Source organism: Glutamicibacter sp. St.4D3, assembly GCF_059728615.1.
Genome location: NZ_AP039380.1, coordinates 2,228,535 through 2,341,888 on the forward strand (window position 1 = coordinate 2,228,535; position 113,354 = coordinate 2,341,888).

Sequence of the window (113,354 nt, forward strand, 5' to 3'; positions counted from 1 at the left end):
ATTTAAGTCTTTGGGATGAGTACGGTGAGCGGATCCTGGAGTCCTTCTGGGCCAACCTGCAACTCACCTTCTGGGCCGCCTTGGCATCGCTGGTGCTGGGCACCTTGCTGGCCATCATGCGGATCAGCCCCATCCCCAGCCTGCGGGCCTTTGGCACCGCCTACGTCAACATCTTCCGAAACACCCCGCTGACCATCATCCTCACCTTCGGTGTGCTGGTGCTCTTTGGCGTTTTTGAGCTCAAGCTCAGCTCGGATTTCAACCTGAACTTCTTCCAGATCGCGATCATCGGCCTGAGCATCTACCATGCCGCGTTCTTCTGTGAAGCCATCCGCTCCGGGGTCAACACGGTGCCGCTGGGACAGGCCGAGGCGGCCCGCGCCATCGGGCTCAGCTTCCTGCCCGCGGCGCGCATCATCATCCTGCCCCAGGCGTTCCGCGGGGCGATCGCCCCGATGGGCAACGTGCTGATCGCACTGATCAAGAACACCACCGTGGCCATCGCCGGATCAGTCGCCGAGATTTCCGGGCTGATGAAGACGATGCTGGAGTACCGCGCCGACGTGGGCATCCTGATCTTCCTGACCGTGGCACTGATGTTCGTCATCGTCGTGCTGCCGATCGGAGCGCTGACCACCTGGCTGTCCAAGAAACTGGCGGTGGCACGATGAGCAACGCACAATCGGTTCTCTTCGATGCCCCGGGGCCCAAGGCGCGCCGGCGCATCATGGTCCTGAACATCATCGGCATCCTGCTGGCCCTGGCCCTGATCGGCTACATCCTGTACGTGATGAACAGCAAGGACCAGCTGAACCCCGAACGCTGGGCGGTCTTTGCCAAGGGTTCGATCTGGTCGAACTACGTGCTGCCGGGCCTGCTGAACACGCTGAAGGCCGCGGCGATCTCGATCGTGACCTCCCTGGTCTTTGGCTTCATCTTCGGCATGGGACGCCTGGCCCACAACAAGCTGATCAACTTCCTCAGCTCGGTGGTCGTGGAATTCTTCCGCGCCGTGCCGGTGCTGCTGATGATGCTGTTCCTGTGGATCATGCTGGCCCGGGCCGGCTGGGTTGAACCGGCCAGCTCACCGTTTGTCGCGGTCGTGATCGGGCTGACCCTTTACAACGGGTCCGTGGTGGCCGAACTGATTCGCTCCGGCGTGCATGGGCTGCCCAAGGGCCAGCGTGAAGCGGGCATCGCCATCGGGCTGACCCGTGGCCAGTCGCTGCGCCTGATCGAGATCCCGCAGGCGCTGACCGCGATGCTGCCGGCACTAATCAGCCAGTTCATCGTGATCCTGAAGGACTCGGCGCTGGGCTACATCATCAACTTCAACGAACTGCTGTTCAACTCGAAGCTGGTGGGTACCGGCAACTCGAACATGCTGCAGGCGCTGGTGATCTGTGCGCTGATTTTCATCCTGCTGAACTTCGCCCTGTCGAAGCTGGCGGAGATCGTCTCCCGCCGGCTGAGCAGCCGGGTTCCGCGGGACAAGAAGGCGGCCCCGGCACCCAGTGCCACCATGCCGCCGGATGTGGGGATCCCGGCCGCGGGAAACAACTAGGGATGAGGGGCCTGCCCCTTGCCACTCCCCCGAATAGCACTGCAGCGCCGGCGATGGAACACCCATCGCCGGCGCTGCAGTTTTTTCGTGCCCGGCGCCAGGGCCTGTCCGTAAAGGCCCGTAACGCTTCCGGCGCTACTCCTGGAGCCAGCTGCGCAGCGCCTGGGCGCAGCGCCGGATGGCCTCCAGGGGCACGTGCTCATCATCGGTGTGGGCCAACAGCGCGTCCCCGGGACCGAAGTTCACGGCCGGGATGCCCATGGCCGAGAACCGGGCCACATCCGTCCAGCCGTACTTGGGTTTGGGCTCCTGGCCCACGGCGGCCACCAGTGAGGCGGCGATCGGCTGGTCCAGGCCCGGGGTGGCCCCCAGCGCCCCGTCGGTGCGCTCCACCTCAAAGCCCTCCATCAGCTCCCGCACCACGGCCTCGGCCTGCTCCACGGTCTTGTCCGGGGCAAAGCGGTAGTTCACGCTCACCTCACACAGGTCCGGGATCACGTTGCCGGCGATGCCGCCGCTGATCCGCACGGCGCTCAGCGACTCCCGGAAGGCCAGGCCTTGCACGTCCACGGTCTGGGCCTGGTAGTCGGCCAGGCGCTGCAGGATCGGGGCGGCGGCGTGGATCGCGTTCTGCCCCATCCAGGCGCGCGCAGAGTGCGCCGCCCGGCCGTGGGTGCGCACGATGAAGCGGCTGGTGCCGTTGCAGCCGCCCTCCACCGTGCCGTTGGTGGGCTCCAGGAGGATCGCGAAGTCCGCGGCCAGCAGGTGCGGGGCCTCGCGCTGCAGCCGGCCCAGTCCGGACTTGGCCGCTTCCACCTCCTCATGGTCATAGAAGATGTAGGTGATGTCGTGGGTTGGGTTGCGCAAGGCGGCGGCCAGGTGCAGCTGCACCGCCACCCCGCCCTTCATGTCGGTGGCGCCGCGCCCGTAGAGCACCCCATCGATTTCGCGCGCGGGCACGCCGCCGCGGGCCAGCGGGTCGGTGGGCAACGGGACCGTGTCCAGGTGTCCGGCCAGCACGACCCGGCGTTCCCGGCCCAGGTTGGTGCGCGCCACGATCGCATCCCCGTATCGGTGCAGCTCCAGGTGCGGGCAGGCTTCGAGGGCGCGGTGGATCGCATCGGCCAGGGCGCGCTCATTGCCGGAGACCGATTCCATGTCGATGAGTGTCGCGGTCAGCTGGGCGACATCCGCTTCCAGGTTCAATTCCATCGGGTTCAACCTACTCATTCCTGCTGCTCATTGCGTAATGGGAACGTCATTTGCCCACGATACCGGCAGGATACGCCGGTACGATATCTTCATGACTTCAGCAGTTGACTCAACCCATCCTCCCGTCCGCCTGGCGTCGGCGCACGGCCTGGCCACGATCACCCTGGACGGCACCGTCCTGGATGTTTGGTACCCCGGCCCCTGCCTGGGAGTGCTCAACGACCTGGAGCCGCAAACCGGTGAGCTGGCGGCCCTGGCCGTGGAGGATACGGCCCGCGGCACCCGACAGGAAGTCATCTCGCTGACCATCAACCTGGATGTCGCCCCGGCCGACACCGCTGACGTGTGGCTGCGCCTGCACCTGCTCTCGCACCGGCTGGTCACCCCGAACTCGATCAACCTGGACGGGATCTTCTCCCACCTGCCCAACATTGTCTGGACCAACTTCGGCCCCTGCCTGGCCGAGGGGTTTGAAAAGACCCGGCTGCGGCTGCGTTCACGCGGAGCGGTGACGGTGTACGGGGTGGACAAGTTCCCGCGCATGGTCGACTACGTGGTGCCCTCCGGTGTGCGCATCGCCGACGCGGACCGGGTGCGCCTGGGCGCGCACCTGGCCACCGGCACCACGGTCATGCACGAGGGGTTCGTGAACTTCAACGCCGGAACACTGGGCGTTTCCATGGTGGAGGGCCGGATTTCGGCTTCGGTCGTGGTCGGCAACGGCTCGGACGTCGGCGGCGGCGCATCCATCATGGGGACCCTCTCCGGCGGCGGCAAGGAGCGCATCTCCATCGGTGAGCGCGTCCTGCTCGGGGCCAACGCCGGGGTGGGGATCTCCATCGGGGATGACTGCGTGGTGGAGGCCGGGCTGTATGTCACCGCCGGCACCCGGGTGAGCTTGCCCGATAACCGCACCGTGAAGGCCCTGGAGCTCTCCGGGGTTCCCGGCCTCCTCTTCCGGCGCAACTCGGTGACCGGCGCCGTCGAGGCGCTGGCGCGCACCGGCGGGAAGGTGGAGCTGAACACCGAACTGCACCAGAACTGATCAGGCTGCGCCCAGCCCCGAAGCCGGGCTGCCCCCGCGCGGCACAGGCCGTGGCCGCCACCTTTCACCGGTGGGCGGCCACGGCCTGTGGTTGATCTGATTCCGTTGGGTCAGTGATCCGTTGGAAGGCTACCGGGAATCAGCATGGGTGCCTCCGCGCTCGTGGTCCAGATCGCTGTCTCCGCGGATCAGGCGGTAGCAACCGTAGACAATCACCATCACGCCCCAGATAACGGGGATCCACAGCGGACTGCGTGACACCTCATGGCCTTGCGGGACCAGGAACAGGAATGCCGCAAATGCCAAGGTAAAGATCAGTCCGCTGAAGGCAAAGGCCAGACCACGCGTGTTGCGTCGCGGGTGGCTGATTGCTCCATGGAACACCATGATGTCCTCCATCCTGCCGTATTGCCGCATCGGCCGACCGCAAGGACGGCCGAGGGCTACTGAAGTTCAGGTCGCGAATCGTTCATATGTTCTCCCTCCCCCGGGATGCGCCACCGAAGCAAAGACCTCGCCCCGTGACCCGGCTTGGCTCTCATTATCCCCATTAAGCTCGACGACGGGAAGGGTGGGCAGGATCCTGTCCGGCTCTTCCGCTTGGTGGGCGCTACATGAAGATGATGCTCACGATCGGCTCGATGTACCCGTGGAAGGCCTTGCCGTCGCGCATCAGGGAACTGCTGGCCACCACGGTGGCCTGACCCATCAGCCAGGCGCGCGGTTCGTTCAGCGGCACCTCCACCAGCTGCATGTGCGCCGCCTCCCGCCCGGCCAGGTGCTCGATGCCCCGGTCGGCCAGCAGCACCTCGATCTCATCCATCCGCTTGGGAACATACTGGGCGCTGCGCAGCACAAAGTCTTCAAGGCATTCATGGGCAAACAACGTGGTTTGCCCATAGTGGGCGTTGGCCAGCTTCGCCAGCTCCGGGTAGCCCTGAGCATCCAGGTCCGGGATCCCGCCCACGTGATGTCCGTTTTGCAGCGAGCGCCCGTCTTTGACCAGGCTTTCCCACCACGAATACCATTCCTGGCGGATCTGTCCGTGGGAGGCCGGCGGCTGCAGGGGGCGCAACCGTCCCCGCTGCTCCAGTGCACAGTTGGGGCCGAGCTCGTGGGGGTTGATTCCCCCCAGCTCGCGCAGGTACAGGGCCATCAGCAGCTGCGGGTTGGCGCAAACACCAATTGACCAGTTATTCCCCTGCCGGAAATACATGCGCACCACCTTGCCTATCGACGCACATCCCCCATAACCTTCCACGATACGCCGTACCCACTGCTTAAAAAAGGGCACCGGCACCCCGTGGCCCGCTGGGGGCCTGGGGGTGCCGGTGCCAAGAGACTGGCGCTACACGGGTTTAGAGGCCCGGGTAGTTGCGCTCGGTCTCGCCGATGTACAGCTGACGCGGACGGCCGATCTTGGTGTCCGGGTCCTTGATCATTTCGCGCCACTGGGCAATCCAGCCGGGCAGGCGACCGATGGCGAACAGCACGGTGAACATCTTCTCCGGGAAGCCCATCGCCTTGTAGATCAGGCCCGTGTAGAAGTCCACGTTCGGGTAGAGCTTGCGCTCGATGAAGTAGTCATCGTTCAGCGCCTTCTCCTCCAGGCTCATGGCGATGTCCAGCAGTTCGTTGCTGCCCTGCTTGGCCAGGATGTCATGGGCGGTCTTCTTGATGATCTTCGCGCGCGGGTCGTAGTTCTTGTAGACGCGGTGCCCGAAGCCCATCAGGCGCACGCCGTCTTCCTTGTTCTTGACCTTCTCCATGAACTTCTCCGGGGAGATGCCCTGGGCATGGATTTCGCGCAGCATCTTCAGCACGGCCTCGTTCGCGCCGCCGTGGGCGGGACCGAACAGGGCGTTGATGCCGGCCGAGACCGAGGCGAAGAGGTTCGCATCGGAGGAGCCGACCAGGCGCACGGTGGAGGTGGAGCAGTTCTGCTCGTGGTCTGCGTGCAGGATCAGCAGCAGGTCCAGGGCCTTGACCATGTCCGGGTCCAGCTCGTACGGCTCGGCGGCGGTGCCGAAGCACAGGCGCATGAAGTTCTCGACCATGTTCATCGAGTTGTCCGGGTAGAGCAGTGCCTGCCCGATCGACTTCTTGTGCGCGTAGGCGGCCAGCACCGGCAGCTTGGCCAGCAGGCGCATCGTGGAGCGCTCGACCTGTTCGTCGTTGTTCGGGTCCAGCGAGTCCTGGTACCAGGTCGACAGTGCCGACACGGCCGAGGAGAGCACCGGCATCGGGTGGGCGTCGCGCGGGAAGCCGCCGAAGAAGCCCTTGAGCTCCTCGTGCAGCAGGGTGTGGCGGCGCAGGCGGTTGTCAAAGTCTGCCAGCTGCTCGGCGGTGGGCAGCTCCCCGTAGATCAGCAGGTAGCTGACCTCAACGAAGCTGGACTTCTCCGCCAACTGCTCAATGGGGTAACCACGGTAGCGCAGGATCCCTGCATCCCCGTCGATGTAGGTGATCGCGGACTTGGTGGCCGCGGTGTTCATGAAGCCCGGGTCGTAGGTGACCGCACCGGTGGTCTTCAGCAGCGGAGCCACGCTCAGCCCCTGGTTGCCTTCGGCGGCCGGTACCACTGGTAGTTCCAGGTTCGTCTGCCCATATGTGAGCTGCGCAGAATTGATCTCTGTCATTGCTTCTCCTAACCGGAAAGCTTGTAGTTCCGAAAGGTCAGTCGTCATCGTCGAACATACCGCCAATTGGCCTCACCGCGCTAATCAGCGGATCATTTCAGCCCTGGCCGGCAGAGGTCAACCGCTCCACGGCCTGGGCGACGCGCTCGTCGGAGGCAGTGAGCGCGATCCGTACGTGCGCTTCGCCTTCAGAACCGTAAAAAGCGCCGGGACCTGCAATGATTCCCAGCTCGGCAAGCCGTTGCAGGGTGTCCCAGCTGGAACGGCGTTCAGTGCACCACAGGTACAGACCGGCCACGGAGTCCTCGATCCGCAGCCCGAAGCCCTCCAACGCCGGGCGCAGCGCGTCGCGCCGGGCCCGATAAATGTCTTTTTGTTCACGGACATGCGCCTCATCGTTTAGCGCGATGACCATGGCGTGCTGCACGGGTGCCGGGACAATCATTCCCGCGTGCTTGCGGTTGTTGATCAGGGCCGGCATCAGGTTAGGGGCCCCAGCCACGAACGCGGCGCGATACCCGGCCAGGTTGGATTGCTTGGACAGGGAGTACAGCGCCAGCAGGTCATCGATGTTTCCGTCGCACACCCGCGGATCAAGGATGCTGGGGACCTGGTCCTCGTATTCATCCCAACCCAGCTCCGCATAGCATTCATCGGAGGCCACCACGGCCCCCAGCCCGCGGGCCTGGCAGACCAGTTCACGCAACGCGTGAATGTCGCGGACCTTGCCGGTGGGGTTCCCCGGCGAATTGACCCACACCAGTTTCAGGTTCGCCCGCTGCTGCTCGTCCAGGCTGGAAAGGTCATCGGTGGCCACACTGGTGGCGCCGACCAGTTGTGCGCCGATGTCGTAGGTCGGGTAGGCGATGCGCGGGCGCACCACCACGTCCCCGGGCCCCAGCCCGAGCAGCAACGGCAGCCAGGCCACCATTTCCTTGGAACCGACCGTCGGCATGACGTCGTCGGTGCTCAGTGAGGTGACGTTGCGGCGCCGGGCGTACCACTCCACGATGGCCTGGCGCACCTCGGTGGTGCCGTGCGTGGTGGGGTATCCCGGCGCGTTGCTGGCTTCGCGCAGTGCTTCCTGGATCAGTTCCGGGGTCGGGTCCACCGGGGTTCCGATGGACAAATCGACACTGCCCCCCGGATGCTTGGCGGCCACCTCGCGGTACGGGGCCAACTGGTTCCAGGGGTAATCGGGAAGCTGGAGCATGCGGTGATGAACCTCAGTCTTGGTTTTGCGGCGGCAGGGCGGCGACCAGCGGGTGGTCGGTGCCGGTGTTGCCAATTTTAGCCGCACCACCGGGCGAGCCCAGTTCGTCGAAGAAATCAACGTTAACGTTGTAGTAGTCGGCCCACTGCTCCGGGACATCGTCCTCGTAGTAGATGGCCTCTACCGGGCAGACCGGCTCGCACGCGCCGCAGTCCACGCACTCATCCGGGTGAATGTACAAGGAGCGTTCACCTTCGTAGATGCAGTCGACCGGGCACTCTTCGACACACGCCTTGTCTTTCACGTCCACGCACGGCTGAGCGATGATGTAAGTCACGGACCCGAGACCTTTCCTTGCACTTTTGATAGTTTCAACGTCTAGTCACCAGCGCATTGCCGGCCTATGGGCGGAACGCATATCTGGCTTTCTGGATACCAGTCTAGTCCTGTTGTGCAATGTGGGAAGCTCCCGGAGGCCCGCTGTGACGTAACCGACCGAGGCCACCGGACGCAACGGTCTCGAAATGAAATTTTTGGAAATCTTGGAGCTGCACGGTGCTTAACATTCACGATTTAAGACCCGGGGACCGGGTTGTGTTGCGGTATCGGCTTGACCAGCCCACACCGACGGGGCACGGAGAAACGCTAACCGACGCGTTGGGTGAGATAGTGGGCGTCACCGAAACCAGCGTTAGCGTGCAGACCCGGCGCGAAGTGGTCACGGTGCAGCGTTCGCGCATCACCCACGCCAAGCGGGTTCCCCCGCCGCCGCCCCGCCGCGCCCGGCGCCCCCAGCAGCAATAGCGCAGTGCCGCCGACCGGCGTGGAGGAGCGCGAAACGCGATGTGATTTGAAGATACCAATCACTGACGGAAAATCACGTATGCTGGCTGTATGCCAACCGATGAGCAAGTCCAGGCCCGGGCGCGGGCCCTGAGTTCGCCCCTGCGGCTGAGGATTCTGCGCCTGTGTCTCCATGAGTCTCGCACGAACAAGGAGATCGCCGACATCCTTGAACTGAACCCGGCAACCTCGCTGCATCATGTGCGCACGCTGGTCAGCAACGGGTTCCTGGCCGCCGAGGAGCCGCGGCGCGGCAACCGCGGGGCGAAGGAAGTCCCCTACCGCAGCACCCGGCAATCCTGGGGCACCCGGATCCCGGATGCGGCGCCGATGCTCGTTGACACGTTCCTGCAGGAGATCAACGGGCTGGATCCGGAGGAGATCCAGGTCATCCGGGTGGGTCTGAAGCTCTCCGAAGCCACCCAGAAGGAAATGATTGGCCGGTTGCGCGAAGTGATCGAGGACTACGCGTTGCGCGAGCCCGAAGCCGACGGGGTGCCGACCTCCCTGTTCATGGCCCACCACCTGGACATCACCGGCAACTGACGCGCCACCGGTGCGGCCTGGCTCCCACCCAAAAACCAACAGCGGCCCCCGCGTCCGCCGGCAGTGGCGGGGACGCGGGGACCGCTGCTTGTCTGTTGCTGTTCTCTAGGGCCGGGCGCCAATCGCGGCGCGTGCGGGCCGGCGCAGGTTGCGCCGGGCCAACAGCAGGGCCACGACCGCCGGAACCAGCATGCCGTAGACCCATAGGGTCGAGGCCAGGGCCGGGCCGGGCATGTAGTCGTACAGGCTCAGCGGGGTGATCAACCGGTCGTTGCCGTTGAAGGTCAACACCCCGACCACCACGTAGCATCCGATGAAACCAAGGGCACCGCCCAGCAGCTTGCCGCTGGCCACGCTGGCCCAGTAGACCAGCAGGCCCAACAGCAGCCAGGCCAGTGCCAGACCCCAGAACACCGGGACATCCCCGGCGTAGAACAGGGAGGCGTGGATGGTGCTGCCCAGGAGCCCGGCCACGAGCGCTGTCACCAGCGCCCGCCACAGGGCCCCGGGCAGCGATCCGCGGAAGGGGCCCTGGTTAGCTGCGCGCGCGGGCACGGTAGGCCTTGACGCGGTCGTTGGCCGAGAGGATCACCTTGCGGATGCGGATCGCCTCCGGGGTGACCTCCACGCATTCGTCCTCACGGGCGAATTCCAGCGACTCTTCCAGGGTCAGGGTGCGCGGCGGGGTCAGGTTCTCGAAGCTGTCCGAGGATGCGGCACGCATGTTGGTCAGCTTCTTTTCCTTGGTGATGTTCACGTCCATGTCCTCGGAGCGCGAGTTCTCACCCACGATCATGCCCTCGTACACCTCGGAGGTCGGCTGCACGAAGAAGGTGCCGCGTTCCTGCAGGTTGATCATCGAGTACGGGGTGGCCACACCGGCGCGGTCGGCGACCAGCGAACCGTTGTTGCGGTATTCGATGGCACCGTGCCACGGCTCGTAGCCCTCGGCCAGCGAGGCGGCGATGCCGGCACCGCGGGTTTCGGTCATGAAGCGGGTGCGGAAGCCGATCAGGCCGCGGGCCGGAACCATGAACTCCATGCGCACCCAGCCGGTGCCGTGGTTGGTCATGTTGGTCATCCGGCCCTTGCGGGCGGCCATCAGCTGGGTGACGGCGCCCAGGAACTCCTCGGGCACGTCAATGGTCATCAGCTCCATCGGCTCATGCACCTTGCCGTCGATGACCTGGGTGACCACCTGCGGCTTGCCCACGGTCAGTTCGAAGCCCTCACGGCGCATCTGCTCGACCAGGATCGCCAGGGCCAGTTCGCCACGGCCCTGCACCTCCCAGGCGTCCGGACGCTCGGTCGGCAGCACCTTCAGCGACACGTTGCCGATCAGTTCGCGGTCCAGACGGTCCTTGACCTGACGGGCGGTGACCTTGGCTCCCTTGACCTTGCCGGCCAGCGGGGAGGTGTTGATCCCGATGGTCATCGAGATGGCCGGCGGGTCAACGGTGATCATCGGCAGCGGCTTCGGGTTTTCCAGGTCGGTAAGGGTTTCACCGATCATGATGTCCTCGATGCCGGCCACGGCCACGATTTCACCCGGCCCGGCTTCGGTCGCCGGGACACGGTTCAGGCCTTCGGTGGCCAGCAGCTCGGTGATCTTCACCTGCTTGTAGGTGCCGTCCTGGCGTGCCCAGGTCACCTGCTGGCCCTTGCGCAGGGTGCCGTTGAAGATGCGCAGCAGCGCCAGGCGGCCCAGGAACGGTGAGGCGTCCAGGTTGGTGACGTGCGCCTGCAGCACTTCGCCCGGGGTGTAGGACGGGGCCGGGACGTGGTCGATGATGGTCTTGAACAGCGGCTCAAGGTTGTCATTGTCCGGCAGTTCGCCGTCGCCGGGCTGGTTGGTGGAGGCGTAGCCGGCCTTGCCCGAGGCAAAGACGATCGGCACGTTCAGGATCTGGTCGATGTCCAGGTCCGGGGCCTCGTCGGCCAGGTCGGAGGCCAGGCCCAGCAGCAGGTCCATGGAGTCGGAGATGACCCCGTCAATGCGGGCATCGGGGCGGTCGGTCTTGTTGACCACGATGATCACCGGCAGGTTGGCGCTCAGCGCCTTGCGCAGCACGAAGCGGGTCTGCGGCAGCGGGCCCTCGGAGGCGTCCACCAGCAGCACCACGCCGTCGACCATGGACAGGCCGCGCTCCACCTCGCCGCCGAAGTCGGCGTGCCCGGGGGTGTCGATGATGTTCATGGTGATCTTGTGGCCGTTCGCGGCCGGGCCCTCATAGAACACGGTGGTGTTCTTGGCCAGGATGGTGATGCCCTTTTCGCGTTCCAGCTCACCGGAGTCCATCACGCGGTCTTCGGTTTCGCCGTGGCTGTCGAACGCACCGGTCTGCTGCAGCATCGCGTTGACCATGGTGGTCTTGCCGTGGTCAACGTGCGCCACAATGGCAACGTTGCGAAGATCTTCGCGAAGTGTGGTGTTTTCTGACATGCGTGAAGGCTCACTTCCGTCCGAGGAATTTCGGGTCATAGGGATCGGGGCCACTTTTGACCCAGCTATTTATTTTACGCGCTGCCGAGAAGTCCTCCGGTTTTCTGTGGCGTATTGAACACAAAAAAACTTCGGGAACCGCGTTTCAGGCGGTCGGGACCCAGAACCTAAGCACCGTGGTGTCCCCGTTGTAGACGACGGCGGGTTGCGCCGCATCGGGCACTCCCCCACATCGTTCGATGGTAGCCCGGGACGCGGCGTTTGTCTCATTACAGGTAATCAGCGCCTGCTTTATCCCACGCTGGGCCAGCTCGGCGAGCGCGAAACGGCAGAGCCTGGTGGCCACCCCCTGGCCCCGGAAACCCGGTCGCACCCCGTAGCCGATGTGTCCGGCGAATTCGCGCAGGTAGTCGTTTAATTCATAGCGCACTCCGACACGCCCGACCAGCCGTCCGTCGATGAAACCACCGAAGGTGCCCGAGGCGACCCACCCGTCGGGAAGCCCCACCCCCTGGCGGTTGGCCTCCAACCTGTCCACAAAGTCCGCCCAGCTCTCCTTCGCCCCTCGGCCAACCAAAAAGTCGAAGTCATCGGCCTGAAGTTCGGCCTGGGCGGCCAGCGCCTGCTGCTCATCGGCCAGCTCGAATGGTCTGACCTGCCAGGACATTGTGTTCTCCATTCAGCCATTATTCGCGCCCGGGCCTTGAATCGTCGAATTTCTGCAGCCACACTGGTCACAATGGCGGCGCACCTGCCGGCACGGAGGGCGCCGGGAAGGAGCGGGAGCTTGACGATTCCCGATATCGGGCAGCGGCCGCGGGTTCCTGCCGCCACCCAGGTGCTGGTGCTCAGTGCCGCCTCGGCCCTGGGCTGCTACCTGCTGGCCCTCTCGCTGCCGGCCCCGCACACCTGGTTGCTGATTCCCTTTGCCACCGGCACCGGTCTGCTGATCGCTTTGGCCGGTGGCCTGGAACAGGCCTGGATGCGTATCCTGAGTGCCGTGCTGTTGGCGGCCTGTGTGCTCGCCGCGGTGCTGATCGGCTCCGCGGCCCTGTTTTCCTGGAGCTTCGCTCCGCTGGTGTTTGTGCACCTGCCCGCCGCGGTCGCCACCTGGATGCGCCGGCGCAAGGCGATGACTCCCCGGGCAGGGGCCGGCAGACGGTGAAACACTGCCGGCTCGCTGGCACTAGTAGACCAGGGTCCGGCCCCGAACCTGTTCGAACCACTGCACCGTTCCGCCCTGAAGGCTGAAGACCTGCGCATCCGGGCGCTCTTCGCTCAGGATGCGTGCGGCACGCTGGGAACGCACCCCGGACTTGCAGGCCAGCACCAGCTGGTCCGCCGTGGCCAGCCCATCCAGCGCCGCCCAGCCCTGCTCCGTCAGCCGTTCCAGGGGGATGTGCACGCTGCCGGGGATGCTTCCCATTTCGCGTTCCCAGGCTTCACGCACGTCCACCACCAGCACCTGGTTTCGTCCCTGCCCGTCCTGCAGTTGCCCGGCATCAATCTGCCGTACCGCGGCCGGCAGGGCGCACCCGTGCTCGTAGTCCTGCAGCTCGGTGACGGGCTGGCGATGCGGGTCCGCGGCAAAACGCAGGATGTCGGTGGTGGCTTGCAGGGCGTCGTAGCGCCAAAAGCGACCGATCAGGGGTTCCCCGATCCCGCAGATCAGTTTCAGCGCCTCGGCGGCCATGGTGGAGCCCACCACCCCGCACAGCGCCCCGAACACCCCGCCTTCGGCGCAGCTGGGCACCGAGTCGGCGTCGGGGATTTCCGGGAACAAATCGCGCAGCATCGGGCCGCGGCCCGGGGCAAAGACTGACACCTGGCCGCTGAAGCGGAAAATGGTTCCCCAGATCAGTGGGGTGCCGCTCAGCTCCGCGGCGTCATTGGACAGGTAACGGGTGGCGAAGTTGTCGGTCCCGTCCAGCACCAGGTCGTGGGCGGCGAACAGTTCCACCGCATTGTGCCGGGTGAGCTTGTCCACGACGGCGGTGAGGTTGGCCTGCGGGTCCAGGCGCAGCGCGGCCTGGCGCGCCGACTCCGCCTTCGCCCGGCCCAGGTCCTGGTGCCGGTGGATCACCTGGCGCTGCAGGTTGGAGGCTTCCACCACGTCATCATCGATGACGCTTAGCTGCCCCACCCCGGCGGCGACCAGGTAGTTGATGATGGGGGCGCCCAGTCCCCCGGCCCCCACCACCAGCACCCTGGCGTTGCGGATCCGGCGCTGGCCCTCGGGCCCGACCCCGGGCAGCGTCAGGTGCCGGGAGTAGCGGGCCAGCTGGTCCGGCGTCAGTTCGGGGCCCGGGGCCACCAGCGGTTCCAACGGGCTCATGAGAACTGTCCCGCCAGGCTTTGCATGGTGCCCTCGACCGGGGAGGAGGCCAGGGCCAAGTCCCGTTTGGGGATGCGCCCGGCCAGCCGGGCGGCCCGTCCGGCGCTGACCGCGTCCCGCATGGCCGTGGCCATCAGCGGGGCGTTGTGCGCCCGGGTTACCGCGCTGGCCAGCAGCACCGCCTCACAGCCCAGTTCCATGGCCAGGGCCGCGTCCGAGGCGGTGCCCACCCCGGCATCCAGGATCACCGGGACGCTGGCCCGGTTCACGATGGTGGCGATGTTGTGCGGGTTCAGGATGCCCAGCCCGGAACCGATCGGGGCGCCGGCCGGCATGATCGCCGCGACTCCCACATCATCCAGTCGCTGGGCCAGGGCCGGGTCGTCATTGGTGTAGGCAAAGACCTGGAACCCGTCGGCCACCAGCTGTTCGGCGGCGGTAAACAGTTCGATCGGATCCGGCAGCAGGGTGTGCTCGTCGGCGATCACCTCCAGCTTGATCCAGTCCGTTTCCAGGGCCTCGCGCGCCAGCCTGGCGGTGAGCACCGCATCGCGGGCGGTGTAGCAGCCGGCGGTGTTCGGCAACGTCAGCACGCCCAGGCGCTGGAGCATGGCGAACACCGAATCCCCACCGGCTGCGGCATAGTGCCTGATGGCCACGGTGGTGACCTCGGTGCCCGAGGCGACCAGGGCCTCTTCCAGGGTGCTTAGGGAGGTCGCTCCCCCGGTGCCCATCACCAGGCGGGAGCGCAGTTGTGCCCCGGCAATGCTGAAGACATCTTCGGGCGTGTGGGGTGCTTCGTTGCTCTGGGTCATCTTCCTCATCCTCCCTGTGCGGCGGTGACCAGGTCGATGCGCGCCCCGGGCGCCACCGTGTGGCTGGCCCAGGCGCTGCGCGGAATTACGTCCCCGTCGATGGCGAGGGCGATTCCCAGCCGGGAGCCGTCCACGGCCAGGCCTTGTTCGTTGATGAGCTTTTTGGTGTGCCCGGCGACGATGTCACGCACGGTGGCCCCGTCGGGCAGGTTCAGTCTCTGGCCGTTGAGCTGCACCTCGATCTCGGTGATTTCAGGCATTGCGTCTCGTGCCTCTCTTTCTGGTTGCTTTGGCTTTGTCTGGTGGCGCTCACCGGGGTGGCGGGCGGCGCCGGATGTCTGGGGTTGCCCGGGTTCGGGGCCGGCTGCGCGGCGGACAGGACCGCCTGATCGGGTGACCGGGATCAGTGGCTGGTGCTGCTGGCCGCGACCGGAAAGCGGTGCAGCCCCAACAGCCCACGGTGCGTCCCCGGGTCGGCGCCCAGCAGCAGGTCACTGGCGATCCGGGCGCCCAGGGGTGCCAGCAGGACGCCGTGGCGGAAGAACCCGTTGCTCACCACCGTGTGCGCGTCCACCCGGTCGATGATGGGCCGGTCATCGGGGGTGCCGGGCCGGGGCCGGGCGATCACCTCACGCAGGGAGGCGTCCATGATCCCGGGCACCAGGCGCCGGGCATCATCCAGCAGGGTGTACAGCGCCTCCACACTGACCAGGTCGTTGCCGTCCTCGCGGCTGCTGGCGCCAAGCACGATGCTGCCGTCGCTGCGCGGCACCAGGTACACGTTGCGCCGGTGCACCACCCCGCGCACCGTGTGGGTGAGCAGCGGGTGTAGGTGGGCCGGCAAGTGCAGGCGCAGGATGTCGCCGTGCACCGCCCGCAACGGCAGCCGCGGGGTGCCGGGCACCTGTCCCAGGCCCGTGGCCAGCAGCACCTGGTCCGCCTCCAGCACCCGCCCGGTCTGGGTGTGCACCCGCGCCGTGGCGCCGCAGTGCTCCACTTCGCTGACCTGCTCCCGGATCAGGTCCTGCCCAAAATGCTCGATGAGGATGCCGGTCAGCGAGCGCGGATCGACCTGGTGGTCCTCGGGGAATACCAGGGCTCCGGCGATGTTCCCGGCCAGGGCCGGTTCCCTGCGCCGCGCCTGGGAGCCCAGCAACATTTGGGTGGGCAACCCCAGCCGGTGGCGGACCTCCTCCAGCTCCGCCAGCGCCTGGCGGTCGGCGGCCTCGGCGGCGACGACCATGGTCGGGTTTTGCCGGTACGCCACCGTCGCACCGGTGGCCTGCTGCACGCGCGCCACCAGTTCCGGGTAGAGCTGCGCCGAGTCGGCCATCATCTGGTGCAGCCGGTCCTGTCCCCAGACGATTTCCGCGGCCGGGGCCAGCATGCCCGCCGCCGCATGGCTGGCGCCCCCGGCGGGGTCAGGGTCGCAGAGCGTGACGCGCACCCCGCGGCTGCGCAGTTCAAAAGCGGTACATAGTCCGGCGATCCCGGCACCAACGATCACGACATGCATCAGGGCACTTTCCTTCCTACGGCGGCATGACCCGCATCAGGTGTGGCGGTCGGCACGAAGCCCTCTCAGCCCGGATCAACAGATCGCGCAGGCTCCCGCGGAGTTAGAAGGATTATAGGCATGGTGCAGCTCACAAACACCAATTGCATGACGGCCGGTCCCGCCGGCGGGCCGCCGCACACACAACCCGTGGTTCACTGGGAGGCATGAACGCATCCGGCACCACTCACAACGCGCAGTCCTACCCCCGGCTCCTGGAGCGCAGCGACCCGTTGGCCCAAGAGCTGCTGGCCCTGGAAGAGCAGTTGCTCTCACCAGCGGTCCGGGGGGATGCGCAGCAGCTGGCTGTGCTGCTGCACGAGATGTTTGAGGAGGTGGGGGTCTCGGGCCGGCACTACACGAAGGACGAGATCATCGCGCTGTTGGCCACCCAAACGCGCACCGATAATCCCCCGGCCGCCCTGCACGCCCCGAGCCTGTTGGCCTTGTCCGAGCATCAGGTGCTGCTGCGCTGGCAGAGCACCGGGGTGCGTACCGCCCACCGTAGTTCCCTGTGGCAGTTGGAGCGGGGACGCTGGCAGCTGCTGTACCACCAGGGCACCGCCAGTGCCGTTGGCGCGCAGCAGCAGTCGACCCCGGCGCCACGCCCGGCCCCAGCCCCGGCAGGACTGGAAGCGACGAGGGCGCGTCTGCGCCCGCTGCGCCCCACCGACGCCCCGGCGGTGTTGGCCGCGTTCACCTCGGATGCGCAGATGAAGCGCCAGGGATCGGTAAGAACCCTGGATGAAGCCCACGCCTACATCGACCGGCTGCTGGCGTCCCCGCAGGAGCAGCGCCCCTACGCCATCGACGTGGACGGGACGCTGGTGGGCCTAGTGTGCGCGAGCCTGGACCGGGCCAACACGCTGGGCTGGTTCTGGTACTGGGTGGCCGCCGGATACCGCGGCCGGCAGCTGGCCAGCCGGGCCGCGGCCACCGTGGCTGATCACCTGCTCAGCAGTGGCGGCGTGCACCGGCTGGAACTGGGGGCGCGGGCGAACAATCCCGCGTCCCTGCGGGTGGCCCGGGCCGCTGGCTTCATCCAGGAGGGTGTGGAACGCGAAAAGTTCGTCATGGACGGCACCCGGGTGGATGTGCTGACCTTTGGACGGCTGCGCAGCGACCCGTTCCCGGCCATCGCCGCCCTGGAGCTGGAACCGGCTCCGGGCGAGGCATAGCTGCGCTGTATCCGCGGTTGGCCCCAAGCCGGGGTGCGCGGCCCGGAAAGGCGGGGGCGCCACCGGCATCAGCCGGCGGCGCCCCCCTCGCGTTCCTAGTTTTCGACCCGCGTGCTGGTCACCGGCGTGCCCAATTCCACGGTGCGTGAGACCGTGCAGTACTTGTCGTGTGAAAGCTTGATGATCCGGTCAACCATTCCAGCGGCCTTGCGCCCCTCCTCGGTGTCCGGGAACTTCAGGTCGAAGGACATGGAAATGTCCTTCATGCGGCTGGCCCCATCCTCGGTCACCTTGTATCCGGCGGCCTCCACCTTGAAGGTCTCCGGTTCACTGCGCCGGGTGGTGGCCACATCAACGTCAATTGACGAGCAGCCGGCAATGGCGGCCAGCAGCAATTCGACCGGGCTGAGCAGCCCCTCGCCCTGCCCGAATTCGATGCTGGCTCCGGTTTCGGTGCTGGTGGCGCGGTATTGGCGGCTGGTGGTGCGTTCGACGGTTACCGCACGTAATTCTCGTTTCTCTTCACTCATGACTCCATCCTGCCACTGTCCCCGCTGGGGTCGGAACCGGAAACGGCAAGCCGCAGCACCGTACCGTGGGGTACACCGTCCGTGGTTTCCGCCGGTGCGAACCCCACCGCGCGCAGGAACGCCGCGACGGCATGCTCCGGCTGACCCACCTCGACCTGCAGCTCAAAGCTGAGCGCTTGTGCGTGGCCGATAAGTGCCCGGCCCACGCCACGGCGGCGGTGCTCGTGGTGCACCCAGAGCAGGCAAAGCCGCGCCCCCTCCAGGGCCAGGGATCCAACAACCTGCCCCTCGCGCTCGGCCACCACCACGCGGGCGTTGCCCAGGTAGACGGCCTCCAGCGCCTGGGCCAGCCGATCCATGTCGGCGGCAGAGACCAACTCGCGTCCGGTTGCAGCCGAAGCCCGCCAAATCTCCAACAGCCCCGGCACCTCGTCCACCGTTGCGATCTCGCGTGTACTGATCATCGCTGCCCCTCCTGTTGCTGCCACCGCTTAACTTCTCCCAGCCAGTGCCGTACCGCGCACACCACCGCGGCCGGTTGTTCCACATGGACGTTGTGTCCGGCCCGCTCAATGACGTGGTGGCTCATCATTGGGTAGCGGCGCTGCAAGAGCCGGGCGTCCTGACTGCCCACAATATGGTCTTGCGCGCCGCTGATCACAACGACCGGGACCCTGAGCTGGGTCATGCGCCGCACGGGGACCGGGTCAAGGTCATAGCGCTTGGCCAGGCGCGCTATGGCCCGCAGGTTCGCGGATTCCGTTCCGGGCAGGATCTGGGCGGCGAAGCGCCGCCATGTTGCCTCGTTCTGCAGAACTGTCATGGTCCGAAAGTTTTCACGTGCCGGCAGAGGCAGGCGGGCCAGCAGCTGGGGATCTTCTTCCAGCACGGTGCGTGGCGGCAGGGTGCGCTCTTCGGTGCGCGGAAAGACCACCGGGGCCAGCAGCCCGAGCCCGAGGATGCGCTCCGGCATCCGGTCAGCTAGTTCCTGACAGAGCAGCCCGCCCATTGACTGCCCGAACGCCACGAACCGGCGCCGCCCCAAATGACGGTGTACCCAGTCCTCCAGCCAGTCGGCCAGCTCGGGCAGACCTCCCGGGGAGTGCAGGGGCGGGGTCGCGCCGTATCCGGGCAAATCCAGGTAGTGCCGGCGGAAAGCCGGTTCGGCGGCAAAGGCTTGATCCAGCATCAGCAGGTTTCGGTGATCCAGCCCGTTGCCGTGCACGATGACCAGCTCAGGTTCCTGCCCCGCCCCCTGCCCGAAGGTCGCCCCTGGCGGCCTACCCGGCATGGAGTCCAGCGGGCTCAGTTGCCTGGTTGTCTTCTTGGACTTTTCGGGCCACCGCCCACGCCAGCAGGCTTTGGCCGAGTACGTAGGTTGAGATGATCCAAAACCCGGAGACCGGGATTTGAAGATCGGTGAAGGAACGAAACGCGATCATCGCGTCGGAGGCGAGGAAGCTCGCCGCACCGGCACCAGCCAGCGGGCCCAGCCCGGTAGCAAGCACGGCCATGGTGCTCAGGGAGATTCCGTAAAGCAGCACCGGGAGCAGGAACTGGCCGGCCTGTGGTGCGCATCGCACGACCAAACCGGCCAGCGCCAGGACGTAGGGCGCCAAACCCCATGGCCGGCACAGCAGCGAGGTCGCCCGGTAGGGCCAGAAGGCGGCGATGTAGGTGCCCTGTGCGGCCAGGAAGGACAGGACCAGTGCGAGAAATCCGGGTTCTGCCCTCACAAAGCGTGGGATGGTGTCCCCCAACCAGGAAAAGACCAGTGCCGCGCTCACCAGCGGCACCAATCGGTGCTGGTGACCGCCGGTGGCGGCATGAAAGGCGGCAGCCAGGGCAGGCATCAGCAGTATTTGGGTCGCATCGGCCAGCAACCCGTCGGGTTCAAAGATCTGCACCCCCAGGTGCAGTGCGCTGCATAGACCAAGCGCACCAACACCAACCCAGACTCCCGGTGCGAGCCGTGAAGCTGCGGAACCCGAACCTGACCGGCCGCGAACACCGTCGCAAAGCCGGTGCTTCCCGGAAATTTCCCCGCACCCAAAGCTGCGCGATCCCACCCAGCGCGGCACGGATTCCTGGTACTCACGGTAGGCCTGGGGGTGAATTTTCTCCAGGGCCCGTTCCTCGGCCGGGATCTGTTTTCGGTCCAGCCACACCCACAGCCCGGCAGCCGGCAGCAGCCCCCAGGGGTTTTGGCGCCATAGTGCATGAGCGGTGACCACACCGGTTAGTCCCAGATACATCGGGTTTCTGGTGAACGCGTTGACCCCGTCGGTGACCAAGACGCTGGATTCCTCCGGCTGGGCGGGATCCAGGGTGGTTCCGGACTGTCGAAACCTTGCCACCGCGGCACCGGCTACGGCTGCTGCGCAGGCGGCCAGCCCAGTCGCCGCGATCTTCATGGTGCGGCTGGGCTGGGACGAGCGCGGCAGCAACCGCTGCGCAGCCACTGCCAGACCGGCGGCCACGGGAGGTATCAGACGGGGCACGTGAGGTAGGTCCATGTCCCTCATCCTACTTCGGTGACGAGGCACCCCAATAGATCCCCGGGTAAATAACTAGTGACTAGTCAGCACGCAAAATTCGTTGCCGGACGGGTCCTGGTAGACCCGCCAGGGCAGTTCTCCCCAGTCTGGGTGCAGTTCCCTGCCGCCCTTCTGACCAATCACGCCCGCCAGGACTGCAGGATCCTCTCCAGGATCCAACCGGATATCCAGGTGCCAGCGGTTCTTCTGCTCCCCCTTGGGCTGTGATTCGGCTGCGAACTCCAGCGTCGGGCCGCGGCCGGATGGGTGCCGCAGTTGGTCGTGCGCTGAATTCGCCGGCCGTTTCCATCCGGTCAGACACGCCCAGAACTCAGCATCGCGCCCCGGCTGGGCCGAGGCCAGCACCACCGTTGCCAAGCCGCCGCGGCTGTTGTCTCTTGCCTCCGATGGTTCAATCGAAAAAGGGTTTCCCTCCGGATCTAGAAACCACCGGGTGGCGTGCTGCCCGATTGCATGACCCGGTGCCTGGGCTGGGGTGCTTGGCTTCCCACCCCGGTGAAGAATCCACTGTTCGGCCTGGGCGCCAGTCCCGGGCCACACAGCGCAGACATGCATTCGTGGCCGCGCGAGCGGTGCCTCGGCAACCGGCTGGAAGCACAGGTCCAGGTAGGCGTCGTCGGCGAATCTCGTGCGGGTCTCGAAGCCCGATGGCGAGTCCGTCAGCTGTTCTGCCTGCAGCAGCTCTTGCCAAAATCTGCCCAGCCGCTGGGGATCGTGTGCGTCGATCACGATATTTTCCAAGAACATGAGCTCACCCTACTCCCCCGATCTTCAGCAAGACAGGGCCACCTTGGGCGCTCAGCCGGCTGCTGATCACTAATACCCCAGGCCCGGATTGCGCGGGCCGGGAGGGGTGTCCTCCACAAATGCCAAGGAGCCAAGGTGTCTGCGGCGCACACCACCTTGGCTCCTGCTGATGAGCACAACGCTCTAGGCTTTGGACCAGATTCTCGTGTTCAGGTTGAAGTCTTCGACTAGGGACAAAAAGGCGACCAGGTCCTCATAGATGGCCTTGGCTACCGCGTAGCCTCCGTCGTTCTTCTTATCGACCTGAAAACTGAAGCGGTCCTCGTCAAGCACGACCGCGAAATACATCCACGAGCCACGAAACGACACGGCGATGTGTTCGGAGTTCATCCGCGCAGCCGCATCGCTGATGGCCAGCATCAGTTGCGGGGTGATCAGATAGCGCGCTTCGGTTTGGTCGGTGGTCCAGCCAACGAAGCGTTCGGTGATGCCGGGATCCTCCAACGTCATCGGCGCCAGACCGGTTTTCGCGGCACTTTCCTCGGTGAAGTTCCGGATGGCCAGGTCGACCGGCCGGCGCGGCAGCAAATAGGTTCTGGAGGTGAACTCCTTGTGAAAGTCCGCCGCGAAGACGATCATCGACGGACCCATCTTCTCGACCGAGCTTTCGAACTGCGCGTATTTTTCCTTCACGGTCTTTCTGACCGAGGCGGGAACCAAACTCAACAGGGAGGAGTTCTGCAATGGGTCGCTTTGGTGCAGTTTCCAGTCACGTCCGTATTGCTCCCGGAGTTTACGCTCTCGAGTTCTGCGGGCCTGACGCTCGAGCCGCTGCTGGGCCTCTTCGCTGAGCTCGACCTTGGAACTCTGCCATTTGACGTCCGAGAGCATGAACTGGGTTTGCCCCAGAGTTCCGATGATGAAATCCTCCTGCGGGGCCCTGGCATCACGAATAAATCCGGCGTTGCTCAGGACGCTGACCGGCATCGATCCCTCCGGCGTGTACTTGGCGCTCAGACCCGCTTCCGAGCCGGTCACTGAAGAAACCCGCAACTGTTGCACCAGCTGCTCGACCATCGGTGCCACCACTTCTTGGGCGTGTTCTTCCGAAGCTGCCTCGAAATGCCTAATGCCGTAAATAACCGAGGGCGCGGCGAGCACGATCGCCAGGACGAATGCAATCATGCCTACGAGCCCGTCGCCGATGAACATGGAGCCCAGGGCCACAACGAACAACAGCAGAGCGATGATGATCGGGATCATCAACAGCAGGCTCTTGCCTCCCCAGCGCCCCATCCACGCGGTTCGTTGAGAGAAATCCCCGGCCGACTCCTGCACCGTGGCCCAGACCGTTTCGAAGTCCGGAACTGAAATTCGAGTTTGCTCGCTCATGACTCAAGAAACCCTTCCAGGTCGTACTGGTTGCGCTTGCGCTGATCCGAGAGCTCAAACAGGTCATGCCCACCAAAGCCCAAAAGCCTGGCAATAATCACCGTCGGGAAGACCTGGCGCGACGTGTTGTAGTCCGTTGCTGCCCGGTTGTACACCCGGCGAGCTGCCTGCAACCGTTCCTCGGTCTCGTTGATGGTGCGTTGCAACAGTTCCACGTTCTGCGTGGTTTTCATCTCTGGATAGTTTTCCAGTGACGCCAGGGCTCCCGGCCCGGAGCCCAGCCCCTGAGGCTTCCCTGCCTCCGCGACGATTTTTTGCTGTGCGTCATCCATTGCGGTGTTCAGTTCCGTTTTTTCTGAAACACTCAGCTGCTCGATGGTGCGACCGGTGCGCAGTGACGTGCTCCCCAAGATGAGGTCCACTTCTTTCTTTACCACTCCAGCGACCGCGTCGGCTTGCGCCTTGATCTGATCAAACCTGTTTTCCAACACAATATCGATCCCTTGCAGGGATTCTGTGGAGGAGTTTCTCTTCGTCACCAGCCGGTTGTAGACGGCAATGGCCCATCCGATGATGAGAAGCACCAGGACTCCGATGATGATCGCCGGAGCCCAGGAAGCGAGTGATGAGTTGCCCATGAAATCACATCCTTAATAAATCCATCCATAGTGGCAAAACTTCCCAATACGCTACCAAACAAGCACAGGGACTTCAGGAAGATGACGTGACCGCAACGACCCCGTGACCTCCGGGCGTTGAAGCTCCCAGCGGATCCGGGTGCTTTGGAATGAGAGCCGAAGGGGCGGCAGCAATGGCGCGTCGCCAATCCCTGCCAAGTCAGAGAGTTAGTACTTCCATTGACTTGTTTCTCTGGCGACAGGTTCAAAGGAGCGGGCCTCGGGGTCTGTGCCGTTTGGTGATGCCGCCATGGCCACCCAAATGACAACTACGCCGTGCACGTCGAGAGCATGAAGCTCGTTCTTCAATACAACTGCGGACAATGCGCGCAAAAAAGCGGCCACCCATTCCAGAATGGAATGTGTGGCCGCTTCTCCTCACGGAAAGGGCCTTGATTCAGGCAATTTCCCGTCCGATCGACGCTGGCGTAAGCAGGGCCGATCAGCGAAAGGTTGTTCGGGGGGTACGGCTACCGGACCCACTTGGCCAGGGCGTCTGCTGAGACCCCGGCCAGCCACTTCTGCCACAGTGGACCGAAGGACACACGGCGCACTCCAAGGGAAGACAAGGCCGGTAGGTCACCCGCGCCGTGGCCCTTGACTGGATCGGCGGTGACGTTGAGAGGCACGCTCACGGCTTCCGCCAGCTGGCGGACCTGATCGGCGGTGCTCAGCCCCACCGGATAGACCGAGCGGGCACCGGCCTGTTCCATGAGCTTGATGCGCTCGGCGGCCTCTGCCAGCGGATCGGAGAACACGTCGGTGCCAAGTTTGACCGCGTCGGTGCGCCCGTTGATCACGAACGCGACCCCTGCCTCGTCGGCGGCCTGTCGAGCTGCGGCGATGTAGTCCGCATGTTCCTGGCGTTCCCGGACGCGTTTTCCTTCCGAATGCACCACGTCCTCGATGTTGGCGCCCACGGCGCCGACTTCCAGCAGACGCTGAATCAGCTCAGCCGGCTCCAGACCGTATCCGGATTCCACATCGGCGCTCACCGGCAGGTCGACCGAGTCAACGATGCGCTTGACCACCGCCAGGTAGTCCTGGAAGTCCATGTTCTCCCCGTCGGAACTTCCGATCGCGTCGGCCACGGGGTGGCTTCCGACGGTCAGTCCCTTGAAGCCGGCATCAGAAGCCATCTTCGCGCTCCACGTATCCCACACCGTGGGCAAAACGATCAGCTCGTTGGATGCGTGGGCATCGGCGAATACTTGAGCAAGCCGTGTTACGTCGGACATTTGATTCTCCTTCAGTTGGCTCAACAATCGTCAGCCTACCAGCCGGCCCACCAGGGGAATATGGCGCCAACCGGCCCGGTGCCACACCACGGCCACGAGGAGCACATGCGGCACATAGAGCTCGGCCGATCCCAGCTCGATACTCTGCCGGTGTTCGGACAGCAAGAACTCATGGGTTGCCGCAACGGCGCTGCGCCACACGGTAACCCGCTGCGCGAATTCTTCGAGTTCCCACACCTGCCGGATCACGACATCGTGGTACGCAGGCGCCATCATAGGATGACGTCAGCAGCCTCCCGGTTCACTGCGCCGCATTCCTGCAGCCCGACCATGGCAAACCCTCCCCTATCGACTCAAATCCGCGACCAGTCGCTGTGCCAGTTCTGCAGCGGACTTTGGATTTTGCCCAGAGTACAAGTTGCCGTCAACCACAACATAGGACCGCAACGGCAACCGTCCCTTGCTGTAGTTCACCCCCATTTCCTTCAGCTTGTCCTCCAACAGCCAAGGAGCCTTGCGGGCGAAGCTATTGAACAGCTCCTCACGGTTCGAAAGCCCAGTCATCCGCCGTCCACTGAAGGGAGAATGTCCCGCCTCATCGACGGTCGCCAGGACCGCGGCCGGGGCATGGCAAAGCAGCGCCAAAGGCCGACCGGACTCCAACCGTTCCCGCAGCAGTTCCCCAGATCGATGGTCGTAGGCCAGATCCTCCATCGGACCATGGCCTCCGGGGTAAAAGACAAGGTCGAAGTCATCAGCGGAAACCTGCTCAAGATCCACCGGCTGTTCCAAGACTGCAGACACGCGGGCCAGGTTCCGGCGCATCTTCTTGGTTGTTGAAGGCAGCCCGCCAGCCAGACCCAGACTGAGCTCATCGACCACCGGGGTTTTGCCGTCCGGCGTTGCAACGCCACCGACAATATCTTTGAGACAACAAAGTTCATCATGCGCTTCCCGGATTATAAGGTCACTACCTACAGTGAAGGGCTCAAGGCAATCCGCGAGGAATCCAATGCCATCCCGGGTGGCGGCACCAGGTAGAACAGTCCAAGACGTAGGCGCTGAGTCCGGCCCCGCGCCAGCAGACTTCCCGAGCTTAGGATTCGTTATTCAAAGTGCACCGCCGCGGTCAGACTCGGATGACTCAGCCTGAACCGCGCGCACCCTGCCGTTCGTACATAATCGGTGCGATAATCCTGAGACGACCGGCGAGCGCGCCGCTGACCGACGGGCTCGAATCCAATTGGCATAAGGGTGACCCGTGAACACTGCCCAAGACTTCCAGCTGCGCGACGGACGCCGTACCAAGATTCATTTCTCCGGATCCCGGGAATCGGAAGCAAGAACGCTGGTCATGCATTATGGAACGCCGCATAGCGGGCAGCACCCTTCACCCCTCGTAGGATGCGCTACCGATCTCCAACTCCGTCTGATCTCGGTGACACGGCCTGGTTTCCCCGGGGCTGAACGCCGGCCCGGACGCACCGTCGCCGACAGCGCCAAAGACGTCATCGAAGTAGTCGACGAACTGGGAATTGAGCATTTTGCCACCGCCGGATATTCCGGTGGCGGGCCCCATGCACTCGCATTGGCCGCATTGCTCGGCGAACGGGTCACGGCAACGGCAGCGTTCGCCAGCCCGGCGCCCTTTGAACCGGCACCTTCCTCGTTTAAAGGCATGGCCGGCGGGGGTGCCGGATTGCGGGCAGCAGCACAAGGTGTTGAGGCCAGAACGGCGTACCAGAGTACCGCCGAATTCCCTGCGGACAGCTTCACCGCGGCGGACTGGCAGGCCCTGTCTGGCCGTTGGGCCAGCATAGGTCAGCAGGCACAAGCTGCAGCTGACGAAAGTGATGATGGGGAGATTGACGATGATCTCGCCTTTGTTTCGCCCTGGGGCGTGGACCTGGCCGGGGTGTGCGGGGCGGTGGATCTCTATCAGGCAGTGGACGACCATATCATTCCCCTGCATCACGTGGACCTGCTCGCCTCGATGATCCAACAGGCCAGGATTCACAAGATGCACAGTTCCGGACACGTGGCCGTCCTGGATGAACTCCTGCCGTGGATGCGCAGCCTGGTCGCAGATTAGTGCGCCGCGTATGTGGCCCGGCCCGGCCGGTGTTGGCGCCGGCCCCAGGAATGTAGGCTAATGAGAATGCGCCCGATTCTTCCCGCCGATTGGTCTGCCTGGCGCGCGCCCTCTCCACTGGGTGGCCGCCGGCCCGACCGGTCCGATCTTGAGCATGCCCTTCGCTCCGACCTAGGCAGGGACGATGTGCTGCCCTACCCGACGGACGAGCAGTCCGCCGGGATGTTGCAGCTGCTCATGGTGGGCATCAATCCCAGCCCCTGGACCTCCGCCGTCAATGCGCCGTTTGCCCGGCCGGGAAACCGGTTTTGGCCCTCCTTGCACCTCGCTGGCCTAACCGGTCGGCTGGTGGATGCTTCCCGGGGCCTGGTCCCGGAAGATGAGCGGATGCTGGCCGAGCTGGGGTTGGGCATCACCAATCTGGTCGAGCGGCCCACCGCCCGGGCCGCCGAGCTCGCGGCCGCTGAACTGCGCGAGGGGGCATGTCGGCTCGTTGAACGGGTGCAGGTGCTGCGTCCCAGCGCCGTTGCCGTATTGGGCATCACGGCAGTTCGGGCCGCGTTCGAACTGCCACGGGCCCAACTGGGCGAACAGGACGTCTCCGTCATTGACCGCTGGCCCACGAATGTTCCGCTTTGGGTGGTGCCCAACCCCAGCGGCCTGAATGCTCACGAAACAACGGCGAGCCTTGCCGAGAAGTGGCGCCAGGTGTTGGCGGCAAGCACCGCGCGGTCCGCGTCATCCCGGAGAGATGTGGTTGACCGATGAAGCGAGAAACTGATCGACAGGAGAGCTCTTAAAGTCCAGTGATCAGTGTGGCAGCGTTCTCCAAAGCTAGCGGAATAAGCGTGTAATAGGCCCATGTTCCGCGCTTTTCGCGTGCCAGCAGACCGGAATCAACAAGGATCTTCAAGTGGTGTGAGACAGTCGGCTGACCCAGCTGCAACGGCTCGGTCAGATCGCAAACACACGTGCCATCCGCCGGTCCGTTCTTCACGATCGAGAGCAGGCGCAACCGGTTAGGATCAGCCAAGGCTTTCAAGACCCGGACACGTTCCTGGGCAGCGACTTCACTCAACACCTCAGCGGCAGGCGCAGCGCAGCACGCGGCCTCAGCGGCCGCCGCGCTCATGGATGTTGCGGTCATGCAAGCGCACTCCATCTAGATTGACAATCTTCGATGCAAACAATCATACTCGAACCGAAACTGAATATCGATGAATATCAATATTGCGTAAGGATGTGTTCGTGTCTTCACCGACCACGTCGCAGACTCAACAAGTCTCCGGCAAACTCTCTACCCTTGACCGCTTCCTGCCCGTCTGGATTCTGCTGGCCATGGCCCTGGGACTGGGGTTGGGCCGACTCATCCCTTCTTTCGGGCAAGCCGTGGATTCGGTGCAGGTCGCCGGAGTCTCCCTGCCCATCGCTTTAGGACTACTGGTGATGATGTACCCGGTCCTGGCCAAGGTGCGCTACAACGAAACCGGACACGTCCTGGCGGACAAGAAGCTGATGATCACCTCCCTGGTGATCAACTGGCTACTGGCCCCAGCCTTCATGTTCCTGCTGGCCTGGGTTTTCCTTCCCGACCTGCCTGAATACCGTACCGGGCTGATCATCGTCGGGTTGGCACGCTGCATCGCCATGGTGTTGGTCTGGAACGACCTGGCCCGCGGCGACCGGGAAGCGGCCGCGGTGCTGGTGGCGGTCAACTCGGTGTTCCAAGTCTTCGCGTTCGGCCTGCTGGGCTGGTTCTACCTCCAGGTCCTGCCCGGCTGGCTGGGCCTGCCCACCACCAGCGCCGAATTCTCCGTCGGGGCCATCACCCTGTCGGTGCTCGTGTTCCTCGGGATCCCGCTGCTGGCCGGATTCCTCACCCGCACCTTCGGCGAGAAGGCCAGGGGACGCGACTGGTATGAGAACAGTTTCCTGCCGAAGATCGGCCCCTGGGCACTCTACGGGCTGCTGTTCACCATCGTGCTGCTGTTCGCGCTGCAAGGGGACACCATCATCAGCAAACCCTGGGACGTGGCCCGCATGGCGCTGCCGCTGCTGGTGTACTTCGTGGTGGTGTTCGGCGCGGGGATGATCATCGGCCGCGCACTGAACCTCGGCTATGAACGCACCACTACCCTGGCCTTCACCGCAGCCGGCAACAACTTCGAGCTGGCCATCGCGGTGGCCATCGCGACCTTCGGGGCCACCAGCGGCCAAGCCTTGGCCGGGGTCGTCGGTCCGCTGATCGAAGTCCCGATCCTCATCGCCCTGGTCTATGTGGCGCTCTGGTCGCGCAAATTCTTCCCCACTGCTTCTCTGCCGTTGAAAGGCTGAACCATGAATACCAAACCCTCTGTTTTATTCGTTTGCGTTCACAACGCCGGACGCTCGCAAATGGCCGCCGCCTACCTCCAGCACCTTGCCGAAGGCCAGATCGAGGTCCGCTCCGCCGGGTCCGTGCCGGCTGATCAGGTGAACCCCGCAGCGGTGGAAGCGATGCGGGAAGAAGGCATCGACATGTCCACTGACATCCCGAAGATCCTGACCACCGAAGCGGTGCAAGCCTCGGACGTGGTCATCACCATGGGCTGCGGCGACACCTGCCCCATCTTCCCGGGCAAACGCTACGAGGACTGGAAACTCGAGGACCCCGCCGGTCAAGGCGTGGAGTCGGTACGCCCGATCCGCGATGAGATCCGCACCCGTATTGAAACCCTCATCGGCGAACTACTTCCCCTGCGTTAGGAGCAACCCCTCATGATCACTGATCATCCCGTCCTCATCATTGGTGCGGGCCCTATCGGGTTAGCCACCGCTGCGCACCTGCGCGAACGCGATCAGCACGTTCTCGTCCTGGAATCCGGTGACCATGCCGGAGCGGCCATGAGCCAATGGGCACACATCAAGCTGTTTTCCCCGTGGAAATTCAACGTCAATGCCGCAGCACGCCGCCTGCTAGAAACCCCCACGGACACCTACCCCGGTGACTGGGCCATGCCAAGGGAAACCTCGCTGCCCACCGGCGGCGAACTGGTGGAAAACTATCTCAAGCCGCTGGCCGCGCATCCCGAGCTGGCCCCGGTAATCCGCTACCAACACCGCGTCACAGGGATTTCCCGACTCACCGAAACCGGGCTGGGGCTGGATAAGACCCGTACGAACGGACGCGAGCAAGCGTTGTTCCTGGTCCGCGCCCAGACCCCAGAAGGTGTCCAGGACTTCACCGCCAGAGCCGTCATTGACGCCTCCGGCACCTGGAATACGTCCAACCCAGTAGGACGCGCAGGACTCAGCGCCCCAGGAGAAGCGGAAGCTCATGCTCAGGGCCACATCACTTCACCGCTGCCTGATCCGCTGGGCGCTGACCGGCAACTGCTGGCAGGAAAAACCATCCTGGTGCTCGGGGCAGGTCACTCGGCCGCGAACACCCTCATCTCCCTGGGACGGCTCAAGCGAGAACAGGAGGACACCCAGATCCTGTGGGGTCTGCGCGGGATCGCGAACCCGACCAAGCTCTACGGCGGCGGCGCAGCCGATCAGCTGCCCGCTCGCGGGCAGCTCGGTACGAGCGTGCGCCGCTTGGTAGACACCGAACAAGTCACTCTCCTGGAAAACACGGCCATCACCGGCCTGACTCCGGGCGAGCGACTGCACGTGCAGCTCGCTGACGGACGAGAACTGAACGTGGACTACCTTGTCCCTGCCACCGGTTTCCGACCCGATCTGAACATCCTTTCTGAGCTGCGCCTGGAACTTGACCCGGCGGTGGAGGCTCCTCGGCAGCTTGGTCCGCTCATCGACCCCGAATTCCATAGCTGCGGCACGGTCAGCGCCCACGGCGAACAGGTGCTGGCACACCCTGAACCGAACTTCTATATCGTCGGCATGAAAAGCTACGGACGTGCGCCCACGTTCCTTATGGCCACCGGCTACGAACAGGTCCGATCCATCAGCGCACACCTCGCCGGGGATACCACCGCTGCTACCACCGTCGAGCTGAATCTGCCTGAGACTGGCGTCTGCTCCACCGACCTCGGCGGTTCCTACGATGCTGCGTCCATCGACGCGACAAGCTGTGAGACTGCTGAGTCTGGACGGAGTGGTTGTTTGCGCTGATCCGTAACCGGCGACTCTCGGGTTCCCTACCGGAACACTGCACGATTTCACCGAGCCGCGATCCACGAAATGTCGCGTGAGGGTAGCCCCGTTGAATGCCTCGGACCATGGCTACCCACGGTGAGCCCGAACGACGAACACGTGTTAGTTGAAGATTCCATGTTGGTGCTCTTGGCCATGGTGGATCGATGGAGATTTATGAAAGTGATACCAGTGGGTGTTGGTGGCTCTCCAGCTTGGGGTTCCTGAACATACTTGATGTGGCTCGGCTTCCATACGGGGTACGCACGTAGCTACAGGTCACCACCGCCAAACCGCCGTTGACCGCCCGGACTTGTTGCTCAGATCGGCCAGCCGGCCGGGGTGCGACTGGCAGAACCCTGCGGCTTGTCCGTCCACCCTTGCCCGGCAGCTTCCGAGGCGTTAGATTGATCAGCATTCGACGACGCCGTCTGGAGGCACTTTCCGTGGGGCATCAGTTACATTTCACAGTCGACGGCCAGGAGCACACATTGCCCCTGGACCCCCGAACCACCCTGCTCGACGCACTGCGCGACCGGCTGGGGGTGATGTCTGCGAAGAAAGGGTGCGACCACGGTCAGTGCGGCGCGTGCACGGTCCTGGTCAACGGGCGGCGGCTGAACTCATGCCTGGCGCTGGCGCTCTCCTACGACGGAGCCGAGATCACCACCGCCGACGGTCTGGCCGAGGCAGGTGAGCTCTCCGGGCTGCACCGGGCGTTCCTGGAACAGGACGCCTTCCAGTGCGGCTACTGCACTCCCGGACAGGTGTGTTCGGCCGCCGGGGTCATTCAGGAGGCCGCCGACCAGGCGCCCAGTGTGGTCACCGAGGACCTGCAGGCACCGGTGGAACTGACCGACGCGGAAATCCGCGAGCGGATGAGTGGGAACCTGTGCCGGTGCGGGGCCTACATCAACATCGTGGCCGCGGTCCGCCAGGCTGCCGAGGATCCGCGATGAAACCTTTCGAGTTTCAGCGTGTGAGCGACCCCAACGATGCCGTGGCGGCCGTGGCAGGGAATCCCAAGGCGAAGTTCCTGGCCGGCGGCACCAACCTGGTTGACCACCTCAAGCTGGGAATCACCACCCCCGAACTGCTGGTGGACATCAGCCGCCTGGACCTGACCGAGGTGGAAGAACTGGAGAACCAGGGCCTGCGGCTGGGCGCCATGGTGCGCAACAGCGACGCGGCCGCCCACCCGCTGATCCGCCGGAACTACCCCGTACTCTCCCGGGCGCTGCTCTCCGGTGCCTCGGGACAGCTGCGCAACGCCGCCACCACCGGCGGGAATCTGCTGCAGCGCACCCGCTGCGTGTACTTCCAGGACCTATCCACTGCGTGTAACAAGCGGGAGCCGGGCAGCGGCTGCTCGGCCCTGGACGGGTATACCCGCTATCACGCGATCCTCGGTGCCTCACCACACTGCATTGCCACCCACCCCTCGGATATGGCGGTCGCCCTGACCGCGCTGAATGCCACCGTGGTGGTGTGGGGGCCGGAGGGGGAACGGCGCATCCCGATCAGCAAGCTGTACCGCCTGCCCGAAGACCACCCCGAACGTGACACCGTGCTGGAGCACGGGGAGCTGATTACCGCGGTGGAACTGCCGCCGCCCTCCGGTGCACGCTCCACCTACCGCAAGATCCGCGACCGCGCCTCATATGCCTTCGCCCTGGTATCGGTGGCCGCTCTGGTTGACGTCGATGACTCCGGGTCGACCCCGCTGATCCGCGACGTGGCCATTGCCCTGGGCGGGGTGGCGCACAAGCCATGGCGTGCCGAACGCGCCGAGGCGATCCTGCGCGGCAGTGAACCGAGCCTGGAGGCTTTTCGGCGGGCGGCGGACGCCGAACTTCAAGGCGCCGAACCGGTAGCGGGCAACGCCTTCAAGGTCCAGATGGCCCGTGGGGCCATCACCACGGTGCTCGCAGAACTGACGGATCTACAGGAGGCCGACCATGAGTGATCCGCTGAAGGTTTCCTCAATCGGGACCCAACCGGTGCGTTTGGACGGCCCGAACAAGGTGCGCGGCCGCGCCCCCTACGCCTACGAGCATGAAGTCGAAGACCCCCTGTTCCTCTACCCGGTTCAGGCCGAAATCGCCCGTGGGAAGGTGGTGAACCTGTCCACTGCGGCGGCCGAGGCGGCCGAGGGCGTGGTGCACGTACTCACCGCCCAGAACGCTCCGGCCCTCAAGGACACGGAAGACGGTGAACTGGCGATCCTGCAGTCCCCCGCGGTCCGCTTCCGGGGGCAGTACCTGGGCGCGGTCATCGCCACCACCCCCGAGCAGGCCCGCAGCGCCGCGGACCTTATCGAAGTCGGCTATGAACGCGAAGACCACGACGTCCAACTGCGCAAGGACCATCCCGGGGCGCGGAAGCCGCAGTCCGGCGGGGGTGATGTCACCGAGGGCGACTTCGATGCCGCCTTCGCCAAGGCCGAGGTGAGCATAGACACCTGGTACAGCACGCCAATGGAACACAACAACCCGATGGAGCCGCACACCACGGTGGCCAAATGGGACGGCAGCACGCTGACGCTGTGGACCTCAACCCAGGGCGTACACCCCGCCCGGACGGCGATTGCCCCGGTGCTGGGACTGGACCCGGAGCAGATCCGGATCATCTCCCCGCACGTGGGCGGCGGATTCGGGTCCAAGGGCGTGCCGCACGCGGACATGATGCTCACCGCGCAGGCCGCCCGCGCACTGCCCGGACGCACCGTGAAGTATGCGGTTTCCCGGCAGCAGATGTTCTCCATCACCGGATACCGTGCCCCAACCCTGCAGCACATCCGGTTGGGTGCCGGGGCCGACGGGCAAATCACCGCCTTTGGTTTTGATGCCTTGTCAATGTCCTCCCACACCAAGGAATTCCCGGAGGAGGCAACCAAACCGGCCCGCATGATGTACGCCGGGGAGCATCGCCGGCTGACCCAGCGTGTGGTCCCCCTGGATGTGCCGGTCCCGTCCTGGATGCGCGCCCCCGGGGAGGCTCCGGGCATGGTGGGCCTGGAGATTGCCATGGACGAGCTGGCCGTGGCCTGCGGCATTGATCCCATTGAGCTTCGGGTGCGCAATGACCCACAGACCGACCCGGACACCGGGTTGCCGTTCAACCAGCGCCGCCTCGTGGACTGTCTGCGCGAAGGTGCCAGGCGCTTTGGCTGGGCCGCGCGCAGCGCACAGCCGGGCACCCGGCGGGAGAACGGGTGGCTGATCGGGTTGGGCGTGGCCTCCTCCACCTACCCGGCCAGCCGACAGCCCGGATCCATCGCCCGGATCCGGCGTATACAGGACGGCTACCAGGTGACCATCGGCGCCGCGGACCTGGGGACCGGTACCTGGACCGCTCTCACACAGGTCGCCGCCGACGCCCTGCAGGTTCCACTGGAGCAGATTCAGCTGCAGATCGGTGACACCAGCCTGCCCAACGCCACCGTGGCCGGCGGTTCCACCGGCCTGGCCAGTTGGAGCGCCGCGGTCCTCGCCGCCGCCCAGGCGCTGCATGCCGAGCATGGCAGCGATCCGGCGGTCGGGGCCGAGGCCCAGGGCGAGGCCAAGAAGAACCCGGCGGCCGAAAAATGGGCGATGCACTCCTTCGGCGCCCAATTCGCCCAGGTGCGAATCCACGAATCCACCGGTGAAATCCGGATGGACCGGATGCTCGGTGTCTTCTCGGCCGGGCGGATCGTGAACCCGCGCACCGCCCGATCCCAGTTCATCGGCGGCATGACGATGGGGCTGGGCATGGCGCTGCATGAAAAGAGCGTCCTGGATCCGCGGTTCGGGCACGTGGTCAACCACGACCTGGCCGAGTACCACGTCCCGGTCAACGCGGACGTGCCCGACATCGAGGCAGCCTGGCTGGACGAGGAGGATCCGCTGGCCGGCCCCGTCGGTGCGCGCGGCATTGGCGAGATCGGCATCGTGGGCGCGGCGGCCGCCATCGCCAACGCCGCGTACAACGCCACCGGGGTGCGGGTGCGGGAGCTGCCGCTGTTCGGCGATGCCTTCCTCCCCCAGTGAGCATGCCATCGCGTTGACTACGGTGTTTGATCAGGATCAGCGGGCCCCCGCGGACCACGCGGTGGCCCCGGTGGGGCTGGTACTGGCCGCTGGTGCCGGCCGACGGCTCGGCCAGGGTCCCAAGGCCCTGCTGCGGATCAACGGTGCCCCGTTGGTGGTGTCCGTGTCCAGCACGCTGCTCGCCGGGGGTTGTTCCGACGTCGTAGTTGTCACCGGGGCCGGAGCCGCGGACGCCACGCACGTCCTTGCGGGTCAGCCCAGTGTGCGCACCGTGCACAATCCCAGCTGGGTGGAGGGCATGGGGACCTCCCTGCGCCGCGGACTACAGGCCATTGCACCGGATCGGGACGTCATGGTGACCCCCGTGGACCGGCCGGGCATCACGGCCGCGGAAGTTGCCCGCATCATCGCCGCCCATCGGCCCGGACGCATCACGGCGGCCGCCCATCAAGGCCCCGACGGGAGGCTGCGGCGCGGCCACCCGGTGCTTTTCGATGCCCGCTGGTGCCCGGCGGCGAGCGCTGCGGCGCACGGTGATGTGGGGGCCAAGCAACTGCTCAGGGAGCAGGGTGCAATGCTGGACCTGGTTGACTGTTCGGATCTGGAGGATGGCTCGGATCTGGACGTCCCGGCGGATCTTGCCCGTTGGGTCCGCTCCCCGATCCCTGCTCCCGCGTCAGGTGGTACTGGGGTGTAGCGGTTGGCTGCCGCGGCTGAGCGGAAGAATCCGTGCGTGCCCACCTTGTACGGCCAGGATCTCGGCCAGGATCGAGACGGCCACCTCCGCGGGGCTCTGCGCACCCAGCCCCAGACCTATCGGTGAGTGCAGCCGCTTCAGCGCCTCATCGTCCACCCCCGCTTGTTGCAGGGCGGAGCGCCGCTCACGGTCACTGCGCCGCGAGCCCATGGCGCCCACGTAGCCGACGCCGAGACCGAGCGCGCAAGTCAGGGCCGGGATATCGATCTTCGGGTCATGGGTGAGGATGCAGATCATGGTGCGCCGGTCGAATTCGCCCGCCTCTGCCGCGTCGGCCAGGAAACGGTGCGGCCAGGCCTGCACCACCTCGGCGTCGGGAAACGCTGCGGGGTCGGCGAAGGCGGAGCGAGGGTCGCACAATGTGATCCGGAAACCGAGTGGCTTGGCGGCTTCCACCAGCGCCTGCCCGAACGCGTTCGCCCCGACAACCACCAGGTGTGAAGGTGATTCTCGCGTCTCGACGAACAGCTCGACCGGCTCGTTGCTGCCGTCCGGGGCAGCAACCCGCACGGTACCGGTCCGCTCGTGGCGGATCATGGACGCTACCTGCTCCGCTACCGCAGCGAGCGCCTTGGCCTCCACAAGCGGTTCCAGAGCGGCCAGCATCCCGTCCCCGTCACTGTCCCGAACGGCAGCGAGGTGGCTGCGCTGCTCCCGGTGGGTGGAGGGAAGCCGCATGACCATCGCTACCGGGTCGTCCTGGGTTGCGCACTGAGCCACGTCTGCGTCGCCGATGCGGAAAGGCTGCACCAGGACCTCGATGGCACCGCCGCACATCAGGCCGACGGCAAAGGCGTCCTCATCGCTGTAACCGAAGGTGTGAACCGCGCAGATTCCGGTGGCCAGGGCTTCCTGGCAGGCCTCGAACACGGCGCCTTCGACGCACCCTCCACTCAGGGAACCATGTACCGCGCCCGCCGAGTCCACGAACATTGAAGTTCCTACCGGTCGCGGGGCGGAGCCCTGGACCGAAATAATGGTCGCGACCGCGAGATCCCGTGGATTGTCCAGGTCGAAGAGCCGCTGCTGTGCGGCAGTGAGAATGTCCAGCACAGTGCAAAGCCTATCCCGCATCGCATGGCCCGCGAAGGCCCTTGGATCTTGTTCGAAGCTTTGGCCCAAGGAGTTGCTGACACGTCCTCACCATGATCGACCATAACGCTGCCTGAATACGTCATGATGGCGTCGGCAAGAGCTCTCCGGTTATCGCGAAGGAGGTGCGGTCAACGCCGCGCAGGTGAGGGGTGCTCCTGGAGTCAGGAACACTCCTCACGACGCCGCCGGGTGGCCCACATTCGTTACCGTGCCACCCGCACAAGGGCAGGCCGATGGCTACTCGGAGATAGAACCGACCACAGCCCGAACGATCTCGATGATGCGTTGTTCCGTAGCCGCATCCACGGTCTCGAAGTACCAGGCCGCGGGCATGAGCGCTCCGTCGGCTCCTCCTGCAGCGCGGAACGGCACTTTCTCGGTGAGTGCGAGGTTCAAACGCTCATCGTTACGCAGTGTCACGAGCGCGGGGGTACTCGCCGACTTCGCGTATGCGGGCATTCCGTACCAAATCCGCGGCTTCAGCGTGGGAGCCGCGGCCACGATGATCTCATGCACACGCTGCATGGTCGAGCGCTCCGGCTCGTCCATCTTTGCGATCTTCTCGATCACCTGCGTCAGATTCTTCTCATCCTTCGACGACATGTCATGTCCTTTCGTCAGCCGATGCGTGGCAGCGGCGGAATGAAGTTGGCGCACGAGTGCGCCGCACCCCAACGGGACATGTCCTGAATGCCTCAGGCCTCTCCGCGATGATTCACGTGATCCTCACGTGGAAGCGCAGTCAGTGGTACGCGACCACCACCAGAATATCCGAAGAACCTTCCAGCCGCCCGTTCCTTCGGGTCCTAAGAACTGCCGCCACCGCAACCACCGGATTAGTAAGTGGCAGCATCTTCACCGCAAGACCATCACGCTCTCCGACGGCAGAAGCCGGCACACCCGGCTGACCGCACCATACCTCGGCGTCGCCGACGCGAACATAATGATGCATCGTGCCATTCGCAGCCATCGAGCGCGATTGGCAAGGCACCCGTCGAGCGCGACCTAGAATGAGTACATGTGCGCGATGAATCTCTGGGTGGTGAACGCCGCCGCCTTCACACAGCAGTTCTGCCGGTTCACGGCGGAGCAGATCGGCGTCGAGCCGGTGCTGTCCGACCTGCGCATCGCGTCGGGTCGCATCCGCAGTTCGTCAGTGGTATTCACTCTGACGCGCAACATGTGCGATTGCAGTACACTCATCGGCGGTCGCAACGATGCCCCTGCGCGGGATGAGGTGGCGGCCGAAGCGTGGCTTGACTGGTTGCGCACACTGCCAGCTCACGTACCCCACGTGTCTCGTGTCGCGGTGCTCCGTGCCTGGAGCCCAGAGGAAGACAGCGTGGTTCCAGCTCAAGCGCGTGGCATCCAGATCAGCGAACTCGACGAGGATGTGCTGCGCGATATTCGCGACGATGGACTGCTGACGATCGATTACCCTCGCGTCGATTGACCAGATCAGGTGCACTCACACGAGCAGATCTCCTCAGCGCGGTCATTCGGGACATAAAGAGTTGGTTCGGAAAACTGTCCGACCCATGAAGCGGATCTGCATCCGTCGACAACCCGCGACCGGAACCCGCATAGGCCACCGTTTCTAAGCGTTCCACCGGCGTTCAGCCACGCGCACGGGCATCACACCCAATGACGAGTACTCCAGGCCAGCCCGACAGAAAGGTCGGATGCACGCGGTCGACGGATCGTACTACTTTCAAAAACTGCAACTAGTTGCTATCGTGAGTCCTATGGATGACGCCAAGCCCCATGAACCCGAGCTCCTTTCCCCCGGGGAAGCACAGCACCTGCTCGATCTGGTGCCCAGCCGACCCAGAAGGGAATTTCGCATCGGCGATCATCTCAGCACCGCCGCCACGGTAGCTCTCTCCCTCATCGCCGGGGCTCTGGCCCTGGGCGGGTACCCCTGGTGGGCCGCCATCCCTGCGCTGTGCGCCATCATCAACGCACACACGTGGATCAGCAAGCGCCTCAATCGCGCAAACGAGCCTCGCCTGAGGCCAACATTTATCTCTGCCGCGTTCACCGTTTGGGTTCTCATACCGGTATGGCGAGGTGTCAGGCATGGCGAGACGATCCCCTTTCCCGAGGCATGGCTCTTCGCAGGCCTCGCTCCCGGCGCTTGGCTCGTGTTCTATCTCGTGCTTCTGATTCGTCGCTGAACGCCATGTCATATACGGAGATCAACGCGCATCTCGTCGCACCGAAGCGCTTCGTGACGATGGCGCACCTGAATCAGGTCGAGCAGGCCGACTATCCGGCACTGCAAGAATCAACAGGTTTGTCGGTGTCCGACCTTTCGAAGATCCTGCGCGACCTTGAAGAACGCGGCTTGGTTGAGATTTCCAAGGAGCGCCGCACACGTTACGGGGCGACCTTGGTCAGGCTCTCGCCCCAGGGCAAGAAAACCTTCGGCAACCTCCTGGCGACGCTCAATCGGATCGCCGGACACTGAGGCAGCGGCGTCAGGAAGACTCCGTGACAATACGGCCGAGTTGCGCACCGAATCCGGCGCACAGGACGTGTGCCTGTTCAAGCGGCATCCACCAGCACGTCCAATTTTGGGGCGCGCCACCGTCGGATGGTTGTTCTTCCCCCGCACTCCATCGCTCTTCGACGTCGGCATCGAGCGGGGCAAGCTGGAAGAAATGCCGTTGGTGCATTTCCGGTTTAGACGGCCAAACGTCGTAGCGTTCGATGCCGAGCGCTCGCACGATGCGCACACGGAGTCCAGTCTCTTCAAACACTTCCCTCACGACTGCTGCCTCAGCCTGCTCAGCAGCTTCAATCGTTCCAGCGGGCACCTGGATCCCTGCAACTTCAAGGGGGATCCCGTCATGCGCGAAAACCAACAGCCGACCGTCGTGCACGACATATCCGACAACCTTTCGCACGACACGACGCTCAGGCTCAGCTGCCAGTTCCGCCTGGGAAATGATGTCCGGCTGTTCCTTCCCAAGGTCGAGAACAGCCAAGTCGGGGCGCAGCACGTCGTCATACATACGTGTCAGATCCCGCCGCAGCTGCGCGAGTGATTCCCCAAAGGGGCGCGCACTGCTCGCCGTGTATGCCGGCGCCTCATTGACCTCCGAGCCGTACAGCTCCCGCACGTCCCATGCCTCATCCCCGTTGCCGTCCACTTGTCGGCATGCCACGTATCGCCATGTGTGCTGACCCATCGCTGCCCTCTCACCAATTCGTCTGCTGAAACTCAGGATATGTGGTGGATGCGCACGCTATCCCGATGCGGTCATCAGCCACCACGTAATCGACAACTATTCCTCCGCCGACTGTTTCCATCGTTCGACCCATTCTCATTGCCCTTTCGGCCTGTCCAAATGCGCATTGAACAGTGCGTATGCCACCGAAAATGTTCTTCTTGGGCCATCAACTCCAGTCTGGAGCTTTGTCGCCAGCAATCAATAAAATCGCCCTCCGGCCGGGACCAAATGCGGACAGAATCCTCAGTTGGGTGTTGCCGTAGGAACCTGTCCGCAGTTCCTCTATCTCAAGTCGACGCAGATCCGCGACCGCGTATTCCCCCGCATGCCGTGCTGGCCTCAACGACCGTCCACCAGTCGCTCCCGTCGACGTCCGGAGGAATTCGGGGGTTTGCCAAATCCTGGGCCGCTTGGATCAGTTCTAGCTTCCGCAGGGTCGTGGGACGCACGGGTGTCACCAGTTTGTTGCTATGGGTTTGCGGGTGGCGAGTGACTAGGCTGGGGGCATGGCGACAGTTATTCTCGTGCGACACGGCCGATCTACAGCCAATGCCACCGGACTGCTGGCTGGCCGGTCCGAAGGTGTCAGCCTGGACCAGGTGGGGCGGGATCAGGCGGCCCTGGCCGGACAGCGGCTTTCAGCAGTGCCATTGGTCGCCGTGGTTTCCAGTCCTCTTGAACGGTGCCAGCAGACCGCCCAGTTCATCCTCGATCGCCAAACCGCACCGCCCTACGCGCCCATCGATCCCGAACTCGTCGAGTGCGATTACGGCCAGTGGCAGGGCCGCCCGCTCAGTGAACTCGCGACCGAGGATTTGTGGAAGGTTGTCCAGTCCCAACCCTCCGCCGCCACTTTCCCCGGCGGGGAGTCCCTGGCGGTGATGCAGGCCAGGGCCGTGGCAGCGGTTCGACGCCATGATGCGGCGTTCGAATCCGAGCATGGGCCTTCAGCTATGTGGGCGGCAGTGAGCCACGGGGACATCATCAAGTCGATCCTTGCCGATGCGCTGGGTATGCATCTTGACATGTTCCAGCGCATCAACGTGGGCCCCTCCTCCATCTCCATCGTGCGCTACGGAACTGCTCAGCCCAGCGTTTACGCGATCAACACCGATGCCGGTGACCTGTCATGGCTGGCGCAGGGCGCCCATTCTGGTGACGCTCCAGTAGGGGGCGGCGCCGGGCACCAGACGTCGGGAACCACTTCGGCCTAGAATATTGACATGTCTACACGAGTTCACGAGTTTTCCTGGCCAGATCGTGTCATCGTGGGGGTCATTGGCTCTCCAGGGTCGCGGGCGTTCTACCTGCAGGTGCGTGCAGGCAAGCGGCTGGTGAGCCTGGCCTTGGAAAAACAGCAGTCGGCGGCGCTCGCGGAGAAGATCGACGAGGTTCTCGATCAGTTGGGTGCAGTTGCGGGCAATCCCTTCAGCGTTCCGACAGGAACACCGATTGAGCTTGTCGATAACGACCCGCTCGAAGACGTCGAGGTGCAATTCCAGATTGGCACCATCAGTCTGGGCTGGGATGCCTCCCTGGCTCAAGTCGTCGTTGAGCTCTACCCGCTACGTGACGAAGACTCCGCCGATGACGATGAGATGATGGTGGTGCGGATGCCCGTTGGCACTGCCCGTGCCTTCGCCAAACGCACCCGTGAGATCGTGGCGGCCGGTCGTCCGATGTGCCCGCGCTGCGGTGACCCCATGGACCCCGAGGGGCACAGCTGCACCCCTGACGACTTGTGATGACATCACCGGATCTGCTGGCCGGGGAGCTCACTCTCAGCGGTCGCATCACCACAGCCTCGAACGCCACGTTTCTTGGCAGCATCGGCGATACAGCGGTTGTCTACAAGCCCGTCGCCGGCGAGAGCCCGCTATGGGATTTTCCCCACGGCATGCTGGCCCACCGGGAGGTGGCTTCCTACCTGGTCTCGCAGGTCCTCGGATGGGACGTTGTGCCGCATACCTGGCTGCGCGATGGCCCACTGGGTGAGGGCATGGTGCAGCTGTGGAAAGAACCGGACCCCGACCAGAACCCCGTAGACCTCCTCCCGGCGGAAGAAGTGCCGCAGAGCGGTTGGAAACACGTGCTCAAGGGACAGGATGAGACCGGACGGATCGTCGAGCTCGTCCACGAAGACAGCCCGGCGCTACGGCGCATGGCGGTATTCGACATCCTCGTGAACAACGCCGACCGCAAGGGCAACCATATCCTTGCCATGCCGGGTGGTCACCGTTACGGAGTGGATCACGGGCTCACCTTTCACCGGGAGCACAAGCTGCGTACGGTCCTGTGGGGCTGGCTGGGCGAGACTCTCACCGACGAGGAAGCAGCAGGCATAGATCGAGTCACCGGTGGACTGGGCGGTGAACTCGGTGCCCGTCTGGATGACTTGCTGAGCGCCGAGGAGATCGCGGCGCTGGCTGCGCGGTGCACGATGCTGCGCGCGGCAGGGCGGTTTCCGGCGCCCAGCGGCCAGATGACAGCGGTGCCATGGCCGCTATTCTGAAGCAGGAAGCTGCGGACGCACGCTAACCAGCCCACGTCGTACGGATCCTCCAAGAACCGGCAGCAATATCGCATCGCCGCAGCCAGACGATGATCCCGGCAGTTAAGCGGAACAACTGGCTATCGCTGACGCAGGCTGCGAGGCGCGATAGCCAGTCGCACATATCAGTCCTGCAACACGTAGCGCAGCGTTTCCACGACCTGATCGGTGGTCTTGCACCACCCCTGGGCCTCCGCGTCAACTTCCTTGAGCGGATGAACGATGTCCTCATCGTGCAGGGTCACGTAGGGCTTGCCCAACGCGGCGCAATAACCAGCATCGAAAGCCGCGTTCCACTGCTTGTACTTGTCGCCGAAACGCACCACAACGAAGTCCGCCTTTTCGATCAAGGTGCGGGTGCGAATCGCATTGATCTTGGAGGACTGGTGATCACGCCAAAACTGGGTGGAGGTCTCCCCCAAGTAGTCGCCGGCGGCATCGCTGGCAGGGTGGTCGGTTACCGGTGCGGTGAAGACGACATCCAAGCCGGCGGCTTGCGCCCCGCGCTGGATCTCCTCGCGCCAGTCAGTGTGGATCTCACCGGAAAGATAGACGTTGAAAGTCAATATTCAAGGCTCCTTGATTCGAGATGAACGGACGTGGCTGGTCCACTGGATCAACCACCCATCCTAGTGAGTTGCACCACCGGTATCATGAGACGCACGTCATCATCTGTCATCGGAGCGCTTTCACTTGCAATATCGCTGCAGATCGGCGAAAACTCCGGAGCCCGGCCCAAAGCCATCGACGACTGGCTATACGCGTCGTCATGAACTAACCGTGGCCGTGAATGCGATCGAATTACTTCCGGGCCTTAACGTAGCAACGACTACGCCCGGACTCTCTTTCTTAACGGCAGCAGCGTGTTCAGCGTGCCGAGGAACCGCGTACCCTCACCTCTTAGGCTCTTCTTTATGGGAGAGAGGAAGCCGAATTTCTCATAGCAGGGCCTCGTACACGCGTACCAATCGTCTGCGTGTGATGGCCCCAAGATCTTCACGGCAAGCAAGTGAACCGCCCGGCCGTCCCGCCGCGCAAAGAGCTATCTCCCACTGATCCCGGCGAGCGTCGAATCAGTTTGAGGACCGCAACTTCGCTATGTGCCCTCGTGTAAAGTCACTGGGTCAGTAGTGGTAGCGGGCCTGAAGAATCACGAGGTCCTCATCCTCCACCAGGTAGACGAGCCGGTGCTCATCGGTGATGCGCCGTGACCACGAGCCCTGCGCTCCGTACTTTAGCTGCTCGGGCTTGCCGATCCCGGAGAACGGTTCGCGCAAACAGGCATCGATGAGAGTGTTGATGCGCTTCAGGATCCTCCGGTCGGCAGTCTGCCAGTGCTTGTAGTCCTCCCAAGCTGACTCGTCCCAGACTAGACGCACTCAGGATTCCTCGTCGGCGCGATCCAGGTCGTGAACCTCGTGCTTTCCGGCGCGGGCACGTTCGTAGGCATCGAGCAGCCGGCGGGCGTTGGCCGGCGAGCGGAACAGGTAGGCGGTTTCCTGCCACGCAGCATATTCGTCGGCCGACATCAGAACAGCGTTGCCCTTACGAGAAACGATCTCAACGGCATCACGGTCCTCATTTACGCGCTCAATGAGAGGGAACAAGGTCTTGCGCGCCTCGCTTGCGCTGATGGACATGATGGCATCCTCCCCATTTGGACCAGTGGTACTTATTTATGGTACCACTCACCTTTGTCGAGTCACCTCGGGCACGGAGATCGGCGACAACTGTGCTCACCGTACTCGCCGGGCAGACTCAAGTAGACTCGCACTGCTCAAAGGTTGCTTACTTCTTGTTTCCAGACGCTAGACGTTGAACCGAAACTCCACGACGTCGCCGTCCTTCATGATGTAGTCCTTGCCTTCAATGCGCGCCTTGCCTGCGGCCTTGGCGTTGGCAACGGAGCCGACCTCGACCAGGTCATCAAAGCTGACCACTTCGGCCTTGATGAAGCCGCGCTGGAAATCGGTGTGGATCACCCCGGCGGCCTCCGGTGCGGTGGCCCCCTTGGGAATGGTCCAGGCACGGGTTTCCTTCGGGCCGGCAGTCAGATAGGTCTGCAGCCCCAGGGTATCGAAGCCAACCCGGGCCAGCTTGTCCAGCCCGGATTCCTCGATGCCCGCGTCTTCGAGCATCTCCACGGCCTCGTCTTCTTCCAGCTCGGCCAGCTCGGCCTCGAACTGGGCGTCCAGGAAGATCGCCTCGGCCGGGGCCACCAGCTCGGAGAGCTTGGCCTGCATCTCGGCGTCGGCCAAGCCCGCCTCATCGGTGTTGAACACGTAGATGAACGGCTTGGTGGTCATCAGCTGCAGCGAGGCGATCTCCTCCAGGTCGACCCCGGCCGCGGCGCCGGCGGCGTAGAGCGTCTTGCCCTCTTCGAGCACCTTCTGCGCGGCGAGCACGTTGTCCATGAAGGACTTGTCGATCTTCTTGCCGCGCAGTTCCTTCTCCAGGCGGGGCAGCTGGTTCTCAATGGTCTGCAGGTCGGCCAGGATCAGCTCGGTGGCGATGGTCTCGATGTCCGACTCCGGGTCCACCTTGCCGTTGACGTGGATGACGTCGTCGTTCACGAACGCGCGGGTGACCTGGCAGATGGCGTCGGCCTCACGGATGTTGGCCAGGAACTTGTTGCCCAGCCCTTCACCCTCGCTGGCGCCCTTGACGATGCCGGCGATGTCCACGAAGGACACGGTCGCGGGCAGGATGCGCTCGGAGCCGAAGATTTTGGCCAGCACCTTCAGCCGCTCATCGGGCAGCGGGACCACACCGACGTTGGGTTCGATGGTCGCGAAGGGGTAGTTGGCCGCCAGCACCTGGGCACGGGTCAGCGCGTTGAACATGGTGGACTTGCCGACGTTGGGCAGTCCGACGATTCCGATAGTAAGAGCCACGGGAGACGATTCTACCTTTTGCTAGGGGTGGGAGGTGAACTGGGTGCGCCGCGCACCTTTTGGCGCGTGGCGGAGCCGGGCGGGCAGTGCGCGATTAACGCGAGGTGGTGGGGGTGCCGCGTCCGCCCAGGGCGCGGGAGTCATCCCCAGCTTCCTTGAGCTTGCCGCGGATTTCCTTGGGCAGCGAGAAGACGATGTCCTCCTCGGCCAAGGTGATTTCTTCCACGTCCCCAAAACCGTATTCGGCCAGCAGCTCCAGCACTTCCTGCACCAGCACGTCGGGCACGGAGGCCCCGGAGGTCACACCCACGGTGGAGACTCCCTCGAACCAGGACTCATCTACTTCGTGAGCGAAGTCCACCCGGTAGGCGGCCTTGGCGCCGTAGTCAAGGGACACCTCGACCAGGCGCACCGAGTTGGATGAGTTTGAGGAGCCCACCACGATCACCAGATCTGATTTGGGGGCAATTGTCTTGATGGCCACTTGTCGGTTGGTGGTGGCGTAGCAGATGTCGTCGCTGGGCGGGTCCTGCAGGTTCGGGAAGCGCTCCCGCAGCCGGCGCACGGTCTCCATGGTCTCGTCCACGCTCAGGGTGGTCTGCGAGAGCCAGATCAGCTTGTCCGGGTTCTTCACCTGGACGGTGTCGGCCTCTTCGGGGTTGTTCACGATGGTGGTGGCGTGCGGCGCCTCACCGTAGGTGCCCTCCACCTCCTCGTGGCCCTCGTGGCCGATGAGCAGGATTTCATAGTCATTCTTGGCAAAGCGCACCGCTTCGCGGTGCACCTTCGTCACCAGCGGGCAGGTGGCGTCGATGGTCTGCAGACCACGGTCCTCGGCGGAGCGCACCACAGCCGGGGAGACGCCGTGGGCGGAGAAGACCACCAGGGCGCCCTCGGGCACCTCATCGGTTTCCTCCACGAAGATCGCCCCGCGGGCCTCCAGCTCGGAGACCACGTGCAGGTTGTGCACGATCTGCTTGCGCACGTACACCGGCGGGCCGTAGTGCTCCAGCGCCTTTTCCACCGCCACCACGGCACGGTCCACCCCGGCGCAGTAGCCGCGCGGGGCAGCCAACAGCACCTTGCGCTGGTTCACATTCGGCGAAGCGTCGGCAATCTCCTGAGGTGAACGTCGGGTCCGCGGGATGCGGGGCATCGGCAGGGAAACCGGAATGGAAGTGGAAGTAGCCATGGCACTAGTCTACGAAGTGGACGCAAGTAAGCCCATGCTCATATGATGCGCACCACCGCCGCGGGCCTGTGAGGTTGGCCTCTGCCGGTCAAGACCAGGGCGCCGTGCGGCACGGAATTGTCGGTGCGGTGGTGTAGCGTCACAGGTGCGAACGGGGCCGGTCCAGGCCTTATTCGCCCCGGACCCAGGTGAGGAGAAGCGCGAATGGAATCCCGTGCCCCGGACACGATGCCGCTCACGGCCCGTGAAACCAGCCCGGAGAACCCGTGGCCGCTGCGCGTGCTCTCCGAGAAGCTGAAGGCCCATATTGAGAACTCCCCCATCTCCTGGGTGGAGGGCCAGCTGCTGGAGGCCAATATCCGCAACGGGCACGCCTACCTGACGCTGCGTGACGTGGATGCGGACTACTCCTTCTCGGTGACCGTGTGGGCCTCGGTGATGCGCGGGCTGGCCACCAAGCCGGAGGTGGGCTCCCGCGTGGTGGCCCGGGTGAAGCCGAATCTCTACACCAAGACCGGACGGTTGTCGCTGAACGCCACCGACCTGCGCCCGGTGGGGCTCGGCGAGCTGCTGGCCCGGCTGGAACGCCTGCGCCAGGCGCTCGGCGCGGAGGGGCTGTTTGCCCTGGAGCACAAGAAGCCGCTACCGGTGCTGCCACGCACCATCGGGCTGATCACCGGGCGCGATTCGGATGCGGAGAAGGACGTGGTGCGCAACGCGACGCTGCGGTGGCCGGCGGCGCGCTTTAGGATCATCAACACCGCCGTGCAGGGCCGCGACGCCGCCTCCCAGGTGATGGAGGCGCTGGCCCAGCTGGATGCGGACCCGCAAATCGATGTCATTGTCATTGCCCGCGGCGGCGGGGCGCTGGAGGACCTGCTGCCGTTTTCCAGTGAGGAGCTGGTGCGCGCGGTGTTCGCCGCAACCACCCCGGTAGTCTCCGCCATCGGGCACGAGGCGGATCGCCCGATCCTGGATGACGTGGCCGACCTTCGGGCCTCCACCCCCACAGACGCGGCCAAGCGCATCGTGCCGGATCTGCAGGAGGAGTTTGCCGGGCTGGCCCAGGCCCGGGACCGGCTGGATAGGGCCATCAACCACCAGCTGCAGCGTGAGGCCCAGCTGCTTGAATCGCTGCGTGCCCGCCCGGTCATGGCGTTCCCCGAAACCATGATCACCACTCGCCGCGAGGACCTCTCCCGCTGGCGGGAGCGGTCCACCCAGCTGCTGCGCCATCGGGTGGACCGGGCACGGGACGAGATCCGCCACCTGGCCACCCAGGTGCGGGCGCTCTCACCCCAGCAAACCCTGGACCGCGGCTACGCGGTCGCCCAGGACGCGTCCGGGGCCATCATTCGTGATGCCGCGGTCCTGGAGGCGGGGGCGGCGGTGCGGGTGCGCGTCGCGGCCGGCCGGTTCGACGCCCAGGTGCGCGATGTCCACCCGGAACCTCGTGAGGCGTAGTCCCGCCCGGCGCCGCCCCATGTGAAACTTCCCAGACGCCCGTGAATGACAAGGATATGAAAATGACCCAGCAGCTCCCCGAAGACATCGTCCAGCTCAGCTACGAACAGGCCCGCGAGGAACTGGTCTCGGTGGTCAACCAATTGGAGACCGGCGGCGCCAGCCTGGAGCAGTCCCTGAAGCTGTGGGAGCGCGGTGAGGCGCTGGCCCTGCACTGCGAGAACTGGCTCAACGGCGTTTCCCAGCGCCTGGAGCAGGCGCGGCAGCGGGTTGAGGACATGGAGGACGAGGACTAGGTTCCCCACCCACCAACCTGCGCGCTGCTCCGGGGCACACGACCACCCCGCTGCCCGGCCGGGCAGAGCCAGCCTGGGGGCGCGGATCCGCACTCCGGCGGCAGCCTGCTGGCTAGTGCGCCGCTTCCAGCCGCGCCCGCTGTGCGGCGACATCGTAGGTGGCCTGTGGCCACTGCGGGTTGATCTCCCCCAGCACCTGCTGCAGCAGTTTGGCCACGCACCACCGGGCGGCCCACTTGTGGTCGGCCGGAACCACATACCATGGAGCCGCCTTGGTGTTGGTCCGGCTGATGGCGATCTCGTAGGCGCTCTGGTATTCGTCCCACAGCAGGCGGTCATCTACGTCCCCGGTGGCGAACTTCCAGTGCTTGGTTGGGTCATCCAGGCGGGCCATCAGCCGCTGGTACTGCTCCTCTCGGCTCAGGTGCAGGAACACCTTCAGCACCCGGGTGCCCTGGTTCACCAGGCGCTGTTCAAAGTCATTGATCCGCCCGTAGCGGGATTCGACTTCCTCGGCGGTGCTCAGCTTCCGCACCCGGTGAACCAGCACATCCTCATAGTGTGAACGGTCGAAGACACCAATCATCCCGGCCTGCGGCACTTGGCGTTCAATGCGCCACAGGAAGTCGTGGGCCCGTTCCTCCGGGGTCGGGGCCTTGAAGGAGTGGTGGGAGACGCCCTGCGGGTCCACCAGTCCCAGCACGTGGCGGACGATGCCGCCCTTGCCGGAGGTGTCCATCCCCTGCAGGATCAGCAGCACCGAATCCTTTGAGCCGCCGGCGATGGCCGAGGCGAACAGTTTTTCCTGATCATCGGAGAGCTGCTCGCCCAGGTGCTCCAGGGCCTTCTTCCCCTCGGCCTTGGATTGTGGTGCCTGCACCGGCCACCAGTGCGGCAGGCCGGTCTGGCGCTCGGCCAGGCGCGGCTCGCCGCCAACCCGCATCCCCAGGATCAGGTCACTGTTTTCGACGTTGCCGTTCATGGTTGCACCACTTCCAGGTAGTTGGTCAGGCGTGGGAACGCCAGTCTGCCAAGAATTCCCCGATGCGTCCCACCGCGTCCTGCAGGTCGCGGACCGAGGGCAGGGTAACGAGCCGGAAATGGTCCGGGCGCACCCAGTTGAAGGCGGTCCCCTGGGTCACCAGGATCTTTTGGGCCTTGAGTAGTTCCAGGGCGAAGGTTTCGTCGTTGTGGATCGGATACACCTGCGGATCCAGCTTCGGGAACATGTACAGGGCGCCCTTGGCCTTCTGCACCGAAACACCGGGGATCGCGGTCAGCAGGTCGTAGGCCGCATCACGTTGTTCGCGCAGCCGGCCGCCGGGCAGGATCAGGTCATTGATCGACTGGTACCCGCCCAGTGCGGTCTGGATGGCGTGCTGGGCCGGAACATTGGCGCACAGGCGCATGTTGGTCAGCAGGTTGATGCCCTCAATATAGTCCCGCGCCTGCTGCTTCGGCCCGGAGATGGCCATCCACCCGGAGCGGAAACCGCACACCCGGTAGGCCTTGGAGAGCCCCGAGAAGGTCAAAACAAGTACGTCATCGGCCAGGGAGGCCGTGTTCACGTGCACCGCCTCGTCGTAGAGGATCTTTTCGTAGATCTCATCCGAGAAGACGACCAGGTTGTGCCGGCGGGCCAGCTCCAGGATCGCCTCGAGCGTCTGCTTCGGGTACACCGCCCCGGTGGGGTTGTTCGGGTTGATGATCACGATGCCCTTGGTGCGGGCGGTGATCTTCGATTCCATGTCCTCGATGTCCGGCAGCCAGCCCTCGGACTCGTCATTGAGGTAGTGCACCGGGGTGCCCCCGGCCAGGGACACCGAGGCGGTCCACAACGGATAGTCGGGGGCCGGGATCAGGATCTCGTCCCCGTTGTTCAGCAGCGCGTTCAGGCTCAGGGTGATCAGCTCGGACACCCCGTTGCCCAGGTACACGTCATCCACGCCAATGGTCTGGATGCCGCGGGTCTGGTAGTACTGGGACACCGCGGTGCGCGCCGAGAGGATGCCACGGGAATCCGAGTAGCCCTGGGCGTTGGGCAGGTTGCGGATCATGTCCACCAGGATCGCGTCGGGGGCTTCAAAACCAAACGGGGCCGGGTTGCCGATGTTCAGCTTCAGGATGCGGTGCCCTTCGGCCTCCATCCGCTGGGCGTGCTCAAGCAGCGGTCCACGAATGTCGTACAGGACGTTGTGAAGCTTGGTGGACTGCTTGAATTCCGGCATGTTCCCTACTTTCTCACGCCGCAACGGTGCAAGTCTCGCGGCGCGTAATTCCATTTCAAACTTTTTTGGGCACCGGCCCGGGCGGCTACTGGGAGAGCCACTGCCAGCGTTCAGCGACGTCCTCGGCGCTGGCCGGCTCGGTGCCGTGGGCCATGCGCGACACGGCGGTGAGCGTATCCTCATCCAGCTTCGCGGTCACCTCGTTGATGGCGCGGGCCGCGCCCTCATCCACGTCCGCATCGCCCAGGGCGAGGACCGGTTCGCTGTCAAACAGCGCCTCGGTGCCGGCCACGGCCACAAAGCCCTCGTCTGCGATCAGCGCGTCGGCCTGCGAAAGCACCACACCGTCCACCTCGGCGTTGCGCAACATGCCAGGCAGGCGGTCCGCGGTGGTGGCCTCCACCTTGGCGGCGGAGCAGTTGGCCCCATCCAGCCCCTCACGCAGCAGGGTGGCCGAGGCCTGCGGGGCGGCGAGCTTCAGGGACGGGCACTTCTGGGCCAGCTCCTTGTAGTCCTCCACGTCCTGCAGGGCCAGCTGCGCCCGGCTCATCACCAGCACCGAACCCAGGTCCCCGGGGCTGGCATCCAGCGCGCGGACATTTTCGGGTAGGGCGCCGGCGATCATCTTGGCGCTTTGCTCCCGGCTGAGCACCGCGCTGTCGGTGTTCTTCGTATCCGGCCTGGCCGGGGCCACCTGGTGGGCGGCGGTGCCGGCGCTGGTGATCACCAGGTCGGCCTGCCCGGCCAGGACCTGAGCGGCCGGGTCCGCCACCGGGTCCAGCAGCGTGACCTGGTAGCCCTTCTGCTCCAGCTGGTCGGCGTAGATGGCCCCCAGCGCCCGGTAGGTGGGCTCGGAGTGGGTGGCCATGCGCAATTCGACCGCTTCGGTGGGCGGTGCGGGGTCTTGGGGGTTGCCGGTGCAGGCGCTGAGACCCAGGACCAGCACCGCGCCGGTGCAGAGGACCGGCAACACTTTGCGACGTTTCATACTTCCCTTAGCCTATGCCACGACCCGGTGTTTGGCCGGGTCACACGCTGTGTTCTAGTACAGGCGCAGCATCCTGTCGACGCGTTCAATGCGCGGCAGCTTGCTGATTTCCTCGCGGGTGAACCATTCGGCGCGGCTGGTGCTGCCGCCGACCTCGTGACGCAGCGACCCGCCGCCGATGCTGGCCCGGTAGACAATCGCCACGGTCTGCATGGCGTGCGCGGTCTGCACATAGCGTTTGGCGGCCGGAATCACCCCGGTGGAGGCATCGAGCAGGACCAGGTCCTTCACGTGATAGCCGGTCTCCTCAAAGACCTCGCGCGCCGCGCCCTGCTCAAGGTCCTCCCCCAGTTCAATTCCCCCGCCGGGCAGTGACCAGCGCGGCATGAAATGGGTGTCACGGTGACGCATGTCCCACAGGGTCAGCAGGAAACGGCCCTCCGATTCCACCAGGCAGTAGGCGGCCAGCCGGGTGTCGTAGAGCTCGCCGGTGAATTCTGATTGTCGCGTCATAGGTTCAAATATAGTGATCCGCCACCCTGGTTTTCCTCCGGCGCACCCGCAACGTTTAAGCACATTGGATCCTGGGGCCGGCAGCCGAGCCGGGCAGCTGGCGGCTGGCCGGTGGATTCCGGGGAAGCGGGAATGTGATGAAATGTTGCTATGTCTTCGCACTCCGATTCGCACCCGAACACCGAACTTGACGAGATTGACCGAATTATCATCGATGAGTTGGTCGGCAATGCGCGCATCTCCAATGCCACACTGGCCCAGCGGGCCGGCATCGCCCCGTCCACGGCGCTGCTGCGCACCCGTTCGCTGGTGGAGCGCGGCATCATCACCGGATACCACGCGGAGATTTCCCTCACCGCGGTCGGCCGCACCGTGCAGGCGCTGATTTCGGTGAAGTTGCGGGCCCATGACCGGGAGAAGATTGACCGCTTCCGTGAACGCATCCCGCAGCTTCCCGAGGTGCTGTCCATGTTCCACGTCTCCGGCGGCACCGACTACCTGCTGCACATTGCGGTGCGCTCCACCGAGGAATTGCGGGACTGGGTGCTGGATAACCTGGCCACGGACGAGTCGGTGGGCCACACGGAAACCACGCTGGTCTTTGGCCACCACAAGGGCAGCGGCGGGCCGCTGCTGGGTGAGGACGAACAGCTTTAGCCGTACACCGGCTAAAACCTGCGACAACGGGCTGGGAACCAGTGGTTCCCAGCCCGTTGCTGTGTCGTGGTGCGGTGAAGTGCTAGGCCCGGCGGCGCTGCAGCACCGCGTCCAGGTTCAGCCGCTGCTTCGATCCCTCGGCCTCGGTCTTCGCCTTGGGCGCCGGGGCGGCCTTCTCGGCCTTGGCTGGCGCAGCCTTGGCGGCTTCCTCGCTGGCGGCCGGCTTCACCGGGGTCTCGGCGGCCTTTTCCTCGCCCGTGCCGCGGGCGGCGTCAAGCTTGGCGATGGCCGCCTTGTCTGCCGCGGAAACCTGCTTGGCGATCTCGCGGGCCTCCTCGGAGGCCTTCAGGCTGATCTTCGCGCTGGGGCGCAGCGGTTCGGCCTTCGGCAGCGGCTCGGGACGAACCTGCTCGGCGACCTGCTGACGGGTGGCTTCGGTGGCTTCGCGCACGGCAACGTACTTCGGCTTGGGCACCTCGGTCGGTTCCCAGGTGGCCGGCTGCTTCACGCCACCGTCGCCGCGGGCCACGCGCAGGGCCTCGGCACGCAGTTCCTCTGCGGTAATCGAGGGAGCCCGACGGCCGGAATCCGGTCGGGCGTCAAAAACCTTCTCATCCTTCGCGGACTTGGCGATGACCTGGTTGCTGGAGTCCTCGAAGGCCGGGGTGTGCAGGGCCTGCTCACGTACCGCTTCCATGCGCTGCAGCAGCTTGCGGTTGCGGTCACGCACGGCCATGGTGCGCAGGGCGGCGAAGCTGGCCACTCCCAGGGCGAAGAGGAAGAACACCAGGCCGAAACCGATCGAGGTGAACGGGGCCAGCACCGCGGTGACCAGTGTCGCCACCAGGGCCAGCAAGCCGACGAGGGCCACGCTCAACCGTCCATAGCGCAGGCGAAGTTTTGGCTGGGCAGCTGAAACTTTTTTCTGCGGTGCGCTCTGCGACGTGGCAGCCATTGATTCCTCCATCACCGATTCCGGTCGGTCAACATTGAATCCAGGTCAGGGATTCTCGATTTAACCCTATGCAACCGATCACGCGGCGCTGGTCAAATGTCGCGGTGTGTCTACAAGTTTTCTGCCCAGTTGCCTCACATCAGCGCGCAAACCACGACTCAGGGCCGCGGTTCGGGCCGGGATTCGTTGATACGTTCTAATAGTGTCCCGCTGAAGTCCTCTCGGTTCAGCGCGAAGGTGCGGTGATCCCGCCACTGCCCGTTGATGTGCAGAAAGCGTTCGCGCACCCCTTCGTCACGGAACCGCAGCTTTTCCACCACCCGCAGGCTGGCCGCGTTTTCGGGGCGGATATTGATTTCCAGCCGGTGCAGCCCCAGCTTTGCGTAGCTGTAGTCCCCCACCAGGGCCACCGCCTCGGGGATGTAGCCGAACCCGGCGTGCCCGTGATCAATCCAGTAGCCAATCGAGGCGCTGCGCGCGGCCCCCAGTTGGATCCCGGACAGGGACACCTGCCCAATCAGCGGCGGGTTGGCCGCGTGCGGGTCCTTCAGGGTGACCACCCAGCAGTAGCCGGTCCCTTCCAGCGCCGACTGGCGTTGGGAGCGGACCATCTGTTGAAAGGTGGTGGTGGGGGTGCGTCCGGCGGGGTCGGTGGGATCCCATGGTTGCAGCCACTGGCTGTTGACCCAGCGCAGGTGCATCCACGCCTCGTAGTCCTTCCGGGTCAGCCTGCGCAGCAGCAACCGGTCGGACTCAAGCACGTCCAGTGCCGGACGCGGCAGCCAGGAGGAAAACATATGAGTATCGTATGCCGCCGCCGGCCCTGCGCCGCGCCTGACACATCGAAGGGCCACCGATATGACGCTGTGGATCCAGGGCGAATCGCCACCCCGGCAGGGCTGGGCGGGATGCGGACAAAAGGTACAGTAGCTTGCATGAGCCAGCACCCTTCGCATCGTTTGGAGCATCACCCGCCCGTGCCGCAGGACAAGCCCAGCTGGCGCCGGGCGATTCGCGCCGAGCGGCGTCGGCTCTCCCCGGAACTGCGCGCCGAGGAGGCTGCCCAGCTTCGCCAGCGGGTGCTGGAGGTACTGGACGCGGCCCCCGAGGGGCATTCGAAGAAAGTGGCGGCATACTTTTCCTCCCCGGACGAGCCGGACACGGCCCCGTTGCTCCAGGAGCTGACCGGGCGCGGCTTCGAGGTCTACCTGCCGGTGTGCGAGCCGGGACATGTCCTGTCCTGGACCCGCTGGGAGCCGGGCACCGAGATCGTGCAGAGCCGGGTGGCCCCGGTCAACGAACCGGTCGGACCGCGCCACGATGCCAGCTTGTTTGCCGAGATTGACCTGATGTTCATCCCCGCCCTGGCGGTGGATGCTGCCGGGCTGCGTCTGGGGCAGGGCGGGGGCTACTATGACCGGTTCCTGCCCAAGATTGACGGCTACCAGACCCGGATTGCGGCGCTGGTGCGCGATGACGAGTTCGTGGAGGCCGGCTCATTCGCCGTGGACCGCCATGACCGTCCGGTCGGAGTGGTGATCATGCCCTCGGCGATACGGCGCCTGGACAACGGGTTCTAGGGATCCTCCTCCCCTAGCATCCTCCACAATCCGCGGACGCGGGCGCCCGGAACCGGGGCCGCGGTGGTTGCATGGGGCCATGAGCCGATTTCGCACCCCGCGTGTCCCACGAATTCCGCGTCCCCGCCGCCGCCCGGCGTCCTCACGGGCCGAGCTGTTCCGTCGCTACCGCCGCCCGTTGGCGGTAGCCTTCGCCGTGCTGGCGGGCGCCTCGCTGCTCAGCGCCCTGGCGCCGGAAAGGACCAGCGACCAGCAGGTGCTGACCCTGGCCGTGGAGAAGTCCGCCGGGTCCCAGCTGCTGGCCCAGGACGTGGTGTTCTCACCGGTCAGCGGCCTGTCACAGGTTCCGGGGCTGCTCGATGACCCCCAGCAGGCCATCGGCCAGCGCCTGGCGGTGGGTTTACCGGCCGGTGCATTGCTCAATGAACAGGTGTTGATTGGTCCACAGCTGCTGACCGGGATGCCGCCGGGCAGTGTGGCGGTGCCGATCCGGTTGTCGGATCCGGCCACCGTTCAGCTGCTGCACCCCGGGCAGCTGGTGGATATCGTGCTCAGCAGCGGGGACGGCTTTGAACAGGAGATCATCTCCCACACCATTGGCCGGCGCCTGCCGGTGCTGTGGGTGCCGCAGCGCGGCGAGGGTGATTCGCTGGGCTTGTTGCCGGCCTCCGGCACGTCCGGGGAGGGCATTGTGGTGGTGGCCGCCGACGGGGCCCAGGCCGATGAGCTCTCCGGGGCGGTCACCCGCGGCAAGGTTTCCGCCGTGCTGGTGAACTAGGGTGCGGCCGGCGGCGTATCAGCCCCAGTGCGGCGGTTTTTCGCGGCGCATCCCCTCGGCCAGGTCATCAGGCTTCTCACCCCACCCTGCCGGGTCCTCGTCCTTGGCGCGCAGCTGTGAGAGCGGGTCCCCGGCCCCCGGGTCTTGCGCGGTGCCCGGTTCGTTGGCGGCGTGGCTGTTGGCCAGGGCGGCGTCCACACTGGCCGGACGCTCCAGCTGCCGGTAGCTGCCGGTCAATTCGGTGGCCACCGGCAGGTGCTGCGGCTGGGCCACGACCCGGGGGCGCCGCTTGCGCCGTGGCGCGGCTGCGGCGTCCCCGGACAGGCCCTGGTGTTCGTCGCTCACTTGTCGCCGGATTCGGTGCTGCGGCTGGCCGGCACCGGGGCCGGGGTGCCGCCAGCGGCGGGCTGGGCCGCCTGGGCCTGGTCCGGTTCCGGCTTCTGCCCCTGTTCGGCCTGCTTTTCCGGTTGCGCCTTCGGCTCGGCGGAGGGGCCTTCCCCGGCCTGCGACCCGGCGTCCTGGGCCCCGGGCTTGGAGTCCTGGTCCGGCTTCGGCGCCTTCACTGCCGTGTCTTCGGTTTCCGGCTTCGGCGCGGGCTTGGTGCCGGACTCGGCCGCAGCACCGGCCGCTGGGGCGGCGGTCACCGAGCTGGCGGACACCGGCTTGGCGACCGAAAGCTTGGCGCGCGGCTCGTCCGGCTCCTGGGTGCTGGGCTTGGCCAGGTTCAGGTAGGCGGCCAGCCTGTCGGCGACCGAGGTCGGGTCGGTGAACACGTCAATGGTCCACAGCGGCACGTACCGCCAGCCGTTCGTCTCGAAGAAGTCGGGACGCAGCCGGCTGCGCTCGCGCACCGTCAGGTGGCTGTAGTGTTCGGTGCCGTCGTACACCACGGCCAGCGGCGGGATCTGCCCGGACTCGGTTTCCAGCACATGGGCGGACAAGTCCAGCACCCCGCGGTAGTCCTCGGTGACGATGGCGCCGCGTTCACGCAGCCGCTTGGCCAGGTCGGCCACCAGCGGGTCGTGGCGCAGCGAGCGGTTGGTGCTCACCCCGGAGTCCCCGGCGTGCACCCGGCCGAAGAGCTCGAAGAACTGCTTGGCCCCACGGTACACGCGGTTCAGCTCCACGTCCTCGGGCAGCAGCCCGGAGACCAGGACCATGCGCTTGCGCGCCCGGGTCATCGCCGCAACGAACAGCGAATCGCCGTCGCTGCGGGAGAGCGCACCAAATTCGTGCAGCGCCTTGCCGTGCGGGGTGCGTCCATAACCCCAGGCGAAGATCACCGCGTCACGGCGCAGCCCGATCAGCCGGTCCATGGTGGTGACCACGAACGGTTCGTGGCTGGCCCGGAAGTGCTCCATCGCGTAGCGGTGGTTGGGCAGCTGCACCCGGATCGCCTCGGCGATCGCGGCGGCGTGCACCCGGTTGGAGGCAATGACCGCCAGCGACTCGTGGCCGTTGCGCCGGAAGTGGCTGAACACCAGGTCCACCACCGCGGCGACTTCCGCCGCCGTGGTCTGCACGCCCTCCTCGGAGCTGGACAGCGTCCCGGTGGCGTCCGGCACATAGTAGCTGGACAGTCGCGGGGCGGTGTAGGACAGCGAGCTGGCCCCGGGCAGCCGGGAGAGCTTGTCCTGGTAGTAGGCGTGGGAGAGCTGTTCGACCAGGCCTTCGTCGATGCCGCGGTAGACGGTGGACAGGGTCTGGGTGACCAGCACCTGGTTCAGCGCCTGCAGCGCGGAGATTTCGGTGCCGCGTTCGGCGACCCGGGCGGTGGGGTCCACCGACACCTCGAACGGCTTGGGGCCGCCGAGCATGGTGTCGCCCACGGCGATGACCTGGCTGGAGCGGCGGATCGCGTCCAGCACCTCACGCAGGGTCAGGTAGTTGGCCTCCAGCAGGATCACCGCGTCAAAGTCGGCCTCCTCGGGCAGCGCGGTGCCCAGCAGCAGCGGGGCGGCCACCCAGACCGGGGTCAGCGAGTTGGCCAGCGGGGCGCCCAGCGCCAGCAGGCCGGACACCGAGGGGGTGCCGTCCTTGAGCATGGCGCGCAGTTCGCGGCCCCCGGCACGGTGGTCGGCCAGGGCGCCCTTCCAGTTCTTGGCCAGCGCCCAGCGGATCCGTTCGGGCCCGGCGGCGATGTGCGCGCCGTCGGCCAGGCGGTAGTCGGCCTCGATCTTCTCCAGCTTCGCGCCGTCGTTCATGGCCAGGAAGTCATCCCCGGAGATCATCGCCTCCAGGGCGGACTGCCACCAGGCCAACTCCAGTTCGGCGTCGACCTCGTCCGCGTCGATCTCCCGCTCGGCGAAATCGGCGAGCAAATCCCCCAGCCCGGCCTCGGCCAGCTGTTCGGAGATGATGGTGCGTTCGGGCAGTTCCTTCAGGTCATCGGCCCGGTCCACCAGGCTGGCGATGGTGTTCATCAGCTCCTTGACCGGCATTTCGCGCAGCCGGGTGCCCAACCGGGTGGGCAGCATCCCGGCCAGCGAGTCGATGCGGGAGCCGGCGTCATGGTAGCCGGCCTCCACGTCCAGCAGCCCGCCGGGCACCTGCGGGTTGCGCTGGCTGGTGGCGTAGACGCGCCAGGCCTCACGCTGTTCGCTGATTGCCTGCAGGGCGGACTGCAGGTCCGGCACATGCATGCCGGGACGGACGTATTCCTTGGCGATCTTGCGCAGCCGGGAGCGGACGATGGAGCCCATCTCCACCCCGTGCTCGCGCCGCCACTGGCTGGAGGCGGTCGCGGCGATCAGGTCATCGATGTCGCCTTCGAAGATGTCCGGCTCGAACTTGTCCAGCGAGCCGCGCACGGCCACCAGCAGGGCCAGCTGGTCCCCCCACTTGTCGTAGGTCTCCTCCAGGCGGATCTGGGACTTCTGGGCGACCTCCACCATGTGCTCGTGCAGGATCGGCAGGTCCCGGCCCAGCCCCGAGGCCAGGGCCAGGGCCTGTTCGGTCTGCTCCTGGTTGCGCAGCGGTGCCCCGTGCCAGGGGCTGGAGGTGTGCTCCTTGCTGAACGCGCCAAGCTGGGCGGCGCGCTTGAGCTGCGCGGCGACGTGGCCGCGCTGGCCCATGGAGTCCAGCACCGAACGCTTCAGGCGCACCGTGGTGGACGGGGCCGGCTCCAGCGCGGAAAGCCGGGCCAGCTCCTGCATCGCCTGGTAGGGCGAGCAGCCCCAGCGGCTGCGCACCGTGTGCAGGGACTTGACGTGCTCCTGCAGGGCGGTGCGGTGTTCGCGCAGCTTGGCGAAGAGCTTCTGCTGGTGCGGTTCGGTGGCCTTTTCGTTGCGCAGGATGGCCCGGGTCAGCTGCCGGCGCAGCGCGTCCGGGTCCTCGTTCGGGCCCAGCAGCAGGCTGGCGGCGTCCAGCTTCTCGTTGAAGCGGGTAACGAATTCCTCGGCGGCCGAACGCTGTTCGGCGATCACCAGCACGCGCTTGCCCTGGGCGGCGAGCACTGCGGCCGCGTTCAGCGCGGTCTGGGTGGCCCCGGTGCCGGCGGCGGCGTTCACGCTCACCGATTCCCCGGCGGCCACGTAGTCCAGCACCTTGGCCTGGGACTCGTCGGCGTCCAGCAGGTAGAGTTCGTCGGCCGGGTCGCGTTCATCGGAGCTGCGGCTGATCACCCGGGTACCGGTGTGCACCCGCTGCGGGGCGCCGAGGGCGGGAGCCGGCTGCCCGGGGGCCGGGGCCTCCCGCTTGGGTCCGCGGGCGCCCTCCTTGAAGCGTTCGGCCACGCGGCGCAGCCGGGAGCCGGAGTGGGCCGGGGCCTGCTCGTCCTCCTCGGTGCCGGCGCCCTGCGCCGCGTCCGCGGCATCCTGGGCGGTGTCCTGCCCGGCCGCGTCCTGGATGCCGGCGGCGTGTTCGGCGTGGTTGACCAGCCCGGCGATGACCGGGTGCCCGGCGCTGAGCTTGGCCGGGTCGGCCGGGTCGGTCAGATCCGCGAAGGTGGACAGCAGCAGGCGGTGGCCGATGACGACCCCGGGCACGTCGGCCAGCTGGTGGCGCAGCGCGTCCATGCCGCGCACCGGGTCGAAGCGGGCGATGGAGTAGGCGGCGGCGTGCACCGCCTGGGTGTCAATGGCGGCGTGGTGGTCGGCCTCGACCTGGCGGATGAACGCCGGGGAGACGATGGCGCGGCCCACCAGCTGCACGTCGTAGTCGTCCTGGTCCAGGTGGCGGGTCAGCTTGATCCGCCCGAGCATGATCGGGGCGGACAGCGCCTCGCTGCGCCCCTCATGGGTGGCGCGCCAGTTCGCCACGCCCGCGGCCAGGTAGCCCACGTCGATGCCGCGCTCGTCCCACAGTTCATCGATCTTCGCGTCCAGCGCGCGGGCGGTGCGCTTGGCCACCGCGAACTGGTCCGCGTCATGCAGCAGGGTGGACAGGCGGGTGCGCCGCCCGGCCAGGAACTGGGCCAGGCCCGAGGGGTTGGCGTGGGTGATGTCGATGCTGTTGGAGGTCGACGGGGCGAACCGCAGCGTGGTGTCCGCGCCGGTCCCCTGCCCCAGGGTCTTTACCCAGCTGGCCACGCGTTCGGCGGCAGCAGTTCGGCCACTAGTCACGACTCTCATTCCCTTCGTTCGCTTCCCGTCGGCGGCGCCCGCCGATGCCGGGATCAGATTTTGCCCCCGTGCCGCGCGGTCGCCGCGGGCCGGTTTTGGCACACAACACGCCACTTCCTAAGGTAGTGCACGCACGGCCCGGTTCGGCTGTACGAAACACTGTTTAAGCGCCACGGGCGGAACCGGTGGCCGGCCGAGGCGGCGTGCGCCGCCGGCTGGCCTTTGTCCGATTCCGCCCGTGGGCGATCCGCTAGGGGCGGATTACTCCCATTCGATGGTTCCCGGGGGCTTGCTGGTCACATCCAGCACCACCCGGTTGACCCCGTCGACCTGGTTGGTGATCCGGTTGGAGATCCGGGCCAGCAGGTCGTAGGGCAGGCGGGACCAGTCCGCGGTCATCGCGTCCTCACTGGAGACCGGGCGCAGCACGATCGGGTGCCCGTAGGTGCGCCCATCGCCCTGCACGCCCACGCTGCGCACATCGGCCAGCAGCACGACCGGCATCTGCCAGACCTCGTCATCCAGTCCGGCGTTGGTCAGCTCCTCGCGGGCGATCGCGTCGGCCTTGCGCAGGATCGAAAGGCGTTCCTCGTTCACCGCACCGATGATGCGGATGCCCAGGCCCGGGCCGGGGAACGGCTGGCGTCCCACTATCTCCTCGGGCAGGCCCAGTTCGCGGCCCACCGCACGCACCTCGTCCTTGAACAGGGTGCGCAGCGGCTCAACCAGCTCGAACTGCAGGTCCTCGGGCAGCCCGCCCACGTTGTGGTGGCTCTTGATGTTCGCGGTGCCCTCGCCGCCGCCGGATTCGACGATGTCCGGGTACAGGGTGCCCTGCACCAGGAACTTCACCGGCTCCCCGGCCTCGGCTTCGGCCTCGACGATGGCCTTCTCCGCGGCCTCGAAGGCGCGGATGAATTCGCGGCCAATGATCTTGCGCTTGGTTTCCGGGTCGGTCACCCCGTCCAGGGCGCTCAGGAAGCGTTCGCGTTCGTCGGCGATGTACAGCTTCGCGCCGGTGGCGGCCACGAAGTCCTTCTCCACCTGCTCGGCTTCGCCTTCACGCAGCAGCCCGTGGTTCACGAACACGCAGGTGAGGTTGTCCCCGATGGCGCGCTGCACCAGAGCGGCGGCCACGGCGGAGTCCACGCCGCCGGACAGCCCGCAGATCGCCTTGCCGTCGCCCACCTGGGCGCGGATGCGTTCGATCTGCTCGTCGGCGATGGACCCGGCGGTCCATTCGGCCTCCAGGCCGGCGCCGTCGTAGAGGAAGTTCTCCAGCACGTTCTGCCCGAACTCGCAGTGCTTGACCTCCGGGTGCCACTGCACGCCGAAGAGCTTGCGCTCATCATCGGCGATCGCGGCGACCGGGGCGCCGGCGGTGGAGGCCAGCACCTCAAAGCCCTCCGGGGCCGCGGTGACCGAGTCGCCGTGGCTCATCCACACCGTCGGTGGGGTGTGGGCCCCGGCCAGCACGGAGCGCGGGCCGCCGGAGAATTCGGTTTCGGTGCGGCCGTATTCGCGCAGACCGGTTTCGGCCACGGTGCCGCCCAGGGCGTTGGCCATGGCCTGGAAGCCGTAGCAGATGCCCAGGACCGGGACCCCGGCGTCAAACAGCTTCGGGTCCACCCCCGGGGCGTTTTCCGCATAGACGCTGGACGGGCCGCCGGAAAGGATGATGGCGGCAGGTTCCTTGGCCAGCATCTGATCCAGGGGCATGGTGTGCGGGACGATCTCCGAGTACACGCGGGCCTCACGCACACGCCGAGCAATCAGCTGCGCGTATTGGGCCCCGTAGTCGACGACCAGAACCGGCTTATGTTCTGTGGTGAGGGGCGCAGTAGTCACGGATTCAAGTCTACTAGCTCACCGCGCCGCTGAAACCCCCGCACCCCTGTCATCCCCGTCACCAGCCGGGAACCGAAGACGCTAGTAGCGCTTGGCGGCCTTGGGGAACGCGGCCAGCTCGGCCTCCACCTCACGGTGTACCTTGTGCTCCACGAAGAAGGAGAGGAACGGGACCACCCCGCCCAGGGCGATGGTGATGAAGCGCATGAACGGCCAGCGCATCATCGACCAGAGCCGGAAGTCGGAGAACAGGTAGACCACGTACATCCAGCCGTGCACGATCAGGATCAGCAGGGAGATGTTCACCCCGCCGGCAATCTCGGCGCGGTTGAACAGGCCCAGCGTGTTCGCGGTGCCATCCAGGTGGGTGCCCCCGGCGAACAGTTCCAGGCCCCAGAAGTACTTCAGGACCATCTCGGCCACCAGCAGCAGCAGCATCACACCGGTGGCGTAGGAGAGCACCTTGTAGAAGGCCAGCGCGTTGCGGATCTGGGTGGGGGTGCCGCCGAACTTGCGTGGGCTGCCGGGGGTGGTGGGGCTGGACATGCTTGGAGTGTTCCTTCCGCGAAGGGGCTTTGGGGCAAAGCCCCGAGGGGTCTTAGTGGTTCTGGGAGGTGCCGTGCGGGCCGGAGGACGAATGGTCTTCGCTGGGCTCCTGGCCGGTGGGCTCCTGGCCGCGGCGGTGCTCGGCGGCGCCCTGCTCGGCCAGTTCATCCAGTTCGCGCTGATAGTCATCGCGCACCAGGCGGTACCACAGGAAGAACGCGAAGCCGGCGAAGACCACCCATTCAATCCCGTAGAAGACGTTCAGCCAGTTCACGGTGGCTTCCTGCGGCTGGGTGCCGACAAAGATGTGGCTCAGCCCCGGCTCGGTGACCGGCCCGGCGTCGTTGGCCAGCTCGTGGATGGAGACGAATCCGGAGTACAGCGGCAGATCCCAGGTGTTGGCCAGCTGGGCGCTGGAGACCGCGGCGTAGTACGGTTCGCGCACGTCGCGCTGCAGCACCGGGCCCTCGGGCGGGATCAGCCGGCCGGTGATGGTGAACTGGCCCTCCGGGGTGGCCGGCGGATCGTCCGGTTCGGCTTCCCAGCCGCGCACCACCGCGATGGCCTCACCGTCGGGGGCGCCGTCCACTGCGAACGCGCTGATGACCCAGTAGCCGGTCTGGCCCTCGTGCACGCGCTTTTCCACCAGGATCTCGGTGTCCGGCAGGAAGTGGCCCTGCATGGTGACAATCTGGTCCGCCTTCGTGCCCAGCAGTTCGGTGCCCGGCTGCACGTGCTCGGTCAGCGGCACCGGAACCTCGGTCTTCTCGGCCTTCACCGGGGGTTCGGTGGTGGAGGAACCGAACTGCCATCCGGAGAGCAGCACGAAGCCGGTGGCCACGATGAGGGCACCGAGCAGCGCGGCGATCCATTTGGGTTTGAAAGCGGTTTTCAGCACATCACTACCGTACTTCGATTGCTTGTAGAAGAGCCAATGCGCGGCGGGTGAGATTCTTCCCTTTGGCCCCGCCGCCGCGGTGGCCAGGACCCGGCAGGGCGCCCACCGGACAAGGGGGCGAACATGCTGGCGGCCGCCACCACACATGGTGTGGCGGCGGCCGGTAGGTGCCCGCGCGCCGGCGCGGCGGGTTAGAAGCGGTCGGCCTCGTAGGGCGAGACCACGACGTCCACCCGCTGGAATTCCTTCAGCGTGGAGTAGCCGGTGGTGGCCATGGCCCGGCGTAGCGCGCCGACCAGGTTCGAGCTGCCGGTGGTTTCATGGGACGGGCCGAAGAGCAGCTGCTCCATCGGGGCGACCGTGCCCACCTTCACCCGGTCCCCGCGGGGGCTGGCCTCGTGGACGGCCTCCATGCCCCAGTGCCACCCGTCGCCCGGGGCCTCCTCGGCGCGGGCCAGGGCGGTGCCGAGCATGACGGCGTCGGCTCCCATGGCCAGGGCCTTGACCATGTCACCGGAGTTGCCCACCCCGCCGTCCGCGATGACGTGCACGTAGCGTCCGCCGGACTCCTCGATGTAGTCGCGGCGTGCCGCGGCCACCTCGGCGATGGCGGTGGCCATCGGGGCGTGGATGCCCAGGGTGCGCCGGGTGGTGCTGCTGGCCCCTCCCCCGAAGCCGACCAGCACGCCGGCGGCGCCGGTGCGCATCAGGTGCATGGCCGGGGTGTAGCCGGCCGCGCCGCCGACGATGACCGGCACGTCCAGTTCGTAGATGAACTGCTTCAGGTTCAGCGGTTCGGTGGTCTTGGAGACGTGCTCGGCCGAGACGGTGGTGCCGCGGATGACGAAGATGTCCACCCCGGCGTCGATGACGGTCTGGTAGTGCTCCTGGGTGCGCTGCGGGGTCAGCGACCCGGCCACCACCACCCCGGACTCACGGATCTGGGTGATCCGCTCGGTGATCAGTTCGGGCTGGATCGGTGCGGTGTACAGCTGCTGCAGCTTGCGGGTGATCGCCGGGTCGGCGCGGCGGGCGCTTTCCGAACGCAGCGCGGAGATTTCCTCAAGCACCGTGGTGGGGTCCTCGTAGCGGGTCCACAGCCCTTCCAGGTTCAGCACGCCCAGCCCGCCGAGCTTGCCCAACTGGATGGCGGTGTCCGGGCTCATCACCGAATCCATCGGGGCGCCGAGGATGGGGGTGCTGAATTCGAAGGCGTCGATCTGCCAGGTGACCGAGACGTCCTTGGGGTCCCGGGTTCGCCGGTCCGGCACGATGGCCACGTCGTCAAGGGAGTATGCCTGGCTGGCGCGCTTGGAGCGGCCGATCTCAATCTCGTTAATCACTGCTCTAGGTTATCAAGTTCCCCTGCGGTTCACGGCCTTTGCGTCGCCACCGGCTGCGCCTGGCCGGCGCCGGTTCCCGGCAGTGAGGCCCGGATCCCGTCCAGCTGCGTAGCGGCGGCCTGTTCGGCGTCGGCCAGTGCCGCCAGCTGCCCGGCCAGCGCGCTGAAGCGCTGCGCCGGCGCCTGCCCGTCCCCGGGGGCCAGCAGGGCTGCGGTGAAGCCTTCCCAGTCCGCGGCCAGCTGCGTGTAGGCGGGCACGGACTGGGCCAGGGCGCCGAGCCCGGGCAGGGCGCTGGCCTCCTGCAGGAACTGGGCGTACAGCCCGCGCAGCCCATCGGCGCCGGCGAAGCGGGAGTCAGCGAAGAATCCGTGCAGCTGCTCCAGGGCCGAGTCGTAGAGCGCCAGCTCGGCCAGCATGGTGGCCCAGCCGGTGTCCCCAGTGGTGTCGGCCAGCCGTTCGGCCCAGCGCCGCATCCCGCTCACCCCGAAGTTGCGGGCGTAGTGCTGGGGCAGGCCGGGCAGCTCGGTGGTGCCCAGCATCCGCCCGGTGGTTTGGGCGATCGCCTCGCGCACATTGGCGGCCAGCGCGGCGGGGCGCGGCCCGCGGCGGGAGGGCACCCAGGCGCTGAAGTTCCGGTCCCGCTTGTGCCGGGCTCGGGCTGCGGCCAGGTCGGAGTCGCTGATCTGCTGCAGCTCACCGCTGCCGTCATCGACCAGCAGCATCCCATCCAGTTCGCCGAGCACCGCCACATCGATGGTGTCCTCGGCTTCCACGCTGCCGGTGGCCACCCACGGCAGGGCGGCGCGGGTGACGCGCACCGCGATGGCCCGCCCCGCCTCCAGTGCGGCGTCCAGGTTCGCGGCGGCGGCCTGCTGGTTGCCGGTGGTGCGGATGCGCACCTTCGCCCCGCAGCGCTCCAGCAGGGTGGCGGTGAACGGTTCGGGGTGGGCGCGGGTGACCAAGGCCAGGTTCACGGTGTCGGCGTCCACGAAGCTGTGCAGCATGAACCCGATGCCGCCGGCCAGTCCGGCAAGCATCGCCTCGCTCAGCGGTTCACCGCTCAGCGGGTCCTTCACCCCGGACTGGGTGAGGATCCGGTGCCACAGGGCCGCATCGTATTGGCGCACGTTCTGCGGCGCCGGGTATTCGGGCAGTTCCTCCGGTACCGGCTCCCCCGCCGGGGCCGCGCCCTGCTGGCGTGCGGCGGCATGCTGGGCGGACTTCGGCTCGGGCCGCCCGTCCAGGATTGCCTTGCGGGCGGTGGTGTAGCTTTCGCCGGTGCGCTCCATCCGGGCCCGGACAAGCTTCTTCAGGTTCTTGGGCAGGGTCTTGGCCTGGCTCTTGGGGTGTTTCGCCGGGTTCTTCGCTGCCGCGCGGGACGGGCGGTTGGGGTGGGCCACGGGGTGGATGTCCTTCCTTCACTGGTGCCCGTCCATCATGTCACGTTCGGTGCGCCGCGGCGCATAGACTGGGGCCAGTCTCCCGGGCCCGGCCGGCGGGCGGGTGATGGGGCACAAGGGGGCGCACATGGGCAGGGACGGCACGCGAAATCGGCTGATCATCTGGCTGGCGGGGGCGGGTTACCTGGTGGCGCTGGCCCTGATAGCGGCCTGGCCGAGCCCCGTGGACGCCCCGGTGAACGCGCAGCTGATGGCGTTCTTCGATGCGCTGCACCGCCGGGGTGTGCCGCAGATCATTGGATACAACCTGCTGGAGTTTGCCGCCAACGTGGTGCTGTTCATCCCGTGCGGCCTGCTGCTGGCCCACCTGCTGCGCTCCTGGGTCCCGGCGGTGCTGCTGGGGGGGGTTGGCCGTGGCGATCGAGGCGGGCCAGTGGCTGGTGCTGCCCGGGCGGCACGCCGATGTGCGGGACATCATCGCCAACTCTGCCGGGGCGCTGTTCGGCGCCCTGCTCTGGCTGCTGCTGCGGACACTGCGCCGGCGCCGGGCCGCCACCCGTTCCCGCACCGAGTACGCCCGGCGAGCGCGGCGGAGCTAGGCGCGCACCGGCCGGCGGGCGCAACGCCGCAGGCCCCGCACTGCCCCGCGCGGGGCGGGTGGGTGCGGGGCCTGTGGGAAGAACCGCTGGCGGGGCTGCCGACTAGGGCAGCGCCCTGGGGTTAGCGGGACTTGTAGTTCGGTGCCTCGACGGTCATCATGATGTCGTGCGGGTGGGATTCCTTCAGGCCCGCTGCGGTGATGCGCACGAACTTGCCGCGCTCCTTCAGTGCCGGGATGGTGGGCCCACCGACGTAGAACATGGTCTGGCGCAGGCCGCCGACCAGCTGGTGCACCACGGCCGAGAGCGGGCCGCGGTAGGGCACCTGGCCTTCAATGCCCTCGGGGATCAGCTTCTCATTGGTGGGCACATCGGCCTGGAAGTAGCGGTCCTTGGAATAGGAGGTGTTCTTGCCGCGGGTTTCCATGGCGCCCAGCGAGCCCATGCCGCGGTAGGTCTTGAACTGCTTGCCGCCCATGAACACCAGGTCACCCGGGGACTCGGCGGTGCCGGCCAGCAGCGAACCGAGCATCACCGAATCGGCGCCGGCCACCAGGGCCTTGCCGATGTCACCGGAGTACTGCAGCCCGCCGTCGGCGATCAGCGGCACCCCGGCCGGGATCGCGGCCTTGGCCGACTCGTAGATGGCGGTCACCTGCGGCACGCCCACACCGGCCACCACGCGGGTGGTGCAGATGGAGCCCGGGCCCACGCCGACCTTGATGGCGTCCGCGCCGGCGTCAATCAACGCCTGGGCGCCTTCGCGGGTGGCGGCCTGCCCGCCGATGATGTCCACGTGGGCGGCGGCCGGGTCCTTCTTCAGGCGGGAGATCATATCCAGCACGCCCTGGCTGTGCCCGTTGGCGGTGTCCACCACCAGGGTGTCCACCCCGGCGTCGATCAGGGTCATGGCCCGCTCGTAGCCTTCACCGAAGAAACCAACGGCGGCGCCCACGCGCAGGCGGCCCTCATCGTCCTTGGTGGCCAGCGGGTACTGCTCGGCCTTGTCGAAGTCCTTCACGGTGATCAGCCCGGTCAGGCGGTCCTCGTCATCGACCAGCGGCAGCTTCTCGATGCGGTTCTTGGACAGCAGCTGGATGACTTCCTCGCGGGAGACCCCGACCTTCGCGGTGATCAGCGGCATGCCGGTCATCACCTCGTAGACCTTGGTGGTCATGAAGTTTTCGCGCGGCACAAAGCGGGTGTCGCGGTTGGTGATGATGCCCAGCAGCTTGCGGTTCTCGTCAACCACCGGCAGGCCGGAAACGCGGTAGCGGGCGCACAGGTCATCCCACTCGTCCAAGGTGGCGCCCGGGTGCACGGTCACCGGGTCGCTGATCATCCCGGATTCGCTGCGCTTGACCTGGTCCACCTGCTTGGCCTGGTCCTCGATGGACAGGTTGCGGTGGATCACGCCGATGCCGCCCTGGCGGGCCAGGGCGATCGCCATCGGGGCCTCGGTGACGGTGTCCATCGCCGCCGAGATGATCGGGGTCTTGATGTTGATGCGCTTGGTCAGCCGGGTGGTGGTGTCCGCGTCGGAGGGGATCACGTCCGTGGGGCCGGGCAGCAGCAGCACATCATCGTAGGTGAGTCCTTCAAGGGCAAAGGGGTTGAACTCAGACACGTAGGAACCTTTCGGACGAGACGGCGATTGATTACATGGTAGAACCATAATTGCCCCGTCGCGATTCCCGTTTGGCGCCATGTGGTCAAAGTAACGCGCCGGGGGCGGCTGGTTAACGGCCCGGTCCTTCCCAGCCGGTGGCCTTGATGAAGCGGCGCGCGAAGATCTCATCGGCGCTTTGCACAAACGTCTTGGACAGGTGCGAATCGTCCAGGTAGGTGACCACGTTGCCGATCACCGGCTGGCACAGCCCGTCCGGGCAGATCAGCCGGGTCATGTCCAGGGACACCACCCGGTCCCCGTAGTCGTGTTCGGCCAGGAAGGTGTCCACCGGGTTCACCGCGGCCATCCGTTCGGTCACCGGGGCGGAGCAGCGTTCGGGGTGGTTCGGGTAGCGGTCCACGCATTCGGGCACGTTGAACTCAAAGCGCGGGGTGTCGCGCATCGCGATCACCCGGCTGCCGGCCTGCAGCAGCGGGGCGATCGCCTCGGCGTAGGCCGGGGCCATGCGCTCCTGCTCGGCGGCGCTGCGCCCGAACTCGTCCTCATACTGCCCGGTGACCGAGGCGACGGTCAGCACCATTTGGGGAGCCAGTTCGGCCACGAAGTCGGTCGCGGCCTCCTGGAACTTGGCGCAGCGCACCGCATCATGCTGGCCCACGTCCCCCAGCCGGCAGCCCGGCTCGTGCAGCATCATCCAGCTGCCGCCGGTTTCCTGCATCATCGCGTCCACCGCCTGGCTCCAGTGCTGGGTGTGCGAATCCCCCAGCAGCACCAGGTCCGGCTTGCCCTGCCGGTCCCCGCCGCGCTGGCAGAAGTAGATGTCCTCATCATCCGGCGCGTAGTCCCCCTCGCAGCCCTGCCCCGGGTTCTGCCACTCCTCGGCCAGTTCGGTGCTCAGCGGCAGCTTGATGGAGGCGCGCTGCGGGTCCCAGTCGCTGGAGGCCATGGCGCCGGGGTTTTCCTGGCGGTCCTGGGCGGCGGCCAGCACCCGGGTGTGTTCCACGCTGGACTGCCACACCGCCACCGGCGCGCACACCAGCACCAGGCCCATGCCCAGCACCACGGCCTGGGCCAGCGGCACCCCCAGCTGGCGGCGCTGCAGTCCTGGCAGTGCCGGGCTCCAGTTGCGCAGCGGTTTTTCAATCCACCGGGTGGTGGCCATGGCCAGGGCGATGGAGCCAAGGATCAGCAGGGTGCCGGTGAGTAGTCCCACCGAGGACTGCTGGGTGAAGTGCAGGTAGAACACCAGGATGGGCCAGTGCCACAGGTACATGCCGTAGGAGACATCCCCCAGCTGCACCAACGGCCGGCGGGAGAGCAGCCAGGCGGCGTTGCGGTGCTCGGGCTCCCCCGGGGCCATCAGCAGCAGTGCCGCCCCCAGCGTGGGGATCAGCGCCAACCAGCCGGGGAACTGTGCCTGGACCTCCAGCACCGCCCCGCAGCTGATGATCACGGCCAGTCCCACCCAGCCGCCAACCCGGCGCACCGGTTTGGCCAGCCGCTGCAGTCGCGGCAGGGCCAGGGCCACCATGGAGCCCAGCGCGAACTCCCACATCCGGGTGCCGGTGTGGAAATAGGCCAGCGGCTGGTTCACCTGGGTCAGGTGGACCGAGTAGCCCAGGGAGAGGGCGAAGACGATTCCGAACATTCCCAGCGCCACCGTGCTGAAGCGGTGGCGACAGAAGAAGCGGCGCCAGATCAGGGCGCAGGCCAGCAGCAGCAGCGGCCAGATGATGAAGATCTGTCCCTGGACGGACAATGACCAGAAGTGCTGCAGCGGTGAGGCGACGGAGGTGTTGAACGCGTAGTAGTCCACGTTCGCCTCGGCCAGCTGCCAGTTTTGCCGGTACAGCAGGGAGGCGGTGGCCTCGTCCATGATCTGTTGCCAGCGGGTGCCGGGCATGAACGCCCAGGCGGCAACCACCACCACGGCGATCACCACCGCGGCCAGACCCACCAGCCGGGAGAAGGTCTTGAGCCAATAACGCGCCGGGTTCGGCCAGCGGCCGGACTCGATCTGCCGAGCCATGGAGGCGGTCATGAAGAACGCGGAAAGCATCAGGAAGATGTCCACGCCGCCGGAGACCTTGTCGAACCAGAAGTGATAGCACATCACCAGCAGCACGGCCAGGGCACGCAGCCCCTGCAGGTCCATGCGGTAGCCGGAACCGGCCGGACGAGGTGCCGCCGCGGGCCGGGGGTGAAGGGAAGTGGAACTGTTGTCGCTCATAAGAAAACGGGGTCAGGGGTGGGCGCCGGAGGGTGCCCGGGCCCGGTTCGGACCCCACGGTGGGGTCCAGGGAACACTAGGTGACCCCTGATCCTATCAAAGATCGTTATCGAATCGTGACAGAACCGGGCTTCCACCTCCCCGGATACGGCAACGGCCCCGGAACGTCGCTGCCACAGCAGCTGGGGTTCCGGGGCCGTTGGCCTTAGGTGTTGCCGTCCCTAGTGGGCGTGGGCTGCTTCCTCGTCCTCGGCGGGCTTCTCAGCCACCAGGGTCTCGGTGGTCAGCACCAGCGAGGCAATCGACGCGGCGTTGTGCAGCGCCGAACGGGTCACCTTCACCGGGTCGATGACGCCGGCGTGCAGCAGGTTCTCGTACTGCCCGCTCTTGGCGTTGAAGCCCTCGTTGGCCGGGGACTCGGCGACCTTGGAAACCACCACGGAGCCGTCAAAGCCGGCGTTGGTGGCGATCCAGTAGGCCGGCTTGACCAGGGCGCGGCGCACGATGGCCACACCCGCGGCCACATCGCCGGCCGCAGCGGTGGCGCGCTCGTCCTCATCCAGGGCGGAGAGGGCGTCCACCAGGGCGGTACCGCCACCGGCGACGATGCCCTCTTCCAGCGCCGCACGGGTGGAGGACACGGCGTCCTCGATGCGGTGCTTGCGCTCCTTCAGCTCCACCTCGGTGGCGGCGCCGACCTTGATCACGCCGATGCCGCCGGCCAGCTTGGCCAGGCGCTCGGAGAGCTTCTCGCGGTCCCATTCCGAATCGGTGCGATCCAGTTCGGCCTTCAGCTGCGAGACGCGCTCGGCGACGTCCTCATCGGATCCGGAGCCGTCCACGATGGTGGTCGAGTCCTTGGTGATGGTCACGCGGCGGGCCGAGCCGAGCACCTCGGTGCCGACCTGGTCCAGCGACAGACCCAGCTCCGAGGAGACCACCTGGGCGCCGGTGAGGATGGCGATGTCCTGCATCATGGCCTTGCGGCGGTCGCCGAAGCCCGGGGCCTTGACGGCCACCACATTCAGCAGGCCGCGCAGCTTGTTGACCACCAGGGTGGACAGGGCTTCGCCCTCCACGTCCTCGGCGATGATCAGCAGCGGCTTCTTGGTTTCCAGGACCTTTTCCAGCAGCGGCAGGAACTCTGCCACGGTGGAGATCTTGCCCGGGTTGATCAGGATCAGCGCGTCCTCCAGGACGGCTTCCTGGCGGTCGGTGTCGGTCACGAACTGCGGGGAAAGGTAGCCCTTGTCGAACTGCATGCCCTCGGTGACCACCAGTTCGGTGGCGGTGGTGGAGGACTCTTCGATGGTGATGACCCCGTCGGTGCCCACGGTCTTGAAGGCCTCGGCGAGCAGTTCGCCGATTTCCTCGTCCTGGGCGGAGATGGCGGCCACGTTGGCGACCTTGTCCTCCACGTCCACGGCGTTCTTCGCCAGGCGGGCGGCGACGATCTCGGTGGCCAGTTCGATGCCCTTGCGGATATCGCCCGGGGCGGCGCCGGCGGCCACGTTCTTCAGGCCTTCCTTCACCAGTGCCTGTGCCAGCACGGTGGCGGTGGTGGTGCCGTCACCGGCCACGTCGTTGGTCTTGGTGGCCACTTCCTTGGCCAGCTGTGCGCCAAGGTTTTCGTAGGCGTCGTCCAGGTCGATGTCCCGGGCGATGGTCACCCCGTCATTGGTGATGGTCGGTGCGCCCCAGCTCTTGGCCAACACGACGTTGCGCCCGCGTGGGCCCAGGGTCACCTTCACGGTGTCGGCGAGCTTGTCGATGCCCGCCTCGAGGGCACGGCGTGCTTCCTCGTTGAATGCTAGCTGCTTGGCCATGCATTGACTCCCTATGAATTCTTGGGTCGTAATCGACGCAAAGCCCCGAATCGCGAGGGTCTCGCTGTGCGGGGCTCGGTCGGCTACGAAAGGTGGGTGACGTTACTTGACGACAACTGCCAGCACGTCGCGGGCCGAGAGCACCAGGTACTCCTCGGCGCCGACCTTGACCTCGGTGCCCCCGTACTTCGAGTACAGCACGACGTCGCCTTCGTTGACGTCCAGCGGAACGCGGTTGCCGTTGTCGTCAATGCGACCCGGTCCAACGGCCACAACGGTGCCTTCCTGCGGCTTCTCCTTGGCGGAGTCCGGGATCACCAGGCCGGAGGCGGTGGTGGTTTCGGCTTCGACCTGCTTGATGACAATGCGGTCTTCGAGTGGCTTGATAGAGACAGACACAGTCTCTCCTTTTCGTTTATGAACCAATGGAAAAAACGGTAACGCCCCGTGGCATTGCTCCAACCGTCGTCGCGGTGCCAGTTGGTCATATCCAGTAAGGCATGGACTGCCGCGCCCGATCGGGATCGGGTACTGCATCCATTGATGACTTTAGGACGAAAATTAGCACTCGGTCAAGGCGAGTGCTAATGATCGGGATTCGTGTTGCTTCTGGTTCACTGACAGCTGACCCGGACCCGACGGCAGGCCGGATCCGGGTCAGCGCGAAGAGCTGAGGATCCGGGTTAGCGCGGGTCCACCTCGACCAGGCCAGCATCCTCCGGGGAGGACAGGTCCATGTCCTTCAGCGGAACCACCTTGGACTTGGTGACCATGCGGTGACCGAGCCACAACGCCAGGAACAGCGGGATCCCGATGTAGGCCGAAAGCACCTCCATGCCCCGCCCCGCCAGCACCGCCTCGTAGTTCTGCCCGGCGATCACCAGGATCAGCACCGCGAAGGCCACCAGCGGGCCAATCGGGAACAGGGCCGCCTTGTAGGGCAGCTCGCTGACCGAGTGCCCCTGGGCCAGGAAGCCGCGGCGGAACCGGTAGTGGGAGATGGCGATGCCCGCCCAGACTATGAACCCGCACAACCCGGAGACGTTCAGCAGCCAGGCGTAGGCCGCACCCTGGCCAACAATCGCGGTCAGGAAGCCGAACAGGCCCACCGAGGCGGTGGCCAGCAGCGCCGGCATCGGCACGCCGCGGCGGTTCAGCTTGCCGAAGACCTTCGGCGCCTTGCCATCCAGCGCCATGGAGTAGAGCATGCGGGTCGAGGCGTACAGCCCGGAGTTGCCGGCCGAGAGGATGGCGGTGAGGATCACCGCGTTCATCAGGGCGGCGGCGAAGGCGATGCCGGCGCGCTCAAAGACCATGGTGAACGGGCTGGCGGCCACGTCGGCCTCCCCGGAGGCCAGCAGGCTCGGGTCGGTCAACGGCACCAGGGTGCCGATGATGAAGATGGCGCCAATGTAGAAGAGCATGATGCGCCAGAAGACGGTGCGGATGGCCCGGGGCACCTCGCGGCGCGGGTTCTTGGCTTCTCCGGCGGCCACGCCGACCAGCTCGGTGCCCTGGAAGGAGAAGCCGGCGATCATGAACACGGCGATGATGGAGACAAAGCCGCCGTGGAAGACGTCGTCGGGGTTGGTCCACTGCCCGAAGCCGGACTGTCCCTGACCGATGACCCCAAAAATCATCAGCACACCGGCGATGAGGAAGGCGATCACCGTGACCACCTTGATCAGCGCCAGCCAGAACTCCCCCTCACCGAAGGCCTTGGCCGACAGTGCGTTCAGGCCCGTCAGCAGGGCCAGGAAGACCGCTGCCCAGATCCAGCCCGGAACCCCGGGCAGCCAGAAGTTCATGACAATTCCGGCCGCCACCAGTTCGGCGGCCACGGTGATGGCCCAGTTGAACCAGTAGTTCCAGCCGATCGCGAACCCGAAGGACGGGGAGACGAAGCGGGTGGCGAAGGTCTGGAAGGAGCCGGCGACCGGGATCTTGGCCGCCATCTCCCCCAGGGACTGCATCAGCAGGTAGACCATCAGGCCCACTGCCGCGTAGGCCACGAGTGCACCACCGGGACCGGCCTGGGAAATGGTGCCGCCGGAGGCGACAAACAATCCGGTGCCGATGGAACCGCCAATGGCGATCATCTGCAGGTGGCGGCTGCCTAGGGAGCGCCGCAGTTTCTTATCTGGCTCCTGGTCTCCACACGGTGCGCCGGGCAGCGTTGCCTGGTCACCGAGCGAAGAATCAGGCCTCTGTTCCTGGGTTTCCACGCTTGTTTTGCTCATCGGTGACATACAACACCATTTCCTTCACCGAGTGCGACCTCGGTCACAGCCTGGATAGTGGATCGATTAGAGTACTTGGCGCTCACGGTTCGGGGTCGCGGAGGCGAGGCCGGCGACCTGCGGGCAAGCCGGGATTCAGTTCGGGCGGGCAAAAGATAGCCCGCAACTTCGCCTGGCGAAAACGGGTCCGTTCGAGCGCCAGCGACAGGAAGGGTTTTCGTGATGCTGTCGTGAGCCAAGACACAGCATTGCTGTGGCTGATCGAAAGGCGTTAAGGACGTTTCGTCAGCGGGTGAGCTCGGCGCGACGGCCTTATCTGGACGCCACAACGGGTTTTCCACGACCGGCCAGCCACGGCAATTGCGCGACAAGCGCGGGAGCGGCAGCCCAAAATATGACGCAAATATGTCATATTCCTCCGCCAATGGCGCCCCTACGGCGGCACGACGGGCAGCGGCTCGCGCGCTCGCTCCGCCGGGCGGCTGGGTCAAAGTCATGCTCGTGGTGTTCCTTGGTTCTGTTCGCTCGGCGCCTTTGGGCACCGAGCTAGCTTCTGTCGTCTCACACATCACTTCTGCATCACAGGCTCCGCAGTGGTGAGGTATCGACACTGGATGTCAATGACGTCCTTGCGGTTCAACGCGGCGCCGGATTATATTCTTCCCCCGGCGTTCGCTCGAATCCGATCCCCTGAGCATTAGCAAATACTGCTGTAACTTCCGCGACGATGAACTTTTGGTGAAGCACTTCTGTCGCATGAACGTGTTTGACGACGTTGCAGACAATACCGCCAACGCCTGAGACCAAACCCGTGAGGGTGAGCAAGATCCCCTATCTGGTGCGGGAGCCTGAATTTGAGCGTGAAGAAAGTAACACCAAGACGAGCCAGTTCGGGCTGCTGGCGACGGTCTCGCCCGTTGTGCGCGGGCGCTGCCCCCGTCAGTGGTCGTGCCCGAGTGTCAGTCCTAGGGGAAGCCTGACTGGTGGCCTGTTGATGGGCGTCAGCGCCCGTAAAGGGTTCTCCGATACTCTGGATTCATGCCCCAGGCCTCCAATGACTCCGCACTAAATGACCAGTTCGCCGCCCTGCTCTCCCCCGAGGGATGGCAATTATTGGCGAGCATCGACCCCTCGATGCTGGCCAGTAAGGATGCGGCATGGGCACTGAATGAAAAACTGCGCAAAGAAGGGCATGACCCTGCGGTTGTGCGCGCCGTCGTCGCCCAGTCGCAGTTGCGCTATCGGGGCAGGGTGAAATTCGGTCCCTTTGCCGACTCACTGATCTTCACGCCGGCAGGCCTGGAACAGGCCACCCGGTTGATGATTGCCGGACTGCATGCCCGCCGCTTCGTGGAAGCCGGGTGCACCCATGTAGCGGATCTGGGCAGCGGCATCGGCGCAGACGCCATCGCCCTGGCCAGCGCGGAGCTGAGGGTCACCGCCGTGGAGCGTGATGAAACCACCGCCGCAGCTCTGACACTGAATTTGATGCCGTTCCCGCAGGCGACCGTGGTGCACGGTCAGGCCGAGGATGTGGATTTGGAAGCGGTGGATGGGGTCTGGCTGGATCCTGCCCGCCGCACCGAGGCCAACGGCACCACCAAGCGCATCTTCGATCCCGAGTCCTTCTCCCCTCCCCTGTCCTTTGTCGAAGCCCTGGTGGATGCGGGCAAGGATGTGGGAGTGAAGCTGGGACCAGGCGTGCCGCATGAGGCCATTCCAGCCACCGCCGAGGCCGTATGGATCTCCGATCACGGCTCGGTCATTGAAGCCTGCCTGTGGTTCGGCCGCCTGGCCCGTCTCGAGGTGAAACGCGCCGCACTGGTCATTGACAAAGACGGCGCCCACGAACTGACCTCCCCGCTCCCCGCCGAGCAAGGTGCCACCGCTCCGGTGGGTGAACTTTCCAACTACATCTACGAGCCGGATGGCGCGGTGATCCGTTCGCACCTGATCGCCGAACTGCTCCAGCAGACCGGCGGCACCCTGCTCGATGAGCACATTGCCTACTTCACGCACGAGAATCCGCTGACGACTCCCTTCGCCCGCGGGTACAAGGTCATCAAGGTGCACGACTACAACATCAAGAAGCTGCGTAGCTGGGTCAAGGCAAACCAAATTGGTCAGCTGGAGATCAAGAAGCGCGGGGTGGACGTAACCCCCGAAGAGCTGCGGAGGATTCTGCTGTCCGGAGTCCCGAAGAGCGCCAAAAACCACGCGACACTGGTGCTGGCCAGGATTGGCGACAAGCGCCTGGCCATCGAGGTTGAAGCCATCACTGGGCCGTAACCTTCACGCGATTTGCCCTCCCTGCGGCCCGTCACCGGCCGATTGGAGCGCACGTGCGCGAAAATGAACTAGTTTGAAGTAACCACACTGGCCTGTGGGGCGGCCGTCGGCAAGACATCCGGCACGCCCGCACCACCGCGGATTCAAGGAGTGCCGTGCAGAAGATCGACTTTGCCCAGTCCGAGCAGTCAACCATCGGCGTCGAATGGGAAATCGCCCTGGTGAACCAGCAGACCGCCGATCTGTGCTCGGTGGCCGAAGAGGTACTCGCCGCGGTCAAGGAACGGGACGGGATCGCCCCCGATGAGGAGCACCCAACTATTAAGCCGGAACTGCTGCTGAACACGGTGGAAGTGGTGACCGGTGTGCATCACACGGTGGCCGAGGCCGCCGAAGAACTGTGCCAGAATGTCCGGTTGTTGACCGAGGTCACCAACCCGCTGGGCGTGGACCTGTACTGCGCTGGCTCCCACCCCTTCGCGGCACCCACCCTGCAGCCGGTCACCGACAAGGACCGCTACGCCAAGCTAATTGACCGCACCCAGTGGTGGGGACGGCAGATGGTGATCTACGGAGTGCACGTCCACGTAGGCGTGGACAGCCGGGACAAGGCGCTGCCGATCACCGACGGGCTGATCAACTACCAGCCGCACTTCCAGGCGTTGACCGCCTCCAGCCCCTACTGGGGCGGGGAGGACACCGGCTACGCTTCACAGCGTTCCCTGCTCTTCCAGCAGCTGCCCGCCGCTGGCATCCCCTACCACTTCAACGACTGGGCTGAATATGAATCCCATGTTGGGGACATGATGCACACCGGGGTCATCGACGACGTCTCAGAAATTCGCTGGGACGTGCGCCCGGTGCCCCGGCTAGGCACCGTGGAAATGCGTATCTGTGACGGGGTAAGCAGCATTGCCGATATCAAGGCAATCACTGCGCTAACCCAATGCCTCGTGCACGACATGTCGCTGAGCCTGGAAGCCGGGTACAAGATCCCGGTCATGCCCCGCTGGTTCCGTACTGAGAACAAGTGGCGTGCAGCCCGCTATGGGCTGGACGCGATCATCATTCTTAATGCCCAGGGGGACGAGATGCTGGTGACCGACCACCTGCGCCAGGAGGTCAAGCGGCTCATGCCGGTAGCCGACCGGCTGGGCTGTGCTGAGGAACTGGCCAGCGTCCTGGATATCATCGACCGCGGTGGGGAATACCAACTGCAGCGTCAGGTTTTTGCGGCGTCAGGTGGGGACTTCAAGGCTGTGGTAAAGGACAATGTTGCGCGGCTCGAAGCGCTGTAGCCACAGAAGTAAAGATCATATCTGCTGAAGTTGGTGCGTAGTGGAAATCATGTCCAGTCTCAGAAATCTTCGTTTTTGAAACTTCCGCTTCAACAACGTGCTGCCGGCAATCCCATAGGGCACTTGAACCCCAGCGCGGTTTACCGTCGTAGGCGTCACACCGGAAGGGTCCCCTGCGATACCGAAACGGCGGGCAACGGCTCTGACTCCGCGCTGCATCCAAGCCACCGGGAGCAGACATTCTGCACAGCTCATAGACTGATTAGGTGGTGAAGACGTATGAAAAAACGCAAATGGTGGCCGCCCTCTTAGTGACTGCCGTGTCAGCCATCGGAGCGTGGCAATATTCCCAGCCAGCCCATGCGCCCGTTCCTGCACTGAGTATGCCGGGAGCGATCTTCATCGGTGTAAAACCCGGGTCAGCGTCAACGCCCGTCCGAGTGGACGTCGACCTACGCTTCTACCCTGCTCCAAGCCTGACCCGGTTCGATATGGTGCTCAAAGGAGATAACAACGCTGCTGTGCCACCGAGCCGAGCAGGAGACCTACTAATTGGGTTCTGCGGAGCGATGAAGGACGTTCACTTGCGAAAGACGAGCAATGGCGAAGACCTCAAGTTTGAGCCTCCAATACCTCCGACAGATTCGACTCCGAGGCTAAGTGAGATCGGACTCGAATATTCCTTTGACGACGACTGCGTTATGACCCACATCAGCCCTACGGATTTCCCGGATAAGACTGTGGGAGAAGCGGGCATTGGCTGGGCCGTATCTCTCGTCGGCTATACGACTGCGACGACTGAAGCTTTTGCGGGATCCCATCGCCGCTATGCCTTTCCTCGCATAGCTACTCTGACTGTGCCCGCTACCATTGACCCGCCGGGCATCCAGGCAGTAGCTGCTGATTCCGTGGTCAGCATCCAACCCAGGGATCTCCCAGCCGAGTACGTGCCAACTATCTCAAGCCCACAGGTGGAAGATCCAACAGCTCCCACTTGGAGGCTTCCCCTTCGAAGAGCTGACACCGCCGCAGGATTTCGCCTGACCGGCATTGATCAGCAAGAGGAGGCGGGGGTCCAGCGCAAGCTTTTCCTCGCTTCCGCGGCGGCAGGTATCGCCGGAGGTGGTTTGATCTGGCTATTTGGAGCCATAGGTCCTGTACTCCGTGGCGTCATTCAGAAGCGTAGGAATCATAGAGCGTTTTTAACAGAAGAAGCAGGGGAGTTGACGCCACCTATGAGTAACGGGACCGATGCCTCTGATTCCTCTGCCTATCCTCGGATAATCGCAGCATCCGCACTTCTAGCCCTTGCGGGATCTACATTGGCTTGGATGATCAGGAAACTTCGGCGTTAGCTCCAGGGTGCTGCCTCGCCGAGGAGGACGGGTTATGTACGTTCGATGCCGTTGGTTGGTGAGCTGCGAATCGCCTTCAAGGACGACTCCCTCGAACTCCACCAAACCGACTGCAACCGTGCAGGCTACAAACGAGTAAGCCTGCATTCAAAAACGGTCGTTATTGACACATCGCTCGGTCGACTCAGGCGGAAATCTTCGATAGTTGTAAACTCAACCGATTTTCAAAGTCGTTTAGTCGCAAAACTCAGTGTCATAAACTATGCGTCGGAACAGTGATCGTTCCACGAGTATTGATACATTTAGTCCCATGGGACACCTCCTCGGGTACGCCAGAGTCTCCACCGGCGACCAAGACGCGCAGCTTCAACACGATGCACTCACCAAAGCCGGCTGCTACCGCATCTTCACCGACACTGCCTCCGGGGCTCTCGATTCACGACCAGAACTCGATAAGTTACTGGACCAGATCCGCCCCGGGGACACTCTCGTGGTTTGGCGCCTGGATCGGCTCGGCCGTTCCATCCGGCACCTAATCAACCACATGGACGCACTGCAGCAACGCGGCATCGAGTTCAAGTCCCTGCAGGAGAACATCGACACCAGCTCCTCCGGCGGCCGGCTCGTGTTCAATATCTTCGCGTCCCTCGCCGAATTCGAACGAGACCTCATCCGCGAACGCACCAACGCCGGCCTCCAAGCAGCCCGAGCCCGCGGACGCACCGGCGGACGGCCATCCGCCCTCTCCCCCGACAAGCTGCGCACTGCCAAGCGGCTGTACGAGCAACGAGATATGACCGTAGCTCAAATCGGTGAAGTCCTCGGCGTCAGTCGCAGCACGGTCTATCGGGCGGTAAACAAGGGCAGCTGAAACAAAAGAATTTAAAGTGCCCCCATGTACGCAACCGGCTCCTAAGTACGCCCACTCACCGGTCGGCATAATATCTTTGTCATTCTCGGCGCACTCAGCAGCAGAGAATGCGAAACTATTAAGAACGATAGAAAGTTGCATGATATGGACGTGTGGTGGGTTATTGCAATCGTTCTAACACTGCTACTCGGCGTTCCACCGCTGATGATCATGTGGGCGAATCGTAATAGTCACGTCCGCAAGTTATGGGTAAGACTTGACCACATATGGGAAAACGGCACTCGGAGGGGAGCATGGCTTACTCTCAACAATGGTAGCGAGTGGCCTATATGGAACACAGTCGTCATTGCTCCAGAATCTCTCACTGGGAAAGACTTCGATAGCATCGGTCCCGGTGAAACTCGAAAGTACTATATCCCTGAAACAGAACTGTCAGGAATATCTGACGACAAGGTTACCGTTCAGGTCGATGACTCTCGCCGAAAAACTTGGCTCTGGACTCCTCTTGGACAAGTATTGAGTCCCATTCCTCCTCGGCTCACTCCATTCGCGCGCTTAGTTCAGTGGCTGGCTCGGAAATTACCAGATCGTGCGGAAGAGAATTTCTATGCACTTTTCCTGTCCCGACTACCACGCCGGCTGATCATTTTTTTCTGGGGTTATGACCCCGTAGAAGGTGATTCGGGAGAATATTTGGAAAATCATCTCAGGGAAGCACAGTCGGACCTGTGAGAGCAGGAACATCCCCGAGTTGTTTTTGCGGCAGAGGATGCGAGACACAAAGGTCATCAGAAACTATCCATTGATGAATCGTGATCGGTCCTTTAGGCGAGCTAAAATGAGGGTGAGCGCCACGAAGTTGCTTGCGCCAGTATTGTGGATTTTCCTGAGAAGAATAGGTTGGTACCGATATCTCCGCGCCCATACCTTCAGAGTCCACATCTCCCGAGGATCGCCGCCAGCATTTGGACTTCATCCAGTCGGCCATCGCGCGGATGTCCGCAGCGTCATCAGTTGCCAAAGGTTGGGCTCTAACAATTGCAACAGCAACTTTCGGGTACGCTGGCACTCAATCGTCTGCGGTTGTCGCCCTCCTTGGGATATTCGCAGTGACACTTTTTGCGATTGTAGATACTAGGTATTTGCGAGAGGAACGCAAGTACCGTCTATTATTCGATGCAGCTCGGTCCGGAAACATCAAAGTGTACGAGATGAACGCGACTCGCTACTGCGGCACTCTCACCCAAACAGAGTGTGAGCAAATCTCCTGGGCGAAGGTTGTGTGGTCATGGTCAGTGCGTGACTACTACGGCCTCATGCTTCTGGTAGGGCTCATTCTGCTGATGTGGCTGCAGTGCCGATAGCTCGGCATGATTCACGGAGCGTCTCCCAAGCCTTGTCCTTTTGCTCTTCACTAAAGTCGCTCTCCGGGGGCCAGAGTCGGCCAATACGATCACCCGTTCTTCGTGGCACTAGATGGACGTGAAGGTGCATCACTGACTGACTTGCAGCCGCTCCATTGGACTGAATCACATTAAGGCCATCCGGTTGAAGACTCTGACGAATCGCTCCAGCAATCCGTAGGGTAGTAACACTAAGCCGTTCAGCGGTGGGTTCATCTAGTTGCCAGATATTTTTCACGTGCTTCCGTGGGATGACCATCGTGTGCCCAAGTACTGCGGGCTCGGTGGGGAAAAAAGCAATCGTGAAATCATCTCGATACACCTCGCGAAGGTCTAGATCCTCGTGGTTGACGATCTCACAGAATGGGCAATCTTGTTCCTCACCGGCGGCGCTCATGAGCGTGAGTACGCTCTCTCTACCCATGCGTTGATGTTCGCTGCGATGTCCGCATGCACCTCTTTGCTAGTTGTTCCCAAGGGGGTATAGACGGGCACGTAGTCGGCGAGGCTTCCCCCTTCTTGAAATGTCACCTTTGCAAATGGATTAGCACCGGCGCTGTCTGTTTTACCGGAAGAGTCGGCGAGTCCATTGATTCGGATCCCTACAAGTGGCTTTTTCGCATTCCAAGCCTTCGCGATCTCGTGCTGGACCCAGGGCCGGTTCGCCGTGCCGGACCCAATCAATACAACGACCGCCTTCTTGTAGGCCATTTGATTGTCGATCCACTTCTCGATCGCAGCATCACCTTGCTGTTTAACCTTTTCCCAGTCTTGCGCATTAAGGATTGTCTGACCTTCAAGCGCACCCATATTAACGATCTGCTGGACTCGCCAAGCATCTTTATCGTAGTGGAAGCTATAGAACACAGTCTTGGCCATGAGTTCCTCTCGTGCGCCCTAGTTGGCGTCTGTCCAGCGTAGCTTGTGGGCCTGCTAATCTGTAGGTCTATTTCAGCTTGAAACCAAGCGCCCAATTCTTGAGAAGATCCACTGGCAATGTCCTGAGACGCCAATTATCTTGTATCCCATAGGTTGCAAGACGTCTCGCCGCAACCCACTCCCCTGGTGAAAAATCCCCGGAAACTCAACGATTCGAAATTCTCGCAACTATGTGTCGTAACTAATGTCATAGAATGATGTAAACACTATTAGTTGCGAGACACTTTCGAAGGACCGATGACCAAACTGATCGGATACGCCCGCGTATCGACAAAAGCCCAAGACGCTGATCGGCAAATCCAAGACCTCCTCGCCGCCGGAGTCCGGCGTGACGACCTCTATGTCGACCACGGCTTGTCCGGTGCGTTGGCGAATCGGCCCGGACTCGATAAGGCGCTCGAATCATTGCAGCCGAACGACACTCTCGTGATCACCACCCTGGACCGGCTCGGGCGCTCGACGCAGAAAATGCTCGACCTCGCCCAAGATCTACGCGAATGCAATATTGGTCTGAGGGTGCTGAATCTCGGTGGCGGCGACGTCGACACCAAAACACCTATGGGTGCCATGGTCTTCACCGTCATGGCAGCCCTCGCTCAAATGGAACTCGAGATCAAGCGCGAACGCATCAACGACTCCGTCACCAAACGCCGCACCAACGGCGGTGACCTCGGAGGCCGGCGCCCGACCTTTACCGACTCCCAGATCCGCACTGCTGCTAAACTCATCCAGGCCGGCGAACCGGCAACCCAAGTCGCCAAAGACATTGGGATGTCCCGCGCGACTCTCTACCGCAGAATCAACGCCACCAATTCAGCAGAGAGGGCCGGAAGTCATGAATGAGAAAACTACGCATAAGCCGAAAACTGCGTATCTGAAATCGATCTCTCACGAGACGTTGCTCAGCGACTACCAGCTACAAGCGCTCTGTAGAGAAAACTCCATCCAGGTAAACCATGGCGCTGCAGGTGACTTCATTTCAGCAGCAGACCGACGCGCCCTCTTACAAATAATCGGGCCAGTCAAACGGCCCTATAAATACAAGCCGTCGCGTGCAGTCAAAGATCCTCAGCAGAAAACTCTAGAGCTAACCAACCAAATAGCTCGCCTACGTCAGGGGCTCCATCACCGGGATCGCGATGACGCGCTAACTGCAATTTCACGCTGCACCAAACTGCTCGACAATCTGGAAAAGCAACGAAACCTCACGAGTCTAGACCTCGGATCGGTCAAGGCGCTGTGGGAACAGTTAAGTTCACTACACGCAGCGGCTCTTACACTGCCGACCAAGAATGTTGTGCCGAAGTCGAAAAGACCGAACATACTAGGTGGACTCCCCTCGTTGGGTAAGAACAAGCGGTAGCAAGAAAATTTAAAGTTCAAATACAAATTGCGTTGAAACGTGGCGGTTCCAGAAACGGCTCCTCGGAGCTTAGCGGACAAAATGTTTCGGTCCCAGCTATCGGGATAACCCACGACGAATGACGGCCACGATTTAGGCCGACCGTGCATTCGGATCTTCTGTCACTTTTCTATTGGTCTCAGAACCGCCCTATTGGTCAAGCCTAACCTCAATTTCAGGGTTGAATAGAGAGTAAGACTTGTCAGACCCCATCGATGGGTCCGGCGCGCAACATCCACGATGAATCAGGTAAGACATGAGCAATCACGCAACATTCATTTGGGGCATCGCTGACCTCCTTAGAGGCAACTTCAAAGCCCACCAGTACGGGGATTTCATCCTCCCCTTCACCGTACTGCGCCGCTTGGACTCTGTCCTGACAGACACCAAGCCCAAGGTGCTTGAAGTCGTTGCCGAGACAGAAGCCAAGGGCCTACCGGTGCGCCCGGTATTGCTGAAAACCCGTGCCGGGCACCAGCATTCCTTCTACAACACCAGTCGCTACGATCTGGGCACCCTCATCGGTGACACAGAGAACCTGCGTGAGAACCTGTTGGCCTATCTGAACGCATTCTCCGAGAACGTGCGTGACATCTTCGTGAAGTACAAGATCGAAGACCGCATCGAAGAGCTCGAAGAGAACAACTTGCTGCTGCTGGTGATCCAGCGTTTCGCCGAAGTTGATCTGCACCCGGAGCAAGTCTCAAATGCCCAGATGGGTCATATCTTCGAGGAACTGATTCGTAAGTTCGCCGAAGCTTCCAACGAAACTGCCGGTGAGCACTTCACCCCGCGCGAAGTCATCGAACTCATGGTCGACCTGCTCTTCGAGAACGACGATGAGGCCCTCCGTGACGGGGACATCGTCCGCTCCGTCTATGACCCGACCGCCGGGACCGGCGGTATGCTCTCGGTTGCCGAAGACCACCTCACTGATATGAACCCCAAGGCCCGGCTTACTTTGGCCGGGCAGGAACTCAACGCTCAGTCCTACGCGATCTGCAAGGCCGATATGGTCATCAAGGGCCAATCCGTCGACGCCATCGTCAACGACGACACACTACTCTACGACGGGCATGCAGGCACCACATTCAACTACTGCCTCTCCAATCCGCCGTTCGGCGTGGATTGGAAGAAGCAGGAAAAAGCCGTACGTGAAGAACACGCGGAGAAGGGCTTCGCTGGTCGCTTCGGACCAGGCTTGCCCCGCGTCTCCGACGGTTCCATGCTCTTCCTGCTTCACCTGATTTCCAAGATGCGCGAACCAGCCGAGGGCTCCACTGGAGGCCGTGCCGCCATCGTCCTGAACGGCTCTCCCCTATTTACCGGTGGCGCGGGATCCGGCGAATCGAACATCCGCAAGTGGATCTTGGAACGCGACTATTTAGAAGCCATCATCGCCCTGCCAACCGATATGTTCTACAACACCGGCATCAGCACCTATATCTGGGTGCTCTCCAAGGAGAAAGTGGCGGAGCGGCGCAACAAGGTGCAGCTTGTTGATGGATCCAAGCTGTTCCGCAAGATGCGCAAGGGCCTCGGCTCGAAGCGCAACGAACTCGGCCCAGAAGACATTCAAGCGATCGTCAAGCTCTACGGGGACTTCGCTGAAACTGATCGGTCGAAGATCTTCGACACCACCGATTTCTTCTACCGCACCATCACCATCGAACGCCCGCTAAAGCTGAACTTCGCCACCACGCCCGACCGCATCGACACCGCCCTGGCGGCCAAGGTCTTCGCCAAGCTCACCGCCGACACGTTGGCCAGCCTGCGCACTGTACTGGATTCCATGGACGCAACCAAGCTCTGGAAGAATCGTGATGGCTTCACCAAAGCGTTGAAGAAGAAGTTCAAGGACGCAGGTGTCGATCTGAGCACTCCGCAGCTGAAGACACTTATCGCCGGGCTCTCCGAGCGCGACGACACCGCCGATGTGTGCACCGGATCCAAGGGCAAGATCGAACCGGACACTGACTTACGCGACACTGAAAACGTCCCCTGGAACGAAGACATCCACGCTTACGTCGAACGCGAGGTGAAACCCTTCGTCCTTGAGGCCTGGATCGACGAAGACAAAACCAAAGACGGTTGTGAAATCCCCTTCACCCGGCATTTCTACCAATACGTACCACCGCGGCCGTTGGAGGACATCGATGCCGACCTCGACGCGGTCCTCGGCCGCATCCGTGCACGCCTTGAGCAGGTCAAAGCATGAGCCTAAAACCATATCCCGAGTACAAAGACAGCGGATTTGACTGGCTAGGTTCTTTACCTTCAAGTTGGAAAGCTTTGCGTCTAAAATTTGGGTTTGACCTTCAAAAACGACCAATCTCATCTGATATGGAGATCGTTACGGCCTTTCGCGACGGCGAAGTAACGCTCCGAAAGAACCGGCGGCTCGAAGGTTATACCGAGGGCGATAAGCAAATTGGCTATCAAGGAATTGAACCCGGTGACATCGTAATCCATGCAATGGATGCGTTCGCCGGTGCAATCGGAGTCTCCGACTCTCGTGGCAAGTCCACGCCTGTTTACAATGTCTGCAGACCCAAGCCCGGTGTCCAAGCGCGTTTCTTCGCATTTGCTTTAAGGCATTTGGCTCTTACGGGATACATCGAGTCCTTATCTAAGGGCATTCGGGAACGCTCTACAGATTTTCGGTGGGCTGATGCCAAAAACGTTATCGTTCCTTTTCCACCACAGAGCGAACAGCATGAAATAGTCGCCTTTCTTGACGATGAGCTCTCTGATATTGATGCGTTCATCGCGGATCAGGAAGAACTCATCACCCTGCTGGCAGAGCGCCGTACAGCCACAATCGCTGTTGCTGTAACTCAGGGTCTGAATCCCAACGCGTCGATGAGAGCAAGCAGTATCAAGTGGTTGGATAGAATTCCTGAGCATTGGACGTTGTCGAAGCTTAAGCATCTCGGTTATATAAAATATGGCTTGGGCGAACCACCCAGCTATGTTGAGGAAGGCGTTCCACTTATCCGTGCAACTAATGTATCCCAAGGGAAAGTTACATCCGAGAATCTAGCCCGAGTTAACCCTGAGGACATCCCCCAAAGCCGGATACTTTGGCTTCGCACCCGCGACATAATCGTGGTAAGAAGCGGTGCTCTGACAGGCGATTCAGCGACTATCACCTCTGAATATGAGGGAAGCATTGCAGGATTCGACATGGTATTTCGCGCTGGATACTCTGCGAATCCAGAGTACATCCAATACAGCCTATTAGCGCCCTACGTGAAGTCCGCTCAAATCGACCAAGTTCGTATTCGCGCTGCACAGCCCCATCTGAATTCCAAAGAACTCGGCGACTGCTCAATCGCGATTCCACCGAAAACCGAACAAGACGAAATCGTCGCCTATCTCGACCGGGAGACCGCTGAGATTGACGCAGCCATTGGTGATGCCCGCGAAGCCATTGCATTATCGAAAGAGCGCCGGGCTGCGGTGATCAGCGCCGCGGTGACCGGCAAGATTGATGTCCGCGGCCTCGTCGCCCCGGAAGCTAACAACGTGGAGGGTGTTTCTGTTGGCATTGCATAACGAAATCGAATTCGAGAACGAGATCTGCGAGCACCTCGCCGCTCACGGGTGGCTCTATTCCCCCACCGATGAGGGGTATGACCGGGACCGCGCGCTCTTCCCCGACGACGTATTCGGCTGGCTGGAAGACACCGCATCAGACGAACTAGCAAAGATCCTCAAGCCCGGGTTGAACCCCACCATGCTGGCCAAGGCGAAGCTGAGAGTGCTGGATCGCCTGGCCACGGTGATGGGTACCGATCCGTTCAATGGCGGCGGCACCCTGAACGCCATCAAGAAACCGGTCGGGGTGACCCCGGCGACGTTGCGAATGTTCCAACCCAAGCCAGCCGACGGGCTGAACCCCATCACCGTCCAACGCTACGGTCACAACCGGTTGCGGGTGATGCGTCAAGTCCACTACTCCACCACCAGCAACAAGTCCCTGGACCTGGTGCTCTTCCTCAACGGGCTCCCGGTCGCCACGGTCGAGCTGAAAACAGACCTGACCCAGGACGCGCAGGCCGCCCTGAAGCAGTACAAGCACGACCGGAACCCCAAGGGCGAACCACTGCTCTCCTACGGCCGCGGGGGCCTGGTGCACTTCGTGGTGTCCAACCAGGAAGTGCACATGACCACGAAGCTAGAAGGCCCCTCGACCCGGTTCCTTCCATTCAACTCCGGCAGGGACAACGGGGCCGGCAACGCGCCCCGCGAAGGCACGAGCCCCACAGCCTACTTCTGGGAAGACCTGCTGGACCGCGAGGCGTGGCTGACCGTGCTGGGCAAGTTCATCCACTACCGCTTCGAGGAAGACACCCACCCGATCACTGGGAAGAAATCCTTCAAGGCCTCTACCCGGTTCCCGCGCTACCACCAGTGGCGCACTGTCAACGCCCTCACCGCCGCCGCCCTAACGGAGGGACCGGGCCACAACTACCTGATCCAGCACTCAGCCGGGTCAGGGAAGACCGACTCCATCGCGTGGACCGCCTACCGGTTGGCCTCCCTGCACAGGCAGGACGGGTCGAAGGTCTTTGACGGGGTCATCGTCATTTCCGACCGCACCGTCCTGGACGGGCAACTGCAAAAAGCCATTGAACAGCTGGAGACTGTCGCCGGCGTGTTCGCCCCGATCACCCGAGGCTCCGAAGGATCCAAGTCCAAGCAGCTGGCCGAAGCGCTGCTCCATGCCCGGCAAATCATCGGCGTCACCTTGCAGACCTTCCCCCACGCTCTGGAAGAGATCCGCAAGAACAAGGGCCTGGCCGGACGCAATTATGCGATCATCGCCGACGAAGCCCACTCCTCACAGTCCGGAGACGCCGCCAAGTCACTGAAGAAGGCCCTGACAAGTATCGGGCTGGAAGAAGGCGAGGAGATTAGTGCCGAGGATGTGCTCGCCGCGGAAATGGCCGCCCGCGCCGGCTCGACCATGAACCTGTCGTTCTTCGCGTTCACCGCCACCCCCAAAGCGAAGACCATCGAGCTTTTCGGCCGCCCCGACGCGAATGGCAAGCCACAGGTCTTCGACCTGTACTCGATGAAGCAAGCCATAGAGGAAGGGTTCATCCTCGACGTGCTGCAGAACTACACCACATACCAAATGGCAGCCAGGATCGCCCACACCAACCAGAAAGCCACGGAGTTGGAGGTGGACCGCGACCAAGGCACCAAAGCCCTGATGCAATGGGTGAAGCTCCACCCGCATAACATCGCCCAGAAGGTCGCGATCATCGTGGAGCACTTCCGCGAGAACGTCGCCCATCATTTGGCCGGCCGCGCCAAAGCCATGGTCGTGACCTCCTCCCGCAAGGAAGCTGTCCGCTACAAGCTGGCCATCGACAAATACCTGGACGACAAGGGCTACCAAACCGAGGTATCGGCCTTGGTCGCGTTCTCTGGCGAAGTCACCGACCCTGAATCCGGGCAAGAGCCGTTCACCGAACACACCATGAATCCGGGCCTCAAGGGACGGAGCCTGCCCAAGGCTTTCGGCACCGACGAATACCAGATCATGCTGGTGGCCAATAAATTCCAGACCGGGTTCGACCAGCCGCTGCTGGTGGGTATGTATGTGGATAAGAAGCTCTCGGGCATCGCCGCAGTACAGACCCTGTCCCGGCTGAACCGGGTCATCCCCGGCAAGGACAAGACCTTCGTCCTGGATTTCATCAACGACCCGGGCATCATCCTCGAAGCGTTCCAGACCTACTATGAGGATGCCTCCATCCAGGAGGAATCCAACCCTGACATCATCCACGACATGATCATGAAGCTGGACTCGATGGGGATCTACAACGACCGGGACGTGGATCTGGTCGCCGCGAAATGGGTGGCCCAACGCAACCACAACGGCCTGGTATCGCACCTACAGCCAGCCATCGACGTGTTCCATCACCGGTACAAGAACGCCACGCTCAATAGCAACACCCTGGAACTGGAACAACTGGACGAGTTCCGCAAGACCGCAGCAGCCTTCAACAAGTCCTACGACTTCTTCTCGCAAATCATCGACTACCAAAACACCCGCATCGAGAAGCTCGCAATCTACCTGAAGCTGCTGGCCAAGGCACTGCAGACCACAGCGACAGGCAACGGCGTAGACCTATCCGATGTGGTGCTCACCCACTACGCCTTGAAGAAGCAAGAAAGCCATGACCTGAAGCTCACCGACGGGCAGGGCCAGGGACTCAAAGGGATCACGGCTGCAGGGTCAGGGGTGGTGCGGGAGAAGTCCGTGGGCACGTTCGGCGCGTTGATCGAGCAGATCAACAAGCTCTTCGAGGGTACCGGGATCAGTGACGAGGACCAGATCAACGTATTCGAATCAGTCATGCGACATGCCCAAGCGCACGAACAGCTGCAACGAGAAGCCGTGGCCAACGGACCCCTGGACTTCAGCTCCTCCCCCACGCTGGTGGAGACCGTCGAAGAACTCATCTACACCGCTGGCGAAGGGCATCAGCAGGCCACTAACGTCCTTTTGGAGCTGGGCGGTCCCGAGAAGATCGTCGAAGTCCTCCTCGCAGCAGGGCTGCAGAACCGGCTGCGGGACCAAGCCCAACTCGATGCCATGGCCAACGATTAAGTGGCCCAACTCCGTATCGAAATTTCAGCTATTTGAACATTTCTTCCAAGAAGAACAAACAACGCTTCCTCGAAAGCGAGCATTCCTGAGAAAACTCCAATCGAGATCTACTCAACAAGGCTTTTCAGCCTCACGACCCGAGACAAGGATTATGAACGATTCCAAAGAGCACAATCAGGTGACTATTCGTCCAGCCGGACCTGCAGACATTCCAGGAGTGCGCGATTTACTCGCCCAAATGCCACGCTGGGACAGCGCTCACAGGAGTATGCTCCAAGATGAAGACCTCATCGCGCTCAATAGCGAGGGCAAGGTAATTGGATGGCTCATGGGCAATCATGTCTCCGAAGCGTGGAAGAACGTTATTGGATATGAGATGGCCGATAGTTGGCTATGTTCATACATCGCATGGCTGCTCGTGGATGGTAGTTATCGCTCAAACGGGGTCGGCTCACGTCTAATGGAAGCTTTCAGACGCAATTCGGTCGCTGCAGGACGAGATACGATCATTGCTTCGCCTCAGTCCGGAGAGGATGAGGAGAAGCTCTTAGGTTTTTATTCGCGCTTAGGCTACAGGCGGGCAGCATCCGGTCAAGTACATCGGGGGCCATGGGGACCACCTGAAAATGTACCCCTACCGAAATCTGAAGTGAATTCTAGATCCTCGGCACCAGAACCCGAAGCGGAAGCAATTATGCAGGAATACGTGCGGCGACTGGGATACAGACAATAACCTCGAACCCAATCTAGCAAGTAACGCTTTATCCTTGTGAGCGCTATTGGCAGCTGGCTACATCTCGAACTGTCGGCATGTCATCATACGATCAAGCCTTAGAATATATGTTCTAAGAAAGTGTGCTGTGATGAAAGTTGATAGTATACATATTTGCGAGCTGGCGACCACGCCGCAACGGGTGATCGCCGTGGCTCTGGACCGCGTCCCGGCCGGCTACCCTTCCCCCTCCCAGGACTACTCCGATACGAAAATTGATCTCTCCGAGATGCTGATCCGGGATCAGGTCTCGACGTTCATTGTGCGGGTCTCTGGTGAGTCGATGCAGGGCGCGGGGATCAGTGATGGGGATGAGCTGATCGTTGACCGGTCAGTGTAGCCACGTGATGGGCATGTGGTGATTGCGGTGATCGACGGGGAGATGACCGTCAAACGTCTCTCCACTGGCCCTGCCGGGGTGGTGTTGAAAGCAGAGAACCCGGACTACCCCGATCTGCGCGTGGCAGAACTGTCGGATTTTCGGATTTGGGGTGTGGCCACCACATGCCTCCATCACCTCTAGACTCCCCCGCCCCGGCACAGCGGGGCGAATACATCGCGCACGTGGACGTGAACAGCTTCTATGTCTCCTGCGAACGCGTCTTTGACCCGAAGCTCGAAGCCCGCCCGGTGATCGTGCTATCCAATAATGATGGCTGCGCGGTCGCGCGCAGCAGCGAAGCCAAAGCCCTGGGCGTTGAGATGGGTGCGCCTTGGTTCAAGCTCGCGGCCGACGCTGACCGCCTCGGGCTGGTCGCGAAGTCCTCTAATTACGAGCTGTACGGGGAAATGTCGACCCGCGTCATGAAGCTTTTAGGCCGCTTCTCGGCCTGGGTGGAGGTCTATTCCATTGACGAAGCGTTCCTGGGCGTCTCCGGCACCCTGGATGAGCTGCAAACCCTGGGTGAGCGGATCAAGGCGGAGGTGTTCCGGCTGACCGGGTTGCCCGTCTGTGTGGGGATCGCCAAGTCCAAGACGCTGGCGAAAATGGCGAACAAGACCGCCAAGCACCTCAAAGAACTGGGCGGGGTATGCGTGTGGGATCGAGCCCCGGCGCAGACCACCGAGAATCTTCTGGCGCGTCTGCCGGTGGTGGAGGTGTGGGGCATCGGTCCCCGGCTGACCAAGCGGCTGCGCGGGTTAGGGATATGGACGGCCAAAGACCTACGAGATGCCGACGAGGTGCGGATCAGGGATAAGTTCTCCATTGTGCAGATGCGCACCGTTTTAGAGCTGCGTGGGATTGCCTGCATTCCGATGGAGGAAGAACGGGTGGTCAAAGATCAGTTGATTTTCTCCCGCAGCTTTTCCGATCCGATTACTGATCGGGTGGGGATGGAGCAGGTGATGGGAATTTATGCGCAGCAAGCCTCCGCCCGTCTACACAAGCACCAGAAACAGGCCAAGATTCTCTCGGCGTGGGCGATGACCAGCTATTACAACCAGCACCAGGATCATCAGCCAGCGATCACGGTGAAGCTGCCCGGGCCTACGGCTGATCCGGTGGTGCTCACCCGCGCGGCTAAGCAGCTACTCCCCCAGATCTTGGTCGGGGTGAAGTATGCGCGGGCGGGGGTGGTCGTCATGGATCTTCAACCGCTAGCCATGCAAGAAACTTTTGACCCGTTCGTGTCAGCGCATGAGGCGAAACAGATTGGTCCGTTGATTCAGCAGATTCGTTCTGAACACGGTGTGAAGTCCATTGGTTTAGGCGCTGCTGGGTTGCAACAGGGGCCGGCGTGGGAGATGCGGCGGGAGATGATGAGTCCGCGGTACACGACCCACTGGCGTGAGCTGTTGACCGTGAAAGCCGCCTGAGATTATTATTCGTCGTTGTCGTCACTGGTGAGCAAAAAGTCCCTGACATCCTTCTTCCGGTAACGCCGCACCCGGCGCCTACAGAAACGGCTTTAAGCCCATATTCCCTGTTCCATTTCAAAACCGTTTGCGGCTTCACCCGCATAAGATCGGCGATCTCCTCGGTCGTTGCCCATTCTGGAAGATCGGTGATCAGATCATCGACAGCTTCGGGATCGTTCATCATTTCTTTCCTCGAAATTTTCTGTTTTCAGTGTGATTAAATGGCGTCCTGCGCCCGGGCGGTATATGTCAGCCCTGCCCTACGCAGCGCGTCGGCCGGGGTGCCTTCAGTCCAGTCCGGGGCTTCTCCGGTCATCGGCAAGGGCGTGTTTTTTCGGGCGAGCTCGTGCAGCTCGTCGGTGAACGACTCCCAGATGAGGGTATCGGCGGGCTCGTCGACGATTACCACTTCGACGATGAGTCCCCGCTTGGTCAGTTCGTGGCGAATTGAGGCCAGGTATGCCTCGCGGTAGGCTGCCTGGTCCTGTTCCCATAGCCGTTCGATTTGCGTGGCGATGGCGTCGGCGCGGGCAGCTTGTTCCTCGGTGAGGCTGTCGTCCTGCTCGTGCTTGATGGCCTGTCCGGCTTCCTCGTCCCAGAGTTGTTCTAAGCCGAAGTCGTAGAACACTCCCTCAACATCGAGGTGCAGGCGCACCGGCTCGGTCCGCCAGGTCAACAGTTCGTCGTCGGGGGTGCTGCTGTGGACGATCTGCCGCACGTAGTCGGCTTCCCAGGAGCCGGGGCGACCGGCCAGCAGCGTGTCAACGTCTCCGAGGTTTGCCGCCACGCTCGTGATGACGTGACAGGCGATCTCTCCAAAGTCTGCTGGTTCGGTGTGCTCGTTATCGGTTCCCGCACCGATGGTGCGTGTCGTGCGCGCTGCCGCCGTGAGGGCGGCGATGGCTGGGGCGATGTAGTCGGCCCTGGTGTCGGGCTGCGCTGGGGTCGGTGCGGGGTCGATGGCGCTCATGGGGTTTCCTCTCGGATGGTCACGACGGTTCCGGCTTCGATGCTTTCAAGGGCACCGGCACGGACTTCTAACAGTGCGTCGACGTCGTTAGGAGACGTCCAGCGCGGACAGCGATCTTGTTCAGCCTCGGTGCAGGGTTCCAGTGTCTGCACAGCGATCACGCGGTGATCCGCGATCCAGGCGATGTCGATCGGGAATTTCATTCCGGCCATCCACACTTGGCGTTCTGATTGGCTGGCGAAGGAAAACAGCATGCCCTGGCCCTCCGACAGCTCGGACCGGCCAGCCAGGCCCGTGCGCTGCTCGTCGGCAGTGCGGGCATGCTCTACCTGGAATTCCAGGGTTGGGCCGAGAGCGACGAGGGCGGTCGCGGGTTCCTCAGGCGTCGAAGCGCATCCGGCTAGCAGGGCAGCTAAGCCCACTGCGGCGGCCGCGTGCGCCCGCATGGCCTAGTCCTCGGACCCTGCGGCCGCCGCGCCGCCCTGGGGCATTTCGCGGGCTCCCACGGAGGGGAAGGGCTCGCCGTTGTTGTATTTGGCTTCCAGGCGCTCAACCTCGGCCATCACGGCGCGGTTGACGAACTGGGACAGGTTGCGGTTTCCCTCGATAGTCATCGTGCAAAGGATGGCACCGCGGACCCGGGCGGTGTCCTCGGGGTCCTGGTGAAACGAGACCTTGTGCGGGTACTTCTTTTTGCCGTCGGCCGGCTTCGGCGTCACTGCCCGCGTTGCGGTAGTTGGGGCGGCCGGCAGGCTGGCTTTTGGCGCCGGGCCCGCCTACGCAGCCGGTTGAGGCGGGGTGACGGGGCTTGTACCGCCAAGGGATGATTTGCGCGGGGTGGGGCGGGTCATGGCTTGGCTCCTTCGATAGTGGCCAAATGCTCGCTGTAGAGGGTGGTCAACGTTGTCGCTTCGACGCGCCCCCCAATTCGTCGTGGCCGCGCGCGGCCTCGGTGGCGTCTGCGATAACAACGCGCTTGGGGAATGGCGGGGTCAACACGCGTCCTGGACTCCGTTGGTTGACTCATGCCGAAGACGGAGACCCTCGCCGATGCGGAAATCCGCAGCTCAGGGCTGAGGTTCGGTAACTAGAACACTGGAGCTACATTTTCGTCCTGACACGCAAAGCGAATGGTTTCCTTGACGGGCAACATTCCGATAATCAATAGCCACTCTCTGACTGGTGCGTTAGCATAATCTTTATGGCTGGGTGGGGAGTGTCGCGGCACCCTGAATGGGACATGATGTACGCCGCTGGCCTGACGGTGCGTGAAATCGCTGACCGTTGCCGTCAGAACGTCGCCACCGTGAGTCTGCACCTACGAGTCAGGGAGAAGTACTCCCCCGGGCTTCGCGACACGCATGAAGCCGCACTAGCAGCTAGAGGCCCGGATCGCCCTTCGACTCTGTGGCGCAAACGCCTCACCGAAGCTCTGGCTTTCCAGGATATGCATCAGCGTTTACCGCGCAGCGATGGCGACGAAATCGAACGCTCTTTGGCTCACTGGGTCGCTGATCAGCGGCTCTCCTACGCCAAGGGGCGTATGTCTGTGCCGAAGATTGTCCTTCTAGATGACCTGCGGGACTGGCACATTAACGCTCATCAGCAAGAACTCGATCAGAAATGGCGTTATCAACTAGCAGCGGTCAGAGAGTTCATAAACTTCACCGGCAGGTTGCCGCGGTACAGCAAATTCGAGAGTGAACACGAACGGATTCTCGGGGTTTGGTTGCACAATCAGCACCAACGTAGAGCTGAGAACACGCTCCAGCATTGGAGGCTTGCAGCGCTCAACGAGACCTTGCCATCCTGGCATAGCTACGCATGAGCTACCTTCTGTGTATCCAGGGAACTCCTAGCGGTACTGCCCGATCTCAGATCCTGTAGGAACGAGCTCACTCATCACGGCAACCGATATGACCGTCAACGGGCTTTGGACACTGCCTTTTTCAATCCTCAGCCGGCGTCGCGATAGAATCCAGTGATTCATGGGACTAAAGCTCTGTGCTCCCGAATGTGCCGATTATGGGTAGCGAAAAGCTCCAACTCTCCCCTAGCTGGCATCAATAATTGAGTAAAGACTGCGACCCGCCTGGTTCATTAAGTGGAATGAATTCCTAAACGAAAGCTCAGGATTCCCTGCCCCAATCAGCAGCCTGGGAGCCGGAAATGCTCAGCCCTGCCGGGACGCCGGAATCCCGACCGAATCCTCTCCTCCAGCAAGCTCGAGGACCATACGACGTTGAACAAATTTCGTCCACCCGATAAACGGATTTCCACATGAGCCGGAGTAGGTCGCGTCAGGCGCTACAAGGAGTGGACTGAGACATTGACGCGACAAGCATAACTTTTTTGGACCGAACCGGCGACGGCTCCAGCATGGGCCACCCGATACCAAACAAATTGCAGATATTGTGAAGACATATGAGACAGGACGATTGCGCTCCCGAAAGTACGCGTAGTTGCTTTGTCTACTCCCGTCGCTATTGAGTTCCGGACCTATTCAAGGCTCGCGCTGTTATCTCGTCAAAGAGCAATCTGTGTCACCGGCTGCGAGGAGTCGGTCGCGAAGTTCACGCCACTTGGCGCAGCGCCAACTTCCACCAGTTGCGCCCCCAGCGCCGCAACCATCGCCCCATTATCGGTGCACAGGTTAAACGGCGGAACCGTCAGGTCGATGCCAGCCGAGGCGCAGCGGGCCGCCAGCAGCTCGCGTAGCCGAGTGTTGGCCGCCACTCCCCCGCCGAGCAACAGGGTGTTTAGTCCGTTCTCGGTGCAGGCGCGAACCGCCTTGGCGGTGATGACGTCTACGACCGCTTCCTGGAAGGATGCCGCGATATCAGCCACCGGTACTTCCAGCCCCTGGGACTCGAAGTGCTCAACAGCCCGTGATACCGCGGTTTTCAGCCCTGAGAACGAGAAGTTGTAGCGGTGCTTGCCCGGGTTCTCAGCGGTGCCGGTGAACTTGGGCAGGCTCAATCCGCGAGGGAATCGGAATGCCTTGCGGTCTCCCTGGGTAGCGGCCTTGTCAATGGCCGGACCGCCGGGATATCCCAAGCCCAGCAACCGGGCGACCTTGTCATAGGCTTCGCCCGCGGCATCGTCAATCGTTGCGCCGAGCAGCTGTACGTCATCGGTCAGCGAGGTAACCTTAAGGATTTCGGTGTGCCCGCCCGAGACCAGCAGCGCCCCGAACTGGGCGGGCAGCGGCTTGCCGCCGAGGACCCCGACACCCACGTGGGCGACCAGGTGGTTGATGCCGTATAGAGGTTTACCGGTGGCCAGGGCCAGCGCCTTCGCGGCGGCGACACCAACCATCAGTGCACCGGCCAGGCCCGGACCGCTGGTCACGGCAATGGCATCGACTTCATCCAACGTCAGCTTCGCGTCGGCGAGCGCCGCATCGAGGGTCGGGATGAAGGCTTCCAGGTGGGCGCGGGCCGCGATTTCCGGGATGACCCCGCCGAAACGCACGTGCTGATCCATGGAACTGGAGACCGTGTTGGTCAGCAGCTGGGTGCCGCGCACGATGCCGACCCCGGTTTCGTCGCAGGAGGATTCGATGCCCAAGACGATGGGGGCTTTGGACGTGCTCATTTCGTCTCCTCTTCGCGCAGCCGTAGGCGCATGATCAGTGCGTCAGTGCCGTCGCGGTAGTACTTGGCGCGTTCATGGATTTTGGAAAAGTCCAGCGACAGGTACAGCCCGATCGCCACCGGGTTGTCCTTGCGCACTTCTAGCATCACATCGCGGGCGTTGCGTTGCCGGGCACGCTCAATCATCATCTGCATCAGCTTTCGTCCCAGCCCCTGGCCTTGGGCATCGGGATGGATGGCAATGGTCTGCACATCGGCGAAGGGCAGTACGGTGCACAGGCCTGCGTAGCCCAGGATCTGCCCTTCTGCTTCGTACACCCAGTAATCACGGGTTTCGTGCTGGGACAGTTCGGCTTCGAAGAGTTCCACCGGCCAGGCGTCGGCCGGGAAACTGGCCACTTCCAGGGCGTGGACCGCAGGGATGTCCTCTGGCAGCATGGTGCGCAGCACCGGGTTCAGGGACTGAGCTGCTTCATGGCTCATGATTTGGCCTGCCTCATGAACTGTGGAACCTGGGCGTCGGACTCGCGCAGGTAACGTGGGGCGGTATCAGACAGGTCCGCGCCTTCTGCCAATTCGGCGAGCGCACGCGGTCCCAGGTCGGCAGCTCGGGTCAGCCAATCTCGGCTTACGGCGACCGGCTTGGCTCCGGCCTCTTCGAGTTCTTGTGCATAGAGTCCGGCACCTACACCGTGTACTGCCAGGGCCGGTAGTTCCCCGGCGGCCGAGACGTGCGGACCATCCAGCAGCTTGCCGTCAGCGGCGAAGCGTGCCCAGTAGACCTCGCGGCGGCGCGCGTCCGTGGCAATCAGGTATTCGGCGTCCGGCTGCAGTTCGCGGCGCACCCGTTCGGCCAGCGCTCCCAGGGACATGGTCCCGTGCAGCGGCACACCCCATACGTAGGACAGGGTGCGGGCGGCCACCAGGCCCACCCGCAGCCCAGTGAAGGGGCCGGGTCCGGTGCCCACGATGATGCCGGCCAGTTCTTTGCCTTCCAGCCCCGCCTGGGCGAGCAGTTGGTGGATGTAGCTGACCAGGGTTTCGGTTTGGTCGTTGGACCGTTCACTGGTGATTTCGGCGTGCACTGTGCCGTTGGCGTCAATCACGGCCACGGAGGTGTGCGCCGAGGTGTCTATGACCAGGTAGTTGCTCATGGCTGGCCTTCCGGGTTGCTGAAGCTTTTCAAGGTGGCTTCGAGTGCCGCGCGCAGCTGCTCCCAGCGCGCCGGTTCCCAGTCCGGACCGGTGGCGCTTAGTGTCAGGGTGCGCGGTTCATCGTTGCCCTCGTCATCGAATTCCCAGGACGCGGTGGTGGTGTCCGCAGGCAGAGCCGCGCGTGCCAGGGTCAATTCCAGGCGGGAGCTGTTCAGGTGCTCCACCTTGCCGGCGCCCCATTCAACGACGGTCACCGCTTCCGGGGCGGTGGCCTCCAGATCCAGGGTGTCCACTTCGCTGGGGTCGCTCAGCCGGTAGGCGTCCACGTGGACCAGGTTCGGTCCGCCGACCAGGCTGGGGTGTATGCGCGAAAGCACGAAGGTTGGGGAGATGACCCCTTCGCGGACCTGCAGTCCTGCTCCCAGGCCCTGGGTGAGCGTGGTCTTGCCGGCACCCAGTTCCCCGGTGAGGATGACCAGGTCCCCGGCGTGCAGCTGCCGTCCGAGTTCTGCGCCCAGCGCCTGGGTGGCTTCCACGGTGGCCGGATGCAGGGTCAGCTGCTGGGCGTGCCCGTCCTGCTGAATGTGATGCTGCGGGGTGCTAGGCACCGGTGTCCTCTTCCTCGTCCAGGTAGGACTCGCCCCAGCTGCCTTCCAGGTAGATGCGCGGCACGCGCGGGGAGATCCGGGTGACGACCTCGTAGTTGATGGTTCCGGCGGCGTTGGCCCATTCGGTGACCGGCGCGGCGGATTCGCCGAACACCCGGGCGGTGGCGCCCAGGAAGTGTTCCGGATCAATGTCCGGGCCCAGGTCCACCACGCACTGGTCCATGGCAATCCGCCCGCGCACCGGGTAGGTGGTGCCGTGGATGTTCACCGGTGCGCCGGTGGCGATGCGCGGCAGGCCGTCGGCGTACCCGAGCGGGATCAACCCCAAATAGGTTTCCCCGGTGGTGCGGTAGTTCAGTCCGTAGGAGACGCCCTGGTCCTTCTGCACCTTCTTCACGTTGGCGACCCGGGTTTCCAGGGTCATGGCCGGACGCAGTCCGAAGTTGGAGGGTTCCTCGTCCTGGAAGGGGCTGAGCCCATACAGGCCCAAGCCGAGGCGGACCAGATCGTGATGGGAGTCCGGGCGGGAAAGGATGGCCGGGGTGTTGGCGATGTGCCGTACCTCCAGGTCGAATCCGGCCTGCTCCACCTGGGTGATGGCGGCGTCGAAGGCGGCCAGCTGCTCGTCGGTTTCGTGGCGCTGCGGTTCATCGGCAACCGCCAGGTGGGAGAAGATCCCCACCACGCGCAGCAGTCCCTCGTTCTGGTAGGTCATGGCCTGTTCCAGCAGGGTGGGAAGGGTGTCAAGCATGGCGCCGTTGCGTCCCAGCCCGGTATCCAGCTTCAGGTGGATACGCGCGGGGGTTTCCATCTTGCGGGCCGCGGCGGCGATGTGCTCCAGTTCCCAGCCGGAGACGCCCAGGTCAATGTTGGCGGCGACCGCCTGGTCGAAGGGGGTGTCCGCGGTATGCAGCCAGGCCAGCAGGGGGGCGTCGATGCCCTTGGCCCGCAACGCCAGTGCCTCGGTGACGTGGGCGCAACCGATCCAGCTGACCCCGGCTTCCAGTGCCGCCCGGGCCACCCGGTAGGCGCCGTGGCCGTAGCCGTCGGCCTTCACCACGGCCATGACCTTGGCCGGGGCCACCAGGTCGGTCACCTGGCGCACGTTGTTTCGGATTGCTGACAGGTCCACCAGGGCTCGGCGTTCCCACGGGGCACTCATGGGATCGCCGCCGGGTGCTGCTTGCTGCTCTACCACTTCAAAGTTCACATCTGCTATCTTCGCACTTTTCGCTTCTCTGCGCGCGCGACACCGGTTCGCTAGGACGTCACGCGCGCTAAGGCGGGGTGCATCTTGGCTGTGAACCGTGATGCACCCCGCAAGGTTGGCTGATGTGGGTGAGGGACTGGCCTTTAGCGCAGGGTGCGCAGTTCGTCGCGGATCTGTTCCAGCAGCGCCAGCTGCGGATCCGGCTCCTCTTCCTCTTCCTCCAGGCCGCGGTGACGCTTCAGGGCCTCGGTGGCCTTGGTCATCGGCAGCACGATCACGAAGTAGACGGCGGCGGCAATGAGCAGGAAGTTGACCAGGGCGGTGAGGAAGACACCCACCTGGATCAGGTTGCCGTTGATGTTGAACACCAGGAAGTCGTCAAAGCTCGGCGCACCGACCAGTGCGGAGATCAACGGCATCAACACACTATCCACCAATGCGTTGACCACGGCGCCGAAAGCGGCACCAATCACGACGGCAACGGCGAGGTCGACAACGTTGCCCTGCATTATGAAATCGCGGAAACCCTTTAGCATGGGTCGATCATACACATGGATAAACTCTGAAAGAGCTTCATCTAGGAATATTTTCTAAAGAATTTGTAGCCCGTTGCCGATATTTTGAGCGTACTCTCAGATTTTACGCAGCAGCATCCGAGTGACCGAATGATCCCCGCTTTTACGCAGCACCAACTGCGCGCGCCCGCGCGTTGGCAGCACGTTCTCCTTCAGGTTCGGCTCGTTGATGCTCTTCCAGATGCGCCGGGCGGTGGCGCGGGCCTCGAAGTCACTGAGCTTGGAGTAGCGGTGGAAGTAACTGGCCGGGTCCAGGAACGCACCGGAGCGCAGCTTCATGAAGCGGCTGATGTACCACTCCTCAATATCGCTGGTGCGCGCATCAACATAGACGGAGAAGTCAAAGAAGTCGCTGAGCGCGAGCCCCACGGTGCCATCCGAACGGGTGCGGGCCGGCTGCAGCACGTTCAGCCCCTCGACAATCAGCACCTGCGGCGAGCGCACCACGTTGCGCTCATCGGGCAGGATGTCGTAGGTCAGGTGCGAGTAGACCGGGGCGTTGACTTCCGGGGCGCCGGACTTCACCGCCGAGACAAAGCGCAGCAGCGCACGGCGGTCATAGGATTCGGGGAAGCCCTTGCGTTCCATCAGGCCCCGGCGTTCCAACTCGGCGTTCGGGTAGAGGAACCCGTCGGTGGTGATCAGCTGCACGTCCGGGGTTTGCGGCCAACGCCGCAGCATCTCCTGCAGCACGCGCGCGGTGGTGGACTTGCCCACCGCCACCGAACCGGCCACCCCGATCACGAAGGGAGTTTGGCGGGTCTTCTCCCCCAAAAAGGTCATGGTCGCCTGGTGGGTGGCCCCGGCACCGGTGACATAGAGGTACAGCAGCCGGCTCAAGGGCAGATACACGTCGCGGACCTCACGCAGGTCCAGGCCGTCGCCCAGACCACGCAGCCGTTCAATGTCCTCCACATTCAGCGGCTGCTCCATTTTGTTGGACAACCGAGCCCAGGTTTGCCGGTCAAGTTCGACAAACGGGGAGATCGAGGTGTCCTGAAGCTGCGTTGGTTCCACGAGAGGAAATTGTGCCAACTTTTGACCTCACACCCAAACAGGAGACTGGCCCGTGACTCATAACACAGGTTTTTCTGGCGGGACGGTATCACATTTTCTATCTGCCGGGCACCGTCAAAAGGTAGGCTTTCTGGCATGTGCGGAATTGTTGGATATGCAGGTACACCGACCGGAAACAACGGTCATGATGCGTTAGAGGTCCTCATCGAGGGCCTGCGCCGGTTGGAATACCGGGGCTACGACTCGGCAGGGGTTGCGGTCGTCGCCGACGGCGCCATCCATGCCCGGAAGAAGGCCGGCAAGCTGGCCAACTTGGAAAACGAAATCAGCGAGAACCCGCTGCCGGTCTCCCAGACCGGTATCGGCCACACCCGCTGGGCCACCCACGGCGGGCCCACCGACGTCAATGCGCATCCGCATCTGGCGGACAACGGCAACCTGGCCGTCATCCACAACGGCATCATCGAGAACTTCGCCGAAATCAAGGCCCAGCTGCTGGCCGAGGGCGTGCAGTTCCTGTCCGAGACCGACACCGAGGTTGCCGCGGCACTGCTGGGCAAGACCTACCGCGAGCTGGGCACCGGGGACCTGACCGAGGCGCTGCGGCAGACCGTGAACCACCTGGAGGGTGCCTTCACCCTGCTGGCCACCCACAAGGACCACCCGGGCGTCGTGGTGGCCGCCCGCCGCAACTCCCCACTGGTACTGGGCCTGGGCGAGGGCGAAAACTTCCTGGGCTCGGATGTCTCGGGCTTCATTGACTTCACCCGCCGGGCGGTGGAACTGGGGCAGGACCAGATCGTGACCATCACCCCGGACACCCACCAGATCATCGGCTTTGACGGTGAGAGCGCCCAGGGCAAGGAATTCACCGTGGACTGGGATGCGGCCAGCGCCGAAAAGGGCGGCTTCCCCTCCTTCATGGAGAAGGAAATCTACGACCAGCCCGCCGCGGTGGCCGACACCCTGCTGGGCCGTTCGGACGCCGAGGGCCGGATGACCCTTGATGAGCTGCGCATTGACGCCGAGGAACTGGCCAACGTCACCAAGATCGTGGTGCTGGCCTGCGGCACCAGCGCCTACGCGGGGTCGGTGGCCAAGTACGCCATCGAGTCCTGGTGCCGGATCCCGGTGGAGGTCGAGCTCTCCCACGAGTTCCGCTACCGTGAGCCGATCGTGGATGCGAACACCCTGATCGTCTCCATCTCCCAGTCCGGGGAAACCATGGACACCCTGATGGCCGTGCGCTATGCCAAGGAGCAGGGCGCGAAGACCCTGTCCATCTGCAACACCAACGGGTCCACCATCCCGCGTGAATCCGATGCGGTACTCTATACCCACGCCGGTCCGGAGATCGCGGTGGCCTCCACCAAGGCGTTCCTGGCCCAGATCACCGCCACCTACATCCTGGGCCTCTACCTGGCCCAGCTGCGCGGGAACCTGTTCAGCGGTCAGATCAAGGACATCATGGCCGACCTGGGCAAGATCCCGGCCAAGATCCAGGACATCCTGGACCGCTCGGATGCCATCCGCGAACTGGCCCGCTCCATGGCCGACGCCACCTCGGTGCTGTTCCTGGGTCGCCACGTCGGCTACCCGGTGGCCATGGAGGGCGCGCTGAAGCTGAAGGAAATCGCCTACATCCACGCCGAGGGCTTCGCCGCCGGTGAGCTGAAGCACGGCCCGATCGCGTTGATCGATGACGGCCAGCCGGTGTTCGTGGTGGTCCCCTCCCCGCGTGGGCGGGACTCGCTGCACTCCAAGGTTGTCTCGAACATCCAGGAAGTGCGCGCCCGCGGCGCCAAGACCCTGGTGTTGGCCGAGGAAGGCGACGAGGCGGTCAAGGCCTACGGTGAGTTCGTCTTCTACCTGCCCGAGACCCCGACCCTGCTGATGCCGCTGCTGGCCACGGTGCCGCTGCAGCTGTTCGCCTGCGAGTTGGCTACCGCCAAGGGGTATGACGTGGACCAGCCGCGCAACCTGGCCAAGTCGGTCACCGTCGAGTAAACGGCCCCCTCTGGCAACGGCCGGGCACCACCTGCAGGTGGTGCCCGGCCGTTGTCTCGTTCACCCTGGGCACTACCGGCCCGACCGTTCTGATCCCCTAGGCTAGGAAGCATGATCGCAGGAATTGGCGTGGACATTGTCGATGTGCCACGTTTTGGACGCCAGCTGGAACGCACCCCCGCATTGGAAGGGCGCCTGTTTACCCCGGAAGAGCGCGGCCTGCCGTTGCGCTCGCTGGCGGCCCGTTTCGCCGCCAAGGAGGCCATTGCCAAGGCGCTGGGCGCCCCGGCGGGTATGAACTGGCAGGACTGCTCCATTATCAAGGACGCGGCCGGGGACCCGCAGGTGCACGTGACGGGTAGTGTGGCCACCGCCGCGGCGCTGCGCGGCATCCACTCCTGGCATCTGTCCCTGAGCCATGACGGGGACATGGCGGTGGCGATGGTGGTCGCCGAGCGCGCCTAGTGCCGCTACTATCCCGCCACCCCGGCTGGGAGTTTACGACACGGGACGCCTTAAACCTCACCATGCCAAGCTACGGTGAGTATTCTGAATCTATGATCCCCGTCTTCAGTGTTGCGCAGGTCCGAACGGTTGAGAAGGCCGAAATTTCCCGGCGAGGCTCCGAGGAACTGATGAAGCAGGCGGCCGCCGCGGTCAGCGACGCGGCCGTGCAGCTGCTGCACGGCGAGCCGGGGAAGAACATCGTCGGGTTGATCGGCCCGGGCAACAACGGCGGAGACGGGCTCTACGCGCTGGCGAACCTGGCCCGCCAGGGACACAACGCCACCGCGGTGCTGCTCAGCGAGAAGTCCCACGCCCCGGCGCTGGAGGAACTGCGCACCGCCGGGGGCACCATCACCACCGCCGCGGACGCGCCGCAGGCGGCCTCCGGTGCCGATCTGGTGATCGATGCCATTTACGGTCTGGGCTACCGCCCTGGTGCCAAGCTGCCCACCGTCCCGCGCGGCGTGCCCGTGTTGGCGGTGGACGTGCCCTCCGGGCTGGATGCTGCCACCGGTGCCGCGGATGACGCGGCGCTCCCCGCCGTCCGCACCGTGACGTTCGGAGCCCTGAAGGAGGGCCTGCTGACCGGTGACGGGCCGCTGCTGACCGGGGAACTGTCCCTGGTGACCCTCGACTTTGATTTTTCCGCCCAGTCCCCCATGGCCTGGCTGGTGGACCCCGAGGCTGCCGGGCAGCTGCTGGACGAACACCGCAGCTGGCGGGACGCCGCCCGCCACAAGTACCAGCGCGGCGTGCTGGGCCTGATCGCCGGTTCCGACCGCTACCCGGGCGCCGCCCAGCTGACCGCCCGTGCCGCCCTGAATGCCGGGGTGGGGCTGCTGCGCAGCCACATGCCCGACAAGGTGCAGGCCTACATGGCGGCCAGCGCCCCCGAGGCGGTACCGCTGGGCGATCAGGAGGTCGCCGAGGCGCTCTCCCAGTCCCGGCGCCACCTGCATGGGCGCGGGGCGAAGATTTCGGCGTGGGCGATTGGACCGGGTCTGGACCCCTCGGGCCAGCCGTCCGAGGTGATTGGCAAGGTCTTCAGCAGCCGCCAGCCGGCGGTCATCGATGCCAGCGGGCTGGAGATTGTCCCGGCCGGACCCAGTGAGCAGCCACGGGTGCTCACCCCGCACGCCAAGGAGCTGCGGATGCTGCTGCGCCGCGCCGGGATCACCGTTACCGCCCAGGACATTGCCGAGGAGCCGCAGAAGTGGACCCGGTGGGCGGCGCTGTCCTACAACGCGGTGGTGCTGCTGAAGGGGCCAACGAACTACATTGTGGAGCCCGGGGGCAAGACCCTGGTGGTCTGCCACACCAGCCCGAAGCTGGCGACTGCCGGCAGCGGGGATGTGCTCACCGGCATCCTGGGCACCCTGCTCAGCGACTCCTCGCTCACCGGCGTGCAGGGCACCGCGCTGGTCAGCAACCAGCGGCTGCTGGAGCTGACCGCCTGCGCCGCGGTGATCCACGGCGAGGTGGGACGCGTCGCCGCCGAGGACTCCACGGTGTGCGCCACCCGGCTGATCGAGGTGCTGCCCCGGGTGATGGCCCGCTTCGGCTTCTAGCCGCCGCCAGGCGACCAAGGGCCCGGCCGCAGACCCGCAGGAGCAGCGATCCTGTGGGTCTGGGGCCGGGCCCTTGGGGTTTTTGCGGATGTCCGGCGGCTCTTTTTCTGCTGCCGGGCGTCGCCGTACCTAGTTGTCGGTGCCCGGAACGGGCACCACGGTCAGTGACTGGGTCTGCAGTTCGGGGCTGGCCACCTCGAAGCGCTCCCCCGGACCGGTGATGGTCCACCCGGCCTCCCGCCACAGGGTCCGGTTCAGCACGTTGCGCCCGTCAATCAACTGCCGCTGGCGCACCACGGCGCCGAGCTGTTCGGGCTGCAGTTCACGGAATTCGGCCCATTCGGTCAGCAGCAGCACCGCATCGGCGTCCGCCGCGGCCTCCTTCCAGGAATCCACGTAGTGCAGGCGCGGGAAGCGGCGCCGGGCGTTGTCGTTGCCTTCCGGGTCATACACGGACACGTCCGCTCCGGAGTTGTAGAGCCGTACCGCGATGTCCAGGGCCGGCGAGTCACGCACGTCGTCGCTGTCGGGCTTGAACGTCACCCCCAGCACGCACACGTGCTTGCCGGCCAGGTTGTAATCCAGCATGGCCTCGGCCAGCGCGACCACCCGGTCGCGGCGGCGCAGGTTGATCTGGTCCACCTCGGCCAGGAACCCCATGGTCTGGCTCAGCCCGAGCTCGGAGACCCGGGCCTGCAGGGCACGGATGTCCTTGGGCAGACAGCCACCGCCAAAGCCCACCCCGGCGTTCAAAAAGCGCCGTCCGATCCGGGCGTCATACCCGATGGCGTCGGCCAGGGTGCGGATGTCCCCGCCCACGGTTTCGGTGACCTCGGCGAAGGCGTTGATGAAGGAGATCTTGGTGGCCAGGAACGCGTTGGCAGCGACCTTGACCAGTTCACTGGTTTCCAGGTCGGTGACCACCTCGGGGGTGTCCTGGGCCAGGATGTCGGCGTAGACCTCCCGCAGCCGGGCCAGGTCCTGTTCGTTCTGCACCCCGTAGACCAGCCGGTCAGGGCGCAGGGTGTCCTTGACGGCGAATCCCTCGCGCAGGAACTCGGGGTTCCAGGCCAGGGAGATGTCGCTGCCGGGCCTGGCGGCGGCCTTGATGCGTTCGCTCAGCCGGCGGGCGGTGCCCACCGGCACGGTGGACTTGCCCACGATCAGGGCGCGGCCGGTGACGTGTTCGAGCAGGCTGTCCACCGCGCCGTCCACGTAGCTCATGTCCGCGGATTGCGAGTCGGTGCGCTGTGGGGTGCCCACGGTGATGAAGTGGATGTCCGCCGCCGCGGCGACTTCGGCGTAGGAGTCGGTGAATCGCAGCCGTCCGCCGGCCACGTGCTTCTGCAGCAGCTCAGGCAGCCCGGGTTCGTGGAAGGGCAGGATGCCACGCGAGAGCGCGTCCAGCTTCTCCCGGTCCACGTCCAGGCCAATGACTTCAAAGCCCAGTTCGGCCATGCAGGCGGCATGGGTGGCACCCAGGTATCCGGTGCCGATAACACTCACGCGTAGACTCATGTTCTACCCCCATCAGTTGCTGCCCGCCGTTTGGGCGGGCCGGTGTTGGCCGCGTCGCCGTGAGTTTATGGCCCGCAGCATTCGGGCAGGGCGGGATGTTGCCCAACCAGCGGCAAACACTGGATAAATTCTCGTCCCGGACCCGGCACGGGCCGGATCCGGGACGCAGGTGTTACAACGGTGTGTTGGCGTTCCTAGAGCGCCAGGTGCTGCAGGACCGCGGCGGCCAGCAGTTCGGCTTCGCTGCGGGCCTGTTCCTGGCTTCCGGCCTCCACCATCACCCGTACCACCGGTTCGGTGCCCGAGGGGCGCAGCAGCACCCGGCCGGTGCTGCCCAGGCGTTCCTCGGAGACGGCGACCGCGGCCATGACCTCGGCGCTGTCGTGCACGGCGGCCTTGTCCACCCCGCGCACATTGATCAGCACCTGCGGCAGCACCGTGAGCACCTGGGCCAGTTCCTTCAGGGACTGGCCCGAGGCCTTGACCCGGGCGGCCAGCTGCAGCCCGGTGAGCACCCCGTCACCGGTGGTGGCGTATTCGCTGAAGATCACGTGCCCGGACTGTTCCCCGCCCAGCGAGTAGCCTCCGGCGTTCATCTCCTCCAGCACGTAGCGGTCCCCCACCCCGGTTTCCCGGATGGTGATCCCGTTGGCTTCCATGGCCAGTTTCAGACCCAGGTTGCTCATGACGGTGGCGACCAGCACGTCATCCTTCAGCTTGCCCTGTTCCTTCAGGGCCAGGGCCATGATGGCCATGATCTGGTCCCCGTCGATGACGGTGCCTTCGTGGTCCACCGCCAGGCAGCGGTCCGCGTCCCCGTCGTGGGCGATGCCCAGGTCCGCGCCGTGCTCCACGACGGCGGCCTGCAGCTTCTCCAGGTGGGTGGAACCGTAGCCGTCATTGATGTTCACGCCATCGGGTTCGGCCCCAATGACCACGACCTCGGCACCGGCTGCGTTGAACACCTCCGGGGAGCAGCCCGAAGCGGCGCCGTGGGCGCAGTCCAGCACCACTTTCAGCCCATCCAGGCGATTGGGCAGGGTCTGCAGCAGGTGGATCACGTAGCGGTCCTCAGCGTCGGCGAAACGCGAGACCCGTCCCACCGCTCCCCCGGTGGGGCGCGGCGGCTCCATCTGCAGGCACGCCTCGATGGCGTCCTCCAGCGAGTCGTCCAGCTTCTTCCCGCCGCGGGCCAGGAACTTGATGCCGTTATCGGGCGCCGGGTTGTGGGAGGCGGAGATCATCACGCCAAAGTCGGCCCCGAGGTCGCCTACCAGGAATGCGGCGGCGGGGGTCGGCAGGGTGCCGGCGTCCTTCACGTCCACACCGGAGGCCGAAAGGCCCGCTTCAATCGCAGCGGAGAGGAAGTCGCCGCTGATGCGCGGGTCCTTAGCCACTACGGCTACCGGGCGCCGGCCGTCTTCAGACTGGCTCAACCCCAGAACCACCGAGGCGGCTTGCGACAGACGCATCGCCAGCTCCGGTGTCAACAGTTCATTCGCTTTTCCACGGACCCCATCGGTCCCAAATAACCTTGCCATCGTCCACCATCATATGCCTTGAACGGGGCGAAAAAGCGCTGATTTGGGTGCCGGAACCCCATTCGTGAGTGAAATTTGATGCTCGTCGCACCGCCCGGGCAGCGGTTTTTCACATTAGTGCTTTAAAAGGGACAAACCCCACACCCGGAAGATCCCGGGAATGGGGTTTGTCCTGCGCAGGTACTGCTTAGCGCTTGGAGAACTGCGAGGCCTTGCGGGCCTTCTTCAGACCGGCCTTCTTGCGCTCGATGACGCGGGCGTCGCGAGTCAGGTAACCGGCCTTCTTCAGGGTCGGACGGTTGGCGTCGCGGTCGATCTCGTTCAGCGCGCGGGCGATGCCCAGGCGCAGTGCACCGGCCTGGCCGGAGGGGCCACCGCCGTGGATGCGGGCGAACACGTCGTAGGAACCTTCAAGGCCCAGGACCTTGAACGGCTCGTTGACGTCCTGCTGGTGCAGCTTGTTCGGGAAGTAGGTTGCCAGGTCGCGACCGTTCAGGGTCCAGGTGCCGTTGCCCGGCACCAGGCGCACGCGGGCGATGGCCTGCTTGCGGCGTCCCACGGCTCCACCGGACACGGTCAGCGGCGCGCGCTCGACGTCGCCGCCGGCAGCTGCGGCCGGGGCCGACTCGGTGGTGTAGGTCGACGGGGTGTCGCCTTCGAATTCGTTGATCTCTTCAGCGTTCTGAGCCACGATTATCTCCTAATAAGTTTTTCTTCTCGGGGCCAGGACTACTGGGCGACCTGGGTGATTTCGAACGGCTTCGGAGCCTGGGCCGCGTGCGGGTGCTCAGCGCCACGGTAGACCTTCAGCTTGCTCAGCTGGGCTGCGGCAATCTTGTTCTTCGGCAGCATGCCCTTGATGGCCTTCTCGACAGCCTGAACCGGGTTCTTCTCCAGCAGTTCGGCGTAGTTCGAGCTCTTCAGACCGCCCGGGAAACCGGAGTGGCGGTAAGCGCGCTTCTGCACCAGCTTGTTGCCGGTCAGGGCAACCTTCTCAGCGTTGATGATGATGACGTGGTCGCCCATGTCCATATGCGAGGCGAAAGTAGCCTTGTGCTTGCCGCGCAGCAAGGTCGCTGCTTCGACAGCCAGGCGGCCGAGCACAACATCGGTGGCGTCAATGACGTGCCACTGACGGGTCTGGTCAGCCGGCTTAGGGGTGTACGTACGCACAGTAATTGCCTTACGTTGATTCGTTTCTGGTCAAACAGCTGCAGGTGTCATGGCGTGAGATCCATCAGGGACAAGCACTGTCGTGTTTACTTTGTGTCAGGACCAGTACGTCAGGTGAGGACTGATTTAACCGGCCGTCCAGGTGGTGTTCGCATGCCCAGCAGACCAGCGGCTATGCAACTAAGCCGTCACGCTGTGGCATGTAGTGTCGAACGTGGACATACACAACTTTCACAAGTTTAGCCGATTAATGGGCCAGCACACAATTCGGCTAGTGGGCCCGGTGGGGCCCAAATGCCCGCAATGACGGGTATTTTCCGTCACAGTCCCCAAGCCCACCTGTCAATCAGCTACCGCCCGGATTCCGCCGAAGTGCTCTTCGCCGGGTGCTCTTCGTGGCCCTGAGCGGTGGCGGTGCCTTCCTCCACGAGCGCCCCGGTGGCCTCATCGGCGCGGCGCCGGGCCCTGGTCTGCTCGGCCCGGGCCAGCAGCTGCCCGGCCTGCGGGTAGCGCACCTCCTCCAGGACCAGGGCGCGCGGGTGGGCCAGTTTCGTCTTCGAATCGCGCACCATGGCCTGCAGCCGGTCGGCGAGGAAGCCCTGGGTTTCCCGCCCGTCCCCCACCATCAGCGCGGCCCCGATCAGGGCGCGCACCATGTTGTGACAGAAGGCGTCCGCGACCAGGTGGGCGGTGATGATCCCGTCTCCGCCCCTGGTAAAGGAGAACTCCTGCAGGGTGCGGATGGTGGTGGCATCGGGGCGAGGCTTGCAGTAGGAGAGGAAGTCGTGGCGGCCCAGCACGCTGCGCGCCTCGGCGTCCATCAGCTGCACATCCAGTTCCTCTCGGTGCCACATGGTGATCTGCCGGGTCAGTGGGTCCCAGCGGTGCAGCCCGTCCGCAATGCGGTAGGAGTAGCGGCGCTGCAGGGCCGAGAAGCGGGCGTCAAAGCCCGGCTCGGCCACGGCCGCGTCATGGATGAGCACGGCCCCCTCCTGGCTGGCCAGGATCCCGTTCAGCCGGCGCACCAACGCCTTGGCGGGGCTCAGCGGTGAGCGCCGCGGCAGCGCCTCGTATTCGGTGGGGGTCAAATCAAAGTGGACCATCTGGTTCCGGGCGTGCACCCCGGCGTCGGTGCGCCCGGCCACAACCACCCGGACCTGGCGGCGCACCAGGGTGGCCAGCCCCTCCTCGATCAGCTGCTGGACCCCGAGCACGTTTGGCTGCCGGGCCCACCCGTGGAACTGGGAGCCGTCATAGCCCAGGCGCATCCGCATCCGCACCGTGGCCGGTTCGCTGGAACCGGACGCCACGGTGGCGCCCAGCGGGTGGGTTTCGGGTGCTGGGGTGCTCATGGGTTCCATTATCCAATCTGTGTCCGGCGTCCTGCCAAATCCGGTGGTGGTCCCGCCCGCCGTTGCCGGCAGGCGCAGCAACCTCGAGAAGAGCAGCGGGCTTTGGTGGGCGTTTAAGCACCGAACCCCGGAAGCATGCGCTTCCGGGGTTCGGTGACCGAGGTGGCCCGTGCGTGCGGGCCGTGGGCCTTAGGCCTCTTCGGTGGCCTCAGGGGCGGCGTTCTCGGCAGCCTTTTCGGCTTCCTTCACGACGGCCTGCTTCGGCGAAACCGGCTCCATGACCAGTTCGATGACAGCCATCGGGGCGTTGTCGCCCTTGCGGTTGCCAATCTTGGTGATGCGGGTGTAGCCGCCTTCACGGTTGGCCATCACCGGGGCGATGTTCTCGAACAGCTCGTGAACGATCGACTTGTTGGTGCGGCTGCGCGATGCGATCACGGACTGCACGCGACGACGCGAGGCCAGGTCTCCGCGCTTGGCGAAGGTGATCAGGCGCTCGGCGTGCGGGGCCAGGCGCTTGGCGCGGTTCAGGGTGGTGGTGATCTGCTTGTTCTCGAACAGCTGGGCAGACAGGTTGGCGAGGATCAGTCGCTCGTGAGCTGCGCTGCCGCCGAGACGCGGACCCTTGGTGGGGGTTGGCATTGG

Annotated in this window: 110 protein-coding genes, 2 pseudogenes and 1 riboswitch (1 of these 113 only partly in view); of the genes and pseudogenes, 44 read left to right on the top strand and 68 right to left on the bottom strand. The window is 64.3% G+C overall.

What is annotated here, in order from left to right:
* On the top strand, positions 1-671 hold the 3' portion of the coding sequence (locus AC6I21_RS10200) for an amino acid ABC transporter permease (protein ID WP_054821280.1). The gene continues 10 nt to the left of window position 1, outside the view; 671 of the gene's 681 nt are visible here — the last part of the coding sequence; its start codon lies beyond the left edge, outside the window; the stop codon is at positions 669-671.
* Positions 668-1,564: an amino acid ABC transporter permease gene (locus AC6I21_RS10205; protein ID WP_138926522.1), complete on the top strand. Its 897-nt coding sequence runs from the start codon at positions 668-670 to the stop codon at positions 1,562-1,564. The genes AC6I21_RS10200 and AC6I21_RS10205 overlap by 4 nt, the downstream gene beginning before the upstream one ends.
* 135 nt (positions 1,565-1,699) lie before the next feature.
* Here the strand turns inward: AC6I21_RS10205 and dapE are convergent, their stop codons facing one another.
* Positions 1,700-2,776, bottom strand: coding sequence for a succinyl-diaminopimelate desuccinylase (dapE, locus tag AC6I21_RS10210; RefSeq protein WP_138177407.1), 1,077 nt, complete (start codon positions 2,774-2,776; stop codon positions 1,700-1,702).
* A 91-nt stretch (positions 2,777-2,867) separates the two neighbouring features.
* Here dapE and dapD point away from each other — a divergent pair, with 91 nt between their 5' ends.
* On the top strand, positions 2,868-3,821 hold the full coding sequence (gene dapD, locus AC6I21_RS10215) for a 2,3,4,5-tetrahydropyridine-2,6-dicarboxylate N-succinyltransferase (protein WP_138177405.1): 954 nt from the start codon (positions 2,868-2,870) through the stop codon (positions 3,819-3,821).
* A gap of 129 nt (positions 3,822-3,950) precedes the next feature.
* Here the strand turns inward: dapD and AC6I21_RS10220 are convergent, their stop codons facing one another.
* The 5 genes from AC6I21_RS10220 to fdxA all read right to left on the bottom strand — a co-directional run bounded on the left by AC6I21_RS10220 (position 3,951) and on the right by fdxA (position 8,010).
* A complete protein-coding gene (locus AC6I21_RS10220) occupies positions 3,951-4,220 on the bottom strand; it encodes a hypothetical protein (protein ID WP_138177403.1) in 270 nt (89 codons plus the stop codon).
* Between the two features lie 211 nt (positions 4,221-4,431).
* On the bottom strand, positions 4,432-5,037 hold the full coding sequence (locus AC6I21_RS10225; protein ID WP_138177401.1) for a hypothetical protein: 606 nt from the start codon (positions 5,035-5,037) through the stop codon (positions 4,432-4,434).
* Positions 5,038-5,179: 142 nt separating this feature from the next.
* Positions 5,180-6,460 (bottom strand): citrate synthase, encoded by a 1,281-nt coding sequence (locus tag AC6I21_RS10230; RefSeq protein ID WP_138177399.1) that lies wholly within the window; start codon positions 6,458-6,460, stop codon positions 5,180-5,182.
* A 97-nt stretch (positions 6,461-6,557) separates the two neighbouring features.
* Positions 6,558-7,673, bottom strand: coding sequence for a succinyldiaminopimelate transaminase (dapC, locus tag AC6I21_RS10235; RefSeq protein WP_138177397.1), 1,116 nt, complete (start codon positions 7,671-7,673; stop codon positions 6,558-6,560).
* 13 nt (positions 7,674-7,686) lie between these two features.
* Complete coding sequence (fdxA, locus tag AC6I21_RS10240; RefSeq protein WP_054821193.1) at positions 7,687-8,010, bottom strand: ferredoxin; 324 nt, start codon at positions 8,008-8,010, stop codon at positions 7,687-7,689.
* 218 nt (positions 8,011-8,228) lie between these two features.
* On the opposite strand from fdxA, the gene AC6I21_RS10245 reads away from it, so the two are divergent.
* Both AC6I21_RS10245 and AC6I21_RS10250 read left to right on the top strand, forming a co-directional pair.
* Entirely contained in the window at positions 8,229-8,477 is a 249-nt protein-coding gene (locus AC6I21_RS10245; protein WP_497762329.1) for a putative acetyltransferase, read from the top strand.
* A gap of 90 nt (positions 8,478-8,567) precedes the next feature.
* Entirely contained in the window at positions 8,568-9,062 is a 495-nt protein-coding gene (locus tag AC6I21_RS10250; RefSeq protein WP_054821192.1) for a helix-turn-helix domain-containing protein, read from the top strand.
* Between the two features lie 105 nt (positions 9,063-9,167).
* Here AC6I21_RS10250 and AC6I21_RS10255 read toward each other — a convergent pair whose 3' ends face one another.
* The 3 genes from AC6I21_RS10255 to AC6I21_RS10265 form a co-directional block, all read right to left on the bottom strand.
* Entirely contained in the window at positions 9,168-9,617 is a 450-nt protein-coding gene (locus AC6I21_RS10255) for a hypothetical protein (RefSeq protein WP_346921638.1), read from the bottom strand.
* Positions 9,598-11,505: a translational GTPase TypA gene (gene typA, locus AC6I21_RS10260; RefSeq protein ID WP_138177391.1), complete on the bottom strand. Its 1,908-nt coding sequence runs from the start codon at positions 11,503-11,505 to the stop codon at positions 9,598-9,600. The genes AC6I21_RS10255 and typA overlap by 20 nt, the downstream gene beginning before the upstream one ends.
* A gap of 145 nt (positions 11,506-11,650) precedes the next feature.
* Positions 11,651-12,184: a GNAT family N-acetyltransferase gene (locus AC6I21_RS10265; protein ID WP_446753619.1), complete on the bottom strand. Its 534-nt coding sequence runs from the start codon at positions 12,182-12,184 to the stop codon at positions 11,651-11,653.
* 108 nt (positions 12,185-12,292) lie between these two features.
* Between AC6I21_RS10265 and AC6I21_RS10270 the strand changes: the two genes are divergently transcribed.
* Entirely contained in the window at positions 12,293-12,670 is a 378-nt protein-coding gene (locus AC6I21_RS10270; RefSeq protein ID WP_446753618.1) for a hypothetical protein, read from the top strand.
* Positions 12,671-12,691: 21 nt separating this feature from the next.
* Here AC6I21_RS10270 and AC6I21_RS10275 read toward each other — a convergent pair whose 3' ends face one another.
* The 4 genes from AC6I21_RS10275 to thiO all read right to left on the bottom strand — a co-directional run bounded on the left by AC6I21_RS10275 (position 12,692) and on the right by thiO (position 16,171).
* Positions 12,692-13,840, bottom strand: a complete 1,149-nt coding sequence (locus tag AC6I21_RS10275; RefSeq protein WP_446753617.1) for a ThiF family adenylyltransferase — start codon at positions 13,838-13,840, stop codon at positions 12,692-12,694.
* Positions 13,837-14,655: a thiazole synthase gene (locus tag AC6I21_RS10280; RefSeq protein WP_446753616.1), complete on the bottom strand. Its 819-nt coding sequence runs from the start codon at positions 14,653-14,655 to the stop codon at positions 13,837-13,839. The genes AC6I21_RS10275 and AC6I21_RS10280 overlap by 4 nt, the downstream gene beginning before the upstream one ends.
* Positions 14,656-14,660: 5 nt before the next feature.
* Positions 14,661-14,915: a sulfur carrier protein ThiS gene (thiS, locus tag AC6I21_RS10285; RefSeq protein ID WP_446753615.1), complete on the bottom strand. Its 255-nt coding sequence runs from the start codon at positions 14,913-14,915 to the stop codon at positions 14,661-14,663.
* Positions 14,916-15,058: 143 nt separating this feature from the next.
* Entirely contained in the window at positions 15,059-16,171 is a 1,113-nt protein-coding gene (thiO, locus tag AC6I21_RS10290) for a glycine oxidase ThiO (RefSeq protein WP_446753614.1), read from the bottom strand.
* Positions 16,168-16,280: riboswitch (TPP riboswitch) on the bottom strand. (Overlaps the previous gene by 4 nt.)
* Before the next feature lie 97 nt (positions 16,281-16,377).
* Between thiO and AC6I21_RS10295 the strand changes: the two genes are divergently transcribed.
* Positions 16,378-17,388 (top strand): GNAT family N-acetyltransferase, encoded by a 1,011-nt coding sequence (locus tag AC6I21_RS10295; RefSeq protein ID WP_446753613.1) that lies wholly within the window; start codon positions 16,378-16,380, stop codon positions 17,386-17,388.
* Between the two features lie 95 nt (positions 17,389-17,483).
* On the opposite strand, the gene AC6I21_RS10300 is transcribed toward AC6I21_RS10295, so the two are convergent.
* The 10 genes from AC6I21_RS10300 to AC6I21_RS10345 all read right to left on the bottom strand — a co-directional run bounded on the left by AC6I21_RS10300 (position 17,484) and on the right by AC6I21_RS10345 (position 25,412).
* Entirely contained in the window at positions 17,484-17,918 is a 435-nt protein-coding gene (locus AC6I21_RS10300) for an OsmC family protein (protein WP_138926534.1), read from the bottom strand.
* On the bottom strand, positions 17,915-18,382 hold the full coding sequence (locus AC6I21_RS10305) for a GNAT family N-acetyltransferase (RefSeq protein WP_446753612.1): 468 nt from the start codon (positions 18,380-18,382) through the stop codon (positions 17,915-17,917). Before AC6I21_RS10305 ends, AC6I21_RS10300 begins: the two co-directional genes overlap by 4 nt.
* Positions 18,379-19,209, bottom strand: a complete 831-nt coding sequence (locus tag AC6I21_RS10310; RefSeq protein ID WP_497762330.1) for an alpha/beta fold hydrolase — start codon at positions 19,207-19,209, stop codon at positions 18,379-18,381. Before AC6I21_RS10310 ends, AC6I21_RS10305 begins: the two co-directional genes overlap by 4 nt.
* Positions 19,199-20,434: a lysoplasmalogenase family protein gene (locus AC6I21_RS10315; protein ID WP_497762331.1), complete on the bottom strand. Its 1,236-nt coding sequence runs from the start codon at positions 20,432-20,434 to the stop codon at positions 19,199-19,201. The genes AC6I21_RS10310 and AC6I21_RS10315 overlap by 11 nt, the downstream gene beginning before the upstream one ends.
* A 54-nt stretch (positions 20,435-20,488) precedes the next feature.
* Positions 20,489-21,223 (bottom strand): VOC family protein, encoded by a 735-nt coding sequence (locus tag AC6I21_RS10320; RefSeq protein ID WP_138177367.1) that lies wholly within the window; start codon positions 21,221-21,223, stop codon positions 20,489-20,491.
* 183 nt (positions 21,224-21,406) lie between these two features.
* Entirely contained in the window at positions 21,407-22,615 is a 1,209-nt protein-coding gene (locus AC6I21_RS10325) for a DUF3137 domain-containing protein (protein ID WP_497762332.1), read from the bottom strand.
* Positions 22,612-23,253 carry a LemA family protein gene (locus AC6I21_RS10330; RefSeq protein WP_497762333.1) on the bottom strand — a complete coding sequence of 214 codons (642 nt, stop codon included), beginning with the start codon at positions 23,251-23,253 and terminating at the stop codon, positions 22,612-22,614. The genes AC6I21_RS10325 and AC6I21_RS10330 overlap by 4 nt, the downstream gene beginning before the upstream one ends.
* A gap of 509 nt (positions 23,254-23,762) precedes the next feature.
* Positions 23,763-24,530, bottom strand: a complete 768-nt coding sequence (locus AC6I21_RS10335; RefSeq protein WP_138926540.1) for an isocitrate lyase/PEP mutase family protein — start codon at positions 24,528-24,530, stop codon at positions 23,763-23,765.
* A 30-nt stretch (positions 24,531-24,560) separates the two neighbouring features.
* Positions 24,561-24,806, bottom strand: a complete 246-nt coding sequence (locus AC6I21_RS10340) for a hypothetical protein (protein WP_497762334.1) — start codon at positions 24,804-24,806, stop codon at positions 24,561-24,563.
* A 69-nt stretch (positions 24,807-24,875) separates the two neighbouring features.
* Complete coding sequence (locus AC6I21_RS10345; protein ID WP_446753605.1) at positions 24,876-25,412, bottom strand: type 1 glutamine amidotransferase domain-containing protein; 537 nt, start codon at positions 25,410-25,412, stop codon at positions 24,876-24,878.
* A 379-nt stretch (positions 25,413-25,791) separates the two neighbouring features.
* Between AC6I21_RS10345 and AC6I21_RS10350 the strand changes: the two genes are divergently transcribed.
* A complete protein-coding gene (locus AC6I21_RS10350) occupies positions 25,792-26,622 on the top strand; it encodes an alpha/beta hydrolase (protein ID WP_446753604.1) in 831 nt (276 codons plus the stop codon).
* Between the two features lie 186 nt (positions 26,623-26,808).
* Positions 26,809-27,390: a mismatch-specific DNA-glycosylase gene (locus AC6I21_RS10355; protein ID WP_446753603.1), complete on the top strand. Its 582-nt coding sequence runs from the start codon at positions 26,809-26,811 to the stop codon at positions 27,388-27,390.
* Between the two features lie 28 nt (positions 27,391-27,418).
* On the opposite strand, the gene AC6I21_RS10360 is transcribed toward AC6I21_RS10355, so the two are convergent.
* Complete coding sequence (locus AC6I21_RS10360; RefSeq protein WP_054820687.1) at positions 27,419-27,769, bottom strand: metalloregulator ArsR/SmtB family transcription factor; 351 nt, start codon at positions 27,767-27,769, stop codon at positions 27,419-27,421.
* Positions 27,770-27,870: 101 nt separating this feature from the next.
* On the opposite strand from AC6I21_RS10360, the gene arsB reads away from it, so the two are divergent.
* The 7 genes from arsB (at position 27,871) to AC6I21_RS10395 (ending at position 35,487) form a co-directional block, all read left to right on the top strand.
* Positions 27,871-28,956 (top strand): ACR3 family arsenite efflux transporter, encoded by a 1,086-nt coding sequence (gene arsB / locus AC6I21_RS10365; protein ID WP_446753602.1) that lies wholly within the window; start codon positions 27,871-27,873, stop codon positions 28,954-28,956.
* A gap of 3 nt (positions 28,957-28,959) precedes the next feature.
* Positions 28,960-29,367 (top strand): arsenate reductase ArsC, encoded by a 408-nt coding sequence (locus AC6I21_RS10370; RefSeq protein WP_138926549.1) that lies wholly within the window; start codon positions 28,960-28,962, stop codon positions 29,365-29,367.
* A 12-nt stretch (positions 29,368-29,379) separates the two neighbouring features.
* Positions 29,380-30,738: an FAD-dependent oxidoreductase gene (locus AC6I21_RS10375; protein WP_446753601.1), complete on the top strand. Its 1,359-nt coding sequence runs from the start codon at positions 29,380-29,382 to the stop codon at positions 30,736-30,738.
* 467 nt (positions 30,739-31,205) lie between these two features.
* Positions 31,206-31,718: a 2Fe-2S iron-sulfur cluster-binding protein gene (locus AC6I21_RS10380; protein ID WP_343832067.1), complete on the top strand. Its 513-nt coding sequence runs from the start codon at positions 31,206-31,208 to the stop codon at positions 31,716-31,718.
* On the top strand, positions 31,715-32,725 hold the full coding sequence (locus AC6I21_RS10385) for an FAD binding domain-containing protein (RefSeq protein ID WP_446753600.1): 1,011 nt from the start codon (positions 31,715-31,717) through the stop codon (positions 32,723-32,725). The genes AC6I21_RS10380 and AC6I21_RS10385 overlap by 4 nt, the downstream gene beginning before the upstream one ends.
* Positions 32,718-34,790, top strand: coding sequence for a molybdopterin cofactor-binding domain-containing protein (locus AC6I21_RS10390; RefSeq protein WP_446753599.1), 2,073 nt, complete (start codon positions 32,718-32,720; stop codon positions 34,788-34,790). The genes AC6I21_RS10385 and AC6I21_RS10390 overlap by 8 nt, the downstream gene beginning before the upstream one ends.
* Positions 34,791-34,812: 22 nt before the next feature.
* Positions 34,813-35,487, top strand: a complete 675-nt coding sequence (locus AC6I21_RS10395; RefSeq protein ID WP_446753598.1) for a nucleotidyltransferase family protein — start codon at positions 34,813-34,815, stop codon at positions 35,485-35,487.
* On the opposite strand, the gene AC6I21_RS10400 is transcribed toward AC6I21_RS10395, so the two are convergent.
* Positions 35,467-36,621: an XdhC family protein gene (locus AC6I21_RS10400; protein WP_497762335.1), complete on the bottom strand. Its 1,155-nt coding sequence runs from the start codon at positions 36,619-36,621 to the stop codon at positions 35,467-35,469. The genes AC6I21_RS10395 and AC6I21_RS10400 overlap by 21 nt on opposite strands.
* A gap of 258 nt (positions 36,622-36,879) precedes the next feature.
* Positions 36,880-37,245, bottom strand: a complete 366-nt coding sequence (locus AC6I21_RS10405; protein ID WP_446753596.1) for a DUF1801 domain-containing protein — start codon at positions 37,243-37,245, stop codon at positions 36,880-36,882.
* A 415-nt stretch (positions 37,246-37,660) separates the two neighbouring features.
* Here AC6I21_RS10405 and AC6I21_RS10410 point away from each other — a divergent pair, with 415 nt between their 5' ends.
* From AC6I21_RS10410 to AC6I21_RS10420, 3 genes are all read left to right on the top strand, one after another.
* Positions 37,661-38,095, top strand: coding sequence for a hypothetical protein (locus tag AC6I21_RS10410; RefSeq protein WP_446753595.1), 435 nt, complete (start codon positions 37,661-37,663; stop codon positions 38,093-38,095).
* A 229-nt stretch (positions 38,096-38,324) separates the two neighbouring features.
* Positions 38,325-38,819: a hypothetical protein gene (locus AC6I21_RS10415; RefSeq protein WP_497762336.1), complete on the top strand. Its 495-nt coding sequence runs from the start codon at positions 38,325-38,327 to the stop codon at positions 38,817-38,819.
* 5 nt (positions 38,820-38,824) lie between these two features.
* Complete coding sequence (locus AC6I21_RS10420) at positions 38,825-39,112, top strand: transcriptional regulator (protein WP_446753593.1); 288 nt, start codon at positions 38,825-38,827, stop codon at positions 39,110-39,112.
* 10 nt (positions 39,113-39,122) lie between these two features.
* Here the strand turns inward: AC6I21_RS10420 and AC6I21_RS10425 are convergent, their stop codons facing one another.
* Entirely contained in the window at positions 39,123-39,767 is a 645-nt protein-coding gene (locus tag AC6I21_RS10425; protein WP_446753592.1) for an NUDIX domain-containing protein, read from the bottom strand.
* A gap of 617 nt (positions 39,768-40,384) precedes the next feature.
* Between AC6I21_RS10425 and AC6I21_RS10430 the strand changes: the two genes are divergently transcribed.
* From AC6I21_RS10430 to AC6I21_RS10440, 3 genes are read left to right on the top strand one after another with little or no spacing between them, the layout of a single operon-like run.
* Complete coding sequence (locus tag AC6I21_RS10430; RefSeq protein WP_446753591.1) at positions 40,385-41,092, top strand: histidine phosphatase family protein; 708 nt, start codon at positions 40,385-40,387, stop codon at positions 41,090-41,092.
* A gap of 9 nt (positions 41,093-41,101) precedes the next feature.
* Entirely contained in the window at positions 41,102-41,623 is a 522-nt protein-coding gene (locus tag AC6I21_RS10435; RefSeq protein ID WP_360028831.1) for a DUF3090 family protein, read from the top strand.
* Positions 41,623-42,390 (top strand): SCO1664 family protein, encoded by a 768-nt coding sequence (locus tag AC6I21_RS10440; RefSeq protein ID WP_446753590.1) that lies wholly within the window; start codon positions 41,623-41,625, stop codon positions 42,388-42,390. The genes AC6I21_RS10435 and AC6I21_RS10440 overlap by 1 nt, the downstream gene beginning before the upstream one ends.
* Positions 42,391-42,554: 164 nt before the next feature.
* On the opposite strand, the gene AC6I21_RS10445 is transcribed toward AC6I21_RS10440, so the two are convergent.
* The 5 genes from AC6I21_RS10445 to AC6I21_RS10465 form a co-directional block, all read right to left on the bottom strand.
* On the bottom strand, positions 42,555-42,995 hold the full coding sequence (locus tag AC6I21_RS10445; protein ID WP_446753589.1) for a YtoQ family protein: 441 nt from the start codon (positions 42,993-42,995) through the stop codon (positions 42,555-42,557).
* 558 nt (positions 42,996-43,553) lie between these two features.
* A complete protein-coding gene (locus tag AC6I21_RS10450) occupies positions 43,554-43,808 on the bottom strand; it encodes a Txe/YoeB family addiction module toxin (RefSeq protein ID WP_421013986.1) in 255 nt (84 codons plus the stop codon).
* On the bottom strand, positions 43,809-44,069 hold the full coding sequence (locus AC6I21_RS10455) for a type II toxin-antitoxin system Phd/YefM family antitoxin (RefSeq protein WP_138177326.1): 261 nt from the start codon (positions 44,067-44,069) through the stop codon (positions 43,809-43,811).
* A 168-nt stretch (positions 44,070-44,237) separates the two neighbouring features.
* Positions 44,238-45,323, bottom strand: coding sequence for a redox-regulated ATPase YchF (gene ychF / locus AC6I21_RS10460; RefSeq protein ID WP_497762337.1), 1,086 nt, complete (start codon positions 45,321-45,323; stop codon positions 44,238-44,240).
* 94 nt (positions 45,324-45,417) lie between these two features.
* On the bottom strand, positions 45,418-46,515 hold the full coding sequence (locus AC6I21_RS10465) for a 4-hydroxy-3-methylbut-2-enyl diphosphate reductase (RefSeq protein ID WP_138177322.1): 1,098 nt from the start codon (positions 46,513-46,515) through the stop codon (positions 45,418-45,420).
* 204 nt (positions 46,516-46,719) lie between these two features.
* On the opposite strand from AC6I21_RS10465, the gene xseA reads away from it, so the two are divergent.
* On the top strand, positions 46,720-47,979 hold the full coding sequence (gene xseA, locus AC6I21_RS10470; protein WP_497762338.1) for an exodeoxyribonuclease VII large subunit: 1,260 nt from the start codon (positions 46,720-46,722) through the stop codon (positions 47,977-47,979).
* Between the two features lie 62 nt (positions 47,980-48,041).
* Positions 48,042-48,275 (top strand): exodeoxyribonuclease VII small subunit, encoded by a 234-nt coding sequence (locus tag AC6I21_RS10475; protein ID WP_138926569.1) that lies wholly within the window; start codon positions 48,042-48,044, stop codon positions 48,273-48,275.
* A 112-nt stretch (positions 48,276-48,387) separates the two neighbouring features.
* Here the strand turns inward: AC6I21_RS10475 and AC6I21_RS10480 are convergent, their stop codons facing one another.
* The 4 genes from AC6I21_RS10480 to AC6I21_RS10495 all read right to left on the bottom strand — a co-directional run bounded on the left by AC6I21_RS10480 (position 48,388) and on the right by AC6I21_RS10495 (position 52,004).
* The gene (locus AC6I21_RS10480) at positions 48,388-49,257 is read right to left on the bottom strand and encodes a PPK2 family polyphosphate kinase (RefSeq protein WP_446754822.1); all 870 of its coding nucleotides are present in this window, start codon (positions 49,255-49,257) and stop codon (positions 48,388-48,390) included.
* Between the two features lie 25 nt (positions 49,258-49,282).
* On the bottom strand, positions 49,283-50,503 hold the full coding sequence (locus tag AC6I21_RS10485) for a pyridoxal phosphate-dependent aminotransferase (RefSeq protein ID WP_138177316.1): 1,221 nt from the start codon (positions 50,501-50,503) through the stop codon (positions 49,283-49,285).
* 85 nt (positions 50,504-50,588) lie between these two features.
* Positions 50,589-51,491, bottom strand: coding sequence for a glycine betaine ABC transporter substrate-binding protein (locus AC6I21_RS10490; protein WP_446754823.1), 903 nt, complete (start codon positions 51,489-51,491; stop codon positions 50,589-50,591).
* A gap of 54 nt (positions 51,492-51,545) precedes the next feature.
* The gene (locus AC6I21_RS10495; protein ID WP_138926571.1) at positions 51,546-52,004 is read right to left on the bottom strand and encodes an NUDIX hydrolase; all 459 of its coding nucleotides are present in this window, start codon (positions 52,002-52,004) and stop codon (positions 51,546-51,548) included.
* 150 nt (positions 52,005-52,154) lie between these two features.
* Between AC6I21_RS10495 and AC6I21_RS10500 the strand changes: the two genes are divergently transcribed.
* Entirely contained in the window at positions 52,155-52,661 is a 507-nt protein-coding gene (locus AC6I21_RS10500; RefSeq protein ID WP_054821790.1) for an Lrp/AsnC family transcriptional regulator, read from the top strand.
* An 82-nt stretch (positions 52,662-52,743) separates the two neighbouring features.
* On the opposite strand, the gene AC6I21_RS10505 is transcribed toward AC6I21_RS10500, so the two are convergent.
* A complete protein-coding gene (locus AC6I21_RS10505; protein WP_446754824.1) occupies positions 52,744-53,616 on the bottom strand; it encodes a hypothetical protein in 873 nt (290 codons plus the stop codon).
* Between the two features lie 158 nt (positions 53,617-53,774).
* A complete protein-coding gene (locus AC6I21_RS10510; protein WP_446754825.1) occupies positions 53,775-54,413 on the bottom strand; it encodes a GNAT family N-acetyltransferase in 639 nt (212 codons plus the stop codon).
* Positions 54,414-54,551: 138 nt separating this feature from the next.
* Between AC6I21_RS10510 and AC6I21_RS10515 the strand changes: the two genes are divergently transcribed.
* Complete coding sequence (locus AC6I21_RS10515) at positions 54,552-55,196, top strand: 5-formyltetrahydrofolate cyclo-ligase (RefSeq protein ID WP_446754826.1); 645 nt, start codon at positions 54,552-54,554, stop codon at positions 55,194-55,196.
* Between the two features lie 79 nt (positions 55,197-55,275).
* The gene (locus AC6I21_RS10520) at positions 55,276-55,974 is read left to right on the top strand and encodes an RcpC/CpaB family pilus assembly protein (RefSeq protein WP_446754827.1); all 699 of its coding nucleotides are present in this window, start codon (positions 55,276-55,278) and stop codon (positions 55,972-55,974) included.
* Positions 55,975-55,992: 18 nt separating this feature from the next.
* Here the strand turns inward: AC6I21_RS10520 and AC6I21_RS10525 are convergent, their stop codons facing one another.
* From AC6I21_RS10525 to AC6I21_RS10555, 7 genes are all read right to left on the bottom strand, one after another.
* Entirely contained in the window at positions 55,993-56,319 is a 327-nt protein-coding gene (locus AC6I21_RS10525) for a hypothetical protein (protein WP_343832090.1), read from the bottom strand.
* Complete coding sequence (locus AC6I21_RS10530) at positions 56,316-60,545, bottom strand: DNA helicase (protein ID WP_497762339.1); 4,230 nt, start codon at positions 60,543-60,545, stop codon at positions 56,316-56,318. The genes AC6I21_RS10525 and AC6I21_RS10530 overlap by 4 nt, the downstream gene beginning before the upstream one ends.
* Positions 60,546-60,797: 252 nt before the next feature.
* Positions 60,798-62,384 carry a glutamine-hydrolyzing GMP synthase gene (gene guaA, locus AC6I21_RS10535; RefSeq protein WP_497762340.1) on the bottom strand — a complete coding sequence of 529 codons (1,587 nt, stop codon included), beginning with the start codon at positions 62,382-62,384 and terminating at the stop codon, positions 60,798-60,800.
* Positions 62,385-62,465: 81 nt separating this feature from the next.
* On the bottom strand, positions 62,466-62,930 hold the full coding sequence (locus AC6I21_RS10540; protein ID WP_346923048.1) for a DUF3817 domain-containing protein: 465 nt from the start codon (positions 62,928-62,930) through the stop codon (positions 62,466-62,468).
* Between the two features lie 52 nt (positions 62,931-62,982).
* The gene (locus AC6I21_RS10545) at positions 62,983-63,828 is read right to left on the bottom strand and encodes an SURF1 family protein (protein ID WP_497762341.1); all 846 of its coding nucleotides are present in this window, start codon (positions 63,826-63,828) and stop codon (positions 62,983-62,985) included.
* A 191-nt stretch (positions 63,829-64,019) separates the two neighbouring features.
* Positions 64,020-65,171 carry a GuaB3 family IMP dehydrogenase-related protein gene (locus AC6I21_RS10550; RefSeq protein WP_497762342.1) on the bottom strand — a complete coding sequence of 384 codons (1,152 nt, stop codon included), beginning with the start codon at positions 65,169-65,171 and terminating at the stop codon, positions 64,020-64,022.
* A 29-nt stretch (positions 65,172-65,200) separates the two neighbouring features.
* Positions 65,201-66,571, bottom strand: coding sequence for a DUF4872 domain-containing protein (locus AC6I21_RS10555; protein WP_497762343.1), 1,371 nt, complete (start codon positions 66,569-66,571; stop codon positions 65,201-65,203).
* Positions 66,572-66,984: 413 nt separating this feature from the next.
* Between AC6I21_RS10555 and AC6I21_RS10560 the strand changes: the two genes are divergently transcribed.
* Complete coding sequence (locus tag AC6I21_RS10560) at positions 66,985-67,170, top strand: VanZ family protein (RefSeq protein WP_497762344.1); 186 nt, start codon at positions 66,985-66,987, stop codon at positions 67,168-67,170.
* Between the two features lie 121 nt (positions 67,171-67,291).
* On the opposite strand, the gene guaB is transcribed toward AC6I21_RS10560, so the two are convergent.
* The 5 genes from guaB to AC6I21_RS10585 form a co-directional block, all read right to left on the bottom strand.
* Entirely contained in the window at positions 67,292-68,845 is a 1,554-nt protein-coding gene (gene guaB / locus AC6I21_RS10565) for an IMP dehydrogenase (protein ID WP_138177292.1), read from the bottom strand.
* Between the two features lie 64 nt (positions 68,846-68,909).
* Complete coding sequence (locus AC6I21_RS10570; RefSeq protein WP_497762345.1) at positions 68,910-70,955, bottom strand: acyltransferase family protein; 2,046 nt, start codon at positions 70,953-70,955, stop codon at positions 68,910-68,912.
* A 296-nt stretch (positions 70,956-71,251) separates the two neighbouring features.
* Positions 71,252-72,856 (bottom strand): chaperonin GroEL, encoded by a 1,605-nt coding sequence (groL, locus tag AC6I21_RS10575; protein WP_138177288.1) that lies wholly within the window; start codon positions 72,854-72,856, stop codon positions 71,252-71,254.
* A 102-nt stretch (positions 72,857-72,958) separates the two neighbouring features.
* A complete protein-coding gene (groES, locus tag AC6I21_RS10580; RefSeq protein ID WP_054820525.1) occupies positions 72,959-73,255 on the bottom strand; it encodes a co-chaperone GroES in 297 nt (98 codons plus the stop codon).
* 284 nt (positions 73,256-73,539) lie between these two features.
* Positions 73,540-75,096, bottom strand: a complete 1,557-nt coding sequence (locus AC6I21_RS10585; protein WP_497762346.1) for an amino acid permease — start codon at positions 75,094-75,096, stop codon at positions 73,540-73,542.
* A gap of 1,038 nt (positions 75,097-76,134) precedes the next feature.
* Here AC6I21_RS10585 and AC6I21_RS10590 point away from each other — a divergent pair.
* From AC6I21_RS10590 to AC6I21_RS10605, 4 genes are all read left to right on the top strand, one after another.
* Positions 76,135-77,385 carry a THUMP-like domain-containing protein gene (locus AC6I21_RS10590; RefSeq protein ID WP_497762347.1) on the top strand — a complete coding sequence of 417 codons (1,251 nt, stop codon included), beginning with the start codon at positions 76,135-76,137 and terminating at the stop codon, positions 77,383-77,385.
* Between the two features lie 155 nt (positions 77,386-77,540).
* Entirely contained in the window at positions 77,541-78,683 is a 1,143-nt protein-coding gene (locus AC6I21_RS10595) for a glutamate--cysteine ligase (RefSeq protein WP_054820526.1), read from the top strand.
* Positions 78,684-80,348: 1,665 nt separating this feature from the next.
* Positions 80,349-80,909, top strand: coding sequence for a recombinase family protein (locus AC6I21_RS10600; RefSeq protein ID WP_497762348.1), 561 nt, complete (start codon positions 80,349-80,351; stop codon positions 80,907-80,909).
* A 135-nt stretch (positions 80,910-81,044) separates the two neighbouring features.
* Positions 81,045-81,641: a hypothetical protein gene (locus AC6I21_RS10605; RefSeq protein WP_497762349.1), complete on the top strand. Its 597-nt coding sequence runs from the start codon at positions 81,045-81,047 to the stop codon at positions 81,639-81,641.
* A 600-nt stretch (positions 81,642-82,241) separates the two neighbouring features.
* Here AC6I21_RS10605 and AC6I21_RS10610 read toward each other — a convergent pair.
* Together AC6I21_RS10610 and AC6I21_RS10615 are read right to left on the bottom strand one after the other, a co-directional pair.
* Positions 82,242-82,736, bottom strand: coding sequence for an HIT family protein (locus AC6I21_RS10610; protein ID WP_497762350.1), 495 nt, complete (start codon positions 82,734-82,736; stop codon positions 82,242-82,244).
* Positions 82,706-83,191: a TIR domain-containing protein gene (locus AC6I21_RS10615; RefSeq protein WP_497762351.1), complete on the bottom strand. Its 486-nt coding sequence runs from the start codon at positions 83,189-83,191 to the stop codon at positions 82,706-82,708. The genes AC6I21_RS10610 and AC6I21_RS10615 overlap by 31 nt, the downstream gene beginning before the upstream one ends.
* A gap of 297 nt (positions 83,192-83,488) precedes the next feature.
* Between AC6I21_RS10615 and AC6I21_RS10620 the strand changes: the two genes are divergently transcribed.
* From AC6I21_RS10620 to AC6I21_RS10655, 8 genes and pseudogenes are all read left to right on the top strand, one after another.
* A complete protein-coding gene (locus AC6I21_RS10620) occupies positions 83,489-84,094 on the top strand; it encodes a recombinase family protein (RefSeq protein ID WP_497762352.1) in 606 nt (201 codons plus the stop codon).
* Complete coding sequence (locus AC6I21_RS10625) at positions 84,087-84,614, top strand: hypothetical protein (protein WP_497762353.1); 528 nt, start codon at positions 84,087-84,089, stop codon at positions 84,612-84,614. Before AC6I21_RS10620 ends, AC6I21_RS10625 begins: the two co-directional genes overlap by 8 nt.
* A gap of 295 nt (positions 84,615-84,909) precedes the next feature.
* On the top strand, positions 84,910-86,871 hold the full coding sequence (locus tag AC6I21_RS10630; protein WP_497762354.1) for a type I restriction-modification system subunit M: 1,962 nt from the start codon (positions 84,910-84,912) through the stop codon (positions 86,869-86,871).
* On the top strand, positions 86,868-88,211 hold the full coding sequence (locus AC6I21_RS10635) for a restriction endonuclease subunit S (protein ID WP_497762355.1): 1,344 nt from the start codon (positions 86,868-86,870) through the stop codon (positions 88,209-88,211). Before AC6I21_RS10630 ends, AC6I21_RS10635 begins: the two co-directional genes overlap by 4 nt.
* Positions 88,189-91,281: a type I restriction endonuclease subunit R gene (locus tag AC6I21_RS10640; protein WP_497762356.1), complete on the top strand. Its 3,093-nt coding sequence runs from the start codon at positions 88,189-88,191 to the stop codon at positions 91,279-91,281. The genes AC6I21_RS10635 and AC6I21_RS10640 overlap by 23 nt, the downstream gene beginning before the upstream one ends.
* 151 nt (positions 91,282-91,432) lie before the next feature.
* Complete coding sequence (locus AC6I21_RS10645) at positions 91,433-92,014, top strand: GNAT family N-acetyltransferase (protein ID WP_497762357.1); 582 nt, start codon at positions 91,433-91,435, stop codon at positions 92,012-92,014.
* Positions 92,015-92,144: 130 nt separating this feature from the next.
* Positions 92,145-92,576: pseudogene (locus AC6I21_RS10650) on the top strand (LexA family protein).
* Positions 92,558-93,871, top strand: coding sequence for a Y-family DNA polymerase (locus tag AC6I21_RS10655; protein ID WP_497762358.1), 1,314 nt, complete (start codon positions 92,558-92,560; stop codon positions 93,869-93,871). Before AC6I21_RS10650 ends, AC6I21_RS10655 begins: the two are co-directional and overlap by 19 nt.
* Positions 93,872-94,130: 259 nt before the next feature.
* On the opposite strand, the gene AC6I21_RS10660 is transcribed toward AC6I21_RS10655, so the two are convergent.
* Genes AC6I21_RS10660 through AC6I21_RS10670 form a run of 3 tightly spaced genes read right to left on the bottom strand, consistent with a single transcriptional unit; the run spans position 94,131 to position 95,602 of the window.
* A complete protein-coding gene (locus AC6I21_RS10660; protein WP_497762359.1) occupies positions 94,131-94,883 on the bottom strand; it encodes a hypothetical protein in 753 nt (250 codons plus the stop codon).
* The gene (locus AC6I21_RS10665) at positions 94,880-95,329 is read right to left on the bottom strand and encodes a DUF192 domain-containing protein (protein WP_497762360.1); all 450 of its coding nucleotides are present in this window, start codon (positions 95,327-95,329) and stop codon (positions 94,880-94,882) included. The genes AC6I21_RS10660 and AC6I21_RS10665 overlap by 4 nt, the downstream gene beginning before the upstream one ends.
* Positions 95,330-95,332: 3 nt before the next feature.
* Positions 95,333-95,602 carry a ParB family protein gene (locus tag AC6I21_RS10670; RefSeq protein ID WP_497762361.1) on the bottom strand — a complete coding sequence of 90 codons (270 nt, stop codon included), beginning with the start codon at positions 95,600-95,602 and terminating at the stop codon, positions 95,333-95,335.
* 521 nt (positions 95,603-96,123) lie between these two features.
* Here AC6I21_RS10670 and AC6I21_RS10675 point away from each other — a divergent pair.
* A complete protein-coding gene (locus tag AC6I21_RS10675; RefSeq protein ID WP_497762363.1) occupies positions 96,124-96,711 on the top strand; it encodes a helicase associated domain-containing protein in 588 nt (195 codons plus the stop codon).
* Between the two features lie 698 nt (positions 96,712-97,409).
* On the opposite strand, the gene tsaD is transcribed toward AC6I21_RS10675, so the two are convergent.
* The 7 genes from tsaD to coaA all read right to left on the bottom strand — a co-directional run bounded on the left by tsaD (position 97,410) and on the right by coaA (position 103,043).
* Positions 97,410-98,480, bottom strand: coding sequence for a tRNA (adenosine(37)-N6)-threonylcarbamoyltransferase complex transferase subunit TsaD (gene tsaD / locus AC6I21_RS10680; RefSeq protein ID WP_497762364.1), 1,071 nt, complete (start codon positions 98,478-98,480; stop codon positions 97,410-97,412).
* On the bottom strand, positions 98,477-98,962 hold the full coding sequence (gene rimI / locus AC6I21_RS10685) for a ribosomal protein S18-alanine N-acetyltransferase (protein WP_497762365.1): 486 nt from the start codon (positions 98,960-98,962) through the stop codon (positions 98,477-98,479). Before rimI ends, tsaD begins: the two co-directional genes overlap by 4 nt.
* Positions 98,959-99,633: a tRNA (adenosine(37)-N6)-threonylcarbamoyltransferase complex dimerization subunit type 1 TsaB gene (gene tsaB, locus AC6I21_RS10690; protein ID WP_497762366.1), complete on the bottom strand. Its 675-nt coding sequence runs from the start codon at positions 99,631-99,633 to the stop codon at positions 98,959-98,961. Before tsaB ends, rimI begins: the two co-directional genes overlap by 4 nt.
* The gene (gene tsaE, locus AC6I21_RS10695; protein WP_497762367.1) at positions 99,630-100,241 is read right to left on the bottom strand and encodes a tRNA (adenosine(37)-N6)-threonylcarbamoyltransferase complex ATPase subunit type 1 TsaE; all 612 of its coding nucleotides are present in this window, start codon (positions 100,239-100,241) and stop codon (positions 99,630-99,632) included. Before tsaE ends, tsaB begins: the two co-directional genes overlap by 4 nt.
* Positions 100,234-101,403 carry an alanine racemase gene (gene alr, locus AC6I21_RS10700; RefSeq protein WP_497762368.1) on the bottom strand — a complete coding sequence of 390 codons (1,170 nt, stop codon included), beginning with the start codon at positions 101,401-101,403 and terminating at the stop codon, positions 100,234-100,236. The genes tsaE and alr overlap by 8 nt, the downstream gene beginning before the upstream one ends.
* A gap of 191 nt (positions 101,404-101,594) precedes the next feature.
* Positions 101,595-101,987, bottom strand: coding sequence for a large conductance mechanosensitive channel protein MscL (gene mscL, locus AC6I21_RS10705; protein WP_138177264.1), 393 nt, complete (start codon positions 101,985-101,987; stop codon positions 101,595-101,597).
* A 96-nt stretch (positions 101,988-102,083) separates the two neighbouring features.
* Entirely contained in the window at positions 102,084-103,043 is a 960-nt protein-coding gene (coaA, locus tag AC6I21_RS10710; protein ID WP_421014011.1) for a type I pantothenate kinase, read from the bottom strand.
* A 135-nt stretch (positions 103,044-103,178) separates the two neighbouring features.
* Between coaA and glmS the strand changes: the two genes are divergently transcribed.
* The 3 genes from glmS to AC6I21_RS10725 all read left to right on the top strand — a co-directional run bounded on the left by glmS (position 103,179) and on the right by AC6I21_RS10725 (position 107,125).
* A complete protein-coding gene (gene glmS, locus AC6I21_RS10715) occupies positions 103,179-105,050 on the top strand; it encodes a glutamine--fructose-6-phosphate transaminase (isomerizing) (RefSeq protein ID WP_138177258.1) in 1,872 nt (623 codons plus the stop codon).
* A 111-nt stretch (positions 105,051-105,161) separates the two neighbouring features.
* Positions 105,162-105,515, top strand: coding sequence for a holo-ACP synthase (locus AC6I21_RS10720; RefSeq protein WP_138177255.1), 354 nt, complete (start codon positions 105,162-105,164; stop codon positions 105,513-105,515).
* Positions 105,516-105,685: 170 nt separating this feature from the next.
* Positions 105,686-107,125: an NAD(P)H-hydrate dehydratase gene (locus AC6I21_RS10725; RefSeq protein WP_497762370.1), complete on the top strand. Its 1,440-nt coding sequence runs from the start codon at positions 105,686-105,688 to the stop codon at positions 107,123-107,125.
* A gap of 129 nt (positions 107,126-107,254) precedes the next feature.
* On the opposite strand, the gene AC6I21_RS10730 is transcribed toward AC6I21_RS10725, so the two are convergent.
* The 6 genes and pseudogenes from AC6I21_RS10730 to rplQ all read right to left on the bottom strand — a co-directional run.
* On the bottom strand, positions 107,255-108,643 hold the full coding sequence (locus AC6I21_RS10730; protein WP_497762371.1) for a UDP-glucose dehydrogenase family protein: 1,389 nt from the start codon (positions 108,641-108,643) through the stop codon (positions 107,255-107,257).
* Positions 108,644-108,837: 194 nt separating this feature from the next.
* Entirely contained in the window at positions 108,838-110,184 is a 1,347-nt protein-coding gene (gene glmM / locus AC6I21_RS10735) for a phosphoglucosamine mutase (protein ID WP_497762372.1), read from the bottom strand.
* Between the two features lie 187 nt (positions 110,185-110,371).
* Positions 110,372-110,875, bottom strand: coding sequence for a 30S ribosomal protein S9 (rpsI, locus tag AC6I21_RS10740; RefSeq protein ID WP_138177243.1), 504 nt, complete (start codon positions 110,873-110,875; stop codon positions 110,372-110,374).
* A 38-nt stretch (positions 110,876-110,913) separates the two neighbouring features.
* Entirely contained in the window at positions 110,914-111,357 is a 444-nt protein-coding gene (gene rplM, locus AC6I21_RS10745; RefSeq protein WP_138177241.1) for a 50S ribosomal protein L13, read from the bottom strand.
* Between the two features lie 350 nt (positions 111,358-111,707).
* Positions 111,708-112,709, bottom strand: a complete 1,002-nt coding sequence (gene truA, locus AC6I21_RS10750) for a tRNA pseudouridine(38-40) synthase TruA (RefSeq protein ID WP_138177238.1) — start codon at positions 112,707-112,709, stop codon at positions 111,708-111,710.
* 195 nt (positions 112,710-112,904) lie between these two features.
* Positions 112,905-113,351: pseudogene (gene rplQ, locus AC6I21_RS10755) on the bottom strand (50S ribosomal protein L17); the annotation flags it as partial.
* Positions 113,352-113,354: the final 3 nt, after the last annotated feature.

Coding starts and splice junctions, on each gene's coding strand:
- AC6I21_RS10205 (WP_138926522.1), top strand. CDS start 668: ATGAGCAACGCACAATCGGTTCTCTTCGATGCCCCGGGGCCCAAGGCG.
- dapE (WP_138177407.1), bottom strand. CDS start 2,776: ATGGAATTGAACCTGGAAGCGGATGTCGCCCAGCTGACCGCGACACTC.
- dapD (WP_138177405.1), top strand. CDS start 2,868: ATGACTTCAGCAGTTGACTCAACCCATCCTCCCGTCCGCCTGGCGTCG.
- AC6I21_RS10220 (WP_138177403.1), bottom strand. CDS start 4,220: ATGGAGGACATCATGGTGTTCCATGGAGCAATCAGCCACCCGCGACGC.
- AC6I21_RS10225 (WP_138177401.1), bottom strand. CDS start 5,037: ATGTATTTCCGGCAGGGGAATAACTGGTCAATTGGTGTTTGCGCCAAC.
- AC6I21_RS10230 (WP_138177399.1), bottom strand. CDS start 6,460: ATGACAGAGATCAATTCTGCGCAGCTCACATATGGGCAGACGAACCTG.
- dapC (WP_138177397.1), bottom strand. CDS start 7,673: ATGCTCCAGCTTCCCGATTACCCCTGGAACCAGTTGGCCCCGTACCGC.
- AC6I21_RS10250 (WP_054821192.1), top strand. CDS start 8,568: ATGCCAACCGATGAGCAAGTCCAGGCCCGGGCGCGGGCCCTGAGTTCG.
- typA (WP_138177391.1), bottom strand. CDS start 11,505: ATGTCAGAAAACACCACACTTCGCGAAGATCTTCGCAACGTTGCCATT.
- AC6I21_RS10265 (WP_446753619.1), bottom strand. CDS start 12,184: ATGGAGAACACAATGTCCTGGCAGGTCAGACCATTCGAGCTGGCCGAT.
- AC6I21_RS10275 (WP_446753617.1), bottom strand. CDS start 13,840: ATGAGCCCGTTGGAACCGCTGGTGGCCCCGGGCCCCGAACTGACGCCG.
- AC6I21_RS10280 (WP_446753616.1), bottom strand. CDS start 14,655: ATGACCCAGAGCAACGAAGCACCCCACACGCCCGAAGATGTCTTCAGC.
- thiS (WP_446753615.1), bottom strand. CDS start 14,915: ATGCCTGAAATCACCGAGATCGAGGTGCAGCTCAACGGCCAGAGACTG.
- thiO (WP_446753614.1), bottom strand. CDS start 16,171: ATGCATGTCGTGATCGTTGGTGCCGGGATCGCCGGACTATGTACCGCT.
- AC6I21_RS10295 (WP_446753613.1), top strand. CDS start 16,378: ATGAACGCATCCGGCACCACTCACAACGCGCAGTCCTACCCCCGGCTC.
- AC6I21_RS10300 (WP_138926534.1), bottom strand. CDS start 17,918: ATGAGTGAAGAGAAACGAGAATTACGTGCGGTAACCGTCGAACGCACC.
- AC6I21_RS10305 (WP_446753612.1), bottom strand. CDS start 18,382: ATGATCAGTACACGCGAGATCGCAACGGTGGACGAGGTGCCGGGGCTG.
- AC6I21_RS10310 (WP_497762330.1), bottom strand. CDS start 19,209: ATGCCGGGTAGGCCGCCAGGGGCGACCTTCGGGCAGGGGGCGGGGCAG.
- AC6I21_RS10315 (WP_497762331.1), bottom strand. CDS start 20,434: ATGGACCTACCTCACGTGCCCCGTCTGATACCTCCCGTGGCCGCCGGT.
- AC6I21_RS10320 (WP_138177367.1), bottom strand. CDS start 21,223: ATGTTCTTGGAAAATATCGTGATCGACGCACACGATCCCCAGCGGCTG.
- AC6I21_RS10325 (WP_497762332.1), bottom strand. CDS start 22,615: ATGAGCGAGCAAACTCGAATTTCAGTTCCGGACTTCGAAACGGTCTGG.
- AC6I21_RS10330 (WP_497762333.1), bottom strand. CDS start 23,253: ATGGGCAACTCATCACTCGCTTCCTGGGCTCCGGCGATCATCATCGGA.
- AC6I21_RS10335 (WP_138926540.1), bottom strand. CDS start 24,530: ATGTCCGACGTAACACGGCTTGCTCAAGTATTCGCCGATGCCCACGCA.
- AC6I21_RS10340 (WP_497762334.1), bottom strand. CDS start 24,806: ATGATGGCGCCTGCGTACCACGATGTCGTGATCCGGCAGGTGTGGGAA.
- AC6I21_RS10360 (WP_054820687.1), bottom strand. CDS start 27,769: ATGACCGCAACATCCATGAGCGCGGCGGCCGCTGAGGCCGCGTGCTGC.
- AC6I21_RS10370 (WP_138926549.1), top strand. CDS start 28,960: ATGAATACCAAACCCTCTGTTTTATTCGTTTGCGTTCACAACGCCGGA.
- AC6I21_RS10375 (WP_446753601.1), top strand. CDS start 29,380: ATGATCACTGATCATCCCGTCCTCATCATTGGTGCGGGCCCTATCGGG.
- AC6I21_RS10385 (WP_446753600.1), top strand. CDS start 31,715: ATGAAACCTTTCGAGTTTCAGCGTGTGAGCGACCCCAACGATGCCGTG.
- AC6I21_RS10390 (WP_446753599.1), top strand. CDS start 32,718: ATGAGTGATCCGCTGAAGGTTTCCTCAATCGGGACCCAACCGGTGCGT.
- AC6I21_RS10400 (WP_497762335.1), bottom strand. CDS start 36,621: ATGCGGGATAGGCTTTGCACTGTGCTGGACATTCTCACTGCCGCACAG.
- AC6I21_RS10405 (WP_446753596.1), bottom strand. CDS start 37,245: ATGTCGTCGAAGGATGAGAAGAATCTGACGCAGGTGATCGAGAAGATC.
- AC6I21_RS10410 (WP_446753595.1), top strand. CDS start 37,661: ATGTGCGCGATGAATCTCTGGGTGGTGAACGCCGCCGCCTTCACACAG.
- AC6I21_RS10415 (WP_497762336.1), top strand. CDS start 38,325: ATGCACGCGGTCGACGGATCGTACTACTTTCAAAAACTGCAACTAGTT.
- AC6I21_RS10420 (WP_446753593.1), top strand. CDS start 38,825: ATGTCATATACGGAGATCAACGCGCATCTCGTCGCACCGAAGCGCTTC.
- AC6I21_RS10430 (WP_446753591.1), top strand. CDS start 40,385: ATGGCGACAGTTATTCTCGTGCGACACGGCCGATCTACAGCCAATGCC.
- AC6I21_RS10435 (WP_360028831.1), top strand. CDS start 41,102: ATGTCTACACGAGTTCACGAGTTTTCCTGGCCAGATCGTGTCATCGTG.
- AC6I21_RS10440 (WP_446753590.1), top strand. CDS start 41,623: ATGACATCACCGGATCTGCTGGCCGGGGAGCTCACTCTCAGCGGTCGC.
- AC6I21_RS10455 (WP_138177326.1), bottom strand. CDS start 44,069: ATGTCCATCAGCGCAAGCGAGGCGCGCAAGACCTTGTTCCCTCTCATT.
- AC6I21_RS10465 (WP_138177322.1), bottom strand. CDS start 46,515: ATGGCTACTTCCACTTCCATTCCGGTTTCCCTGCCGATGCCCCGCATC.
- xseA (WP_497762338.1), top strand. CDS start 46,720: ATGGAATCCCGTGCCCCGGACACGATGCCGCTCACGGCCCGTGAAACC.
- AC6I21_RS10475 (WP_138926569.1), top strand. CDS start 48,042: ATGACCCAGCAGCTCCCCGAAGACATCGTCCAGCTCAGCTACGAACAG.
- AC6I21_RS10480 (WP_446754822.1), bottom strand. CDS start 49,257: ATGAACGGCAACGTCGAAAACAGTGACCTGATCCTGGGGATGCGGGTT.
- AC6I21_RS10485 (WP_138177316.1), bottom strand. CDS start 50,503: ATGCCGGAATTCAAGCAGTCCACCAAGCTTCACAACGTCCTGTACGAC.
- AC6I21_RS10490 (WP_446754823.1), bottom strand. CDS start 51,491: ATGAAACGTCGCAAAGTGTTGCCGGTCCTCTGCACCGGCGCGGTGCTG.
- AC6I21_RS10495 (WP_138926571.1), bottom strand. CDS start 52,004: ATGACGCGACAATCAGAATTCACCGGCGAGCTCTACGACACCCGGCTG.
- AC6I21_RS10500 (WP_054821790.1), top strand. CDS start 52,155: ATGTCTTCGCACTCCGATTCGCACCCGAACACCGAACTTGACGAGATT.
- AC6I21_RS10505 (WP_446754824.1), bottom strand. CDS start 53,616: ATGGCTGCCACGTCGCAGAGCGCACCGCAGAAAAAAGTTTCAGCTGCC.
- AC6I21_RS10510 (WP_446754825.1), bottom strand. CDS start 54,413: ATGTTTTCCTCCTGGCTGCCGCGTCCGGCACTGGACGTGCTTGAGTCC.
- AC6I21_RS10515 (WP_446754826.1), top strand. CDS start 54,552: ATGAGCCAGCACCCTTCGCATCGTTTGGAGCATCACCCGCCCGTGCCG.
- AC6I21_RS10520 (WP_446754827.1), top strand. CDS start 55,276: ATGAGCCGATTTCGCACCCCGCGTGTCCCACGAATTCCGCGTCCCCGC.
- AC6I21_RS10530 (WP_497762339.1), bottom strand. CDS start 60,545: ATGAGAGTCGTGACTAGTGGCCGAACTGCTGCCGCCGAACGCGTGGCC.
- AC6I21_RS10540 (WP_346923048.1), bottom strand. CDS start 62,930: ATGTCCAGCCCCACCACCCCCGGCAGCCCACGCAAGTTCGGCGGCACC.
- guaB (WP_138177292.1), bottom strand. CDS start 68,845: ATGGTTCTACCATGTAATCAATCGCCGTCTCGTCCGAAAGGTTCCTAC.
- AC6I21_RS10570 (WP_497762345.1), bottom strand. CDS start 70,955: ATGGACCTGCAGGGGCTGCGTGCCCTGGCCGTGCTGCTGGTGATGTGC.
- groL (WP_138177288.1), bottom strand. CDS start 72,856: ATGGCCAAGCAGCTAGCATTCAACGAGGAAGCACGCCGTGCCCTCGAG.
- AC6I21_RS10585 (WP_497762346.1), bottom strand. CDS start 75,096: ATGAGCAAAACAAGCGTGGAAACCCAGGAACAGAGGCCTGATTCTTCG.
- AC6I21_RS10590 (WP_497762347.1), top strand. CDS start 76,135: ATGCCCCAGGCCTCCAATGACTCCGCACTAAATGACCAGTTCGCCGCC.
- AC6I21_RS10600 (WP_497762348.1), top strand. CDS start 80,349: ATGGGACACCTCCTCGGGTACGCCAGAGTCTCCACCGGCGACCAAGAC.
- AC6I21_RS10610 (WP_497762350.1), bottom strand. CDS start 82,736: ATGGGTAGAGAGAGCGTACTCACGCTCATGAGCGCCGCCGGTGAGGAA.
- AC6I21_RS10615 (WP_497762351.1), bottom strand. CDS start 83,191: ATGGCCAAGACTGTGTTCTATAGCTTCCACTACGATAAAGATGCTTGG.
- AC6I21_RS10620 (WP_497762352.1), top strand. CDS start 83,489: ATGACCAAACTGATCGGATACGCCCGCGTATCGACAAAAGCCCAAGAC.
- AC6I21_RS10625 (WP_497762353.1), top strand. CDS start 84,087: ATGAATGAGAAAACTACGCATAAGCCGAAAACTGCGTATCTGAAATCG.
- AC6I21_RS10630 (WP_497762354.1), top strand. CDS start 84,910: ATGAGCAATCACGCAACATTCATTTGGGGCATCGCTGACCTCCTTAGA.
- AC6I21_RS10635 (WP_497762355.1), top strand. CDS start 86,868: ATGAGCCTAAAACCATATCCCGAGTACAAAGACAGCGGATTTGACTGG.
- AC6I21_RS10645 (WP_497762357.1), top strand. CDS start 91,433: ATGAACGATTCCAAAGAGCACAATCAGGTGACTATTCGTCCAGCCGGA.
- AC6I21_RS10655 (WP_497762358.1), top strand. CDS start 92,558: ATGCCTCCATCACCTCTAGACTCCCCCGCCCCGGCACAGCGGGGCGAA.
- AC6I21_RS10660 (WP_497762359.1), bottom strand. CDS start 94,883: ATGAGCGCCATCGACCCCGCACCGACCCCAGCGCAGCCCGACACCAGG.
- AC6I21_RS10665 (WP_497762360.1), bottom strand. CDS start 95,329: ATGCGGGCGCACGCGGCCGCCGCAGTGGGCTTAGCTGCCCTGCTAGCC.
- AC6I21_RS10675 (WP_497762363.1), top strand. CDS start 96,124: ATGATGTACGCCGCTGGCCTGACGGTGCGTGAAATCGCTGACCGTTGC.
- tsaD (WP_497762364.1), bottom strand. CDS start 98,480: ATGAGCACGTCCAAAGCCCCCATCGTCTTGGGCATCGAATCCTCCTGC.
- rimI (WP_497762365.1), bottom strand. CDS start 98,962: ATGAGCCATGAAGCAGCTCAGTCCCTGAACCCGGTGCTGCGCACCATG.
- tsaB (WP_497762366.1), bottom strand. CDS start 99,633: ATGAGCAACTACCTGGTCATAGACACCTCGGCGCACACCTCCGTGGCC.
- alr (WP_497762368.1), bottom strand. CDS start 101,403: ATGAGTGCCCCGTGGGAACGCCGAGCCCTGGTGGACCTGTCAGCAATC.
- mscL (WP_138177264.1), bottom strand. CDS start 101,987: ATGCTAAAGGGTTTCCGCGATTTCATAATGCAGGGCAACGTTGTCGAC.
- glmS (WP_138177258.1), top strand. CDS start 103,179: ATGTGCGGAATTGTTGGATATGCAGGTACACCGACCGGAAACAACGGT.
- AC6I21_RS10720 (WP_138177255.1), top strand. CDS start 105,162: ATGATCGCAGGAATTGGCGTGGACATTGTCGATGTGCCACGTTTTGGA.
- AC6I21_RS10725 (WP_497762370.1), top strand. CDS start 105,686: ATGAAGCAGGCGGCCGCCGCGGTCAGCGACGCGGCCGTGCAGCTGCTG.
- AC6I21_RS10730 (WP_497762371.1), bottom strand. CDS start 108,643: ATGAGTCTACGCGTGAGTGTTATCGGCACCGGATACCTGGGTGCCACC.
- glmM (WP_497762372.1), bottom strand. CDS start 110,184: ATGGCAAGGTTATTTGGGACCGATGGGGTCCGTGGAAAAGCGAATGAA.
- truA (WP_138177238.1), bottom strand. CDS start 112,709: ATGAGCACCCCAGCACCCGAAACCCACCCGCTGGGCGCCACCGTGGCG.